Origin of the sequence: Nocardiopsis sp. L17-MgMaSL7 (assembly GCF_003182025.1) — a bacterium.
Classification (GTDB): Bacteria; Actinomycetota; Actinomycetes; order Streptosporangiales; family Streptosporangiaceae; genus Nocardiopsis; species Nocardiopsis prasina.
The window spans coordinates 57,672-145,980 of the sequence record NZ_QGTF01000011.1; the positions used below are offsets into that span (position 1 = coordinate 57,672).

Below are 88,309 nucleotides of genomic sequence, written 5' to 3' on the forward strand. Positions count from 1 at the left end.
ACGTCAAGCCTCAAGTCTTCACTGGGACCGGTCCGGCCTTCTCGCCGGTCGGTCCCTTTGTCGTGGGGCACGGAACCGGTAGCCGGGGGCCGTGCCGCACCCCTCTCCCGGAGGAACCCCGATGTTGTCGCCGGAGAACCGGATGCGCCACAGCGCCGAGTTCGGGACGGTCATGCGTTCCGGTCGGCGCTCCTCGCGTGACGCCCTGGGCGTCATCTACCTCGCCCCCCGGAAACCGCCCGGCGACCCCGACCAGACCGACGCAGCGGCACCGCCGCGCGTCGGTTTCGTCGTGAGCAAGGCCGTCGGGGGAGCCGTCGTCCGCAAGCGCGTACAGCGGCGTCTGCGCCACCTGATGCGCTCACGGTTGGCTGTTCTGCCAAACGGTAGCCTGCTGGTAGTGCGGGCCAAGCCCTCGGCCGCGACTCTGCGGCAAGAGGACCTGGCGGTACAACTCGACAGCGCGATCGCCGCGGCGCAGCGTCCCCGTGGGGCCGACAAGCGCCGACGCGGCCGCGGGGGTCCACGCCCCGAACCGGTCGGGTCGGCGAAGACTGAAGCAGACGGTGACCGTCGCCCTCAGGAGGGCGCAGAACGGTGGGCGAAGCAATGACCGAGCACAGACCGACGTCTTTCGCGCGGTTGTTGATCCTGCCCATCCGTGGCTACCAGCGCTTCATCAGCCCGCTCTTCCCCCCGGTCTGTCGTTTCTACCCCTCGTGCAGTGCGTACGGCGTCGAGGCGCTGCGCGTCCACGGGGGACTTCGCGGGTTGTGGCTGACGGTCAGGCGTATCGCCCGCTGCCACCCCTTCAACCCGGGGGGTCTTGATCCGGTTCCGCCGCCCAAGGGGCGCCGGAACGAGGAGTCCGAGGAGTCTACGGGCGGAACCGGGCACACCGGCACCGCTTCCGGGGACCAGTAGCTGAACCGAATCACCGAGGAGTTGGCCGGTGCTGGACTGGCTTTACAACATCATCGGCCACGTGTTGGTCTGGATCCACTCGGGTCTGACCATCGTTGGCCTGAACCCCGACAGCGGGTGGGCGTGGGGCCTGTCCATCGTGCTGCTGACCTGCCTGATGCGTCTGCTGATGGTGCCGCTGTTCGTCAAGCAGATGAACACGCAGCGCAAGATGCAGGAAGTGCAGCCGAAGATCATGAAGCTTCGGGAGCGCTACAAGCACGACAAGGAGCGGCTCCAGCGGGAGTCGATGAAGCTCTACCAGGAGAGCGGCACCAACCCGATCATGGGCTGCCTCCCGCTGCTTCTCCAGATGCCGGTCTTCTTCGCCCTGTTCAGCGTGCTGCGCAGCGTCGCGGAGGGCAAGGTGCAGTTCGGCTTCACCCAGGAGCTCGCCGACAGCGCCCGTGAGGCGCTGATCTTCCACGCCCCGATCGCCGCCCAGTTCAACACCCCGCCGGACGAGCTGCGGGCCCTGGGCGCGACCGACCCCATCATGGCCAAGGTCGTCATCGCCATCGCCTGTGTGGTCATGGGCGTCACGACCTTCCTCACCATGCGTCAGAGCATCAAGCGCAGCATCGCGCAGCAGCCTGACAACCCGATGATGCAGACCCAGAAGATCATGATGTACATGGCGCCCGCCTTCGGGCTCTTCGGCCTCATGATGCCGATCGGTGTGCTCGTCTACTGGGTCACCTCCAACGTGTGGACGATGGTGCAGCAGCACTTCCTGTACCGGAACCAGCCCGCGCCCGGCACGGAGGCCGAGTCCGCCAAGGGCTCCTCCGCCAAGGGTTCGGCCAAGGGCATGCTCGGTCGCAAGAAGGCTCCGGAAACCCCTCCGGAGCCTGAGGAACAGCCTAAGATCGAACGCAAACAGCCGAAGAAGCAGACGCGTTCCAAGCGCGGCGGCGGGTCCAAGTAGGGCCTCCCTGCTTCGTGTCGGCGTCCACGACTTTCGAGTGCGCAGGCGAGAATGCCCCTGAGGCGTACGGCGGCCAGGGACTGACGGATTGAGGAGACGGGATCGCTGTGGGAAGTAGCGAGGAAGAGAGCGGTGGCGTAGCGGTGGCTGACGCACCTGAGGGCGGAATCGACGTCGAGGCCCTGGAGAACGAGGGTGACATCGCCGCGGACTACATCGAGGGTCTGCTCGACATCGCCGACTTCGACGGCGACATCGACATGGACGTCGAGGGCGACCGCGCGATGGTCTCCGTCGTCGGGGCGACCCTGGACGAGCTGATCGGTCAGGAGGGCGAGGTCCTGGAGGCGCTCCAGGAGCTCACCCGCCTCGCGGTGCACCGGGCCACCGGTGAGCGCAGCCGCCTGATGCTGGACATCGGTGGTTACCGTGACGGTCGCCGCAAGGTGCTCTTCCAGATCGGCGCCGAGGCCGCCACGAAGGTCAAGGAGACCGGCGAGGTCCACCCGCTGGAGCCGATGACCCCGTTCGAGCGCAAGGTGGTGCACGACGCGGTCGCCGCGGCCGGGCTGCGCAGCGAGTCCGAGGGCGAGGAGCCCAACCGCTACGTGGTGGTCCACCCCGCCGACTAGTCGACAAACGGACAGACCGGGGGCGGTGTTTCACGTGAAACACCGCCCCTTCGTCATGCCCGCACGAGTGGGACGACCGCGGTGGTGGGTCCGGGGCGTCCCGGAGGTCCGGTGTGAGAGTCGGACGCAAGGGGTGTTTCACGTGAAACACGGGTGCGGCCCCCGCGTAGGATCGTCTCCGGGGACCTTCCCACCACGAGTCGTCCCACCTTCGGGATCTCCGGGGTGGCTCCGCGAGTGGAGTCGCGAACCGCACGATCCGTGTGGGGGAGGGGACCACCCCCGTGCGCGCGGTCGGCCGCGATCCGCCGCGCGCTTCCCGCGTCGTCAGGTCCCTGTCCCTTTGTGGACAGGTCGACATGACGACCCAACGGTTCATGGAAGTGACGATGGACGAGTTCCGACAGGTGGTGACCGATGACCTCGGGCACTGAGGAGCCCGGCGCTACGCTCCCCGCCCCGCCCCCGCAGGCCGTGACGGTCTTCGGCGACACCCTGCCCGTGGCGACCCGCTACGCCGAACTTCTCGCCGACGACGGGGTGCGTCGCGGGCTGATCGGCCCGCGCGAGGTGCCCCGCCTCTGGGAGCGGCACCTCATCAACTGCGCCGTCGTCGAGGAGCTGATCCCCGAGGGTGCCGAGGTGGTGGACATCGGTTCCGGTGCCGGGTTGCCTGGACTGGTGCTGGGTCTGCTGCGTCCGGACATCAGGATGATCCTCCTGGAGCCCCTGCTGCGGAGGACGGTCTTCCTCGATGAGGCGGTCAGCACCCTGGGGCTGACCAACGTGGAGGTGCGTCGAGGGCGAGCGGAGGAGGCGCACGGCGAGCTGTACACCGACTTCGTCACCGCTCGCGCGGTGGCCCCGCTGGCCCGGCTGGCCGGTTGGTCGCTGCCCCTGCTGCGCAAGGACGGAAGCCTGTTGGCCCTCAAGGGGGAGCAGGCGGAGGCCGAGCTGGCGGAAGCGAAGGAAGACGTTTCGAAACTGCGCCCTGGTGTGAGCGATGTGATCAGGGTGGGGCGGGGTAAAGTCGATCCCGCTACCACGGTCGTTCGCGTCACGGTGACATCCGACGGTGGTCCGCCCGCGTCGGGAGGCTCCCAGAAGAAGGCGCGGAACGGCAAGAAGAAGCGCGGACGGAAGAGGTGAACTCATTCGTGCCCCAGAACCCAGCCGACGACGCCGGTGTTTCACGTGAAACCCCGGCGGGCGCCTATGGAGACCTGCTCGATGTTTCACGTGAAACACCGATGGACTCCACGGTGGGCCAGCCCCCTGTTTCACGTGAAACATGGAGTGGCGAGGCTGCCCCCGACAGCGTCCCCGACACACCTCTCGCCCGAGCGGCCCGTGCCGCGATGACGGGCCGTGGACACGAGGACCCCTGGCCTCGACCCCGGTCCTGCCGGATCATCAGCGTCGCCAACCAGAAGGGCGGGGTCGGCAAGACCACCACGACGGTGAACATCGCCGCCGCCCTCGCCATGAACGGGCAGCGCGTCCTCGTGGTCGACCTCGACCCCCAGGGGAACGCGTCCACCGCTCTCGGCATGGAACGCGACAACCAGACCCGGTCCATCTACCACTGCCTCGTCGAGGACGAGGAGATCCGCAAGCTGGCCCAGCCGGTTCCGGACATCCCCAACCTGTGGTGCGCCCCGGCCACCATCGACCTCGCGGGCGCTGAGATCGAACTGGTCTCCCTCGTGGCGCGGGAGGCCCGGCTCAAGCGGGCCTTCGCGGCCTACGACACCTCGGACCTCGACTACATCCTCATCGACTGCCCGCCTTCGCTCGGCCTGCTGACGGTCAACGCGATGGTGGCGTGCGACGAGGTCATGATCCCGATCCAGTGCGAGTACTACGCACTGGAAGGGCTCGGGCAGCTGCTGCGCAACGTGGAGCTGGTCAAGTCGCACCTGAACACGGGACTGTCCGTCAGTACGATCCTGCTGACGATGTACGACGGGCGGACCAGGCTCGCCCAGCAGGTGGCCGACGAGGTGCGCTCGCACTTCGGAGAGCTCGTCCTGAAGTCGTTGGTGCCGAGGAGCGTCCGTGTCTCCGAGGCGCCCAGCTACGGGCAGTCCGTCATGACCTACGACCCCGGGTCGACCGGGGCCGTGGCCTACTTGGAGGCGGCCCGGGAGATCGCCTTCCGGGCCGAGGCGCTCAACCCCGGCTGACAGTGGCGGTTGTTTCACGTGAAACACCCCGTCCGGTCGGCGCGGTCGACCGGACGGGCGGAAACTCACAAGGAGTGTGGAGGGAGTTGCCGGTGAGCCAGCAGCGGCGCGGACTGGGCAAGGGGCTGGGGGCGCTCATCCCGCAGGGGCCGACGGCCCCCGCGCCGGTGGAGAGCGTCCGCGACACGATGGTGTCCGTCCCTGAACCCCCTGCGGTCCAGGGCCCGACAGAGATGCCGGACGGGACGTACATGGAGGAGGTCGAGCTCACCTCGATCACCCCCAACCCCCGACAGCCCAGGACCTACTTCGACGATGAGGCCCTGGACGAGCTGCGGGACTCGATCATCGAGGTCGGCCTGCTCCAGCCCGTCGTGGTTCGCAAGCTCGAAGGTGAGGGCGAGCCCCGCTACGAGCTGATCATGGGGGAGCGGCGGTTCCGGGCGAGCAAGCTCGCGGAGCTCGAACGCATCCCCGCGATCGTGCGCCGGACGGACGACGACGAACTGCTCCGGGAGGCGCTCCTGGAGAACCTGCACCGGCAGCAGCTCAACCCGTTGGAGGAGGCGGCCGCGTACCAGCAGATGCTGGACGACTTCGGCACCACCCAGGGGGAGCTGGCCCAGCAGGTCGGCAAGTCGCGTTCGCACATCGCCAACACGCTGCGTCTGCTCAACCTCCCGGGGAGGGTGCAGACACGGGTGGCGGCGGGGGTGCTGAGCGCCGGACACGCGCGGGCCCTGCTGTCGATCGACGACCCGGAGGCCCAGGAGCGCCTCGCCAAGCGGGTCAACGACGAAGGGCTGTCGGTGCGGTCCCTGGAGGAGATCGTCGCCCTCCGGGAGATTCCGGATGAGGACAAGCCCCGCAGGGCCTCCGCCGGGCGGATCGACAACCCCCCGCAGATCGAGGAGTGGGCCACCCGGATGGGCGACCGGCTCGACACCACCGTGAAGGTGGACATCGGCCGGAAGAAGGGCAAGATCGTCGTGGAGTTCGCGACGATGGAGGACCTGGAGCGGATCATCGGTCAGATGGACCGCGAGAACTGACCCTCCACCCTCGCGGGCGATGGCGGTGTTTCACGTGAAACACCGCCATCGCCGTGTCCGGCGCCAGGTGTCCCAGGGGCGGCGCGGCCCCGTGCGGCGAGCGTGCCCCGCTGCCCCTGCTGACGCCGTGATCGCCTTCGACGTACGGGAGGGCCGCCCGTGGGGCCGTGCTCACGGGCTCGGTACTCGCCTCGACCCTCCGAGGCCTGTGCTGAGGCGTGGTGCGCGTCGGCGCTTCCGGCGACAGTGCCCCCGCAACGGGCTGTTTCACGTGAAACAGCCGGTCAGAGACCCATGGAACCGATCGCGAGGCCCCACAGGGGTCGTGGGGCGCTCGTGAGGGCTCGACCCCGGGGTGAGTCCACAAGAATGCCGAGAGGCCCCCAGGGTCCACCTGGGGGCCTCTCGTGCGTGTGTGCGGCGCTGCGGGCTACAGGAACTCCGCGAGCTCCTTCTCCAGCAGACGCGTCGGCTTGGCGCCGATGATCTGCTTGACGACCTCGCCGCCCTTGTAGACGTTCATGGTCGGCAGCGACAGGACGTTGTACGCGCGCGGCGTCTCGGGGTTCTGGTCGGTGTTGATCTTCACGACGTCGATCTTGTCGCCGTGGTTGGCGGCCAGCTTGTCCAGGACCGGGGCCATCTGCTTGCAGGGGCCGCACCAGTCAGCCCAGAAGTCCACCAGGACGGGCTTGTCGTTATTGAGGACGACCTCCTCGAAGGAGGCGTCGGTGGCGTTCTTGACGGTGGACACTGCTTGGTTCTCCTTGGTTCGACGAAACCGGACGAGGGGGTCGGGGAAGCTAGTTGCCGATGGCGGCGAGGAAGCGCTCGGCGTCCAGGGCGGCGGAACAGCCGGTGCCCGCGGCGGTGATCGCCTGACGGTACTGGTGGTCGACCACGTCGCCCGCGGCGAAGACCCCTTCGAGGTTGGTCCGCGTGGACGGGGCGTCCACCTTCACGTACCCCTCCTCGTCGAGCTCGATCTGCTTCTGGAAGAGCTCCACGCGGGGGTCGTGGCCGATCGCGACGAACAGACCGGTGACGTCCAGAGTGCTGGTCTCGTTGGTCTTGTTGTTGATCAGCTTGAGGCCGCTGACGCGGTCCTCACCCAGGACCTCGGTGACCTCGGTGTCCCAGACGAAGGTGATCTTGTCGTTGGCGAGCGCGCGCTCGGCCATGATCCTGCTGGCGCGCAGCTCGTCACGGCGGTGGATGACCGTCACCGACTTGGCGAAGCGCGTGAGGAAGAGCGCCTCCTCCATGGCGGTGTCCCCACCGCCCGCCACGGCGATGTCCTGGTCGCGGAAGAAGAAGCCGTCGCAGGTGGCGCACCAGGAGGTACCCCGGCCGGACAGTTCCTTCTCACCGGGGACGCCGAGCTCGCGGTAGCCGGAGCCGGTGGCCAGGATGACGGTGTGCGCGAGGAAGGTCTCGCCGCCCGCGGTGACCTCCTTGACCGGCTTGGTCAGGTCCACGTCGGTGACGTCCTCGGGGACCAGCTCGGCGCCGAAGCGCTCGGCCTGCTTGCGCAGGTTGTCCATGAGGTCAGGGCCCATGATCCCGTCCGGGAAACCGGGGAAGTTCTCCACGTCGGTGGTGTTCATGAGCGCACCGCCGGCCGTGATGGACCCCTCGAACACCAGCGGGCGCAGCTCCGCGCGCGCGGCGTACACGGCAGCGGTGTAACCCGCCGGTCCGGAACCGATGATGATGACATTGCGGACGTCACTCACGCTCTAGGCCCTTCACACAGTCGCTGCCCGGCCACGGTGGTGTGACAGGGGAAAGATGGTTAGCACAACCGATGGTAGGCGCACGCCATTCCCGGTCCGACATCCGTGCAGCGTACGGGGGTGGGGTATGGGCCTTAGCCCCTCCCGGACACCCGCCCGGACCCGCGCCCCAGGCCCGCCGCGACGACGAGGGCCAGCCCCCCGGCGACCGCTCCCCACACGGCGTTCACGGCCAGGACCGAGACCACCGCGAAGGGGTTGGTGAGCGGCCCCTGGAGCCCCTCTCCGAGGAGGGGCGACAGCACCGCGCTGAGCAGGATCGCGAGGGCACCGTAGGCGACACCCGCGCAGACGAGGGTGAGGAAGGGGCGGGGCACGTGCGCCGCGACCACGGCCGCCACCCACGCCAGGGTCACCAGCAGCGTGGCGCCCAGCTGTGCCCAGGGTGAGCCGATCGCCTCGGTGACCCCGGTGACGTTCATCAGGGGGCGCACCAGGGCCAGGGCGCCCAGGCTCAGGACCAGGGGCCAGGGCACGCCGGGTGGAGCGCTGGCGGACGGGGACGGGCGGCGGTTCATGGTGTTCCCCTCGTGGGCTGCGGGCGGTCGCTCGACACCTCGGAAGCTACGGGCGACGACCGTGGCCGGGCGTCCGTCCCGGGTCTCCTCCCGGTACGTCGAAACACGTAGCCGGACGCGCACGTGAGCACGGGTACGGCCGGGGCCGGCTCCGTAGAATCGCCGCATGCGCGACCGCCCACGCCCGCCGGGCCAGCAGGACCAGTCCGACCCCACCGACCCCGCCGGCCGTCAGGCCGTCGTCGTCGACGCCCTCCTGGGGTTCACCGTCTTCGCGGTGGTGGCCATCGCGATCGGCGCCGGTATCGGCGGGGGAGACCTGCCCGCTGTCGTGGCCTACGGGTTCGCGAGCGTCCTCGGCCTGCTCATGCTGTTCCGGCGCCGCTGGCCCCTGGCGGTCCTCCTGCTCACCGCCGTCCTCCTCATCGCCTACTACGTCGTGGACCTCCCGGTGATCGGTCTGGCGGTGCCCGTGGCCGCCGCCCTGTACTCCGCGGCCGTCTTCGACCGCACCCGGTGGGCCGTGGGGACGGCGGCCGCGCTGGTCGTCGTCTCCACGGTGGCGAGGCTGGCGGAGGGGCAGGATCCGGCCTTCCTCCTCGGGTATGAACTGGTGTCGACCGTGGCCATCATGGGGGCGGCGATCGCCCTCGGAGACGGGGTCCGCCAGAGGGCCGAGGGCGCCCGTCAGCGCGAGCTGATCGCGGTCCTGGACGCCCAGGCGCGGGAGGCCGAGTCGGCCGAGCTCCTGGCCCGCGAACGCGCCCGGATCGCACGCGACCTGCACGACGCGGTGGGTCACCACTTGTCGGTGGTCTCCCTGCACACCTCGGTGGCGGCCGAAGCCCTGGAGGAGGGGTCCGTGGACGCGCCCGTGGCGCGTGCCGAGCTGCGCCACGTCGCCCAGGCTGCCCGGGAGGGGTTGCGCGACCTGCGCTCCACGGTGCGGGCGCTGCGCGAACCCCGGGGCGGCCAGGGGGCCGGGGACGGGATCGAGCGCGTCGCGGGGCTCGCGCACCTGGACGATCTGGTGGCCTCGGTGCGTGCGGCGGGGCTGGACGCGGAGGTGACCGGGGAGGGCGGTCCGGGGCTACCCGGTCTGGTCGACGCGACCGCCTACTGGGTGGTCCAGGAGGCGCTCACGAACACGCTCCGGCACGCGCGGGCCGAGGCCGCGGAAGTGGCGCTCGAACGCGCGGAGGGCACGCTCACGGTGACGGTCACCGACGACGGGACGGGGCCCCTGCCGGGCGAAGCGTTCGGGGAGCGCTGCGGATCGGGGCTGGCCGGGATGAGGGAGAGGGTCCGGATGGTGGAGGGAACCCTGGAGGCGGGGCCGGTACCCGGCAGAGGGTTCCGGGTGCGTGCGCGGCTGCTACTCGGGGGTGGGGCGTGAGCACGCCGACGAGGGTCCTGCTCGTGGACGACCAGGAGCTCGTACGCGCCGGGGTGCGTTCGCTGCTGGAGCGGGAGGGCGACATCGAGGTGGTGGCGGAGGCCGCCGACGGGCGCCGGGCGGTGGTCGAGATCGACCGGCACCGCCCTGACGTGGTGCTGCTGGACCTCCAGATGCCCGTCATGGACGGGCTCGGCGTTCTGCGGGAACTGGAACGTCGACGTGTCGACACGTCGGGGCGCCGACATGTCGACACCCGGGTGGTGGTCCTCACCACCTTCGGAGAGGACGACAACGTGTTCTCCGCGCTGCGTCTGGGCGCGGCCGGGTTCCTGCTCAAGGACGCCAAGCCGCGCGAGCTCAGGGACGCGGTCCGCACGGTGGCGGCGGGGGAGGGGCTGCTCTCGCCGGGCGTGACCCGCCGCGTGATCGAACGCCTCGCCGGTACCGAGCTGCCGCCCGGGGCCGCCGCTCGTCTGGACGGGCTCACCGTTCGTGAGCGCGAGGTGCTCGGCCTGGTCGGGCGGGGGATGTCCAACCAGGAGATCGGCGCGGAGCTCTACCTGAGCCCGGCCACCGCGCGCACGCACGTGGGCCGTCTGCTGGCCAAGCTCGGGGTGCGTGACCGCGTGGGGCTGGTGGTGCTGGCCTACGAGAGCGGGCTGGTGCGCGCCGGAGATGATCGCTGAGACCGCTGGCGCTGCGCCGGGTGCGGAGCCCGTCTACAGCGGTCGCTGGGCGAGTACGCCGGCGGCGGGGTCCCCGTCCGTGCAGGTGCCCGGGTCGAGGACGATCACCCCGGCGCCGTCGGTGTCCTGGGTGAACAGGACCCACACGGGTCCGGCGCCGTCACCGGCGTCGAAGAGGGCGTCGTCGACCAGGGTGACCCGGACGCCGCTGTCCTGCTCGAAGCGGGTGACGCACTCCTGCGCCTCGGTGGTCAGCTGCGTGAGTGCCTGGGTGCCCGCGTCCTCCTCGGTACCCGCCGGTTCGCGCTCGGTGGCCAGGACCTCGGCGGCCTGGGCGTCGAGCCCGTCCTCGGTGTAGACCGTGCCGCTCGCCACCGACTTCGCGGTGTAGGACTGGGCGGTGTCGGGGGCGGACTCGGACTCGCTCTCCTCCAGCAGGGGGGAGGCGGCGGTGTTCTCCTGCTCGCCCATCTTCCCGTTGAGGATCGCGGCTCCGCCGCCGACCACGAAGACGGTCACGGCCGCGATCGCCATCAGGTGCGGCAGGCCGAAGCCCCGCCGTCGGTTGAGCGGGACCACCGGTGCCAACGTGTCCGCCGCGGGCGCTTCGGTCGCCGCGGGCTCCTCGGCGTCGCGGGGAGGGCCGTCCCCGGCCGTGGAGGTCGCTGAGCGTTCGCTCGCGGCCTCGGCGATCCGGCTGTCGAGGAGGTCGGCGACGTCCTGCGGCAGCGCCGGCAGGGGTTCCTCGGCGAGGACGCGGGTGACCCCGGTGAGCTCGTCGAGGACCGTGGCGCAGGACGCGCAGGTCTCTATGTGTGTGGCAACGAAGCGTTCCTCGTCGGGGTCCAGGAGGTCCTCGGCGAAGAAGGCGAGTGCCTCCACGTCAGGATGGGACGTCACGATGGGTTGGCACCTCCTCTCCCAGATGTGACGTCTCGCGGTGGCTGAGGGTTCCTTAGATGGGAGAGCGACGGAAGAAGTTTGGCGCGACCTCGCGCACACCGGCTCTTGACCGTGCCCGAGGCGATGTCGAGGATCTCCGCGGCCTCGTCCACCCGGTAGCCGAGCATGTCCACGAGGGTCAGCGCCATCCTCTGGTCCAGGGGGAGGAGGTCCAGTGCGGCGTGCACGTCCAACCGGGCCTCGGTCTGGGAGGCGTGGTCGTGCCCGCCTCCAGAACGGCTCAGGCGGTCGTTGGAGATGACGTCGAGGGTCTCGTCCTCGGTCGGGGTCGCCGGGCGCACCTTGCGGCGTCTGAGGCGGTCGTGGCAGGCGTTCACCACGATGCGGTGCATCCAGGTGCTGACCTGCGACTCCCCTCGGAACCGGTCGGCGGCGCGGAACGCTGACATGAAGGCGTCCTGGAGGGCGTCCGAGGCCTCCTCGGGGTCGCCCATCATCCGGACGGCGACAGCCCACAGGCGCTCACGGTGACGGCGAACCAGTACCGCGAACGCCTGTTCGTCACCCTGAGCGTGCCTCGACAACAGCTCCGTGTCAGGAAGCTCCTGGGCCGCGTCCATCAGCGCTGATCACATACCCCACAAAGTAGAACTAGGTCCCGCGAACCTCGACCTCGTTAATGGTCCCACGGAAGCGTCCGTCGTCCGAGGGCAGGTCGGTGAACCAGATCAGGACGAACTGGCCGGTGGCGGCCTCGTCCAGGGTGATGGTCTGCTCACCGCTGACCTGGCCCTCCCAGGCGGCGGGAAGGTTGGCGTCCAGGCTGGCGTCGTCGGAGACGGAGTCGCTGTCGCCGACCCGAATCTGCACCCCGTAGTCCTGCTGCGGCAGGGTCAGGTCGACCTCGTGCACTTCCTGGCTCGCACCGAGGTCCAGGATCAGACCGACACCGGACTTCTCGGTGCCCATCGGGTCGTTGTAGCCCTCGGTGTTCCAGGCCGTGCCGGGGTCGCCGTCGTGGGCCAGGGGAGCGTTCTGCCCGTGCTCGGAGTGGTCGCCGAGCGGATCGAACCCGTCGGACCCGGTGATGTCGAGGACAGTGAGGTCCGTGTCGTCCGGGGTGTCCTCGGTCGCGCTGACGCTGGGGTCGGCCTCACCGTCCGTGCCGGAGTTCATCATCGACCCGAACGACCAGGCGCCGACGACGACCGCCACGAACAGCACCACCGCCATCGCGCCGATCAGGACGCGCTTGGTGGACAGACCCCCCTCACGGGAGGTCGCCGCCCTCTGGTCCATGCGGGAGGGCGCCGGACGGGCACTGCCGCGGGCCGGAGCGGAGGAGGTACGGCTGGTGCGGCGCTGGTTGTTGGTGGCGTCGAACTCGCCCGTGCGCCGGGAGGTCCCGGGCTCGGGGGGCGCGGACTCCGCCGGGGAGACCGGCAGCGGGATGAGGCGGGGGACCTCGGCCATGGCGGCGCAGAAGTCGGCCGGGCTGGTGATGGCCGGGCCGGGCACCATCTGTCCCACCAGCTGCGGCAGGGCCGCCCGGGTGGTGATGGAGGCCAGGGGTTCGCCCACGCCCTGTCTGAGCTGGCCGGGCGGGTAGGGGCCCATGGGGCCCTGGGGGGCGCCGGGCAGGCCGCTCTGCGGGCCGCCGGGCCAGTACCCGGTGAGGGCCGCGTAGAGCAGGTTGCCCAGTCCCTGGGCGTCGACGGCTGCGGGCTGGGGGACGTTGTTCCCCAGCAGCGCGGCGTCCACGCCGATACCGGTGACCTTGACCGCTCCACCGCTGCTCCACATGAGCTTGCCGGGTGTCAGGCACAGGTGGTGCAGTCCGCCGGCGTGCGCGGCGGCGATGGCCTCGGCGGCCTCGGCCACCAGGCCGGCGGCGCGCTCGGGTTCCATCGGACCCTGGGCGAGGAGCTCGGCGAGGGAGGAGCCGATGACCCACTCCTCGACGACGTAGGGGACGGGGGTGGTGTCGTCGGCGTCGAAGACCTGGGTGACGCGGGCGTCCGGGATACGGCTCGTGGCCCGGGCGGCGCGCACCACCTCGGACGTGCGGGGGAAACCCTCTGCGAAGGTCCAGACCGCGACGGGGCGCGCGAGCGTCTCGTCGGTGGCCTTCCAACGGGTCGCGCCACCGGTCTCGCTCACCACGGTGTCGAGTCGGTAGCGGTTGGCCAGCTTCGCCCCGGGTTCGATCAGGAAGGTGCTCATGATGGGAGTGACGGGTGACAGTGCCGTGGATCGCGTGGCGCCGTCACGGGCGCACGCGCGGGGGTCCGGCGCTGTCGGCTGTCCCCAGCCTCCCTTCGGGCAGCTCGGATAAACGATGCTCTGGCGGTAAAGCGGTGTCTGTCCATGCTAGGACGCGTGAACAGCCTCTTTGGAGGACACAGGATGGTCACGCATCTTCCGGGGCGTACCCGGGCGCGACCACCCAACGTCATCCATTCCAGGTGATCAGCGGCGTCGCAGCCGTGTTCTGACCAAATCAAGGAACGCTGTGACTTCAGTCACATTGAGGAACTTGGCGGCAACCACGAACAGTACGGCACCGACCAGTCCTCCGGCCACCATCGACGCGAGGGCGGGCCACACGTCGCCCGGCAGACCGTTGAGGGCGAAGATCATCAGGACGCCGAACGCGGCCGCCGGAACCGTGGCCACGTGCAGCTTGAACAGGGTCGCCGCGGCCCTGCGGCCGTCGAGCCCGTTCAGCCTCCTGTTGAGGAGGTACCACATGATGACCGAACCCACGACGTAGTAGAGACCGTAGGGCACGGGCAGCCACACGACGATGTGCTGCGGGCTGTCCGCCATGAAGTACAGCAGGCTGATCGCGGTGACGGCGTGGGCGGCCTCGGAGGGGATCGACACCAGGGCCGGGGTGCGCGTGTCACCCAGCGCGTAGAACACGCGCATCTGGAGCTGGAACAGCGTGAAGGGGATCAACATCACGCAGAAGACCATGAGGATGCGACCGATCGCGGCCGCGTCCTCGGCGCTGGTGCTGCCCTGCGCGTAGATCATCACGCAGAACGGCACGGCGAAGACGATCATCGCCACCGCGATGGGCACGATCAGCACCGACGAGAGCCGGAAGCCCCGGGAGAAGTCGCTGCGCACCTGGTCCTTGCGCCCGGCCGCGACGTGCTCGCTCATACGAGGCAGAAGGGCCGTGATCACCGAGACCGCGATGATCGCGTACGGGAGCTGGAACAGCATCGACGCGAACTTGTACGCCGCGATGCCCGAACCGGTCTCGTAGCCGAGGTCGGCCGCCATCGAACCGGCGCGCGTGGCGACGTTGGTCGAGACGAGCGCGCCCACCTGGGCGACGACGATGTAGAGCATCATCCACGACGCGGCACTGGCCGCCTCGCCGAGCCCGGAACCGCGCAGGTCCAGGCGGGGCCGCCAGCGGAAGCCCGCGGCGGCGAGCGCCCAGACCAGGACGGCGGCCTGGACGACCTGGCCGACGGCGGTGCCCAGGCCCAGCAGCGCGAGCTCGCTGGCGGTGATGGTGTCCGGCGTCCGGCCGGGACCGGCCAGGGACAGGAACCACAGGCAGATGCCGATGATGACCACGTTGTTCAGCACCGGGGCCCACATGGGGGCGCCGAACTTGTTCCGCGCGTTCAGCATCGCGCTGGCCAGGCCACTGGCGCCGATGAAGAAGATCTGGAGCACCAGGTAACGGGCGAGGACGACGGAGACCTCGTACTGCGCCCCGCTGAACCCGCCCGCGTAGATCCGGATGAACCACTCGGCGATCAGCACCGACACCAGGGTCAGCGCGAACAGCGCGAGCAGCATCAGGGTGACCAGACGCTGCTCTGTCCTGTCACCGCCGTCCTCGTCCAGCTTGCGCCGCTTGACCAGGAACGGCACGAACACGCTGGCCAGCAACCCGCCGATGAGCAGGTCGTAGATCATGTACGGCACCATGCCGGCGGTCTGGTAGGCGTCACCCAGCATCTGGGTGCCGATCGCCGCCGCGAGGACGATGGTGCGGACGAACCCCGTCACCCGGGAGGCGATGGTGCCGACCGCCATGATCGCCGTCGACTTGGCGATGTTGCCCGGACCGGTGTGCGTGGCACCACCGATCTCGTCGCCGTCCTCCAGACCCGCGCGGTCCGCGGTACCGACGTCACCGATCTCGCTCGGGTCCCGGAGCGTCCTCAGCCCGGTCTCCGGCTCGCTGTCGGGTTCGGCCCGCTCATAGGCGTCGAGCACGTCCTCGGGCATCACCATGTGATGGCGGGACGGGCCCTCGCGGATTTCCTCTGGACCGGGCTCCGGACCGTCGGCGTACTGACGGGGGTGATCGCTGGACACCGTGGGGTGGTCCTCTTCTTCTGACTCTTGTGGCTGGGGTCTCCGGCGGGGTCGGGGCCGGAAGGGGTCACGGCATCTAACGACGCAGGCGGCCGCGGATGAGTTCCACGGCGGCGCTCAGCTCGGGGACGCGCAGCACTCGGGCGGAGACCAGGAAGAGCAGGGCACCGACGACACAGCCCGCGAGGGGAGCGCCGATGTAGGTGGCCAGACCGGGGCCGATCCGCGTCTCGAAGAACCAGAGCACACCGAAGCCCGCCGCGATGCTGGGAACGACGGCCAGGTGCAGCCGCAACAATGTTCCAATCACGTGCTTTCCGTCAAGTCCCCCGATGCGGCGGCTGAGGATCTGGCCGGCGATGGTCAGGCCCGAGAGGAACGAGATCATGAAGCCCGCGGCGACGCCGACGACCACCAGGTTCGGCGGCAGCAGAAGGTAGGCGACCAGGGCCAGACCGCTGTGAACGGCGAGGTTGGCCAGACCGATCAGGGCCGGGGTGCGGGTGTCGCCCATGGCGAAGAACACGCGCAGCATGAGCTGGAACACCGTGAACGGGAGCAGACCGAGCGACATCACGGCGAGGATCTGGCCGATGGCGGACGCGTCGGCGACCGACACCGAGCCCCGGGCGAACGCCAGGATCGACAGCGGATCGGCGAACATCGCCACCGCGAAGGCGACGGGGACGAGCACGAACGCGGAGATCCGCAGCGTGCGGGAGAAGTCGGAGCGGACGGAGTCCCAGTCGTGGTCGTCGGCGTGCGCGCTCATGCGGGGCAGCAGGACGGTGATCAGCGAGACCGCGATGATCGCGTAGGGCAGCTGGAAGAGCTGGTACGCGAGGTTGTAGGCGCTGATACCGGCGCCGACGTCCAGGCCCTGCTCGATGCTGGCCACGTTGGCGGCGTTGGCGATGTTGGTGGTGATCCACAGGCCCGCCTGGGTCAGGAGGGTGTAGAGCATCATCCACCCGGCGGTACGCAGCGCCTCGCCGAGCCCGGAGCCGCGCAGGTCCAGGCGGGGCCGCCAGCGGTAGCCGGTCCGCGTCAGGGCGACGAAGAGCACCAGGGCCTGGAGCGCCATGCCCGCGGCGGTGCCCGCGCCCAGCAGGGTGAGCTCGCCGGTGGAGACGTTCTCCGGAGTGCGGCCCGGGCCCGCCACGACCAGGAACATCGCGGCGACGCCCATGATGACGAAGTTGTTGAGCACCGGCGCCCAGACCGCCGCGCCGAACTTGCCGCGCGTGTTGAGCATGGCGCTCAGCAGGCCGCTCAGGCCCACGAAGAAGATCTGGGAGAGCAGGAAGCGGGCCAGGTAGACCGACGCCTCGAACTGCAACGGGGTGAACCGGGAGCCGTACAGCCAGATGAGGGCCTCGGCGGCCAGGATCGCGACCGCGGTCACCAGCAGCAGCGCCAGCACCATGGACGTGAACAGGCGGTCCTCGGTTGCCTTGCCACCGTCGGCGTCGCGCTTGCGCCGCTTGACCAGGAACGGGATGACCACGGAGGCCATCAGGCCGCCGATGAGCAGGTCGTTCAGGATGAAGGGGATCGTGTGCGCCGTGTGGTAGGCGTCACCGAGCAGGTGGGTGCCGATGGCGGCGGCGAGCACGATGGTGCGGGCGAACCCGGTGATGCGGGAGGCCATGGTGCCCACGGCCATGATCATGCTGGAACGCATCATGCCGCCGGAGCCGGAGTCCTCCTGCTGCGCGGGCGCCTCGGCTTCGGGGAGCTCGCCCTCCTCGTAGGAGGGGGTGGGCCCACCAGTGGGGCGTACGGCGCTGTCACCGGGCATGGCGCCCTCGTGGGGGAGCTTGCTGTGTTTGGGCGTGTAACGGGGGGACTGTTCGTCGCCGTTCGGGGAGTCGGTGACCACCGTGGATCAGGGTTCCTTTCGTCTGGGGAGGGTTCGGGCCGCGGCGCCTGGGGACGGCGCCGCGGATCAGGGTGTGGCGGTCACTTTCCGGCGCCGCTGTCGTCCGGGTCGTCCTTGGCCGGGGGGGTGTCGTCCGTGGCGCCGTCGTCCGCCGGAACGCTGTCGTCCGGCTCCTCGTCGGCGGAGGCGTCCGGAACGGTGTCCCCGGCCTCCTTGGCGCCCTCGGACGAGCCGGCCCCGGTCTCACCGGTGGCGGCGGCTCCGCTGGCGTCCCGGGGCTCGCCAGCCTCGGACCCGGCGGATCCCCCGGTCTCGGCGGCGGGCCCCTCGCCGTCCTGCCGCCCGTCCCCGGCCGCAGCGGTCTCGGCGGCCCCGGCCCTGGCCGTCTGCTTGCGGGCCCACTTGCGCAGCGCACGGGGCGCCAGCGCCGCGATCAGGATCAGCAGGCCGATCCCGCTGATCAGCAGCGCCTGTGTGCCCAGGCCGGTGGCGTTCACCTGGATCAGCGTGTCCTGCGAACTGATCGGCTCGCCGTCGGCGTTCTGGAGGCTGACGTGCACGTTCGTGCTGCCGTTGATCCGGGCCGACAACGGGACGTAGACCGTGGTCTTGGCGCCGGGGTCGATCTCGAAGTGGTGTGTGTACTCGCCGACGCTCAGCCGCTCGGAGTTCTCCGAGTACAGGGACAGGTACACGTGGACGGTCTCGTCCTGGAGGTCGTTGGCGACGAGCACGCCGGTGGTCCCGGTGCTGCTGGCCAGGGTGACCGGCTCGCCCGGGATGACGCGCACGTCCTCCCTGCGGCTCTGGACCGACTTGACCACCAGGGTGCGGGTGGCTCCGGCCAGGGCCTCACGGTCCCGCCAGTGCACCGACTCCAGGCGTACCAGGGCGGGGCGGAAGGGGTCGCTGTCACCGACCAGGATGCTGTTGAACAGGCGCACGTCCCGGCTGACGTCCTCGACCTGGCCGAGGTAGGTGGAGCTGAGCCCGTCACCGTAGGCGTCGTCCGGGTAGTCCAGGTCCTGACGGGTCTCCTCCCGGTCCTTGGAGTCGGGGAGTTCGACCCGGTCCAGCCGTTCGGGGGAGAGCCAGGGCAGGTCGTCCGTGGCGCTCAGCACGCCCGAGGCGAACTCGGGGCTGGGGTCCCAGCCGGGTTCGGGGGCGGCGACGACCACGCGGTCGCCCTCCCCGCTCTCCCCGGCGATCATCGCGGTCTCCGCCGCGAAGCGCTGGAGGGCCAGGGCGGACTCCCCCCGCTCCCACGAGGGCATCGAGAGCACGTCGGTCAGGCCGGAGTCGCTGACCAGGGCGTAGGGCTCCTCACCCTCCGCCTCGTCGCCGCTGGCGGGCAGGGGGGCCTGAGCGCCAGGGGTCGTGGAGACCCAGGAGGCGGGCGGGAGCCCCTCCTCGGACAGCAGGAAGCGCTGGGCCCCGTGCTCGGTGTACAGATCTTGGACGCGCTCGTCCATGAGCCCCCCCGGAGGCACCGCGAACCGGTCGTCCGCCTCCAGTTCGAGCGCCCGGGCCACGGACTCCTGGCCGAGCCGCAGCGAGGCCTCGGCGTCCCCCTCCATGTCGTTGAGGAGGAGCGCGACCAGGTCGGCGCTGGCGTAGGGGGAGGCCACGACCGTGTCGGCGGCCAGGACCGAGCGGGCCTCACGCAGCCACACCTGGGCGGCCGGATCCGCGGGCTGGTCACGGCGGCCCGGCTCCTTGGCCGGGTCGTCCAACGCGCTCTCCAGGACCTCGTGGTCGGCCGAGGCCATGCGCAGGATGTCGTCGAGCGTGCCGGGGTCGACGGACCAGGTCACCGGGATGCCCTCGGTGCGCGACGGGGGCTCGTCGCCCTCGTCTCCCTCGTCGGGGGCGTCCGAGGGGGCCTCATCCCCGTCGGCTCCCTCCTCGGTGGCCTCGGGGGAGACCGAGTCGGCGCTCTCCTCGGCGGTGACCTCCTCGCCAGCGGTCGGGGAGCTCTCGTCCGGGTCCTCCTCGTCCTCCTCCAGCCCGAGCTCCTCGACGAGGTCCTCATCCCCGGCCTCGAAGGACAGGGGCACCTGCGCGCCGGACTCCAGGAGCCGTCCGAGACGCCCGTCGGCGCCGACCGAGCCGTGGAGTCCGTCGTCGAGGAAGGTGTCGTCGTCGGCGCGCTGGGGCGAGTCCATCAGCGGCCAGACCCAGGCCAGGTCCAGGGCGGGGACGTCGTCGTCACCGGTGTAGGGGAGGAAGGTGTACTGCGAACCGAGGGTGGCGCCGTCGCCGTCCACCGCCTCGATGACCATGGGGTACACCCCGTAGGAGGTCAGACCCAGGTCGTCGGCGGGGGTACTCAGCGAGTACTCCAGGGTGCCGTCCGGTTCCAGCTCCCCCTCGAACTCCTCGTCGGGCCCGGAGGCGCTGGGCTGCCAGTCCTCGCCGGTGGCGAAGTCGTCCAGCTCGTCGCGCGAGGTGAAGGGGTGCCGGGAGTAGCGCATGCGGACGGTGACGTCCTCGACGGTCTCCCCGGTGGTGTTGGTCACCTCGCCCGCCACACGCAGGGTGCTGTCCTCGTCCACGGAGTCCGGAGTGATCCGGTCCACGACGAGCGGGGCGGCCGAACCCTCCTCGTCGGGCTCGGCCGACGCGGGAGAGAGGGTGGCCGGTATCGGAAGCAGAGCGGCGGTCATGGCCATGACCGCGGCCGCGGAAGCAGTTCGACGCAACGCTTGGTTTCCTGATTCGGGTCCAGGTGTCCGTCCCGCCAGGGATACGGAAGGTGGGGCGGGGTCGGTCGGGGTGCCCGCGCGGCTCGCTCGGCCCAAGCGGGGCTGGTGGCCTCGGACTGACCGTGACGTGCCACCACTCCACCCGAAGATACCGCGTTCCCCGAACCCCGGTTCTGACGCGGACCGTTGTTCGGGGACGTGATCGGCCCACCCTTTCATCCACCGGGGCCCGACACCAGGGCCGCCACAGGCACTCGGGGGTACCAAACGGATTCGCGGACACCCCGTGCGGCCGCCTAACCTGCGTGGTGTGCCGAACACAGAGCCTTCGCGTGAGAACGACGCCGCCCAGAACCCGTCCGCAGAGGTGAGCCCGCCCGCGGGTGAATTCAGCGGTGCGCAGCGAGCGGCGGTCGCCGCGTTGGTCGACTCGATCCAACCCGTCGCAGACGAGCTCGGCGACCGTTTCGACGCCCAGGGCCAGCAGCTCGCCATCGTCGGTGGCCCGGTCCGCGACGCGCTCCTGGGACGCGACTCCAACGACGTGGACCTCACCACCGACGCGGTTCCCCAGCGCGTCCTCGAACTCATCGACGGCTGGGCCGACTCCGTGTGGACCGTCGGCATCGAGTTCGGCACCGTCGGCCTGCGCAAGCGCGGCCTCCAGCTGGAGATCACTACCTACCGCAGCGAGGCCTACTCGCCCAAGTCCCGCAAGCCCGAGGTGGCCTACGGGACGAACATCCACGACGACCTGCTGCGCCGTGACTTCACCGTCAACGCGATGGCGGTGCACCTGCCCAGCCGCGAGTTCGTGGACCCCTTCGGCGGGCTCGCCGACCTCAGGGCCAAGGTGCTGCGGACCCCGGGCCGCCCGGAGGACTCCTTCAGCGACGACCCGCTGCGCATCATGCGCGCGGTCCGCTTCGCCGCGCAGCTCGGGTTCTCTCTGGCGCCCGAGGTGGCCGAGGCCGCCCGGGGTATGGCGGACCGGCTGTCCATCGTCTCGGCCGAGCGCGTCCGGGACGAACTCACCAAGCTCATGCTCAGCCCGGACCCGCGCCGGGGGATCGAACTCATGGTGGACCTGGGCATCGCCGAGCACGTCATGCCCGAGATCCCCAAGATGCGGCTGGAGATCGACGAGCACCACCGGCACAAGGACGTCTACGAGCACTCGCTCACCGTCCTGGACCAGGCCATGGACCTGGAGCGCCGGCGCGGGCACGGACCCGACCTCGTACTGCGCCTGTCCGCCCTGCTGCACGACATCGGCAAGCCCCGGACCCGCGCCTTCGAGGGCGGCAACCGGGTGACCTTCCACCACCACGAGGTGGTGGGCGCCTCCATGACCCGCAAGCGGCTGTCCGCGCTGCGGTTCTCCAAGGACGTGGTCTCCCAGGTGAGCACGCTGGTCGCGCTGCACCTGCGGTTCCACGGCTACGGCCGGGGCGAGTGGACGGACTCGGCGGTGCGCCGGTACGCCCGGGACGCCGGCGACCAGCTGGAGCGCCTGCACATCCTGACCAGGGCCGACTGCACCACCCGCAACCGGCGCAAGGCCGTCGCGCTCGCGCGTTCCTATGACGACATCGAGCGTCGCATCTCCGAACTGGCCGAGCAGGAGGAGCTGGACCGGATCCGCCCGGACCTGGACGGCAACGAGATCCAGGAGATCCTGGGTGTGAAGCCCGGTCCGCTGGTGGGCAAGGCCTACCGGTACCTCCTGGAGCTGCGCCTGGAGAACGGCCCCATGGAGAAGGAGAAGGTCGTCGAGGAGCTGCGCTCCTGGGCGGCCGACCACCTGGAACAGGACGGCCGCCAGGACGGGTAGACCGCACGGGGCGTGGCACCGGAGGCGCCGCTCAGAGCCCGGGCTTGACCGCCGTGACCGCCATCCCCGCGCCGAACACCCGGAGCGGAGTGCCCTCCAGGGTGTCCGAGACACCGCGCGCGGCCGGGGGGCGGCGGTCGAGGGACGGCATGAGGTAGTCGATCGCGCGTACGCGGAGCCCGTGGCCGCGCAGCAGGCGTCCCAGTTCCTGGCTGCTGAAGGACCGCGTGTCGGACATCCGCACGTGCAGGGGCCGGACCCAGGGCAGGAACGGGGCGGTGAGGGCGGAGCGCCGTCGTTCGCCCCAGAGGACCCCGTGCGTCTCGAAGGGGAACCAGCGGTTGGACGTGGTCACGGACAGCGCGCCGCCGGGCCTGAGCACCCGGTGGATCTCGCTGAGGGCGTCGTCGAGGTCGTCGAGGTGCTCGAGCACGTCGAAAGCGGTGACCCGGTCGAAGGTGTTGGTGTCGAAGGCCAGGGAGTCGGGGGCCATCTTGTGCACCCCCACGCGGTCCTCCAGGCTCGTCCCCGCGATGCGTCCGGTGAGTTCGTCGAGCAGCGCGGGGTCGGTGTCGATGGCGTCCACCCGCACGTAGCCCGCGGCGAGTCCGACGGTGTGGGCGCCGTCGCCGCAGCCCACGTCGAGGAGCCGGTCGCCGCGGACGGGTAGTTGGCGGGTGACCGCCCCGATCCGTTTGGCGACCCCTCTGTTCCCGGACCCGTTGCCGAACCCGTTCGATGGACCGCCCGGTCCGAAGCCGCCGCTCATTGCCACCATCCCCTGCTCGTGCGCGAATGCCTGCGAAGGCACTACTTTAAGTGATGTTTTGACTACTCATGGAGATGGCGACTTGTCGACTCGTGGTCACGGGGCCTGACCTCCTCCTTTCCCGGAAGGACCCACGACACCGGGGCGGGGCCTCCGGTGCGAGGATGGCGCGATGACGATCACCACCTGGTACCTGGAGTCGACCGACCCCGCCGAGCTCAGGCCCGGCCGCGAACCGGAGGGCCTCGTGCGCTTCGTCCGCGCGGAGGTGCCCAGCCCCGAGTTCTCCCGGTTCCTCTACGCGACGGTCGGCGGCGAGTACCAGTGGATCGACCGCGCCCCCTGGAGCACGGGCGAGTGGAGCGACCGGGTGGCGGACCCGAACGTGGAGACCTGGGTCCTGTACGACCGGGGCACGCCAGCGGGCTACGCCGAACTGGAGGCCCAGCCCGAGGGAGCGGTGGAGGTCGTCTACTTCGGCCTCCTGCCCGGTTTCCTCGGTCGGGGACTGGGCGGGCACATGCTCACCGAGGCCCTGCGCCGTGCGTGGGACCTGGGCACCCGTCGACCGGACCGCGACGCCACCCGCAGGGTGTGGCTGCACACCTGTTCCCTGGACGGGGACCACGCCCTCGCCAACTACCGGGCGCGGGGTCTGCGCCTGTACCGGGAGACCACCGAGGAGCAGCCCGTGGTCCAGGGCGCGGGGGGATAGGTCGGGCCAGGGGGCGGGACCAGTCGACTCGTCGACTCATGGAGATGTCGACACGTCCACCCCGGCACCCGCCCCGGCCGGGCGGACTCCGGCCGCGAACCCTCAGGGTGCGCGGGACTCCGAGGGTGGGAGGACACCGGCCCGGACAGCGCGCGCGGGCAGTCCGGCCGTAAACGAGGAAGGACACGCCCACAGACTGGACGTGTCCCTGAGAACATGCCCGGGGCCGAGGGGCCCCGGGCGGGTCGCCGGCTACCTACTCGCCCGCGATGAAGTTCTCCACCTTGGTGTGCGCCTCGGCGTCGCTGTACTGCTCCGGGGGCGACTTCATGAAGTAGGAGGAGGGCTCCAGGATCGGGCCGCCGATACCGCGGTCCTTGGCGATCTTCGCGGCGCGTACCGCGTCGATGATGATCCCGGCGGAGTTGGGGGAGTCCCACACCTCCAGCTTGTACTCCAGGTTCAGCGGGACGTCACCGAAGGCGCGACCCTCGAGACGGATGTAGGCCCACTTGCGGTCGTCCAGCCACGGCACGTGGTCGGAGGGACCGATGTGCACCGCGCCGGCGTTCAGCTCGTGGGGGATCTGCGAGGTGACCGACTGGGTCTTGGAGATCTTCTTCGACTCCAGGCGCTCGCGCTCCAACATGTTCTTGAAGTCCATGTTGCCGCCGAAGTTCAGCTGGTAGGTGCGGTCGACGATCACACCCCGGTCCTCGAACAGCTTGGACAGCACCCGGTGGGTGATGGTGGCGCCGATCTGCGACTTGATGTCGTCGCCGATGATCGGCACACCCGCCTTGGTGAACTTCTCGGCCCACTCGGGGTCGGAGGCGATGAACACCGGGAGCGCGTTGACGAAGGCCACGCCCGCGTCGATGGCGCACTGCGCGTAGAACTTGTCGGCCTCGTCGGAGCCCACCGGGAGGTAGGAGACGAGGACGTCGGCCTTGCTGGCCTTGAGCGCGGCGACCACGTCCACGGCGTCCTCGGGGGACTCCTGGATGATCTCGCGGTAGTACTTGCCCAGACCGTCGTAGGTCGGGCCGCGCATGACGGTCACGCCGGTCAGCGGGACGTCACAGATCTTGACGGTGTTGTTCTCGCTCGCGGTGATCGCGTCGGCCAGGTCGTGTCCGACCTTCTTGGCGTCCACGTCGAAGGCGGCGACGAACTCGATGTCGCTCACGTGGTACGGGCCGAACTGGACATGCATCAGGCCGGGGACCCGTGACTCCGGATCGGCGTCCTTGTAGTAGTGCACACCCTGGACGAGCGACGCCGCACAGTTGCCGACACCCACGACGGCTACACGTACCGAACCCATTGGTCCTTGCTCCTTCTTCTCCGCGAACATGGATTCCACAGCGCACGGCGACGGGCCCGCGCCGACGGCGGTCCGGGGCTCGTCATCCTGCGTCGTATTCCGTATGTGATCAGCAGCGCGCACGGCGGTTCTGTTCCCCCTCACGGCCGTCGAATACGGGGAGAACTGTCCATGTCTGGCTGGTTTGTTCTGATCTGACTCTATCCACGCTTCATGGTGAGGATGTAGGCGGTCAACGGTCTGGGCGACAACAGAGTGACCGCCGGTGACCATGGTGCGGGGGAGACCTGCGTGATCCCGTGCGTGATCCCACACGAACCACACCCAACTCGGACGGCACCGACCCACTCCCGCTCCGGTGACCGCAGTCACACGCTGCGCCGAGTTCGGCCCCGAGCAGCCGAACTGCCAGGACCGGCGGTTCCCGGCGGAGGGTGACGAGGCCCTGCAAAGCGCGCGATACCCTCGCGCGTGGGTTGTGCTATATCGTTCGATCGCTCTAACGTGACCTTTGATTTGCGTGCGAAGCCGGTTCAAACCCCCGAGCGAAGCCAAGCCGCGGCGACGTTGACGTCGGCCCAGAGCACCGACGCGACGGGGGAAGCGCTCCCGCAGGCCAACGATCAGGAGGAAGTAGCGGCCAACGTCTTCGCGACCTGTTGAAAACCTTCACCCCCGGGTGGGCGTCTCTTTATCAAGCCTTGAATGAAGGCCAAAGCGGCGAACCGGGTCCAACCGCACCCAACCGCGCCGCTCCACATCACAGGTCGCGAATCACCGATCCCCCAGGGGGACCGACCCCCGTTTCCACCAAGGAATCGTCAGGCCGAGCGGCCGTGAGAGGCAATCGAGGACCACGTGAGTACCGAACGACGACGGAATGCCGACGGCGGCCGTCGCCGGGCCGACGGCCCGGACGACGGTCCGCGCGGCGACGGCGGAAGGCGCAGGGCCGGTGGCCCTCCCCGGGAAGAACGTGCGGGCGGACGGCGCCGACCTGACTCCGAGGACGGCTTCCAGGGAGACGACAGGTCCGCTCCGCGCTCCCGCAGAGCCCGACCCCCAGGGGACGAGGCACGCTCCGAGGGGCGCCCCCGCCCCGAGGGCGGACGCCGCCGCGCCGAGGGAGAGCGCCCCCGCCGCCCCGACGGCCCGCGACGCCGCCCCGAGGACGACGGAGAACGCCCCCGCCGTCGCCCCGACGGCCAGCGCCCCCGCCGACCCGAGGACGGTGACCGCCCCCGTCGCCGCCCGGACGACCCGCGAGCTGGCGGACGCCGCCGCTCCGAGGGCCCGCGCGACCCCCGCGACCGCGAACACGGAGCCCGCTCCGAGGGCCGACGCTCCGGCGGACGGGGTGCCCGTGCCGCCGCGGCCTCGGGCGGACGCGGCGGCAGGGGCGGTGGCGGAGGCCGCCGCCGCCCCCGTGAGGACGAACCCGACGACCGTCCCTGGTTCAAGCGCTTCCTGTCCAAGGCCTGGAAACCCGCGCTGGCCTTCTGCGGGCTCATGATCATCGGCGGTGTGGCCACCTTCGCGGTGCTGTACGCCATGGCCCCCGACGAGGGGGAGCTCAAGAGGAACGCGGAGAAGGAGGCCTCGGCCACCCAGATCCTGTGGGCCGTCCAGGGGGACGCCGAGAAGGGCGACGTCGCGCTCACCACCGGTGAGGTCCAGCGTGTCGCCGTGCAGCGCGAGGACATCCCGGAGGAGGTCATCGACGGTGTGCTCGCCGCCGAGCAGGCCACCTTCTACGAGGACCCGGGCATCAACATCAAGGGCATCGGCCGCGCCATCCTCTCCCGAGGCGAGGCGGGCGGCGGATCCACCATCACGCAGCAGATGGCCCGTAACTACTACAGCGAGCTCGACGGCGAGCCGCCGATGACCCGCAAGATCCGCGAGATCTTCATCTCGATCAAGCTGGGCCAGCAGCTCGAACCCGACGAGATCCTCACGACCTACCTCAACACGATCTACTTCGGCCGTGGCGCCTCGGGCATCGAGATGGCCGCCCAGGAGTACTTCGGCAAGAGCGTGAGTGAGCTGGACCGGGCCGAGGGCGCCTACCTCGGCATCATCATCCAGATGCCGAGCAACTTCGAGAACCCCGAGCCGGACTCCTGGACCGCCAACTACCTGGAGAAGGAGCGCTGGCCGTACGTCCAGCGGCAGCTGGCCGCGATGTACGACAACACCGGCGGCGAGCGCGGCCTGCCCGAGGCCGAGGCCCAGCAGCTCGAGATCCCGGACAGCATCATCGACTACGAGCCCGAGGCCGGCCTGGACGACCCTAAGCTGGGCTACGTCCGCCAAGCCGTGATCAACGAGGTCGAGCGGCGGTACGCGGGCTCGAACGTCACCGGCGCGGACATCGCCACCAAGGGCCTGGTCATCGAGACCTCCCTGAACCCCGACCTGATGACCGCGGCGGAGGAGGCCTTCGACGTCCTCCCCGAGGGCGCGGCCGACGACACCATGCACGGGTTGACGGCGGTCGACCCGAGCACGGGAGAGATCGTCGCCTTCAACGGCGGGCCGGACGTCTCCACGGTGATCAACAACTCCCTGGTGCACCAGACCCAGGCGGGATCGGCGTACAAGCCGTACGTGCTGGCCCGCGCCCTGTCGGACGGCATCGGTCTGCGCAGTCAGTTCGACGGCGACAGCGGCCTGGAGTTCCCCGGGCTGGCCAGCCCGGTGATCAACTCCGGCGAGGTGGACTACGGCGAGGTCGACCTGATCCAGTCCACCGCTGACTCGGTGAACACCAGCTACGTGGACCTGGCGATCACGGTCGACCCGAGCCGCGTGGACGACCTCGCGGTGGAGATGGGCGTGCACCCGGACCGGCAGGAGACCTCGCAGGTCGGTCCGCTGGTCGCCCTGGGCACCCACCAGGTGAACGCGCTCGACATGGCCAGCGGCTACGCGACCTTCGCCGCGCAGGGCCGCCACTTCCCGGCGCACATGGTCACCAAGGTGACGACGGCCGACGGCACCGAGGTCACCCCCGACGACCAGGCGGAGCTGGAGAGCGGCACGGAGGTCCTCTCCGAGGGGGTCGCCGCGGACGCCACCTACGCCATGCAGCAGGCCGTCCTGGAGGGTGGCGCGAAGAACGCCGCCCTCGACGACGGGCGTCCGGTGGCGGGCAAGACCGGTACCTCCTCCGACGCCGTCTCGGCCTGGTTCGTGGGGTACACACCGCAGCTGGCCACCTCGGTGGGGCTGAGCCGCGCGCAGAGCGATCCGCTGGACTTCGGTCCGGCGTTCGGTGACGTCTTCGGCGGTACCACCTCCGCGATGGTGTGGAAGGCCTTCATGGAGGTCGCCATGGAGGGGCAGGAGCACCAGCAGTTCCCGGCCCCGCAGTGGGTGGGCGAGGACCAGCGGTTCCTGCCGACCCCCTCCCCGAGCGAGACCCCGGAGGAGACCGACGAACCGAGCGACGAGCCCAGCGAGAGTCCGAGCGAGGAGGAGTGCGACCCCAACAGCCCGGAGTGCGACACGGAACCGTCGCCGGACGAGTGCGAATGGGGTTGGGAGCCGGGCTGTGACACCGACGAGAGCCCGGACCCGGACGAGTGCGACGGCATTCTCAACAGGCCGGACCACTGTGACGACGAGGAGGAGAACCTCCCCGGCGGTCCGCCCGGCAGTGACCAGAGCAACCAGGCCAACGCCAGCGGCAACAACAGCCTGATCAGGCCCAGGGACTGATCGGCTCGCAGTAGCAGGCACGGCCGGGGGCCGGTGCGCGGAGGGGAGACCCTTCGGCACCGGCCCCCAGTCGTTGCCCACGACGACCCAGCGGTCCCGCACGACTGGCAGCGCAACGCCGGTGGTGCTCCGCTGCTGGTAGCCTTGGCTCCCGTATGGCTCAGAGCCTGAGCGATGCCCCCGGTGGGACCGGGCGGCGGAACGCCGGGCTCCTGCCCTCCTGCCATGGAGATTCCATGGCCGCAACAGTCCAGAGGAGGAACGTACGCTTATGCGTCGTTACGAAATCATGGTCATCCTCGACCCCAACCTCGACGAGCGCACCGTCGCTCCGTCGCTGGAGAACTTCCTGGGCGTCGTCCGCAACGACGGCGGCTCGGTCGAGAAGACGGAGATCTGGGGCAAGCGTCGCCTCGCCTACGACATCAACAAGAACTCCGAGGGCATCTACGCGGTCATCGACCTGACCGCCAAGCCCGCGACGGTCAAGGAGCTCGACCGTCAGCTCGGCATCGCCGAGGCCGTGCTCCGCACCAAGGTTCTGCGTCCCGAGGTTCACTAGGCACTCCGGTGCCCTGACCCCCTGACCCCGCCCGTTCTTGTCCCCAGGACTGTTTTGTCTCTAGGGGCGCGGATGATGCGGGGAGCAGGCGAAACCGCCTGATCCCGAACTATCTCGAACCGGAGCCGATCCATGGCAGGCGAAACCCAGATCACGCTCGTCGGCAACCTCGTCGACGACCCTGAACTGCGCTTCACGCCCAGTGGAGCCGCGGTCGCCAACTTCCGTGTGGCCTCGACGCCTCGCACCTTCGACCGTCAGGCGGGGGAGTGGAAGGACGGAGAGTCCATGTTCCTCTCCTGCACCGTCTGGCGTCAGTACGCGGAGAACGTGGCCGAGAGCCTTCAGCGTGGCATGCGCGTCATCGTGCAGGGCCGCCTGAAGCAGCGGTCCTTCGAGACCCGCGAGGGTGAGAAGCGGACCGTCTTCGAGATCGACGTCGAAGAAGTCGGCCCGGCACTGCGCAGCGCCACCGCCAAGGTGACGAAGACGCAGCGTCAGGGTGGCGGCGGCTTCGGCGGCGGTCAGCAGGGCGGCGGTTTCGGCGGCGGCCAACCCCAGGGCGGACAGTCGTCCCAGGGCGGCGGCTACGGGAACCAGGGCGGCGGCTTCGGTGGCCAGCAGGGTGGTCGGGGCGGCGCCCCGGCCGACGACCCGTGGGCCACCAACGGCGGCGGCGGTTTCGGCGGCGGCAACAGCGGAGGATTCTCCGACGAGCCCCCGTTCTAAACAGCGGCTTCCCCACGTAACACCCGACCCGGCCCCTACGGGGACCGCGTCACCTTTCCATTGTCCCAGCCCATCCCCGGGAGGACCCCGGGGCTCTTGCGAAGGAGCACCACGATGGCTAAGCCGGCAGCGCGCAAGCCCAAGAAGAAGGTTTGCCTCTTCTGCCAGGAGAAGCAGTCCTACATCGACTACAAGGACACCACGCTTCTCCGTAAGTTCATCTCCGAGCGCGGCAAGATCCGTGCCCGTCGGGTGACCGGCAACTGCACGCAGCACCAGCGCGACGTCGCGACCGCGATCAAGAACGCGCGCGAGGTGGCCCTGCTGCCCTACACCAGCACCGCTCGCTAGCGGCGATATCCGAGGGAGGTCTTTGTCGTGAAGCTGATTTTGACCCACGAGGTCAACGGTCTCGGAGCCCCCGGCGACGTCGTCGAGGTGAAGAACGGTTACGGTCGCAACTACCTGCTGCCCCGAGGGTTCGCCATTCGGTGGACCCGCGGTGGTCAGAAGCAGATCGACCTGATCCAGCGCGCCCGCAAGGCGCGTGACATCCGCACCCTGGACGAGGCCCAGCAGGTCGCTGGCCGCGTGGGTGCGCTGAACGTGCGCCTCAAGCAGCGCGCCGGTCAGGGTGGTCGTCTGTTCGGTTCGGTCACGCCCGCGGACATCGTCGAGGCCGTCAAGGCCACCGGCGGTCCCGAGCTGGACAAGCGCCGGATCGAGATCAAGAACCCGATCAAGTCCGTCGGTGCCCACAAGGTCCAGGTCCGCCTGCACCCCGAGGTCGCCGCGACGATCAAGCTGGACATCGTCGGCGCCTAGTACGCGCCGACCGTTCCGGTCACGGACCCCGTCCCTCTTCGAGGGGCGGGGTTCTTCTGTTCCCCAGGAACACGCCGAGAGGCCGAAAAACACCCTTTAGTTACTCTTTGTAATCTAACGTGTCCTCTGTGTAGCGTTGCGTTCAGCAATGCTCCGCACGGAGAGGACAGCATACCGATGGCCGTTGAAAGACTGCCCGAGACAGACCACCCTCTCGCGGTGGATCGTAGGACGATGCTGCGAGGGGCCGCCCTGACCGCCGGAGGAGTACTGCTCGGCGGTGCCCTGGGGGTGTCGGTGACCGGCCAGGCCACCGCGGCGGCGACGCCCAAGGTGTACACCCGGTCCGACTGGGGGGCACGCGCGCCCAAGGGAACCATCGAGGTACTGGCGAAGGGGCCGACCCACATCGTCGTGCACCACACCGCGACCTCGAACGTGTCCGACACCTCCACCACCCACGCCGCCGCGCTCTCCCGATCCATCCAGCGCTACCACATGGACAACAACGGCTGGAGCGACACCGGTCAGCAGCTGACCATCAGCCGGGGCGGCCACATCATGGAGGGCAGGGACAAGTCCCTCCAGGCCATCCGCGACGGTAAGCACGTGCTGGGCGCGCACACGGCCAACCACAACTCGCACACGATCGGCATCGAGAACGAGGGGACCTACACCTCGTCCACGCCGCCCGGTGCCCTCATGTCCTCGCTGGTCGACACCTGCGCGTGGCTGTGCCTGGTCTACCGCCTGGACCCGCAGAAGGCGATCGTGGGCCACCGGGACTACAACGCCACCAACTGCCCGGGGGACAAGCTCTACGCGATGCTCCCCAAGCTCCGTGACGATGTGGGGAGCAGCCTGCGGAAGCAGCTGAGCCACATGAGCGAGCACGCCGGACGGGAACTCACGCTGGAGGAACTGCCGAGCTACCCGACCGTTCCGAGTTCGGAACGCGTCGCGACCTTCTACCACGGTCCTACGGTGGGAGACCTCGACTCTGGATTCTAGGAGGAGATCTCCGCCGCCAGCCGCCCCTGTCTCCCCCGCAGGGGCGGCTCTGTGTTTCCTGCCCGCCTCCGCTTCGGCGCGTGTTCGGCGCCTTCGCAGAGCGGTTCGGGTTGAGGCGGCACAGCATCCTCGTCCACGCCTGGCTCGTTCCTCGCTGGGCTGGACTCGTCTTCCAGAACCCTCTCCGGCGCTCGAACGGGGCGCCCCCTTGTGGCGAGCCTTACGGGCGGGACCCACGTCCGTGGGTGAGGTGAGCGATGAACCCGGCACCGCCCAGAGTCGACTTAAGGACTTGGTGACTTGGTGACCTGGCGACTTGCCGACCTGGGGATTCAGGGACGGTGGGCGCCGGTGACCAGCCAGGCCTCGCCCCGGGCGCGCAGGCCCAGAGTGACGGCACGGGCGAGGATCCACACCGCGAAGGCGATCCACAGACCCACAAGGCCACCGGTCTCCGAGGTGGCGAGACCGGGGATCACCAGGGCGAACGGCATGAAGGCGAGCATCGTCCACAGGGAGGCCCAGGCCAGGTAGCGCTGGTCCCCGGCGCCCATGAGGACGCCGTCCAGCACCATGGTGACGCCGCTGAGCGGTTGCATGAGGGCGACCACCACGAGGGAGGCCATGATGAGCGCGGCCACACTCGGGTCCGAGGTGAAGGGGACGTGGGCCCAGGGCAGCACGAGGAACACGACCACGGTGAACAGGAGCCCCGACATCACGCCCCACTCGACCATCCGCCGGGTGGCGTCCCGGGTTCCCCGCACGTCACCCGCGCCGAGGTAGCGGCCCACGATCGACTGCCCCGCGATGGCGATGGCGTCCATCGCGAACACCAGCAGGGCCCAGATGTTGTAGCTGACCTGGTGCGCGGCGATGGTCTCGTCACCGAGCCGGGCGGCGACGGCGGTGGTCACCAGAGCCACGACGCGCATGGACACGCTGCGCAGGAACAGGGCGAACCCGGCCGAGGCCGAGGAGCGCAGCCCGGACAGCGACGGCGTGAGGGAGACGCCCTCGCGCCGGGCCGACCGGGCGATGGTGGCCACGTACCAGAACGCCCCGCCGCCCTGGGCGATCACGGTCGACCAGGCGGACCCGGCGATGCCCCAGTCGAACACGAACACGAAGGTCGCGCACAGCACGGCGTTGCCGGCGTAGGACGCGACCGCGACCACCAGCGGGGTCCGGGCGTCCTGGAGCCCACGCAGCACGCCGGTCCCGGCCATGATGATCAGCAGGAACGGCGTGCTCAGCAGGCTGATCCGCAGGTAGGTGAGGGCGTAGGGGGCGACCTCGGGCGAGGCGCCCAGGAGGTCGATCATCCATGGGCCCAGCGGCCAGCCGATCCCGATCGCGGCGATCCCCAGCAGGATCGCGAGCCAGAGCCCGTCCACCCCGTCCCGGACACCGCCCGGGACGTCTCCGGCACCGAACTTGCGGGCCACCGCGGCGGTGGTCCCGTAGGCGAGGAAGATGCACACCGCCGCCAGGGTCAGCAGGACCTGACCCGCGACCCCGAGGCCGCCCAGCGCCTGAGTGCCCAGGCTGCCGACGATCGCGGCGTCGGTGAGCAGGAAGAGCGGTTCGGCGATCAGGGCGAAGAACGTGGGGATGGCGAGAGCGAAGATCTCGCCATCGTGGCGGTGCCGGAAGGGGGCCGCCGAGAGCAGATTGGCCATGACGGAGCCACAGTACCGGACAGGCGTTCGACAGCCGGTGTGGCGTCTGGCACGAACCACCGAAGCCTGTGGATAACCTGTGGAAAGCCGCCCTGTGAGACATCTTGCACCTCACGACAGCGAACCGCGTTTTCCCAGTTCAAGTGGGCTATGGGCGACTCGCGGCAAAGTTATCCACAGGTGATGTGCATAACCTCTGTGCGCAATGCCCCACGGGGCCTCGGTTGTGGTGGTAGAGGGTTGTCCACAGGCGAGCCGCGCGGCGTCTTCGACACCCCGGATGGGGCATGCTGGAAGAGTCGGTCCGATCCGGGCCGACGCACGCGGCCGGTGTGGGGAGAAGTTCGTGAGTGTCGCTGAGCAACCACCTGATGAGGGCGGATACGAGCGCACCCCACCCCACGACATCCAGGCCGAGCAGAGCGTCCTGGGCGGCATGCTGCTGTCCAAGGACGCCATCACCCAGGTCGTCGAGATCATCCGCTCCGCCGACTTCTACCGCCCCGCGCACCAGATCATCTACGACAGCGTCGTGGACCTCTTCTCCCGCGGCGAGCCGGTCGACGCCATCTCGGTCAACGCGGAGCTGACCAAGCGCGGAGAGGCGACCCGGGTCGGCGGGGCCCCCTACCTGCACACCCTCACCGAGGCGATCCCCACCGCGGCCAACGCGGGCTACTACGCCAAGATCGTCTCGGACCGCGCGGTCCTGCGGCGCCTGGTCGAGGTCGGCACCCGGATCGCGCAGATCGGCTACGCGGGCGACGGCGAGGTGGACGACCTCGTCGACCACGCCCAGGCGGAGATCTACAAGGTCGCCGAGAAGCGCACGGGCGAGGACTACGTGGTCCTCGGCGACATCATGCCCGGGGCCCTCGACGAGATCGAGGCGATCGGCGCCAACGACGGCAGCATGACCGGCGTGCCCACGGGCTTCGCGGACTTCGACGCCCTCACCAACGGCCTCCACCCGGGCCAGATGGTGATCATCGCCGCCCGCCCGGCCGTCGGCAAGGCCCTGGCCCTGGACACCCCCCTGCCCACACCGCACGGCTGGACCACCATGGGGGAGGTCCGTGTCGGTGACGAGCTCCTCGCCGCTGACGGCACTCCCACCAGGGTGGTGGCGGCCACGGACGTGATGCGGGACCGCCCCTGCTACGAGGTCACCTTCGACGACGGCACGGTGGTCGTGGCGGACGCCCAGCACCAGTGGCTGACCGACACGCGTGCCTCGCGCCGAGCCGCGCAGGAGGCCCGGTCCAGGGGCGGAGCCCCCAGGGTTCTACCGGGCGTGCGGACCACGGAGGAGATCGCTCGGACCGTGCGTCTGGAGACCGCGGACCGGAGACTGAACCACTCGGTGAACAACACCGAACCCTTGGACCTGCCGGAACGGCAGCTGCCACTGCCGCCCTACTTCCTGGGAATGTGGTTGGGCGACGGTGCCTCCCGGGCTGCGCGGATCACCACCGCCGATCCCGAGGTCATCACCAACATCGAGGCGGAAGGACTGGTGACCAAACCGGTCGGGGAGACCTCGTACACCTACGATGTCTTCCTCCCGGCGGAAGAGGTTGAGGTCGCGGAGAAGACCTGCGTGGTCTGTGGGGCTGGCTTCGTCCCGAAGCTGCCGCACGTGCGCACGTGCGGGCAGTCCTGCGGAGGCAGGGCCCGTTTCGTCTCGGAGCCGGTTCCGCACACCAGCTGCCCTGACTGCGGTCGCCTCTGCTTCTCCGGTGTCCGGTGCCGCGACTGCGTCGCCCACCACGGAAGCGTCCAGGCTCTGCTGCGGACGCTGGGGGTCCTGGGAAGCAAGCACGTCCCCACGGAGTACCTGCGCGCGTCGGTCGCCCAGAGGAGGGCTCTCCTGGCGGGACTCCTGGACAGCGACGGAACCGTCAACGCCAGTGGGTCGGTACAGTTCGCCGTCACCAACGAGCGCCTGGCAGCTGACTTCCGGGAACTGGCGCACAGCCTGGGGTACCGCACCGGTCTGTCGACCAAGCGGGTCAGGGGGCGGTCGGACGAGAGTTCGACCTGCTACACCATCACCTTCGGTTCCGAGCGGGAGGTCTTCGGAATCGAACGGAAGAGGGCCGCGCATCGGGAACGGTCCGCCGGTCGAGCCCATGTGCGCGTCGGATCGAGGTTCGTCACCGACGTTCGCGCGATCGACAGCGTTCCGGTGCGGTGCGTCCAGGTCGATCACCCGGACCACCTCTTCCTCGCCACCCGTTCCATGGTGCCCACACACAACTCCACCCTGGCCCTGGATTTCGCGCGGGCCGCGTCCATCAAGAACGAGATGGCGTCCGTCTTCTTCAGCCTGGAGATGGGGCGCAACGAGATCGTCATGCGTCTGCTCTCCGCCGAGGCGCGGGTGCCGCTGCACACCATGCGGTCCGGTCTGATGACCGACGATGACTGGGCCCGGCTCGCCAGACGGATGGGCGAGGTGGCCAGCGCGCCGCTGTTCATCGACGACTCCCCGAACATGTCGATGATGGAGATCCGGGCCAAGTGCCGCCGTCTCAAGCAGCAGCACGACCTCAAGCTCGTGATCGTCGACTACCTCCAGCTGATGAGCTCACCCGGCCGGGTGGAGAGCCGCCAGCAGGAGGTCTCCGAGATGTCGCGTTCGCTCAAGCTCCTGGCCAAGGAACTGGAGGTGCCCGTGGTCGCGCTGTCCCAGCTGAACCGTGGTCCCGAGCAGCGCACCGACAAGCGCCCCCAGGTCTCCGACCTGCGTGAGTCCGGGTCGATCGAGCAGGACGCGGACATGGTGATCCTGCTCTACCGCGAGGACGTGCACGACAAGGAGTCCCCGCGCGCGGGCGAGGCCGACATCATCGTGGCCAAGCACCGTAACGGTCCCACCGCCGACGTGACCGTGGCCTTCCAGGGCCACTACAGCCGATTCGTCGACATGGCGCCCGGTTAACTCGTCGACCTGTCGACACGGGGTGTGATCGCAGGCGGTCGGATTCACCGCTTCGGTCACACCCCGTTGTATCGGTCAATCCATTAGTCGACTTATGTGCTAGCCGAAAAGTCGACAAAGAGACACGTCGACATTACTCTGCGGAGTCGCTGGTCAGAGCCCCTTCGCGCAGCTCCAGACGGCGCCCCGTGAACCGCTGACGCGCCATGCGGTCGTGCGTCACGAGCACCAGGGCACCCGTGTAGCCCGACAGCGCCTGCTCCAGCTCCTCCACCAGACCGGGGGAGAGGTGGTTGGTGGGCTCGTCCAACAGCAGCAGGTCGTGGGCGCCCGAGGTCAGCCGGGCCACCTCGATCCTGCGGCGCTGCCCCACCGACAGCGAGACCACCGGTTGATCGAGGTCGGCGGGTCGGAACAGGCCGAGCGAGGCGAGTTCGTCCCGGTACTCCTCCGCGTGATCGGGGCGCCCGGCGGCGTAGGTCTCGAGCACGGTCCGCTCCCCGGGCACCGGGGCGTCCTCCTGACGCAGCAGACCGATGCGCGGGGGCAGCGCCACCCGGCCGGAATCCGGGACCAGATCCCCGGACAGCACCCGGACCAGGGTGGTCTTGCCCGCCCCGTTCGGACCGGTGACCAGGACCCGCTCTCCGGGGGCCAACGACAGCGCGCCGACCTGCAACCGGTGGTCCACCCGGATCCGCTCCAACCGCGCGACCGGACCCTCCTCTGGCGGCGGACCGGAGAACCCGGCGCTCATCCGGAGCGGGACCGGCGGCGGCGCGACCGGGTTCGCGGTCAGTCGGGCCATCCTCTCCTTGGCGTTGCGCACGCGCCCCATGGAACCGTGCGCCGCGCCGCGCATCCGGAAGGCTCCGTGCCCGAAGGCGGCCTTGGCCATCCTGCGCGGGATCGCCCGCAGGGCCGCGATGTTGTTGTCGGCCAGGCGTCGCTGCCGGGCCAGGTCCTGCTTCCAGTCCTCATGCTCCCGTGCCCAGCGCGCACGCGCCGCCGCCTTGGCTGCGAGGAACCCGTCGTAGCCGTCGCCGTATCGGCGGACCAGGCGGGTGTCGGCATCCACCTCCAGCACAGTGCCGGTCACCCCGGAGAGGAAGGCCCGGTCGTGGGTGACGGCGACGACGGTGCCGCGGTGGCTCCGGAGCCGCTCCTCGAGCCAGGCGACCGCGTGGTCGTCGAGGTCGTTGGTGGGCTCGTCCAAGAGAAGGAGTTCGGGAGAGGCGGAAAGGGTCGCCGCCAGCGCCAGCCTTGAACGCTCCCCGCCGGACAGCGTCCGCAGCGGCCGGTCGCGGTCCAGCCCGGGCAGGCCCAGGCCGTGCAGTCCCGCGTCGACGCGGGCGTCGGCGTCGTAGCCGCCGCGGGCCTCGAACTCCGCCAGGAGGTCGCCGTAGGCGTCCAGCTCCTGAGGGCCGGCGCCGCCCAGGGCCGCCTCGGCCCCGTGGACGCGCGCCTCCAGGTCCCTGAGATCCCGGAGGGCGTCGTCGATCGCGTCCGCGACGGTCCCGAGTGGGATCCCGCCGGACACCCGTTCCATGGTCTGGGGCAGGTAGCCGACGCCTCCCGGAGCGCGGACGGTGAGCTCCCCGTTGTCCGGGTCCTCCGCGCCCGCCAGGAGGCGGAGGAGGGTGCTCTTGCCGGAGCCGTTGTCGCCGACCACACCCACGTGTTCGCCGGGGCTGATCGTGAGGCTGACGCGGTCGAGGACCGTGTGGTCCCCGTAGTGCTTGCTGACTTCGTCCAGGGCGAGCTGGGATCGGTGTCGTGTTCCTGTTCCGAGCATGCGGCCCTCCTGTCCTGCGTGGTTCCGGTGTTTCTGGGTGCCACGGAGCGCAGGGAGAGCCGTTTCGGTCATGGGTGCACGGGTGTGCTGCGAGACCGGAACATGGAAGGAGGCTGCCCGTACGCGACCGCGGTGTGGTGACGTCGACGGAGCCGCCGGACCGCTGTGCGGTGGGGGCTCGGAACGAGGACGTCCGGCGCGTCTACAGGTGGATGTACAGCCTCATGGGCAAGACGATACGTCTCGTTGTGTGTGTCGTCAAGAGGATGGAGTGAGACCGGGATCACTCATGGGTGCCGCTCGGGGCGTCAAATAGAGACGTCCACATTTGGATTTATGGTCTTGCCGATTTGTCGACATAGCGACGAAGGGGTTCCGGAGCGTGAGGGCGGCGCCCGGACCTGGGCATGACGAAGGGCCGCCCGCACAACGCGGGCGGCCCTTCGGGGCGGCGGTCGGCTTCGCTGACTAGAGCCAGCGGGCCTCGGGTCGGGTGCGGCCACTGTCGTCAGTGACCAGGACCCAGTGCATGATCGGGTGCTCCGAAGTGATGGTGTCGGCGTCCTCGTGATCCGTGCGCGGCTGCGGGACCAGCGCGGGCTCGGGGGCCAGGCCGGAGAGTCGGCGGCTCGCAGCGGAGGTTCGGGTGCGCCGAGGGGTGGTCGCGGAGCGAGAGAGGTGCGGCCCGTGTTCGGTCCTGCGTGCCATGAAGCCCTCCTCGTTTCCTTATCAGATGACCCAAGTTAACCCTATGTTCACCTTCGAGTCAATTGGGTTCCTTCTCGGCGGGTCGGCTGTGCAGGGCTCGCGCTCCGCCTCGGGCTCGGGGTCCAAAGTGAACGGAAGGTGAACGGATCGGTAACCCAGTACTACCCCGCTCGGGTCCGGTTCACTCCGGTCCGACCCGGATGCGACGCCCTCCCGCCGGCGTCGAAGGCCCCGGACACGAAGAAGCACCCGCCGTGGGGCGGGTGCTCCGTGAACGTCCGTTGTCGGGTGTGTCCGGCTACTCCTTGAAGATCAGTCCCACGACCTCAAGGTAGAGCTGCTCCGGGTAGGGAATGAAGGCGATCCTGCTGAGCGCCTGGTCCTGACCGGCGGACTCCATCACGAAGGTCCCGTATCCGAGGAAGCGGCCGACCAGGGTTCGCTCGAACCGCATGTCGGTGACCTTGCCCAGCGGCATCATGTTCACCTGCCGGGTGATCAGCCCCGTGGTCAGCAGCAACCGCGCCGACGTGATCACGAAGTAGTCCACAGACCACTCGGCGACCCGCCACACGAACCACACCAGTACGAGCAGCCACAGCCACCACACGAGGGCCAGGGTCGCGGCGCTGTTGGCGCCGATCGTCCTGCTCAGGATCGCCGCGAACACCAGAGCCACCAGAACCGCACCCACCGGTCCGATGAGGACCGCGGGGTGCCGGCGGATGGTCACGACATCCTGCTCGTGAGGTAGGAGATAGCGGTTCACCGATGCCGGAGCCGCGTTGCTTGAGGCTACGAGCTTCATGAAACCCGACCCGTCCCCGCCTACGACAGCAGCGTGTTGACGAACCGGGACATCGACTCGGCGCCACCCACTAGGAGATCCAGTCCGCTCTGGATCACGCCGGCCGCGCTTTCAGGTTGCGTGAGCAGATAAAACGCCACGAAACCGATGAGCGCGTAACCGCCCCATTTCTTCAACTTCGCCACGACTGACTCCCCTTGGAATCCACCTGACCCACCAACCCAGCAGCGATTGTCGCATCGACCATCTTGCCCGTAAAGCCTGGAGCGCACTCTCGGCGTGGCGGTATGTCGGACGTTCACCCCTTGCGGGCTGTGTCCGGTTTCGGTGGTGTTGGTAACCGGGTGACCGGAGGCCCGGAAAGAGTTTCTGTTCTGGTGCAGGTCAGGGCGGTCGGATCGGGCGCGCTGGCGTGCGCTCGCGCCGGTGGAACAGTGCGGAGGGCGCGCTGTCGGGCTCGGGAAGAGGGTCGCCGATCCCTGGGGAGGGGCGACGGAGGGCCAGGTTCTTCGCCAGCCGAAGAGAGAGGTAGTGCAGGCCCGAAACCGTTACGGGAGCGCCGTGTGGTGTCTAGCGCTGTTCCGCGAAGGCCAGGGCGAGCACCTGGAGGTGCTGCCGAGCGATCCGCTCCACGAGGTCCGGCGTGGCCCGCCCGGTCACGTCCTGGGCGCCGTGTCTGGCCGCGTCCACGCACCGGGAGACGGTGGAGGTGTGGTGCACGTCGGAGAACTCCGACGACAGGCGGTTGACGACGGGGCTGAAACGCGGGTCGCGGGTGGCCTGGGCGGTCGAGGGGGAGGTGTTCTCGGGCATCTCACTCCTTGGGGGCTGCTGGGGCGGAACAGCACGGCGCGTGTGCGGTTCGGGGCTTTGGGTAGCCACTGGAGGGTTGCCGGAGTGCCGCGCCGGAAACGGGCGGCGACGTTCGGATATCAGTGGGCTGAGCCCCTTGTGGGGTGGTTTCGGTCTGGCATGTGCACCCGGTTACGGGTAGTCAGGAACCATCATCACTCTAATCTGTTACGTTCCAATCTCGAAATGAATTCGGCTAATGCAACACCGTGTCGGTCGCCCGCTGACCAAGCTGGCTCCACCTGGAGTGACGCCTCGGGGCAAGGGCGCGTGATGGGACCAATGCCCGATTTTCGGGCGTTCATTCACCCCGGCTCTAAAAGAGCCGAAAAAGCGCCCGATCGGTGATCCGATCGGGCGCTGACACCTCGCAGTGCGGGGTTCTGGTTCAGGAGCAGCCGTACAGACGGTCGCCCGCGTCACCCAGCCCCGGGAGGATGAAGCCGTTCTCGTTCAGGCGCTCGTCCACCGCCGCCGTCACCACGCGCAGGGTGGCGCCGTGGTCGTCGGGCAGGGTTTCGGTCAGCTTCTGCTCCACGGCGACCAGGCCCTCGGGCGCCACCAGCAGGCAGATCGCGGTGATGTGGTCGGCGCCGCGGTCCACGAGAAGCTTGAGCGCCGCCGCCAGGGTTCCGCCCGTGGCCAGCATCGGGTCCAGCACGTAGCACTGGCGCCCCGAGAGGTCCTGCGGGAGACGGTCGGCGTACGTGGCGGGCTGGAGGGTCTCCTCGTCGCGCGCCATGCCGAGGAACCCGACCTCCGCCGTGGGCAGAAGACGGGTCATGCCGTCGAGCATGCCGAGCCCGGCGCGCAGGATCGGAACGACCAGGGGCGTGGGACGCGTCAGCTGGGTGCCGGTGGCCTCCACGAGTGGCGTCTGGATGGTGACCTCTGTCACGCGGACGTCCCGCGTCGCTTCGTAGGCGAGCAGGGTGACCAGCTCGTCCGTCAGCCGCCGGAAGGTCGGTGAGTCGGTCCGCACGTCGCGCAGGGTGGTCAGCTTGTGCGCGACCAAGGGGTGGTCGACGACCAGGGTTTCCAAAGCGTTCTCCGGGTGAGCTGGGATAACGGGACGGTGGATGGGGAGAGGGGCCAGCCCGAGTCTAACCGCGCGTATCACCCGAACCAGGGCCCCCAGTGGCCCCCGACGCCCCCGCCGCGCTCCCTCGGTGGCGTCGGGTGGGAAACAGGAGCACACGGGTTCGGTCACGGGGGCGCGGGGGACCCGTCTCTCGTGAGAGCGTTAGGGCGTTCTACGGCGGACGTGGGGCCACGGCGCAGTGAGGGTGATCGTTACCATGGCACTCGCACGGGCGGGCCGGGCGCCACTCGTCCGCACCGAAACACCGTCCGGGTTGGGGTGACGATGACAGTGCTCGATCATGGTGACGACGACTCGGGTGACTTCGCGGCCGTCGCGTACAGGGAAGAGGAGTACTGGGATGTCGATCTCCTCCCCGTCGCGCTGACACACGATCTCAAGGGGCTCATCCACGCCCTGCGCCAACAACCGAGCATCAGCGGCTCCCTCGGGCTGGTGTCGGTGGGCGACGACTTCTTCATCATTGTCCGGGTGTACGGCGAGGAGGTCTCCCTCTTCCTGTCCGACGTGACCGCCTCGGTCGACTGGCAGGTCGCCCGGGACGCCCTGGACTACCTGGACATCGACCTCCCGGAGGACGACGACCTCGACCAGGTCCTGCCCGCGGGCGACCTCTCCGTGGTCGCGGACCTGGGCCTGGACGAGATGGAGCTGGGCGCCCTCGCGGGTGATCTGGACCTGTATCCGGACGAGGTGCTCGCGAGCGTGTCCGAACGGCTGGGATTCGCCCAGGCCTTCCAGCGTGTCCTGGACGGTATGGGGTAGGGCACGCCTGGAAGACCACCAGGGTAGAGATCAGGAGGGCACGCGGTGTCGACCTTCGCAGCTGTCTTCGCGCCGAACGGCAGGACATGGCGGGGTACTGAGGTCGATCTCGGTGACGTGGATGCCATCGACGACATCACCGACCTCATGCTGGACCTCGCCACGGACTGGGGCAGCGAGCTGACCCTTCTGTTCGTGGACGCGGACGACGAGTGGTTCGCCGTCGTTCGACTGGACGATTCGGATCCGGACCCGAGGGTCTACCTCTCGGACGGGCGGGTGGTGCACGACCACCCGCTGGCCGGAGTGCTCTCCGAGGCCGGGGGGCTCGGCTCCTCGCAGCCCGTCGAGAGCGCCGGAGCCCGTCCCGACCCCAGGCCGGACGGTGACGGGCAGCTCCTCACCGACCTCGGCGTCCCCGAGGACGAACTCGCCGACCTGTCCGTGGGCGGCGGCGTGCTGCCCGGTGACGTGATCGCGATCGTCGCGGAGCGCTCGGGGTTCACCGACGTCCTCGACTCGTTGAGGCCGTGACGGAATGACCGGCCTGCCCGAGCTCGACCGGGCCGCGGTCGACGAGGCGATGCTCGCCGCCCTGGCCGAGGCCGAGCGGGCCCTGGCCACCGACGACGTTCCGGTCGGTGCCGTGGTGCTCGGTCCGGACGGGGCCGTACTCGGCCGGGGACACAACGAGCGTGAGGCCACCGGGGACCCGACCGGGCACGCCGAGGTGCTGGCTCTGCGCGCCGCGGCCGAGGCGCACGGCGAGTGGCGCCTGTCCGGGTGCACCCTGGTGGTCACCCTGGAGCCCTGCGTGATGTGCGCCGGGGCCACGGTGCTCTCCCGGGTGGACCGGCTGGTCTACGGGGCGCGCGACACGAAGGCCGGAGCGGTGGGATCGATGTGGGACCTGGTCCGGGACCCGCGCCAGAACCACCGCCCGGAAGTCGTTCCACCCGACCTGATCAGCCGGGACGTCGCCGACCGCTGCTCGGATCTGCTGATTCGGTTTTTCGCACGGCGCCGAATCCGGTAGAGTACCTCTCGGTGGATTCGCCTAGTGGCCGATGGCGCCCGCCTCGAAAGCGGGTAAGGGGCAACCCTTCGAGGGTTCAAATCCCTCATCCACCGCCACCAGCCGCCCCCGGCACAGCCGGGGGCGGCTTTTCGTGCGCCCGGGGCCGCCGGACGAACTGCTCGATTCCGTCTGGTGACCGATCGGCCCCGCACATGAGCCCTTTGAGGAGTGGGAGGCAGGGGGCCGCGCCCCCGTGGCCGACAGGGCCGCTCCGCGCTCTGTTGGCGGCTTCCCACGTACCGGCGCGGGGGCCACACCCTCAGCGCGCGGCTCCGGTCCGCCGAAGCCACGGCGGTCCTGCCCGGCGGTCCGCACGACCCTCGTCAGGGTCCGGATGCCGGGTCGGCATCGGCCAGGTCGGCGATGGCCCCGTCCAGCCAGTTCACCCAGAAGAGTTCGAGGTCGACACCGCCCTGGAGCACCAGGCCCTGGACCCGGTCCCGCTCGGTCCCGTGCCCGCGCGCGGAGTCGCGCCGCTGGAACTCCCGGTACTCCGCCAGACGGGCGGCGTGCAGTTCACGGTGGCGGCGCAGCTCCTCGACCAGGGCGTCGCCCACCTCCACGACCCCCGCCGCGCGCAGGCGCAGCATCAGGGGGTCGCGCAGGGCGCGCGGCTCCTCCCGCTCACCGACCCAGCGCTCCAGCTCCTCCCGACCCGAGGCCAGCACCTCGTACTCCTTGCGCTGGCCCCGGGTGGGCGAGTCCGTCGGCAGCGCCCGGATGAACCCCGCCTTCTCCAGCTTGCCCAGCTCCCGGTAGATCTGCTGGTGGGTGGCGGACCAGAAGTACCCGATGGAGCGGTCGAACCGCCGGGTGAGTTCCAGTCCCGAGGAGGGCTTCTCCAGCAGGGCGGTCAGGATCGCGTGGGGGAGGGACATGAGCGCATTCTAGGTAGGGGCCCCTACAGGGCGGCGGCCAGTTCGGTGCCCTGCTTGATGGCTCGCTTGGCGTCCAACTCGGCGGCCACGTCGGCGCCGCCGATCAGGTGCACGGCGCGTCCGGCGGCGGCGAGTTCGTCGGCGAGGTCGCGGCGCGGGTCCTGCCCGGCGCACAGCACCACGGTGTCCACGGCGAGCAGGCGCTCCTCACCGTCGACGGTCAGGTGCAGGCCCTCGTCGTCGATCCGGCGGTAGTCGGCGCCCGCGACCATCTCCACGCCGCGGTGGCGCAGCTCCAGGCGGTGGATCCAGCCGGTGGTCTTGCCCAGGCCCTTGCCGACCTTGGAGGCCTTGCGCTGGAGCAGGTGGACGGTGCGGGGCGGCGCGGTCCGCTGGGGGGCGCCCAGGCCGCCGCGCTCCCGGTACTCGGTGTCCACGCCCCACTGGCGGAAGAACGTCTCGGGGTCCTGGCTGGCGTCGTCCCCGCCGTCGGTGAGGAACTCGGCCACGTCGAAGCCGATGCCGCCCGCGCCGATGATCGCGACCCTCGCTCCGACCTCGGCTCCGCCGCGCAGCACGTCCACGTAGCTCACCACGCTGGGGTGGTCCGCGCCCGGGATGGCGGGGGTGCGGGGGGTGACGCCGGTGGCGAGCACCACCTCGTCGTAGCCGTCGAGGTCGGCGGCGGTCACGGTGGTGTCCAGGCGCACGTCCACGCCGTGCTTGGCCAGCTGGACGCGGAAGTAGCGGAGGGTCTCGTCGAACTCCTCCTTGCCGGGCACGCGGCGGGCCATGTTGAGCTGGCCGCCGATCTCCGAGGCGGAGTCGAAGAGGGTGACGGTGTGGCCGACCTCGGCGGCGGAGACGGAGAAGGCGAGTCCGGCGGGCCCGGCGCCGACCACGGCCACGTTCCTGCGGGTCCTGGTGGGGGACAGGACCAGCTCGGTCTCGTGGCAGGCGCGCGGGTTGACCAGGCACGAGGTGATCTTGAGGCTGAAGGTGTGGTCCAGGCAGGCCTGGTTGCAGCCGATGCAGGTGTTGATCTCCTCCGCGCGGCCCGCTTCGGCCTTGGCGACGAAGGCGGCGTCGGCGAGCATCGGCCGGGCCAGGGAGACCATGTCGGCCTGTCCCTCCGCGATGATCCGTTCGGCGACCTCGGGGGTGTTGATGCGGTTGACCGCCACCACGGGGACGGTCAGCTCCTTCCTGAGGCGCTGCGTGATCCAGGTGTAGGCGCCGCGCGGCACGGAGGTGGCGATGGTGGGCACCCGGGCCTCGTGCCAGCCGATGCCGGTGTTGATGATGTCGGCGCCCGCGGTCTCGATCCGCCTGCCGAGCTCGACGACCTCGTCGTAGGTGGAGCCGTCGGGGACGAGGTCGAGCATGGACAGCCGGTAGACGAGGACGAACTCGTCGCCCACGCGCTCGCGGACGCGGCGGACGATCTCCAGGGGGAGGCGGACACGGTTGTCGAAGGAGCCGCCCCAGCGGTCCTCGCGCTTGTTGGTGGCGGGGGCGATGAACTGGTTGATGAGGTAGCCCTCGGAGCCCATGACCTCGACGCCGTCGTACCCGGCGCGTTGGGCGAGCTCGGCGCAGCGGGCGAAGTCCTCGATGGTGCGCTCGATCTCGTCCTCGGTGAGGGCGTGCGGCACGAAGGGGCTGATGGGGGCCTGGAGGGCGCTGGCGGAGACGGACTCCTCGCTGAAGGCGTAGCGGCCGGTGTGCAGGATCTGCATGGCGATCCGGCCGCCCTCGCGGTGCACGGCCTCGGTGATGAGGCGGTGCTGGGCGACCTCGTCGTCGTTGGTGAGCTTGGCGCTGCCGGTGAAGGTGGCGCCCTCGGGGTTGGGGGCGATGCCGCCGGTGACGATGAGGCCGACGCCGCCTCGGGCGCGTTCGGCGTAGAAGGCGGCCATCCTCTCGAATCCGTGGGGGGCCTCCTCCAGGCCGACGTGCATGGAGCCCATGATCACGCGGTTCCTGAGGGTGGTGAAGCCCAGGTCCAGGGGTTCCAGCAGGTGGGGGTACTCGCTCATGACCTCTCCTCGCGGGGTGCCTCCGGGCCGGTGTCCTGCCGACCCGACTTCATTATGCAACAAGTTGCACAATGAGTCGTGAGGCGCCCCGGGGGTCGTCCCGGAAAGGGGTCTCAGACCTCCACGGGCAGCGGTACCGGACGCTTGGCGGTGCGACCGTCCCCGGAGGAGCGGCCGCGCAGACGGCGCACCGCCCAGGGGCCGAGGAAGGCCCCCAGCCACCGCACCTCCGACGCGGCGGACCGGAACACGCCGGAGACGGGGCCCTCTGGCAGCGGGTCGGTCCAGGTCTGGTCACTCCCCGGGATGCCGAGCGCGTGCGCCACCGCACCGGCGATCCTCCGGTGCCCCTCGGGTGAGCAGTGCAGCCGGTCGACCCCCCACAGGCGGCGGTCCGCCGCCACCTCGTGGGCGGCGGTGTCGGCCACCGCGACCCCGTGCCGCTCCGCCGCCTCCCGGACCCGTTCGTTGAAGTCGAGCACGCGCGGCACCAGCGGCCGGGCCAGCGGGGCGATGCGCGCGATGTCGGGGAAGGTCAGCGTGGCCACCCGCGCGCCGACCCCGGTGAGCTCGGCGAACATCGTCTCCAGGTGGCCCACCACCTCGTCCGGGTCGTACCTCGGCCGGATGAGGTCGTTGACCCCGGCGAAGACCGTCGCCACGTCCGGGCGCAGCTCCAGGGCGTCCTTGAGCTGCTCCTCGTGGACCTGTCGGGCCAGGCGGCCGCGGACCGCCAGGTTGGCGTAGTCCACCCGCGCGCCGGTCGCCGCCAGGTGCTCCGCGAACCGGTCCGCCCACCCCCGGTACCCGGACTCCTCGTCGCCGTCCCCGATCCCCTCGGTCTGGCTGTCCCCGAGGGCGACGTACCGCAGATTCCCGTCCAACCTCATGTCCCGCACCTTTCCTGGGTGTCAGCGAACAATACTCAAGAAAACGACTATTCACCTTGTTCACCACCCAGGTTCGGATCAACCCCTCGAACCGGTCCTGATTCGGCATGGCCGCGACCACGAGCGTGGCGTTGCGGCACTTACGGCCGGGGCGCTCCTAGCGTGGTCCGGGGGCGACACGTCCGGCCCCTGGTCGCGCCGTCCCGGGAGGGTCCGTCTTGAGCAGGAACACCGTCGCCGAACAGCTCGTCCGAACATTGGTCTCGGTGGGGGTGACTCGCATCTACGGGGTCGTGGGCGACAGCCTCAACCCGGTGGTGGACGCGGTCCACACCACCGACGGCATCGAGTGGGTGCACGTCCGCAACGAGGAGGCCGCCGCCTTCGCGGCCGCGGCCCAGGCCCAGATCGACGGGAAGCTCGCCGTGTGCGCCGGGTCCTGCGGCCCCGGCAACACCCACCTCGTGCAGGGGCTCTACGACGCCCAGCGCAGCGGAGCTCCCGTACTCGCGCTGGCCTCCCACATCCCGTCGCACCAGATCGGCACCGGTTTCTTCCAGGAGACCCACCCCGAGCGGCTTTTCAGCGACGTCACCGAGTTCCGCGAACTGGTCTCCCACCCCGACCAGATGCCCCGCCTGGCGCGGATCGCCGTCCAGCACGCACTGGGCACCCCGGGCGTGGCCGTCCTCGTCCTTCCCGGCGACGTCGCCGGGCAGAGGGCCACCGGTCCCGCCGACACCAGCCCCGTCACCGCCGGTCGGGCCACCCCCTGGCCAAGCGAGGACGACGTGCGGGAGCTGGCCCGTCGGATCAACGAGGCGGACACCGTCGCCCTGTTCTGCGGCGCCGGGGTGCGCGACGCCCACGAGGAGGTCATGACCCTCGCCGGGCGGGTCAAGTCCCCGGTGGGCCACACCCTGCGCGGCAAGGAGTGGATCCAGTACGACAACCCGTACGACGTCGGCATGATCGGCCTCCTCGGCTACGGGGCCTGCTACGACGCCCTCCAGGAAGCCGACCTCACGGTGCTGCTCGGCTGCGACTTCCCCTACGACGACTTCCTGCCCAAGGACAACGTGGTCCAGGTGGACCACGACCCGCGCCGGCTCGGCCGCCGCGTCCCGCTCAGGCTCGGCGTGCAGGGGGACGTCGCCGCGACCCTGCGCGCCCTGCGCCCCTCGGTCCGGCCGAAGGAGGACGACACCTTCCTGCGCGACGTCCTGCGCCGTCACGAGCGCGCCCTGACCAAGGTCGTGGACGCCTACACGAAGAACATCGAGCGCCACACCCCGATCCACCCCGAGTACGTGGCGAGCGTCCTCGACGCCTTGGCGCCGGACGACACCGTCTTCACCGTCGACACCGGCATGAACAACGTGTGGGCGGCCCGCTACCTCACCCCGAACGGCCGCCGCCGGGTGATCGGCTCCTTCACCCACGGCACCATGGCCAACGCCCTGCCGCACGCCATCGGCGCCGCCTACGCCGCGCCGGACCGCAAGGTCGTCTCGCTGTCCGGGGACGGCGGCCTGAGCATGCTCCTCGGCGAGCTCATCACCGTGCAGCAGCACGACCTGCCGATCACGACGGTGGTGTTCAACAACTCCTCGCTCGGCATGGTGCGGCTGGAGATGATGGTCGACGGGATGCCCGCCTTCGAGACCGACCACGCTCCGGTCGACTACGCGAGGATCGCCGAGGCCATGGGCATGCGGGCGATCCGGGTGGAGGACCCCCGGGAGGTCCACGACGCCCTGCGCGACGCCCTGGCCGCCCACGCGCCCGTGCTGGTGGACGTGGTCACCGACCCCAACGCGCTGTCGATGCCCTCCCGGATCACCGCCGAGCAGGTCACCGGCTTCGCCCTGTCGGCGGGCCGCACGGTTTTGCGCGGCGGAGTGGGTTCGATGATCGACCTCGCCCGTTCCAACCTGCGCAACATCCCCCGGCCGTAGCCGGTCCGTCCACGGTCGGCTTGTCGACATGTCTCCGAGCTGGCCAGGCCGTGCCGTTCGACGGGTTCGACCCGATGGGCGCGATCGCACCGTTCGAGGTCCTGTACGTGAGCGGGGCCTCGAACGGTGGCGCACTCAGGGTGGAACGGGTCTGCCCCGCCTGCCAGTGCCGGACCGTTGCCCCGCGCGTGCACTGAGCTGGGCCCGGGAACGACGAAGGCCCCGACCGGTCTCCCGGTCGGGGCCTTCGCTCCTGTGGCGGAGGATAGGGGATTCGAACCCCTGAGAGGTTGCCCTCAACACGCTTTCCAAGCGTGCGCCCTAGGCCACTAGGCGAATCCTCCGTGGATAACTCTACAGGCTTCACGGCAGTGCTTCGAACGGGTTCCGAACCCTCCGGGGAGGGGGGCCGGCGCGGGTTGCGGGGGTCCCTGGTTCGGATACACTCGTGGGCAGACCCCTCGTGCGGCGTCACCCTATGAACCTCCCCAGGGCCGGAAGGCAGCAAGGATAAGTGGGCTCTGGCGGGTGCGCGGGGGGTCCTTTCTTGTTTCCGGGGGTACCTCGCCCCGGCGCCGCCCCCTTCCCGGTTTCCCCGACCAGGCGCGAGTTGTCACCGCCAACGGGTTGAATGGGACCGAGGCAGGGACACAGGGGAGTGATCACACCGTGAGCATCGCGCTGTACCGCAAGTACCGTCCAGCGACGTTCGGTGAGGTGCGCGGTCAGGAACACGTGACCGACCCGCTGCGCCAGGCGTTGCGCAGCGGACGCATCAACCACGCCTATCTGTTCAGCGGCCCGCGCGGCTGCGGCAAGACCACCAGCGCGCGCATCCTCGCCCGTTCCCTCAACTGCGAGCAGGGCCCCACCCCCGACCCGTGCGGCACCTGTGACTCCTGTGTGGCGCTCGCCCCCGACGGCGGCGGCAGCATCGACGTGATCGAGATCGACGCCGCCTCCCACGGTGGTGTCGACGACGCCCGTGACCTGCGCGAACGTGCGTTCTTCTCGCCGGTGAACTCGCGGTACAAGATCTACATCATCGACGAGGCGCACATGGTGACCCGCGAGGGTTTCAACGCGCTCCTCAAGCTGGTGGAGGAACCCCCGCCGCACCTGAAGTTCGTGTTCGCCACGACCGAACCCGAGAAGGTCATCGGCACGATCCGCTCGCGGACCCACCACTACCCCTTCCGGCTCATCCCGCCGAGCACCCTCAAGGAACTCATGGAGGACCTCCTCAAGCAGGAGGAGGTCTCCTACGACCCGTCCGCACTGCCCCTGGTCGTGCGCGCGGGCGCGGGTTCGGCCCGTGACACCCTCTCGGTCCTGGACCAGCTCATCGCCGGTTCGGACGAGGGCGGCATCACCCGTGAGGGCGCCGTCTCCCTGCTCGGCTACACCGACTCCAGCCTGCTCGGCGAGATGGTCGACTCCCTGGGCGCCCGCGACGGGGCCGCCGCGTTCGGCCTGGTGGACCGGGTCGTGGAGGGCGGGCATGATCCGCGCCGCTTCACCACGGACCTGCTGGAGCGCTTCCGCGACCTCGTGGTCCTGGCCGCCGTCCCGGACGCCCTGGACAAGGGCCTGGTGAACGTCTCCCCGGAGTCCGTGGAGCAGATGAAGGACCAGGCCGCCCGGCTGGGACCGGCCACGCTGTCCCGGGCCGCCGAGATCCTCAACCAGGGGCTGACCGAGATGCGCGGCGCGACCGCGCCCCGGTTGCTGCTGGAACTCATGTGCTCGCGCATCCTGCTGCCCGCCACCGACGGCGACCAGGGCACGGCGCTGCTGGCCCGGCTGGAGCAGATGGAGCGCCGGATGGCCTCCGGCGCGGTGGCCCCGGCCGCTCCCGCTCCGGTGGCGCCTGCCCCGGCTCCGACCCCGGCACCCGCGCCGCAGGCCGCGCCCGAGCCCGCCCCTCCGGCACCCGCGCGCCCCAGCGCCCCCGAACCCGCTCCGAGCCCCGCGCCCGAGCCCGCTCCGAGCCCGGCTCCGAAACCCGCGTCGGGTGAGCCCGCGGGCTGGGACGCCCCGCCGCGCAGCGCTCCCGAACCCCAGCGGCGGCAGGCCCCCGCCGCAGGTGGTGGCGGCGCGCTCGACCTGGGTCGGGTCCAGGGTGCCTGGCCCCAGATCCTGGAGGCGGTCAAGGGCCGCCGCCGGTTCACCTGGATGGTGCTGACCGGCGGCGACGTCCAACCGGTCGGGGTCGAGGGCAACAGCGTGCTGCTGCGCTTCAACAAGCCGAACGAGGCCAAGGGGTTCAGCAACAGCGGCAGCGACCAGGTGGTGGCCGGTGCCATCCAGCAGGTCCTCGGGATCGAGGTCCGGGTGGCCCCCGCCAGCGGCGGGGCGCAGGCCGCCCCCCAGCGTCGCCCCGAACCCGCCCCGGCGCCCGCACCGCAGGCCGCCGGTGAGCCCGGGGGCTGGGACGCGCCTGCCGCGCGGCCCGAACCGGCTCCAGCTCCGGCTCCGGCTCCCGCGCCGGAGTCACCGCGCCCCGAGGCGACGGCGAGCCCCGCGGGTCCGTCCCCGGACCGCATCGTCACCGGGCTCCAGGAGCCGCCGCCCGACCCCTACGAGGACGGCGCCTCCGCGCCGCCGCCCGACGATGGCGGGTTCGGTCGGCCCGCGCAGCGCGCTCCGGAGCCGAAGGCGCCCGAGCCGGGCCCCCCGGCGTCCGGTGGCTCCGGAGCCACCGCTCCGAGTCGGCCCCAAGGCGCCACCGCGGCCGGTCCGGGCACGGGTTCGGGCCCTGCGGCCGGTTCGGGATCGGCGGGTGGCGGCGCCGGGCTCATCGAGACCGAGCTCGGCGGCAAGCTGCTTGAGGAGATCGAGCACGGCGCTGCGGGATAACCGGCAGGTCAGGGGCGCAGGCCGCGCAGGACCGTGTCCACCAGCCGGTCCACGAACTCGTGGGTGAGGGGCGCGGTGCGCAGCAGCCACCGGTGGTTCACCGGGCCGTTGAGCATCTCCACGGCGAGGTCGAGGTCGGCGTTCGGGCCGAGCTGCCCCGCCGCCTGCCCGGAGCGCAGCCGGTCCTTGAGCGCCTCGCTGTTGGGCCGTACGAGCTGTTCGGTGACGGCCCGGGCGAACTCCTCGTCGTGCTGGACCTCGGCCGTGAAGGCTCGGGTGCTCCGGTCCATCGCGGGGTCGTTGAACTCGTCGGTGGTGGCGCGGAGTACGGTCTTGAGGTCGGCGGCCAGGTCGCCGGTGTCGGGCAGCGGTCGCCCGGCCTCGGCTCCGGTCAGCCGGGTGAAGACCTCGAAGACGACGGCGGCCTTGGACGGCCACCAGCGGTAGATGGTCTGCTTGCCCACCCGGGCGCGGGCGGCGATGGCCTCCATGGTGAGCCTGGAGTAACCGACCTCACCCAGCAGCTCCTCGGCGGCGTCGACGATGGCGTTCTGCGCGCGTTGGCTGCGGCGGCGGGGGTCCGGGGCCCGTCGGCTCTGTTCATCGGTGTTGTCGGCCATGTCTCCACGGTAACCGGTCCAAAATGACGAGACGTATCGTCTTGGCACGGGTAGCATCAGACGTGACAGCGAAGACGAGACGACTCGTCTCGCCTGTCGGTGACGAGAGGAGTCAACGGCATGGCCAAGAACAGTGACAACCTCCTCGGGATGGGTGGTCAGCGCACCACCGTCTCCCGTTCCACGCTCCGTGGCGGCAAGGGCGGAACCAAGGGCGGGCCCAGCGACGCCGCGCGCGAGCGCAAGCAGGAACTCCTGCGCAGACTCCGTGAGAAGCACACCGCTCCGGAGGCCGGGGACACCGAAGGTCAGGCGTGACCGCGGGGCTTCGGCCCCCCGCCGGGAACAGCGGGGGGCCGGCCCCGTCTCAGTCCGGTGACCCGACCGGCCAGGACCTTCCTGCCGGGTCGTCCAGCCACACCCGCTGCTCCCTGTCGGAGCCCACCACCAGGCCGAACCGGTCCGGGTCGGGTTCTCCCAGGTCGGACCACGCGGCCAGGGCCTCCTCCACCTCGTCCCAGATGCTCCTGGGGCCGCCCTGCTCGATCATCCACGCGGTGCCGTAGGGGTAGACCCGCACCCACGAGTCACCTCGGGAGTCGCACAGCCACATGCCCGAACCCGTACCGATCCACCGCCGCCGCATCCGCCAGTCGGGGACCATCACCGAGAGGGCGAAGGCCGAGGCGAAGTCCAGCATCGGGACGACGGGGTCGGTCTGGGTCAGCCGGTACTCGTCCGGCTGCTGACCGGCGTCCCGCACGGGGAAGGACGCCGAGCCCGGGGTGCGCAGGGGCACGAACCCCACGCCGCCGTGGAACCGGCCCACCGCGCCCGACCCGCCCGCCTCCGTCCGTTCGAGGCGCATGAGCACCCCGGCGCTCTCCAGCCGCCCCCACGGGCACACGATCAGACCGTCGTCGGTGAGCTGGTCGAGCCAGGCGTCCGGCACGCGTCGCACCCCGCACGCACTGACGATCCGGTCGAAGGGCGCCGCCTCCGCGAACCCGTCGTACCCGTCGGCCAGGCGCGTGTCCGGGGCCAGGCTCGCGTCGTGGAGCGCCGACCGCGCGGCGCCCAGCAGCCGATCGTCGATCTCCACCGAGGTGACCGCGCCATCGCCGAGCCGGTGCGCGAGCAGCGCCGTGTTCCACCCCGTCCCCGTGCCGACCTCCAGGACCCGCTGCCCGTTCGCGAGCCGGGCCAGCTCCAGCATGCGGGCCAGCACCGTGGGCGCGGAGCTGTACGAGGTGGCGGGGTCACGCTCGCCCCCGCGCCGCCTCGTCACCTCCGGGCCCTCGATCCTGGTGACGATGGCGTCGTCCGCGTAGACGGCGGCCAGCCAGCGGTCCGGGTTGCCCGCGGCGTTCAGGGCACCGCCGCTCGCGGTGAGCGCGCCGTGCTCGGGGATGAACAGGTGGCGGGGCACGGAACGGAAGGCGTCGACGAGTGCGGCGTCGGCCAGCGTGCCGTCCGCGATTATCGCCTCGATCAGAGCCGAGTTGCGCTCTCTGGCGGTCAACACGTCCTCAGTCCCCTGGTGGTCCGGCTGTTCTCAGTCGGGGTGCGGCTGTCGGAGCGACCGAACCCCCGTCGAACATCCTTTCAACCCAGGGTGACACTTGCGCTACTCTTCGCTCTTCTGCCTGGTGAAATCAGGTCAACGGTGCGACCAAGTGCGCGTTGTCCCGGTCGTGCCGGGGGTAGTCCACGTAGCCCCGGGGTCCGGACGCGTAGTGGAAGTCCTTCTCCCTGATCACGGACCACGGGACCCCGGCCGCGAGCCGTTCCACCACGTCCGGGTTGGAGATGTAGGGGCGGCCCACCGACACGAGGTCGGCGTGTCCTCCGGCGATCAGCGCCGCGGCGCCCTCCTGGGTGGTCGCTCGGTGCTCCCCGGTGTTGCCCACCAGCGTGCCGTGCCAGTCCCGCCGCGCCTCGGCCAGCGCGGGGTGGGCGGGGTCGTCCGTGACGTGCAGGTAGGCGAGGCCGAGCGGAGCCACCTGGCGCAGCAGTTCCCGGTAGACCGGGGCCGGGTCCCGCTCCACCATCTCGAACTGCCGGTTGCCGGGGGAGAGCCGCAGCCCCACCCGGTCCGCGCCGACGGCGTCCGCCACCGCCTCGGTGACCTCCACGGGGAACCGGATCCGTCCCGAGGTCCCGCCGCCGTAGGCGTCCGTGCGCCGGTTGGTGTTGTCGGCGAGGAACTGGTGCGGCAGGTACCCGTTGGCCCCGTGGATCTCGACTCCGTCGAACCCGGATCGCACGGCCGCGCGCGCGGCGTCCGCGTACGAGGCCACGGTCCCGGCGATCTCCCGGAGGGTCAGCTCGCGCGGCGCGACCGGGGCCGCCTTGCCGTCCAGCGTGTGGACCGGGTCGGTTCGCGGAACGACCGAGGGGGCCACGGGGGTCCCGCCGTCGGGTCGGTTGGCGGGGTGGCCGCCCCGGCCCGCGTGCATGATCTGGGCGAAGATCCGTCCGCCCTCGGCGTGCACGGCGTCGGTGACCCGCCGCCACCCCTCGACCTGCGCCTCCGAGTACAGGCCGGGCTCGGTGAGGTACTGCTGCCCCTCGACGCTGGGCGCGGCCCCCTCGGAGATGATCAGGCCCGCGCTGGCGCGCTGCGCGTAGTAGGTGGCCATGAGCGCGCCGGGTACCCCGTCCCGGTCGGCGCGCAGGCGGGTCATCGGGGCCATGACCACCCGGTTGGGCAGGCGCAGCCGCCCGAGTTCGTAGGTGTCCAGCAGGGGCTGACGGTGGTTCTTCGTCGTGTCCATGGCAGGAGCGTAGAATCTGACACCCATGTGAGGTTCAAGGGTTCATGGCCAGGGTCACAGGCCGAGGACAGGAGGCGCTCGTGCGCATCGGAGAACTGTCCGCGCGGAGCGGGGTGAGTCCCCGATCGCTGCGCTACTACGAGGAACGGGGGCTGCTCGCCTCGGAGCGCACCGCCGGCGGCCACCGTGAGTACGGCGAGGACGCCGTGGAACGGGTGGACCGCGTCCAGTGCCTGCTCGGGGCCGGGCTCACCACCGACACCATCCGCGAACTCCTGCCCTGCGTGTACGCGCGGGAGCGCGGCGAACCGGCACCGGACCTCCTTGACTGGCTCACGGCCGAACGCGACCGGGTGACCGGGGTGATCCGAGGCCTGGAACGCACCCGCGAGGCCCTGGACCAGGTCATCGAGAACGCCCGCGTCTCCTTGCCCGCAGGCCGCGCGGACGGATCCGTGGCGCCCGGAGCCCGCGGTGGGGGACCGGTGCGGTGGGCCGGGCGTCCGACGGGAGTGGCCGGGGCGCCTCGGCCGGACCGGTTACCCTCACAGGCAAGTGACACGAAGCTATGAACAGCACCATGTGTGTGGCGAGGAGACGGCCGTGAACCCTGGCGGAATGGACATGCAGGCCCTGCTCCAGCAGGCCCAGCAGATGCAGCAGCAGCTGGCGCAGGCCCAGCAGGCCCTGGAGGAGGCCGAGGTCGTGGGCACCTCGGGCGGCGGCCTGGTCAAGGTCAAGCTGAGCGGGCGGGGGCAGGTCGAGGACATCACCGTCGACCCCAAGGCGGTGGACCCCACCGACGCGGACGAGACCGCGCAGACCGTGGCGGACCTGGTCCTGGCGGCCATCCGTGACGCCGAGGCCCAGGTGGAGCGCCTCCAGCAGGAGAAGATGGGCCCGCTGGCCGAGGGCCTGGGCGGCGGCGGGATGCCCGGCGGCATGCCCGGCATCCCCGGCTTCTAGGGACCCCGCGCCTGACGGGTGCCCGCCGGGTACCCGTCAGCGCGCCTTCCGGGAACCCCGGGGTTCCCGGAGAACCCTCGCGGCCACCGCGTCGCCGCCCCGGAGCCCTCGTCGGGTGCCGGGGCGGCGACGGCCGCACCGTCCTTTTCCGGGACGCGTTCCAACGCGACGGGGAGACGGGCGCGAGAGGTCACCACCCCCCGATACGGTGGGGGAGGGGCAGGAGTGGCCCCACCGGGCCCCTGCCCGGTTCCGACCGAGTGGGTAGGCATGTACGAGGGCGCGGTACAGAATCTGATCGACGAGCTGGGGCGACTGCCCGGCGTCGGTCCGAAGAGCGCGCAACGCATCGCCTTCCACCTGCTGTCCGCCGAACACGCGGACGTAAAACGCCTGGTCAACGCACTCGTCGAGGTCAAGGAGCGGGTTCGCTTCTGCTCGATCTGCGGCAACGTCGCCGAAGAGACCGAGTGCCGTATCTGCCGTGACGCCCGCCGCGATCTCGCAGTCATCTGCGTCGTCGAGGAGTCCAAGGACGTCGTCGCCATCGAACGCACCCGTGAGTTCCGTGGGCGCTACCACGTGCTCGGCGGCGCCATCAGCCCCATCGAGGGCGTGGGCCCCGACGACCTCCGGGTCAAGGAGCTCATGACCCGCCTGGCCGACGGTCAGGTCACCGAGCTGATCCTGGCGACCGACCCGAACCTGGAAGGGGAGGCCACCGCGACCTACCTGGCGCGGCTGGTCAAACCCATGGGCCTGAAAGTCACCCGACTGGCCAGCGGGCTCCCCGTCGGCGGCGACCTCGAGTACGCCGACGAGGTCACCCTCGGGCGCGCCTTCGAGGGCCGCCGCAGCCTGGAGTTCTAGCTCACACTTCGCCGTAATCGGGCTGAAATATGAGTAACCTCCGCTCTGGCGGGTAACCCGATCGCCGGTGTGTCAAGACGCCACGCCCTCCCCACCGCAGGTCGGACGGGGTGCCATGGTCGTCGCTAGCTACACTCCATTGTTAATTGTCTTGATCCCAACTCCTCAGGAGCATCGATCGTGGCCCTAATCGTGCAGAAGTACGGTGGGTCTTCCGTGGCTGACGCGGAAGCCATCAAGCGAGTAGCCCAAAGGATCGTGGCTCAGAAAAAGGCGGGACATGACGTCGTGGTCGTGGTCTCGGCCATGGGCGACACGACCGACGAACTGCTGGACCTGGCCGAACAGGTCTCCCCGATGCCCCCCGCGCGCGAGCTCGACATGCTCGTCACCGCGGGTGAGCGCATGTCGATGGCCCTCGTGGCGATGGCCATCGAGAACCTGGGCTACGAGGCCCGTTCCTTCACCGGCTCCCAGGCCGGGGTCATCACGACGTCGTTGCACGGCAACGCCAAGATCATCGACGTGACCCCCGGCCGTATCCAGGAGGCCATCGGCGAGGGCGCGATCTGTATCGTGGCCGGGTTCCAGGGCGTCTCCCAGGACACCAAGGACATCACCTCCCTGGGCCGCGGCGGTTCCGACACCACCGCCGTCGCTCTCGCTGGCGCGCTCAACGCCGACGCCTGCGAGATCTACAGCGACGTGGACGGCGTGTTCACCGCCGACCCGCGCGTCGTTCCCTCCGCGCAGCGCATCCCGCAGATCTCCTACGAGGAGATGCTGGAGATGGCCGCCAGCGGCACGAAGATCCTGCACCTGCGCTGCGTCGAGTACGCGCGCCAGTACAACATTCCCCTGCACGTCCGTTCGTCGTTCAGCCAGAAGCCCGGGACGTGGATCGTCTCGGAAGTCGAGGAAAGCGAAGGCATGGAACAGCCGATCATCTCCGGGGTCTCCCACGACCGGAGCGAAGCCAAGATCACCGTCGTCGGCGTCCCCGACAAGGTCGGTGAGGCCGCGACGATCTTCAAGTCGCTCGCGGACGCCGAGATCAACATCGACATGATCGTGCAGAACGTGTCGGCGGTCTCGACCTCCCGCACGGACATCTCGTTCACCGTCCCCAAGGACTTCGGCAAGGAGGCGGTCGGCGCTCTGAAGAAGGTCCAGGAGCAGGTCGGCTACGACTCCCTTCGCTACGACGACAAGATCGGCAAGGTGTCGCTGATCGGTGCGGGCATGCGCTCGTACCCGGGCGTCACCGCGCGCTTCTTCGACGCGATCGCCTCCTCCGGCACCAACGTCGAGATGATCTCCACCTCGGAGATCCGCATCTCGGTCATCGTCGAGGAGGACCAGGTCGACGCGGCGGTCCAGGCCGCGCACAGTGAGTTCCAGCTCGACGCCGACCAGGTCGAGGCTGTCGTCTACGGAGGTACCGGCCGATGAGCAACCGTCTTCCCACCCTGGCCATCGTCGGCGCGACCGGCGCCGTCGGCACCGTCATGCTCGACATCCTCACCCAGCGCGAGAACGTGTGGGGCGAGATCCGTCTGGTCGCCTCGGCGCGCAGCGCGGGCAAGGTCCTGAGCGTGCGCGGCGAGGACGTCGTCGTGCAGGCACTGGCCCCCGAGGTCTTCGACGGCGTGGACGTCGCCATGTTCGACGTGCCGGACGAGGTGTCCAAGGAGTGGGCGCCGATCGCCGCAGCCCGTGGCGCGGTGGCCGTCGACAACTCCGGCGCCTTCCGTCTGGACCCCGACGTCCCGCTGGTGGTTCCCGAGGTCAACGCGGACCAGGTGCGCAACCGTCCGCGCGGCGTCATCTCGAACCCGAACTGCACCACCCTCTCGATGATCGTGGCGATCGGTGCCCTGCACCGGACCTACGGCGTCAAGGAGCTGGTGGTCTCCTCCTACCAGGCCGCCTCCGGCGCGGGCCAGGAGGGCATCGACGTCCTGCGCGACCAGATGGCCAAGGCGGGCGGGGACCGCACCCTCGGTGACAGCGCCGGCGACATGCGCTCGGCCGTCGACGAGCTCGGCCCCTTCCCGGCGCCGCTGGCCTACAACGTCGTGCCGTGGGCGGGTTCGCTCAAGGACGACGGCTGGTCCTCGGAGGAGCTGAAGGTCCGCAACGAGTCCCGCAAGATCCTGGGGCTGCCGGACCTGAAGGTCTCCGCGACCTGCGTGCGCGTGCCGGTCATCACCACGCACTCGCTGGTGGTGCACGCGACCTTCGACAGCGAGGTCGCCGCCGACGACGCCCGCAAGCTGCTGGCCGGCGCCGAGGGCGTCCAGGTCCTGGACGACCCCGCCAAGGGCGAGTTCCCGACCCCGAACGACGTCGTGGGCACCGACCCGACCTGGGTGGGCCGCATCCGGCAGTCGATCGACGACCCGAAGTCGCTCGACCTCTTCCTGTGCGGGGACAACCTGCGCAAGGGCGCCGCGCTGAACACCGCGCAGATCGCTGAGGTCGTCGCCAAGGAGTTCACCCAGGCCTAGAGCCCGGGCACCGAGGGCGGTGGTCCGCTCCCTTCCACGGAAGGGGCGGGCCACCGCCCTCGGTCGTGTCCGGCTACCGGCGCCGGGGGCGGGCCAGTGACAACTTGTAGAGGAGTCGGCACTGCTCGACCGAGCCGATGAGGTCGGAGGTCTCGACAGGACGTTCGCCGCAGTAGTGGGTGCGTTCGACGACCAGGACCGCGACCCCGGGGGCGGAGTCCAGGAGGGCCGCCTCGGAGTCGCGCAGGGCACGGACCCCGACCTCCTCCACGACCCGGTCCACGGGGAACCCGGCGGCGCCCAGCCGCTCCAGCGTGTTGACCTCCGTGGCGTCGAAGGGGGTGCGCAGGGTTCCGGCGGTGAGGATCGCCGGTTCCCAGGAGCGGTGCAGGGTGACCGGACGCTCGGAGGAGAGCCCCCGCGAGGTGGTCCGGTACACGGGGTCGCCGTCGCGGAGCCGGAGTCTGGTGCTCAGCGGGGCGGTGCACCGCTCCTGTTCGGTGCTGACGCGTTCCCGGTTGAGCTGGCCCAGGCCGGAGCCGGAGGTGGCGTCCGTCCGGGAGAGCCGGAAGGTCTCCGGGACGGTCCGGACGAAGTACCCGGAGCCGGGTCGGGCCTCGACCAGGCCCTCGGTGACCAGGAGGCGCAACGCGGTGCGGGAGATCTGTTCGCTGACCCGGTAGGAGCGGGCCAGGCGGGTGCGGGAGGGAAGGCGGCTGCCCGGGGAGATCTCGCCGTTGAGGATCGGTTCACGGAGTTGGTCGGCCAGCCAGAGGTAGCGAGGTTGCCTGGACACCGCTCACCCGACCTCTGTCGCGCCCCTGGTCGGAGGGATGGCTCTGGCCAGAAGCGCGGGTCGGTGGTCTCGGGTGGCCGTGTGGTCACCGTCGCCGGTGCCGGCCCCGGGCCGGAGGGAGGGAGTGGACCTGCCAGTTCGCCGTAGCTCGCCCATGGTTCCAGTAAAGCAGCGGGGAAGCCTGGTGGGGGGCGCTACCCGAAAGTAGTCGGCCACGGGACTGCCGGGACGACGGTATCGGAGGTGCGTTGGCTGATGTGAGGAAACGCCGGAAAACGTCGGAATGTACGTGACGGACCCCCGCAGAATACTACGCTATGTGACCAGACAGTCACTTCTTGCTTGGGGGAGTCATGATCACGAACCTGTCGGAGCTCGCCGATCGAGTGAGCCTGTCGTCGATGGACAGCGGCGAGCGCACCTTCGCCTGGATGAGCGGCATCACCGGTGTCCTCTTCCTTCTCGTCTTCCTCGCGATCGCCGTGCTGGTGATCGCCGCGATCATCTCGGCGCTGGCCAACGGCGACACCACCGGCGGGGGGAAGCTCCTCTGGGTCATCTTCATCCTGTGGTTCCCGCTGTTCGGAGCGGTCGCCTGGTTCGTGGTCGGCAAGAAGGGGCACCTCAACCGCTTCCTCGGCATCGACAAGGGCAAGGCCCGGCACACCGTCGCGGGGAGCGTCGGGCAGCACAGCGACGTCCCGCCCGACCAGACCGGCCTCGGCCACGCCTGAGTACGACCGAAGGGGCCCCGGGATGTGGAGAACCTCCACCCCGGGGCCCCTTCACGTTGTCCACAGGCTGTGGACAAGTTCCCATGTCGACACGTCGACGTGGGATCAGCCCTGGAAGCAGGGGCCGGGCTCCATCACCGTCTCCAGCGCCGTGTACCGGCCCTCCGGGTTCCGAACCAGGCGGCGCAGCCCGGTCACCGCCGGACGGGGGATCGGCCCGTACACGTGAGGGAAGAGCACGTCCGGTCTGACTCCGGGCGGCGGGACGGGCGCGGCGGCCTCCCACCGCACCTCGGCGTCGGCCTTCTCGGTGTTCACCACCAGCACGACCAGCGCCTCCTCCGGTGCGGAGTAGAAGGCGTTGGCCACCGCCAGCATGGTGGCCTCGTCCGGTGAGGCGTGCAGGAACCCCTCGGTGCCAAGGGAGTCGGCCTCGACGTCCCCGCCGGCGCGCCAGCGTGAGAGTTCGGTCAGGTGCAGTACATGAGCCATGCAGCGGACGCTACCGCGTTACCCCCGGCGAATCATGGACCAGGGGTTCCCGGTCACGCCGGGTTCCGTGGTCCGGGCCCCGGAAACGACGGACGCCCCGGCCGGGGTTCCGGGCCGGGGCGTCGCGTACGGGGTGTTACAGGATGATCCGCATGGGCTCTTCCAGGATCTCGGCGAGCTCCTTGAGGTAGGCGGCGCCCACGGCACCGTCCACCGCGCGGTGGTCGACGGAGAGCTCCAGGGCGATGCGGTTGCGCACGGCCACCTCACCGTCCACGACCACGGCCTCCGGACGCATCGCGCCGACCGCGAGGATGGCGGCCTCCGGCGGGTTGATCACGGCGGAGAAGCTGTCGATACCGAACATGCCCAGGTTGGACACGCTGAACGTACCGCCGCTCATCTCCTGCGGCTTCAGCTTGTTGTCCCGGGCCTTGCCCGCGAGCTCACGCGTACGCGTGGAGATCTCGGACAGGGTGGCCTTGTCGGTGTCGTGCAGCACCGGCACGACCAGCCCGGCGTCCACGGCGACGGCCACGCCGACGTTGACCCGGTGGTGCTGGACCAGGGTGTCGTTGATCCAGGAGGTGTTGACCTCCGGGTGCAGCTTGAGCGCGGTGGCGCAGGCCTTCACGATCAGGTCGTTGAAGCTGACCTTCACGCCCGTGCTGGACAGCTGCTGGTTGATCTGGCCGCGGAAGGCCTTGAGGGCCTCGGCGTCGATCGTACGGCGCAGGTAGAAGTGCGGGACCGTCTGCTTGCTCTCGGTCAGACGGCGCGCGATCACCTTGCGCACGTTGCTCGTCTTGACCTCCTCGGAACCCCGGACGTCGTCCTGGGCCGGGGCGGCCTGGGCGGCGGGCGCGGGGGTGCTCGCGGCGGGGGCCTGGGAGTCCTGGGCGGCGGAGCCGTCCTTGGCGGCGGCCTCGATGTCGGCGCGCACGATCCGTCCCTTGGGGCCCGAACCCTGGATCTTGGTGATGTCCAGGCCGTACTCCTTGGCCAGCCTGCGGGCCAGCGGGGAGGTCCGGGGGCGCTCACCGGTGGACTCGGCGGCGGGGGCGGGCTCGGCGGCCTGCTCCGGCTTCGCCTCCTCCTTGGCCTCCTCCTTCGGCTCCTCGGCTGCCTCGGAGGCCGGGGCGGCGGGCGCGGCCGTCTCCTCGGGCACCGCGTCCGGCGAGTCGGCGATGAGACCGATGACCTCACCGATCGGCACGGTGTCGCCCTCGGAGACGTTCTGCTTGACGAGGAAACCGTCCTCGTAGGCCTCGAACTCCATGACGGCCTTGTCGGTCTCGATCTCGACCAGCACGTCACCGGAGGCGACCTTGTCCCCCACCTTCTTGACCCAGGTGGAGATGACGCCCTCCTCCATGGTGTCGGAGAGGCGCGGCATGTGGATCTCGCTCATTGACTACTCCCTCTACCCGACCCGTTTGCCGACGGCGCTCAGGGTTTCCTTGATCGCGGTGCTGATCGACTCGACCGACGGCAGGGCGGCGGTCTCCAGCGGCTTGGCGTACGGCATCGGAACCTCGGCCATGGCCACCCGGCGCACCGGGGCGTCCAGGTAGTCGAAGGCCCCCTCCTGGATCGACGCGGCGATCTCCGCGCCGATGCCGTAGGTGAGCCAGTCGTCCTCACAGATCACCGCGGCGCCGGTCTTCTTGACCGAGTCCACGAAGGTCTGCCGGTCGAGGGGGCGCAGGCTGCGCAGGTCCACGACCTCGACGCTGATGTCCTCCTCGGCCAGCTTCTCGGCGACCTGGGTGGCGACGGTGGCCATCCGGGAGTAGCCGATCAGCGTGATGTCGCTGCCCTCGCGGGTCACGGCGGCACGGCCGATGGTCGCGATGTTGTCGTTCTTCGGCTCCGCGTAGTCCTCGGGCACCTCACCCTTGGAGTTGTACAGGCCCAGGTTCTCCAGGAAAAGGACCGGGTCGTCGTCGCGGATCGCGGCGCGCAGCATCGAGGAGGCCTCGGCCGGGGTGCTGGGAGCCATCACCTTGAGGCCGGGGATGAAGGAGTAGAACAGCTCGATGTTCTGCGAGTGCGTCGCGCCGAGCTGCTGGCCGCCGCCACCGGGGGTACGGATGACCAGGGGGACGCTGGTCTGACCGCCGAACATCCCGTAGATCTTGGCGGCGTGGTTGATGATCTGGTCGATGGCGATCAGCGAGAAGTTGATCGTCATGAGCTCCACGACCGGGCGCAGGCCCAGCATGGCGGCGCCGACGGCCGCGCCGACGAAGCCCTCCTCGGCGATCGGGGTGTCCTTGACCCGGCGGGGTCCGAACTCCTTGAGGAGCCCCTCGGTGATCTTGTAGGAGCCCTCGAAGACGCCGATCTCCTCGCCGATCACGAGGACGTTCTCGTCACGCACCATCTCGGCGCGAAGGGTGTCGCGCAGAGCCTGGCGGTAGGTGATCACGGACATGTGAGTGGTTCCTTCCTATTCCGCGAACACCGGGTCGGCGGGCATACGCCGCGACTCGTTCGGCACCGGGGTGGCGTAGGTGTAGTCGAAGAGCGTGGACACGTCCGGCTTCGGGCTGTTCTCCGCGAAGTCGGCGGCCTCGGCGACCTCGGCCTTGACCGATGCGGCGATCTCGTCGCGCAGGTCGTCGGTGAGGACACCGGCCTTGGTCAGCTGGGCGTCGAAGATCGCGATGGGGTCGTTCTCATCGGCGCGGGCCAGCTCACGCTGCTCGTCCGTGCGGTACTTGGCCGGGTCCACGACGGAGTGGCCCTTCTGCCGGTAGCTCCAGGCCTCCAGCAGGAACGGGGTCTGCTCCTCGCGGGCGCGCTCGACCAGGCGGGATGCGGTGTCGCGGACGGCCAGGACGTCACGGCCGTCGACGCGCTCGCCCTCGATGCGGAAGGCGGCGCCGCGCTTGTACAGCTCGGGCTCGGCGGAGGACATCTCCACGGTCGTGCCCATGCCGGTGAAGTTGTTGATCACCACGAAGACGACCGGCAGGTTCCACAGCTTGGCGATGTTGAGGGACTCGTGCCAGGCGCCGATGTTGGTGGTGCCGTCGCCCATCTGGCACATGACGACCTCGTCGCCGCCGCGGTAGGTGACGGCGAGCGCCGCACCGGTGGCCAGGGGGAGCTGACCGCCGACGATGCCGTAGCCGCCGAGCATGCGGGTCTCGGTGTCGTACATGTGCATGGAGCCGCCCCAGCCCTTGGACACGCCGTCGACGCGTCCGTAGAGCTCGGCCATGACCCGCTTGGGGTCCATGCCCTTGCCGATCGCGTACCCGTGGTCACGGTAGTTCGTGAACAGGTAGTCGCGCTCCTGGAGGGCGGTCATCAGACCGACGACGGTGGCTTCCTCACCGAGGTTGAGGTGGCAGTAACCGCCGATGCGGGCCTGGGTGTAGGCCTGTCCGGTGCGCTCCTCGAAGCGTCGGATGAAGAGCATCTGCCGGTAGTAGTCGAGGAGGGTGTCCGGCTTCTCGTTGCCGATGCCGGTGTCCTTCCGGTTCCGGCGTCGGGACGCGGAGGCCCGGGCGGTGCCGCCCTTCGGCTTGGCCGTGTCAGCCATGGTGTGCCTTTCTACGTGCGCGGAGGCCGCGCGGCTACCGTCCTGTGGGTCGGATGACGCGGCCAGCCCGGACCCCGCTGTCAGGCGTGGTCCCGGCGCGTGCCGCCGCCGGGCTCATCGGCGGCGACACTGTGGCTGTTGCGGGGCGCGTCCGGTCGGGCCTGGCGGGGCCCGGGTGACGGACGCGAAGCGAATCGGGTCGCGTGTGCAGTTGTCGCGCCGCGACCCTTGACGGCATTGCTTCCCGGTCTGGGGTGCGGTAAGCATCCGCCGGGAGGTCGGCCGAGTTCGTTCACCGGCCGGATGAACAACCCCGTGCCACCAGGGGGCACGCGCGTGTGTGGTGTGACGTGCGTCGCGCACACTCTACGGTCTGATCGATGATCGATCAATACAACTTTAGGACAGAAACGCGAAGTTCGGTGCAAACCGCCAGGTGGCGACAGGAGTCGCCCAGGTGGGAGGGGCCGAGCGCGGTGGGGGAACCCCCGGCCCGGGGCCCGGAAAGTGCCTAGCGGCTGCCCTCGTGGGTCCGCAGCGCCGCCTCCACGTAGTTCATGACATGGTCGCTGAGCATCTGCCCCACGGCGGGGTCGCCCTCGCGGAAGGCCCGTGTGATCTGCGCGTGGTCGGCGGCCTTGGCGTGCAGCTCCATGTTGAGCCAGCGCACCGACAGCGCCGTCCACACCTCGACTCCCAGGGACTCCCAGGTGTGCAGCAGCACACTGTTGTCCGCGGCCCGCACGACCTCGCGGTGGAACTCCACGCTGTGCCGGATCTGCTCAGTGACGTTGCCCTCGGCGGTGGCCCGCTGGAGAGCCTCCACCTCGCGTTCCAGCACGGAGGGGTCGTCGGCCAGACGAGGCGCGGCCAACTGTGCGGCGACCAGCTCTAGACCGGCGCGGACGGGGTAGATCTCCGCCATGTCCTGGACCCCGAAGGCCCTGACCCTGGCCCCCTTGTTCGGCACGGTCTCGATGAGCCGCAGTGTCTCCAGCTCGCGGAGCGCCTCACGTACCGGTGCCTGGCTGACCTTCAGCTCCGTGGCGATCCTGCGTTCCACGATGCGCTCGCCGGGCTGCCACCGCCCGGACAGCAGACCCTCGACCAGTACCTGCCGGATCTGCTCCCTCAGTGGTTCGCGGGCCAGTTTCGAGGGATCGTCCGGCAACTGTGGGAGGTCGACCATCCAGGGCCCTTCCGTCTTCCGACCCGTGCGCGACCAGCACACGTGCCGACACACTCCAGCGTCTGACAAGCTCCTTGAAGGGTGCCACACGCGCACGTGTCCGCCGGACGCTCGGCCTCGAAGCGCTAACGGAACCCTCACGAACCGGTCGCGTGCTGGTGAAGCGCACCGGTCGCCGACGTGGGATTCCGGCAAAGTCCGAGGTGGAAGGGTCACACTTGGCCCGGGAAACCACCAACGAGGGCAACGGTCCGGGTAGGCTCGCATGTTGGCAATAACCACCCAAAGCCGTACGGAGAGTTACCCACGTCACGGTGATGGCCCGACGAGAGCGCCCTGACCTGCGCTGACCGAAGCAACTGCGGTAACGAGCGCCCACACAGACGCCACTGTCGACCAGTTCCGTTCCCTGGACGTCGAGCCTGTCCGGCGGCCGGTCACGACCACTGTTGTGAACCAGTCCGAAGGTTCGACCGTCGAACGGGGTGTAAGGGGTGAACCCCCGGTACGTCACCAACACTCCGTGTCGGCCCCCGGGGACGTCAGGATCAGTCCCAACAACCGCGGCTAGCCCGTCCCCCACGCCTCAAGCAGTGCCACAGGCAGCCCACGACGTGTGAGACAGCACTGAGCACATGACGCAACCTTCGCGGACCCGGCACGTGGGGTCCAGACAGTCGACAACGCCGCACGAACCGGAGCGGCGCAAGCCGGATCCCGGACCCTACAGCGGCCCGATCCCCGTGGTGCCGAGCAAGGAGCTCGCGCCGGGGCCGCCCGTCGTGCGCGCGGTCAGGTGGCCGAGTGTGAGCGAGATCGCGTGGGGGCTGGCCTCCGACCGCATCGCGATCATGCTCTTCGTGGCGCTCATCGTCATGACGATGCTGGCCGCGGGGCCGCTGCATCCGGTCGACAACCTCCTCAACGAACTGCCGCGCCCCTACTGGGAGACACTGCGTGAGCCGCTGATCTTCTGGCCGGACAACGTGGCCTCCCGTTACGTGGCCCTGCCGGTCCTGGGCGTCACCACGCTCCAGCTGGCCTACTGGCACCGCAGCTGGCGGCCGATCATCCTCGGGGCGGGTGGCGTCTTCGGGATGATGTCCCTGGTCTCCGTGATGAAGCTGATGTTCAACCGGGGCCACGCCAAGTACTACGACCCCGACTTCTTCGCCGGTGCGGGCAACGTCGCCTTCCCCTCCGGGCACGGCGCCAACGCGATCCTCATCTACGGCCTGGTGCTCTTCCTCATCATCAGGTTCGGTGCGGCCCGGCCCCACATCATCCGGCGGTTGGCCTACTGCATCGTGGGCATCGCGCTCCTCCAGTCGACCGTCTCGATCTACCTGCACTTCCACTGGTTCACGGACCTGGTGGCCGGGATGATCGCGGGCGGGTTCGCGCTGAGGCTCACGATCCGCCTGGACCGGATGATCCCGCACGGCCACACCGTGCAGTGGTGGCCCTGGTACGGCAGGGAGACCGAGACCGCCTCCTAGGACCCCACCGCTCCCGAGAGGCCCCCGCAGAGAACACCCGTCGAGACGTTCGGCGGGTGTTCTTCGTGTTCCGGCCCGGTTCGGTATACCCCTTAGGGGTATATTCGTCGGAGAGAGACGCGCGAACGGGGCGCGCTTGCGTGGTTCGGCGGCGCCGGGCGTGCAGGGTCGGAACCGGAGAGGGGTCGACATGACGATGGGTCAACATGGTGACGAGGAAGGTCACGCGCAGGAGGGACACACGGGCCTCGGAGGCAACAGTGGCCACGAGGGTCACAGCGGAAACGGTGGTCACGGTGGTCACGGCGGACACGGGGACCACGCCGCGATGTTCCGTACCCGGTTCTGGTGGAGCCTGCTCCTGAGTGTGCCTGTGGTCCTCACCAGCCACATGATCTCCGGGTGGCTCGGGTACCAGGTCCCCGACGCCCTCACCTGGGTGCCTCCGCTCCTGGGCACCGCCGTGTTCCTCTACGGCGGCTGGCCGTTCCTCGCCGGGGTCCCCGGGGAGCTGCGCGACCGCAGGCCGGGGATGATGACGCTGGTCGCGATGGCGATCACCGTGGCCTTCGGAGCCAGCCTGCTGGCCACCTTCGGGGTGGTCGGCATGGAGCTCGACTTCTGGTGGGAGCTGGTCCTGCTGGTCGTGGTGATGCTCCTCGGCCACTGGCTGGAGATGCGCGCCCTCGGGCAGGCCTCCGGCGCGCTGGAGGCCCTGGCCGCCCTGCTGCCCGACCGCGCCGAACGGGTCGGTCCCGACGGCGGTGTCGAGGAGGTCCCCGCCGCCGAACTCCGCGCCGGTGACACCGTCCTGGTCCGCTCCGGCGGACGGGTCCCCGCCGACGGCACCGTCGTCCGGGGCTCCGCGGCCGTGGACGAGTCCATGATCACCGGTGAGTCCCGCACCGTCACCCGCGCCGAGGACGACAGGGTGGTCGCCGGGACGGTCGCCACCGACTCCTCCCTGCGGGTCCGGGTGGACGCTGTCGGCGACGACACCACCCTCGCGGGTATCCAGCGCCTGGTCAGCGAGGCCCAGGACTCCAGGTCGCGGTCCCAGGCGCTGGCCGACCGCGCGGCCGCGCTGCTGTTCTGGTTCGCCCTCGCGGCCGCCGTGGTCACCGCGGTCGTGTGGGGGCTGGTCCTCGGTGAGGGCAGCCAGGCGGTCGAACGCACCGTCACGGTGCTGGTCATCGCCTGCCCCCACGCGCTGGGGCTGGCCATCCCGCTGGTCATCGCGATCTCCACGACCCTGTCGGCGCGCAACGGCATCCTGGTCAAGGACCGGCTGGCCCTGGAGCACACGCGGCTCGTGGACACCGTGCTCTTCGACAAGACCGGGACCCTGACCAAGGGCGCCCCGGCGGTCGGTGACGCCGACGCCGTCGACGGGTGGACCGCCGAACGGGTCCTGGCGCTGGCCGGGGCGGTCGAGGCCGACTCCGAGCACCCGCTGGCCAGGGCGATCGTCCGGGCGGCCGAGGAGGCGGGGCCGGTGCCCGAGGCCACGGACTTCCGTTCCCTCACCGGACACGGGGTGCGGGCCGTCGTGGACGGGATCGAGGCCCACGTGGGCGGGCCCGCGCTCCTGGACTCCCTGGGCGTCACGGAACCCGCTGACCTCGCCGAACGCACCGGGTTCTGGCGCGACCGCGGCGCCACCGTCCTGCACCTCGTGGTGGACGGGTCCGTGGTCGGGGCGCTGTCCCTGGCCGACGAGGTCCGGCCCGAGTCCGCGTCGGCCGTCCGACGGCTCCAGGAGCAAGGGGTGCGCGTGGCCATGGTGACCGGTGACGCCCGCAACGTCGCCGACGCCGTCGCCACCGAGCTCGGCCTGGACGAGGTGTTCGCCCAGGTGCTGCCGGACCAGAAGGACGCCGTGGTCCGCGACCTCCAGGACAGGGGCCACCGGGTCGCCATGGTCGGTGACGGGGTGAACGACGCCCCGGCCCTGGCCCGCGCGGACGTGGGCATCGCCATCGGCGCCGGGACCGACGTGGCCATCGAGTCCGCCGGTGTGGTGCTGGCCTCCGACGACCCGCGAGGCGTGCTGTCCGTCCGGAGGCTGTCGCGGGCGGGCTACCGGAAGATGGTCCAGAACCTGGTCTGGGCCGCCGGGTACAACGTCGCGGCGGTCCCGTTGGCCGCCGGCGTGCTGGCGCCGGTCGGCATCGTGCTCGCACCCGCGGTGGGCGCGGTGCTGATGAGCCTGTCCACGATCATCGTGGCGCTCAACGCCCAGCTGCTCCGGGGGCTGGACCTGCGCCCCGCAGACTGATCCGGGGCAGGAGCGCCAAGTGTGGCAAGAGGGGCAAGTGTGGCAAGAGAGGAACGTTCGCCGGTCTGGACCTGCGGGGGACCGGGTGTCACCATTGTGAGTGCCGTGGACTCCCTCTTGTAGCGGGAGAGGGCCCACGGAGCCAGGCCGCCGCCCCGACCGGTTACGGGGCGGCGGCCGCCTCCTTCTCCCGCCGGGGCGGTTCCCGAAGCGGGCTCCGGTTGTTTCACGTGAAACAACCGGAGCCGGTCAGTCGCCCGCCAGGGCGTCCTCGCGGCGCCGTACGGGAGCCGGGTAGTCCATGCAGTGGCCCATCGCCCGGTGCCAGCGGTTGCCCCTCAGGGCCGGTTCGAGGGCGGCCAGCGCGGCCGCGTACTTGCTGAACCGGGCCTCACGGATTCCGAGCGCGTGCAGCCTCCGCTCCGTCGCGGTCAGTCCGCCCCGGGTCTTCACCTCCAACAGCACCAGGTCCGGCCGCATGCGCACCTCCCAGTCGCCCCGGTAGCCGACCAGGTCGCGGTCCACCGTCACCCGCTCCTCACCGGACAGGGCCACGACGGTGGTCCGCCGGTAGTCCGTCACCGCGGAGGGCACCAGGACGTCGGGCGGCGCGAGACGGCAGCGGCTCAGGGACCGGTCGAGGAAGTCGCGGGTTCGCCAGGTCAGACGGTCGACGGGAGAACCCGGGGGCAGTTCGACGCGGACCTTGTCGGTGACCCCGCGCGCCCCCTTCAGCTTCACCTCGAACATCGTCGTTCCGGTGTCCACATAGGAACGGGTGCGCACCTTGTAGCGCAGCCGCCGCCCCTGCCGGTGGTCGTGGAAGGTCCGCAGATCCGGGGTGTCCAGGTAGGTGGACGAGTACAGGAAGGACGTCCGGCCGTCGATCTCCAGCACCCCGAACCCCCGCTCCGCCCCGTCGAACAGGGCGGGCACCAGATCGGCGGGGAGCAGATACTTGCGGCAGGTGCGGGTGACCAGGGCGGCGCGTTCGTTGATCTCGGCCAGGGACACCGGGCGCAGACTCAGCGGCGCGGCTGCGGCTGCGGTTCCGATTGCGGGGGAGAGTGCGGGGGTGGGGGAGGGGAGAGGTCTCAACGCCCACCCCACGGGCCGGTCGCGGCCTGGCGGCGCCCGGTGGGCCGTCCCGGGACCTCGGTCGGCCTCGGCTCCTGGAAGCGCACGTCCACCACCATGAGGTCGCGCACGTAGTCCACCTCCGTGACGTCCACGTGCCGCACACGCCCGCGCAGCCGCCGCTCCAGGTCCTGCCGGAGTGCCGTCGGGTCCTCGTGCACCACGTCCAGGGTCATGATCCGCCGCTGGGTGCGGGCCAGCAGCTTCGGGTGACCGGCGGCGTACAGGGAACCCAGCAGCAGGGCGTTCAGACCCAGCATCAGCCACGGCGCCGGGGCGGCCACCGCGTTCACCAGACCGAGGGCGATCGCCACGAAGTAGTAGCCGATCTCCCCCTGGCTGATCAGGTCGGAGCGCAGCCGCAGGATCGACAGCACACCGAACAGCCCGAAGCCGACCGCCAGGCCCACCTCCTGCTGGGTCAGCATCGACACGACCGCGAAGATGCCGACGTTGAGCGCCACGTAGGCGAGCACCAGGTCCCGCCGACCGTGCCTGCGGAAGTAGAGGACGTAGGACAACACCGTGATCGCGGTCAGGTCGACCGCCAGAGCGAACCAGAACATGTCGACCATGGTGGGCAGCGCCGGTGAGGCGTTCATGAGACCCGCATGAGGGAACCCTCATGTTCGCCGAAGTTCGTCACCCGGGTACCCGGTGGCATGCGCGTCACCCGGGTCCCCTGGTCACCCGGTGGCACGCGGGGGCGGCCAGGTGGGCCGCCCCCGCCGAACGGATCAGCCGGTCAGCCGGTACCCCATGCCCCGCACCGTGAGGATGCGCTCCGCGCCCACCTTGCGGCGCAGCGCCCTCACGAACACGTCCACCACGTTGGACCCGGGGTCGTAGTCGTAGCCCCACACGTGCGACAGCATCTGCTGGCGGGTCATCACCTGCCCCTGGTGCCGCATGAGCAGCTCCAGCAGCGCGAACTCCCGGGCGGTGAGGTCCACCGATTCCTCACCCACCTCGACCCGGCGGGTCCGCAGGTCCAGCCGGAGCCCACCCGCGTGCAGCACCGTCAGGTCCGGGGCGCGCTCCGTGCGCATCCGCAGCCGGACCCGCGCCAGTAGTTCCTCGAACCGGAACGGCTTGGTCACGTAGTCGTCCGCGCCGATCTCCAGACCCGTCACGGTGTCCCGCACCCCGTCCCGGGCGGTCAGGATCACCACGGGGACGTCCACCCCCAGGGCGCGCACCCGGCGGAGCACGTCGAACCCGTCGGTGTCCGGCAGACCGAGGTCCAGCAGCATGAGGTCGAACCCGCCGGTGACGGCGTAGTCCACCGCCTCGGCCCCGGTGCCCACCACCGTGGTGGTGAACCCGCTGGCGGTCAGTCCCTTCTGGACGAAGGAGGCGATCCGCTCCTCGTCCTCGACGATGAGTACACGGCTCACAGGTGTTCCCTTCCAACGCGGCCGTCAACGGGGGTCAGGGGGATGACGAGGGTGAACGTGGAGCCCGCACCGGGTGCCGAGACCAGGTCCACCCGGCCGTGGTGCGCCTCGGCGATGGCGCGGACGATGGCCAGGCCCAGCCCGGCGCCCCGGTCGCCGCGCGCGGTGCGGCCGCCCCGGGAGAAGCGCTCGAAGATCCGGCCGTGCTCCTCGGCGGGGATACCGGGGCCGTGGTCGGCCACCCACAGGCGCACCTCGGAACCGCTGACCCGCGAACCGGTGCGCAGGGTGGAGCCGGGGGCGGTGTGCCGTACGGCGTTGGCCGCCAGCTGCACCATCGCCTGGGTGACGCGCTGGGGGTCCAGGTGCGCGGTCTCCTCCGCCAGCGACTCCAGCCGCCAGTCGCGGTCGCCGAGCTGACGCACCTTCGCGTCGATGTCGCTGGTGAGCTCGGCCAGGGAGACGGGTTCGGGGTGGACGAAGTCGGGCTGTTGGGCCTTGGCGAGCAGCAGCAGGTCCTCCACGATGCGGCCCATCCGGTCGAGCTCGTCGGTGACCAGCCGGACCACCTCGCGGCGCTCCTCGGGGTCGTCTCCCATGAGCTCCAGGTGGCCGCGCACGATCGTGATGGGGGTGCGCAGTTCGTGCCCGGCGTCGTCGACGAACCGGCGCTGTTCGGTGAAGGCGCCCTCCAGCCGGTCCAGCATGCTGTTGAACTGCTCGGCCAGCGCCGCGATGTCGTCCCGCCCGGACACCTCGATGCGCTGGGTGAGGTCCTCCTCGGAGATCTCCGCGGCGGTCTGCCGGACCAGCCGGACGGGGGCGAGGATGCGGCCCGCCACCCACCATGCGGCGGTGGCGGCCGCGAGCAGCCCGCCCAGACTGACCAGGGCCAGGGTGCCCATGGTCCCGGCCGAGGTGTCGTCGTCCTGGGCGGTGAAGTAGCCGATCACGAACCATCCCGCCGGTCCGCCGTCGCCCTGCGGCGGCAGCGCGCGGATCTTCTCCCACTCGACCGGCCCGGCGGGGGTGTCCAGGACGCCCCGGGCGTCGGGGGTGTCCAGGATCGCCTCGACCTTCGCGGGGTCGGCGGACAGGTCGTACGGGGGCTCCTGCCCCTGCCGGATGCGGCCGGTGACGGGCTCGGCGGAGCCCCGGCTCCCGCGCGACGCCGACCTCTCGCCGTCCGCGGCGCCCTCCTCGGGTTCGTCGACCCAGCCGAAGAGGATCTCGGAGTCCTCGGGGAACTGGCGTTCCAGGTGGACCCGGATGAGGGAGGAGACGTCGCTGAAGGCGGAGCCGGTGCCGGGGTCGACGCCCACCGCCGCGAACTCCTGGAACTCGGCGATCTCCTGGTCCAGGGCGCGGTCGACCCGCTCGTCGGTCCGGGCGGTCAGCGCGCTCCAGGTGACCACGTTGACCAGTACGAGGACGGCGGCCATGAGCAGGACCACCCACGCGGTGATGAGCAGCCGGGCGGGCACCCGGCGGCGTTGGGGCAGTTCGGGCTGGGGGCCGCGCAGGACGAGGGTCGGGAACACCGAGGTGCCGCCCGAGGACGGTGTCGGTGCGGCGTTCCCCGACCCCCTGGGTCTGGACCGGCCGGGCGGGACGTTGACGGTGGTGGCGTCGGGATCGGCGTGGCGGTCCGACCCGTCCCCGTCCGTCCCCCGCTGACGGTCAGTCGTCATCGTCGTCCCCGTTCTCGTACCGCGTGTCCAGGCAGGCCTCCCACCAGCTCTCCCACTGCTCCTCGCCCCAGGCCTCGTGGCCGGTGCCCCCGTCGAGGCAGTCGAAGGGGAACCCGGTCGGCGGCTCGGGTGAAGGGCTGGCGGAGGGTTCGGGTGAGGGGCCCCCGGAGGTCTCCCCGCCGTCCCCCTCATGGTCGGTGACCGGTGGGGGAGGGCTGACCACGTCGTCGTCGGGATCGGTGGAGGCGGTGGCCTCGGGCGACTCGCCGAGCACCACCTCGGAGGCGCGCCCGGGGTCCGGGTCGCGCAGGAACAGCGCCCACAGCAGGGCGGCGACCGAGACGGCGACGACTGTCAGCGCCCCGACCGCCAGCGGCACCAGAGGTGATCTCATGAAGCAGAGCCTCCCCGACGAAGGCGGCGTCCGCATGAAGCGGACATGAGGAAGTCTTCATGATCCCAGGTCGGGGCGTGCCACGAGGGGTGGGACCCGGCATGCTGGGAACGGCGGCCGCGCTCCGGGAGTCAGCGGGTCCGCCGCTTCCCCCGGGCGAACGGGGCGACGTCGACCGCGTCACCGCCGGGGTCCGTCCGGCACTGGGGGAGCCGGGTTCGCCGCGGTCCCGCAGCCGGACGGGAGGGCCGGGTCAGTAGCGGCGGCCGCGCAGCTCGGCGACGAGCACCGCCGCCTGGGTACGGCGCTTGAGGTCCAGCTTGGCCAGCAGCGCCGAGACGTAGTTCTTCACGGTCTTCTCGGCCAGGTACAGCCGTTCGCCGATCTGCCGGTTGGTCATGCCCTCGCCGATGAGGTCGAGGATCTGGCGCTCCTGCGGGGTCAGCTCCGCCAACGGGTCCGGCTCGGCCTGGGCGCCGCGCAGCCGCTCCAGCATGGCGCCGGTGCTGCCCGAGTCCAGCAGGGAGCCGCCCGCCGCGACCGTGCGCACCGCGCCGACCAGGTCCGCGCCGTGGATCTGCTTGAGCACGTATCCGGCGGCCCCGGCCATGACGGCGTCGTACAGCGCGTCCTCGTCCGCGAAGGACGTGAGCATCAGGCAGGCGATCCCGGGGTGGTCGGACCGGATCTCGCGGCACACCTGCACGCCGGAGCCGCCGGGCAGGCGCACGTCCAGCACGGCGACGTCGGGCAGGACCACGGGGATGCGTGACAGCGCCTGCTCGGCGGTCCCGGCCTCACCGACGACGGTCATGTCGTCCTCGGTCTCCAACAGCGCGGCCACACCGCGCCGGACGACCTCGTGGTCGTCGACGAGGAAGACCCTGATCGGCTTTCGGGCACCCTCGGCTCCACCGTCGGTCATCGCGGACCTCCCTCGTCTCGTGTCCGTACGCACATGACACCACTCCGAGGAAGACGTTAACGCCTACGGGGGGCACGGAGGGAGCCTTAAGGCACCGAACTCCCCGGGCGAAGGTCCCGTAAACGGACAAAGGGCGGGATCGGGGAGCAAAGCGCCTGGTGACGGCTGGTGCGGGTGTGACTACCGTCGCCGCATCGTCACCATCTCGTCACCCGGAGCCCGGAGCCCGGAGCCCGGAGCCCGGAGCCGGGAACCCGTGACCGAGCCGGGCACCGGACCCCGGAGCCGGGGCCCGGTGCCCGCGCGTCACGGCCGACGCCCCACCCAGGGGCTGGCGAGCTCGAAGGCGCGGCAGGCCCGGAGCACGCGCTCGTCGGAGTGCCGGGGGCCCACCACCTGGAGGCCGATCGGCAGACCCGACTCGCTGAACCCGCACGGCACGCTGGCGGCGGGCTGCTGGGTCATGTTGAACGGGTAGCTGAACCCGGCCCAGGAGGTCCACCGCTTCCCGGACAGCTCCGGCGGCGACTCCAGCCCGGCCTCGAAGGCCACGATCGGCATGGTGGGGGTGAGCAGCAGGTCGTAGGACTCGTGGAACCGCCCCATCCGCGCGCCCATCGCCATCCGCAGCGCCATCGCCGTCAGGTAGTCCTGCGCCGAGTAGGTGACGCCCTCCTCGATGATCTCCCGCAGGCCGGGGTCCTGGAGGTCCCGGTCCCGGTCGGTGAGATGCTCGGTGGCCTTGGCCGCGCCCGAGTACCAGAGCACGTGGAACTCCTCCAGGGAGCCCGGCAGGCCGGGGTCGGCCTCCTCCACCTCGGCGCCCAGCGAGGCGAACACGCCCACAGCGTCGGCGACCGCACGGGCCACCTCGGGGTCCACGTCCAACCCGCCCAGGGTGGGGCTGTAGGCGATCCGCAGCCCGCGGACCAGTTCCTCCGGTTCGGTGCCGCGTCCCGCCTCGGCCAGGCCGGGGCCCGGGGTCGGCATCGCCATCCAGTCCCGGGCGTCGAACCCGGAGACGACGTCCAGCATCAGCGCCAGGTCACCCACGGTCCGCGCCATCGGGCCGGTGTGCGCGAGCGACCCGAACGGGCTCGCCGGGAAGTGCGGCACCAGGCCCCAGGTGGGCTTGATCCCGCAGATCCCGGTGAAGCTGGCCGGGATGCGGATGGAACCGCCCCCGTCCGTCCCGGTGGACAGCGGGCCCATCCCGGCCGCCACCGCCGCCGCCGAACCCCCGCTGGAGCCGCCCGGCGTGGTGGACAGGTCCCACGGGTTACGCGTGATCCCGGTGAGCGGGTTGTCGGTGACGCCCTTCCAGGCCAGCTCGGGGGTGGTGGTCTTGCCGACGAACACCGCCCCCTGCTCGCGCATCCGCGCCACCACCGGGGAGTCCTCCTCCCACGGCCCCTCCTGCGACGAGGTCACCGACCCCTTGAGGGTGGGCCACCCCTTCGTCAGGTGGATGTCCTTGACCGAGGCGGGCACCCCGTCCAACCGTCCCTCGGGCTCGCCGCGCCGCCACCGCTCGGCGGAGGCGCGGGCCGCCTCGCGCGCCTCCTCGGGGCGGACCAGGCAGAACGCGTTCAGGGCCGGGTTGTCCTGCTCGATGCGTTCGAGTACCGCGTCCACCGCCTCCACGGGGGAGAGCTCCCCGGTGGAGTAGGCGTGGAGCAGTTGTTCGGCGGACAGGTCGGCCGGTGTCACGGGTTGCCCCGCGCGCGCCGCGGGGACGCCGCGCGGGGCTCCCGTGTCAGCACCGGCGGAGCCTTCGGCCGTACCGGCCGCACCAGCGTCATCGGTCCCGGCCCGGTCGGAACGGATCGTCACTTCAGCCTCCCAAGTCACGCGAGGGGTCAGCCGGGTACGTAGCCCCGGCTCTTGTCCACGACGTTGCGCGGTCCCCGCCCGTCCAGGTAACGGGCGAGGTTGTCCAGGAACAGCTCCAGCAGGTCCTCCCGCCAGCCGACGACGTCACCGGACATGTGCGGCGACACGACGGAGCCGGGCAGCCCCCAGAGCGGGTTGATGGCCTTGAGCGGTTCCCGTTCGAAGACGTCCAGTGCCGCACCGGCGATCGCGCCCCTGTCCAGGGCGGCGACCAGGTCGGACTGGACGACGATGGGGCCGCGCGCGATGTTGACCAGCCGCGCGGTGGGTTTCATCAGGTCGAGGAACTCCCGGTCGACCAGGCCCCGGGTGGACTCGGTGAGCGGGGCGGCGACGACCACGTAGTCGGCCTCGGGGAGCTCGTCGAGCAGGGTGCGCCCGCCGTCGGCGCCGGGTCCGGCGAGGCTGGACTCCGCGACGGAGCCGAAGTCGGGGTCGCCGTCGCGGGCGTGGCTGCCGGAACCGCGCACGTCCATGCCCACCGCGGTGAGCTTGCGGGCGATCGCGCGGCCGATGGGGCCGGTGCCGACCACGAGGACGCGCCGACCGGCCACCCGCTCGGTCTCGCGGTGCCTCCACTGGCGTTCTCGCTGGAGGTCCCAGGTGCCCGGGAAGTCCTTGGCGAAGGAGATGACCAGACCGAGGACGTACTCGGCGATGTGCTCGTCGAACACCCCGCGCGAGTTGGTGACGAGGACGTCGCTCTCCACCAGCCCGGGGAACATCAGGTTGTCCACACCGGTCGTGGCCGCGTGCACCCACTTCAGGGAGTCGGCCTTGGACCAGGAGTCGGCCAGCGCCTCGGTGAACAGGTCCCACACGAGCAGGACGTCCGCACCGGGAAGGGTGGCGGACAGTTCGTCGGCGGTGGCGTAGACGACCTCGCCGAGCCCCGGGTGGTCGTCTATGCGCTCGTGGCCCGGCGGGAGGTCCTCGCCTCGGAGGACGACGAGACGCGGTCGTTGGGGCACGGACGGGCTGGTGGTGGAACTGTTCACGGGCGCGCTTTCCGGTTGCGACGGTGTTCTGACGTGCTGATCCTGTCGTCGGATGGGTGGTTCCGCCCTGCACGGGAAACGCTAGGGAGCCGACATAGGATTGTCAACAATCCACAAAACGCCCGTTTCGGGCCTATGCGGCGTGTTTCGCGGAGGCGTCCAACGTCTTCCCGGGGTGTCAACGACCCGCACCGACGCTGCCGACATACCCGCACGTCCCGGTGTCTATTGCCGTACTCGGCAGGTAGATCGTAAGATTGTCGACAATCAACACTTCGACAAGACACAGAGGGATCCGGAAGAAGAAGCGTCGTCGAAGGGACACCACTTGCCCAGGTACATGACCGTCACCCTCGCCAAGCGCGGGGTCTCCTGTGTGGCGGAACTGCTCGAGAAGGACGCGCCCCGTACCTGCGAGGCGGTGTGGAACGCCCTCCCGCAGGGTGACGCCGTCCAGCACGCCAAGTACGCGCGCAACGAGGTCTACACGATGGTCCCGAGGTTCGCCGACCCCGAACCGGGCCAGGAGAACCCCACCGTCACACCGATCCCCGGCGACATCGTCTATTTCTCCTTCGACGAGGGCATGCTCGACCGCACCTTCAAGGAGGACAAGGGGATCGAGGGCCTGGCCGGCGTCATCGACCTCGCCCTGTTCTACGGGCGCAACAACCTGCTGCTCAACGGCGACGTGGGCTGGGTCCCCGGGAACGTGTTCGCGACCGTCGTGGAGAACCTGCCCGCCATGGCCGAGGCCTGCAACGACGTCTGGCGCTCCGGCAGTGTCGGCGAGCGCCTCCTGTACGAGCGGCTCGAACGCTGACGGGCCCGCGCGGAGGACCCCGCCCCGAGGAGAAGGCCCCGGGGCCGCGCAGGCCCCACGAACCGACCGAGCCGACCGAACCGACAACAGTACTGGGAGGTGAGTGACCGATGCGGACCGAAGAAGACCGACCGGACCACGAGGACGGTGCCGTACCCGTGGCCCACACCGCGACCCCGTTCACGGGAGGTCCCACCCCGCCCCCACCGCCCGCGCCGCACGAGGTCGTCGAACTGTCGGCGGACACACTGACCCCCTGGCAGTCGGCGGTCGGCGTCGTGGCGCCCTACGACTTCGCGCTCGACCGCGAACTGTGGCGCTGGGCTCCGGACGACGTCTCCCTGCTCATCACCCGCCTGCCGTTCGTGCGCATCCCCGTGACGGTCGACCAGGCCGCGGCCCTCAGCAAGGGCAAGGGCGTGACCAAGGCGGTCCGCGCCCTCATGGCCCCCGAACCCCTCGCGATCGGCTACGCCTGCGCCTCGGGCAGCTTCGTCCACGGCGCCGAGGGAGAGAGTGAGCTGCGAAGAACCATGCGGGCCGCGGGCGCCCCGGCCGCCGTCACCACTTCGGGCGCGCTGATCGACGCCCTGCGCGCCCTAGAGGCGGACCGGATCGCCGTGGTCACGCCGTACGTGGACAGCGTCACCGACCGCCTGCTCGACTACCTCGCCGAACACGACGTGGGGGTCACCTCCAGCGTCGGACTCGGCCTGCTCAGCCACATCTGGAGGGTCACCTACGCCGAGGTCGCCAGGGCGGTGCACGAGGTGGACCGCCCCGACGCCCAGGCCGTGTTCATCAGCTGCACCAACGTCCTCACCTACGACATCATCGCGCCCCTGGAACAGGAACTGGGCAAGCCGGTGATCGCGGCCAATCAGGTCACCATGTGGGACCTGCTGCGGGCCGCCGACCGCCGGGCCGTCGCCCACGGACAGCGGCTGATCGACGCGACGGCCCCCAGTGCCGTCTGAACGACCGCCCGGGAGGGCGCCCGCGAGCCAAGGAGAATCATGACCCGAGTAGGAATCCTCTATCCCGGTCACAGCGCCGAGGACGACTACAGGACCTTCGCCGGCACGCTCGGCGGGGACGTCGAGCTTCCCGTCGTGCACACGCTCATGCGCGAGGACGCCCACCGGGTGGACGCCCTGCTCGACGTGGGTAGTGAGGGAGTCCTCGCCAAGGGCGCGCAGGAGCTCGGCGGCCTCAAGGTCGACTCCGCAGTCTGGGCCTGCACGAGCGGCAGTTTCGTGTTCGGCTGGGAGGGTGCCCGGCGCCAGGTCCAGGGCGTGCAGGAGGTGACGGGCGTCCCGAGTTCGAGCACGTCGTTCGCGTTCGTGCACGCCCTCAGCCAGTTGCGCGCGTCCCGGGTCGCCATCGCCGCCACCTACCCCGACGACGTCGCCCAGCGCTTCGTGGAGTTCCTCACCGACGCGGGGGTGGAGGTGATGTCCCTGGCCAGCCACGGGATCGCCACGGCCGCCGAGGTCGGCTACCTCGACCCCGACGACGCACTCGACTTCGTCATCTCCAACGACCACCCCAGGGCCGAGGCAGTCCTGGTCCCGGACACCGCCCTGCACAGCGCCGACCTCATCGAACCGATGGAGGCGCTGCTGGGCAAGACGGTGCTCACCGCCAACCAGGTCAGCGTCTGGGAGGGCCTCCGGCTCGCCGGCCGGTGCGAGGCCCGGTCCGGCCCCGGGACGCTCTTCCGCTCCGGAGCCTCCGTGGTCAGGAGTGCCTTCGGGGCCGGTTAGCCTCAGGGCCAGCCCACGCCCGGTTCGTCACCTTTGTACCGTCGTTCAGAAGGGAACACCATGTCAGCCCCCGGCCAGCTCAGACCCGTCCCCAGGCGTTCCACCGCCGAGCTGATCGCCGACCAGCTGAGGTCGGCGATCATGTACGGCTCCCTCGCACCCGGGGACCAGCTCGGCGAGGCCGAACTGGCGGGGAGACTGGGCGTGAGCCGGGGGCCGCTCCGCGAAGCCATGCAGCGCCTGGTCCAGGAGGGGCTGCTCCGCAGTGAACGGCACAGGGGCCTGTTCGTGCGCGAGCTGACCCCCGACGACGTCCGCGACGTCTACGTGGCCCGGCTCGCGGTGGAGCGGACCGCCTGCGAGCTGATCATGCGGGGCAACCGGGGGGAGGCCCTGGCCCGCCTCACTCCCGCCGTGGACCGGCTGGCGGAGGCCGCCGCCAGCGCCGACCGGACCGCCATGAGCGACGCAGACCAGGAGTTCCACCGGACCCTGGTCAGCTGCTCGGGTAACTCGCGCCTGGAACGCATGGCCCAGACGCTCCTCGTGGAGACCCGGATGTGCCTGACCGTGATGCAGGCCGTCTACCCCGAACCCCAGGAGCTCCTCGACGAGCACCGCCGCATCCTGGACGCGATCGTGGACGGTGAGGAGGAGCGGCTGCTCACGCTGATCGAGTCCCACATGGTCGACACCGTCGCCCGGATCAACGCGGAGACCGGCGCCGGGTCCTGACGGCCGGCACCGGAGCTCGGAGGCGGACGCCCGCGTCGCGTCCGCCGGTTCCTCGCGGCACCGAGGCCGAGGGCCGCCCCGCGCCCTCACAGGAACCCCCGGCGCCGGGAAACGGCACCGGGGGCTGACACCGCGTGGGCCCACCCCACCGGTCGGACCCACACGCGGATCAGACGAGCCCGCCGATCCCCACGTACTTGGTGTCCAGGAACTCGTCGATGCCCACGCGGCCGCCCTCGCGGCCCAGACCCGAGTGCTTGACCCCGCCGAACGGCGCCGCCGGGTTGGACACCACACCCTGGTTGAGGCCGACCATGCCGGTCTCCAAGGCCTCGCTGACCCGCATGGCCCGGTTCAGGTCCCGGGTGTACAGGTAGCTGACCAGGCCGAACTCGGTGTCGTTGGCGGCTCGGACCGCCTCCTCCTCCGTCTCGAACGTCAGCACCGGGGCCACCGGACCGAAGATCTCGGTGGTGGACAGCTCCGCCGCGAACGGGACGTCGGCCAGCACGGTCGGCTGGTAGAAGTGCCCCGGGCCGTCGCCGGGGCCGCCGCCGACGAGCACGCGCGCGCCCCGCCGCACCGCGTCGTCCACCAGCCCCTGGACCTTGTCCCGGGCCTTGTCGTCGATCAGCGGGCCCACGTCCGTTCCGTCGTCCAGCCCCCGACCCAGCCGGAGCGCGCCCATGCGCTCGCTGAGCCGCCGGGAGAACTCCTCCGCGATCCCGGACTGCGCGTAGATGCGGTTGGCGGCCGTGCAGGCCTCACCGATGTTGCGCATCTTGGCGAGCATCGCCCCGTCGACCGCCGCGTCCATGTCGGCGTCGTCGAACACCAGGAACGGCGCGTTCCCGCCCAGCTCCATGGAGGTGCGCAGGACCTGGGGCGCGCTCTGCTCCAGGAGCTTGCGGCCGACCGCGGTGGAACCGGTGAAGGACAGCTTGCGGATGCGGCCGTCCGCCAACAGGGGCTCGGTGATCGCGCCGGGGTCGGAGGTGGGCAGGACGCTGAGCACGCCCTCCGGCAGCCCCGCCTCCCTGAGGATCCCGGCCAGCGCCAGAGCCGAGAGCGGCGTCTGTTGGGCGGGCTTGAGGATCATCGTGCACCCGGACGCGATGGCCGGGCCGATCTTGCGGGTGCCCATCGCCATGGGGAAGTTCCAGGGGGTGATGAGCATGCAGGGGCCCACCGGCTGGCGCATGATCAGGAAACGCGACTTGCCGTCCGGCGAGGTGGCGAACCCGCCCTCGATCCGCACGGCCTCCTCGGAGAACCAGCGGAAGAACTCGGCGGCGTAAGCGATCTCCCCCCGCGCCTCGGCCAGCGGCTTGCCCATCTCCAGCGTCATGAGGACGGCGAGCTCCTCCTGCCGCTCCATGAGCAGCTCGAAGCTCCTGTGGAGGATCTCACCGCGCTCGCGGGGCGCGACCCTGGCCCACCCCGGCTGGGCCCGCGCCGCGGCGTCCAGGGCCTCCATGGCGTCCTCCCGGCCCGCGTCCGCGACGTCGCACAGCACCTTGCGGGTGGACGGGTCCTCGACCTCGAAGGTCGCGCCGGAGGAGGCGTCCCGCCACTTCCCGCCGAGGAATAGTTTCTTGTCCACCTGTGCGACGACCCGTGCTTCGCGATCCGACATGTTCTCTCCTCCGTCGACGGGCCGCCCCGGGCATGGGACGGCCTGTGGTCAGAACTGCCCGACGTGCGTCCGCTGGACACCGCCGCGCCCCGGATGTTTCCATAGCAGCGTCGATTGTCAACAATCCTACGGAACTCGACACAAGGAATTGAGGCCACCGCATGGCGGAGCTCTCCCCGGTTCTCAAGCAGGCGACACCGGTCGTCGCGGCGCGAGGCGAGGGTGTCTACATCTACGACGAGGACGACCGTCGTTTCCTCGACTTCACCGCCGGGATCGGCGTGACCAGCACCGGGCACTGCCACCCCAGGGTGGTGGCCGCCGCACAGGAGCAGGTCGCGACGCTGATCCACGGCCAGTACACCACCGTGATGCACCGGCCCCTGCTGCGACTCACCGAACGTCTCGGAGAGGTGCTGCCCGAGGGGATCGACCGCCTGTTCTACGTGAACTCGGGCAGTGAGGCCGTGGAGGCGGCGCTGCGCCTGGCCCGCCAGGCCACCGGCCGTCAGAACGCCGTGGTCTTCCAGGGTTCCTTCCACGGGCGCACGATGGGCGCCGCCTCCCTCACCACGTCCGGGGTGAAGATCCGCGCGGGGATCGGCCCGCTCGTCCCCGGTGTGGTGGTCGCCCCCTTCCCGTACGCCTACCGGCTCGGGATGTCCGAGGAAGAAGCGGTGGCGTACGCGCTGCGCGAGCTCGACTACCAGTTCGCGACGGTGACCTCCCCGCAGGACACCGCCGCCGTGTTCATCGAGCCCGTCCTCGGTGAGGGCGGCTACGTGCCCGTCCCGGACGCCTTCCTCCAGGGGCTGCGGGAGCGCGCCGACAGGCACGGGTTCCTGCTGGTCATGGACGAGGTCCAGACCGGCTTCGGTCGCACGGGCACGTTCTGGGGGCACGAGCCCTCCGGTGTGCGCCCGGACATCGTCATCACCGCGAAGGGCCTGGCCAGCGGCTTCCCGCTGTCCGCGATCGCCGCCCCGGCCGCGATCATGGACAAGGCCTGGCCGGGTTCCCAGGGCGGCACCTACGGCGGCAACGCGGTCTCCTGCGCGGCTGCCCTCGCCACCCTGGACGTCATCCAGGAGGAGAACCTGGTGGAGAACGCGGCCCGCCAGGGCGAGCGGCTCCAGCAGGGCCTGGCCAAGATCGCCGAGTCCCATGCGGGCATCGGCGACGTCCGAGGCCGCGGCCTGATGCGGGCCAACGAGTTCGTCAGGGCCGACGGGACACCCGACGGCGACGCGGCCCAGCGCGCCCAGCAGGCCGCCGCCAAGAACGGGCTGCTGCTGCTCACCTGCGGCCCGGCGGGCAACGTGGTCCGCTTCATCCCGGCCCTCGTGGTCAACGGCGAGCAGATCGACACGGCCCTCGAGCTGTGGGCGGCCTCCGTGGAGGAGAGCCAGTAGGCACCTGTGGGGCGCCGACCGCGCGTCGGCGCCCCATGGCCCGGGTCACACCGGAAAACGGCGCAAAGGCACTCCAGCACCGTGATAGAGTCGGAGACGTCGCAAGGGAGAGCCCAGCTCAACCGGGCGACACACAACTGAAGACCTGCACTCGTAGCTCAATGGATAGAGCATCTGACTACGGATCAGAAGGTTGGGGGTTCGAGTCCTCCCGAGTGCACCACCTTGAGACAGTGGAGAAGCCGCCCGAACTGCGCAAGCAGCTCGGGCGGCTTCTTTTGTGGCAGGAACAGGGCATCCGGTTGGCGGCGGTCGGATCCGGTCGCTTGCGGACGGCTGTGGAACATAGGATCAGGGGCCGAGATCGCAGGCGGTCGGCAGTCTCAATACCGGCTACGCAGGAGCTCACGAGCTCGACAAGCTGTGCCAGCAGTTCGCCGAACGTAAATAGCCGCAGCCATGGTTCGAGGGTAGGGAGGTCTGCGAGGGCCTCGGTCGTTAACTGTGCGCCTGCGGAGAACTGACACCAGCGAACGATACATTGCGGACATGCCCACAACGCTTGTACACGGTGACCTGCCAGTTGAGATCGCTGAAGCGATCCGTCGGGAAGGCAGGGTGGCTGTCGACACTGAGACCAGTGGTCTGTCGTGGGAAACAGAGTCACTCGATCTGTGTCAGTTTTTCACCCCGGCTACCGGCCCGGTTGTTGTGAGCCGACTATCGGAGCGCCCCGGTGAGATTCTGCTGCTCCTACAGGATCCGAATCTGCTGAAGATCATGCATTTTGCGCCCTTTGACCTGCGTTTTCTTGAGGCGACTTGGGGAGTGGTGAGTCGATCGGTGGCCTGCACCAAGGTGGCTTCACGCATCCTCGACCCGGACTTGCCAACCAGAGACCACAGCCTTCAGTCTCTGCTGTTCAGACGCTTGGGTGTAAGTATCACGAAGGGTCCTGTGCGAACCAGCGACTGGTCTGTGGCAACTCTCTCAGCAGGGCAATTGGAGTATGCCGCTTCTGATGTGGAGCACCTCATCGGCCTGTACGAGACGTTGGTTCAAGAGCTCCGGGAAAGAAGTCTCGAAGAGCTCTACAGTGAGGTATGCCACTATCTTCCTATCGACGCACACCTTGCCGTGTCCAGGATCCCCGACCCGCTTCGCTACTGAGCAGGAGAGAGGGGCTCCCACCGGCCTGCACGGTCGAACTTGAAACCGAGAGGTGCTGGTACGTCCAGGTCCAAGACCAGCCTTACGTGTGTTGATGCCCACGGGGGAGCCACTCGTGCCACAATCAGACGGAGCTGCCCCGATACGGACAGTTCCCGCACGCTCTCTGACAGGCACCAGGGCACGTAGCCCAACGGCACCCCAGCGGAGGTGATGAGGCTAGCGTTGGGATCCTTGCTGTTATCGTCCTCGGGCTCAACTTCGACTGGCATGCCCTGACGTAGGTGGCAGAGAGCCTCTTCGTGTTGCGTCGGAGTGACCCGCACCATCCGGCCGCCCAAGAGTCGCTCCTGCGATGGGATGTGCCTAACACCATTCGCGAAGAATCGGGCTCGGGCACGACCTTGCTGGACCTCAGGGGTCTGCATGAACTGCAAGGTGTCCCCTGCTCGGAACCCCCGAGAGTGAACGATCTGCTCCCAAGGTGTCGCTTGGGACGGCTCAAGACCAATGCTCTCCAGGTAGTCGGGGTAGTCCGGCCGGTCAGGGTGCATCACACGCTGCTCGAACACTGGAGGAAGCCGCGTGCCCTCATATACAGTGTGCAAGTCACGCAAACCAGGAAGCGGCCTGAACCCCTCGATGCCCTCGGCTGCGCGTGTGTAGGAGAAGGCATAGGTGCCAGCAGTATGAGTCAGTCGCCCGATGGGAACGATTGAACGGTCCAGAGGGTGCTGCCAGAGCACCAGAAGATCCCTGACGCCAGGGCCACTTGCGGCTGAACCCTGGTCAGCCATGGTCGCGGATCGCATCCTGGAGCCTCCTCAGGTTGAGCTTGAGCAACGCAGTTGCAAACTTAACGGACGCTGCTGACATTTCAGGGATGCACCCTCGTTCAAGGGGTTCAAGGATCTCGCTTAGGTCCAAACTCATGACCTGCTCAACCCACCACTTCGCAGTGTCAGGTGAGCCCATATGCAAGGCCTCGACGGCGTGGCCCACTAGTGTCTTGGGCGGTGGCACGTGTTCGTAGCGGTGCGCGGTCCCTTTGGTGGCCCATCTTTCGAGCGCGACCACGTCTGACAGACAACGATCCCGGGTGGTCCCCGGCAAGTTGTAGCCCAGGCTGCTTCCATGATCGTAAGTGGGCGCGAGTACCTGGGGCAAGGAGCCCAGTTGAGGCTCCAGAACAGCCCAGTTCTCATCATGGCGATCGCGGTTGGCGATCAAGGCATCCAGCAGCGTGTAGCCGACGAAGACATCGAATGCTCGCCCCTCTCTGGGGCCCCCTTTGAACTCGGCGGGGGCATCTACTACCTGCAGCGCCGTACGGATGTTCGTGAGGCTGTGGCCCGGACGACGGATGTGAGGCCTATTGAGATCTCGGACGTCTTGCCCCGGAGCGAACGGAAAGTAGCCGGGTGCTCGTGCTTCCTCGAGCACGACCTGCCCGCCCCAGAGGTGATGATCGGCTGGTTTGATGGAGAGAGACAGCGATCCGCGGCGTCCCTCATGCGTACACAAGGCAGTGCTCGCGCAAGGAACCCCTAGGGCCTGCGCGACCCGAGTGGCGACTATCTCCGCCCAGTCTTCACCTTGCTCGCACCCATTAGCTGGAATGTGTGTGTTCTTATGAAGCCACCTTCGCTCCGTCCCTGGTTCTTCCAGCCACCTGCCGCCGTTTGACCCGGATGGCTCGACGCCGCAGTCCTGCCATTCAGAAACGTCGATCCGCTTCCACCACACGCCCATCACACGTTTACGATCTCACACCGGCATCCATCTCAGGGCACGGCTTGAGCGATCGGTACACCCCGATTCACCGAAGCTAGAGCGGATTGTGTTGCTGACGTTTTGTGGCCAATGGAGCGTAGTGGTGGATGGCGGTCCGGTGCGGCGCTGCTGGGGGTCTCCCTAGCTCCGCCACGGAACCGCCAGGAAACGTGAGCGCTAAGAGGGGAGGACGCTTCTGCCGCGATGCAGATTCAGTGCAGATGACTCCGAGGAGCCGCCGGAAGCTGTGAGAGGCCGGGGCTCACATCCAGGTCACAAGCGGATCTGTCGGCTTGTCGACAGGTCGACGCTTGCCCCCGGAAGATCAGAAGGTTGGGGGTTCGAGTCCTCCCGAGTGCACCACCTTGAGACAGTGGAGAAGCCGCCCGAACTGCGCAAGCAGCTCGGGCGGCTTCTTTTGG

78 protein-coding genes, 3 tRNA genes and 1 other RNA gene are annotated in these 88,309 nt (G+C 70.0%); 41 read left to right on the forward strand and 41 right to left on the reverse strand.

The window, feature by feature from the left end:
- The first annotated feature begins 121 nt into the window (after positions 1–121).
- From rnpA to BDW27_RS19455, 7 genes are all read left to right on the forward strand, one after another.
- Positions 122–613, forward strand: a complete 492-nt coding sequence (gene rnpA / locus BDW27_RS19425; RefSeq protein WP_110050852.1) for a ribonuclease P protein component — start codon at positions 122–124, stop codon at positions 611–613.
- On the forward strand, positions 610–924 hold the full coding sequence (yidD, locus tag BDW27_RS19430) for a membrane protein insertion efficiency factor YidD (protein WP_017545702.1): 315 nt from the start codon (positions 610–612) through the stop codon (positions 922–924). The genes rnpA and yidD overlap by 4 nt, the downstream gene beginning before the upstream one ends.
- A 28-nt stretch (positions 925–952) precedes the next feature.
- Entirely contained in the window at positions 953–1,891 is a 939-nt protein-coding gene (yidC, locus tag BDW27_RS19435) for a membrane protein insertase YidC (protein ID WP_017545703.1), read from the forward strand.
- A 143-nt stretch (positions 1,892–2,034) separates the two neighbouring features.
- The gene (locus BDW27_RS19440) at positions 2,035–2,523 is read left to right on the forward strand and encodes a R3H domain-containing nucleic acid-binding protein (RefSeq protein ID WP_017545704.1); all 489 of its coding nucleotides are present in this window, start codon (positions 2,035–2,037) and stop codon (positions 2,521–2,523) included.
- A 417-nt stretch (positions 2,524–2,940) separates the two neighbouring features.
- The gene (rsmG, locus tag BDW27_RS19445; protein ID WP_017545706.1) at positions 2,941–3,672 is read left to right on the forward strand and encodes a 16S rRNA (guanine(527)-N(7))-methyltransferase RsmG; all 732 of its coding nucleotides are present in this window, start codon (positions 2,941–2,943) and stop codon (positions 3,670–3,672) included.
- A 209-nt stretch (positions 3,673–3,881) separates the two neighbouring features.
- Positions 3,882–4,709, forward strand: coding sequence for a ParA family protein (locus tag BDW27_RS19450; RefSeq protein WP_017545707.1), 828 nt, complete (start codon positions 3,882–3,884; stop codon positions 4,707–4,709).
- A gap of 92 nt (positions 4,710–4,801) precedes the next feature.
- Positions 4,802–5,761: a ParB/RepB/Spo0J family partition protein gene (locus BDW27_RS19455; protein ID WP_026129463.1), complete on the forward strand. Its 960-nt coding sequence runs from the start codon at positions 4,802–4,804 to the stop codon at positions 5,759–5,761.
- A 430-nt stretch (positions 5,762–6,191) separates the two neighbouring features.
- Here the strand turns inward: BDW27_RS19455 and trxA are convergent, their stop codons facing one another.
- The 3 genes from trxA to BDW27_RS19470 all read right to left on the reverse strand — a co-directional run bounded on the left by trxA (position 6,192) and on the right by BDW27_RS19470 (position 8,075).
- Positions 6,192–6,515: a thioredoxin gene (gene trxA / locus BDW27_RS19460; RefSeq protein WP_017545709.1), complete on the reverse strand. Its 324-nt coding sequence runs from the start codon at positions 6,513–6,515 to the stop codon at positions 6,192–6,194.
- A 49-nt stretch (positions 6,516–6,564) separates the two neighbouring features.
- Complete coding sequence (gene trxB / locus BDW27_RS19465) at positions 6,565–7,497, reverse strand: thioredoxin-disulfide reductase (protein ID WP_017545710.1); 933 nt, start codon at positions 7,495–7,497, stop codon at positions 6,565–6,567.
- 134 nt (positions 7,498–7,631) lie between these two features.
- Positions 7,632–8,075 (reverse strand): hypothetical protein, encoded by a 444-nt coding sequence (locus BDW27_RS19470; RefSeq protein WP_110050854.1) that lies wholly within the window; start codon positions 8,073–8,075, stop codon positions 7,632–7,634.
- A 166-nt stretch (positions 8,076–8,241) separates the two neighbouring features.
- Here BDW27_RS19470 and BDW27_RS19475 point away from each other — a divergent pair, with 166 nt between their 5' ends.
- Complete coding sequence (locus tag BDW27_RS19475) at positions 8,242–9,471, forward strand: sensor histidine kinase (RefSeq protein ID WP_110050856.1); 1,230 nt, start codon at positions 8,242–8,244, stop codon at positions 9,469–9,471.
- Positions 9,468–10,160, forward strand: a complete 693-nt coding sequence (locus BDW27_RS19480) for a response regulator transcription factor (protein WP_110050858.1) — start codon at positions 9,468–9,470, stop codon at positions 10,158–10,160. The genes BDW27_RS19475 and BDW27_RS19480 overlap by 4 nt, the downstream gene beginning before the upstream one ends.
- A 33-nt stretch (positions 10,161–10,193) precedes the next feature.
- Here BDW27_RS19480 and BDW27_RS19485 read toward each other — a convergent pair whose 3' ends face one another.
- The 6 genes from BDW27_RS19485 to BDW27_RS19510 form a co-directional block, all read right to left on the reverse strand.
- On the reverse strand, positions 10,194–11,060 hold the full coding sequence (locus BDW27_RS19485) for an anti-sigma factor (RefSeq protein WP_233515832.1): 867 nt from the start codon (positions 11,058–11,060) through the stop codon (positions 10,194–10,196).
- Complete coding sequence (gene sigM / locus BDW27_RS19490) at positions 11,057–11,683, reverse strand: RNA polymerase sigma factor SigM (RefSeq protein ID WP_017545715.1); 627 nt, start codon at positions 11,681–11,683, stop codon at positions 11,057–11,059. The genes BDW27_RS19485 and sigM overlap by 4 nt, the downstream gene beginning before the upstream one ends.
- A gap of 31 nt (positions 11,684–11,714) precedes the next feature.
- The gene (locus BDW27_RS19495) at positions 11,715–13,286 is read right to left on the reverse strand and encodes a protein kinase family protein (RefSeq protein WP_017545716.1); all 1,572 of its coding nucleotides are present in this window, start codon (positions 13,284–13,286) and stop codon (positions 11,715–11,717) included.
- A 246-nt stretch (positions 13,287–13,532) separates the two neighbouring features.
- On the reverse strand, positions 13,533–15,329 hold the full coding sequence (murJ, locus tag BDW27_RS19500; RefSeq protein ID WP_110050861.1) for a murein biosynthesis integral membrane protein MurJ: 1,797 nt from the start codon (positions 15,327–15,329) through the stop codon (positions 13,533–13,535).
- Positions 15,330–15,489: 160 nt separating this feature from the next.
- Complete coding sequence (gene murJ, locus BDW27_RS19505) at positions 15,490–17,295, reverse strand: murein biosynthesis integral membrane protein MurJ (protein ID WP_017545719.1); 1,806 nt, start codon at positions 17,293–17,295, stop codon at positions 15,490–15,492.
- 80 nt (positions 17,296–17,375) lie between these two features.
- On the reverse strand, positions 17,376–19,967 hold the full coding sequence (locus tag BDW27_RS19510) for a DUF6049 family protein (protein ID WP_110050862.1): 2,592 nt from the start codon (positions 19,965–19,967) through the stop codon (positions 17,376–17,378).
- Between the two features lie 343 nt (positions 19,968–20,310).
- Here BDW27_RS19510 and BDW27_RS19515 point away from each other — a divergent pair, with 343 nt between their 5' ends.
- The gene (locus tag BDW27_RS19515) at positions 20,311–21,834 is read left to right on the forward strand and encodes a CCA tRNA nucleotidyltransferase (RefSeq protein WP_110050863.1); all 1,524 of its coding nucleotides are present in this window, start codon (positions 20,311–20,313) and stop codon (positions 21,832–21,834) included.
- A gap of 31 nt (positions 21,835–21,865) precedes the next feature.
- Here BDW27_RS19515 and BDW27_RS19520 read toward each other — a convergent pair whose 3' ends face one another.
- Entirely contained in the window at positions 21,866–22,603 is a 738-nt protein-coding gene (locus tag BDW27_RS19520) for a bifunctional 2-polyprenyl-6-hydroxyphenol methylase/3-demethylubiquinol 3-O-methyltransferase UbiG (protein ID WP_017545722.1), read from the reverse strand.
- Between the two features lie 172 nt (positions 22,604–22,775).
- Here BDW27_RS19520 and BDW27_RS19525 point away from each other — a divergent pair, with 172 nt between their 5' ends.
- On the forward strand, positions 22,776–23,318 hold the full coding sequence (locus tag BDW27_RS19525; RefSeq protein ID WP_017545723.1) for a GNAT family N-acetyltransferase: 543 nt from the start codon (positions 22,776–22,778) through the stop codon (positions 23,316–23,318).
- 256 nt (positions 23,319–23,574) lie between these two features.
- On the opposite strand, the gene BDW27_RS19530 is transcribed toward BDW27_RS19525, so the two are convergent.
- Entirely contained in the window at positions 23,575–24,645 is a 1,071-nt protein-coding gene (locus BDW27_RS19530) for an inositol-3-phosphate synthase (RefSeq protein WP_017545724.1), read from the reverse strand.
- 1,509 nt (positions 24,646–26,154) lie between these two features.
- Between BDW27_RS19530 and BDW27_RS19540 the strand changes: the two genes are divergently transcribed.
- From BDW27_RS19540 to BDW27_RS19565, 6 genes are all read left to right on the forward strand, one after another.
- Positions 26,155–28,368, forward strand: a complete 2,214-nt coding sequence (locus tag BDW27_RS19540; protein ID WP_110050865.1) for a transglycosylase domain-containing protein — start codon at positions 26,155–26,157, stop codon at positions 28,366–28,368.
- A gap of 271 nt (positions 28,369–28,639) precedes the next feature.
- Positions 28,640–28,930, forward strand: coding sequence for a 30S ribosomal protein S6 (gene rpsF, locus BDW27_RS19545; RefSeq protein ID WP_017545727.1), 291 nt, complete (start codon positions 28,640–28,642; stop codon positions 28,928–28,930).
- A 132-nt stretch (positions 28,931–29,062) separates the two neighbouring features.
- Complete coding sequence (locus BDW27_RS19550) at positions 29,063–29,659, forward strand: single-stranded DNA-binding protein (RefSeq protein ID WP_017545728.1); 597 nt, start codon at positions 29,063–29,065, stop codon at positions 29,657–29,659.
- A gap of 114 nt (positions 29,660–29,773) precedes the next feature.
- Positions 29,774–30,010, forward strand: coding sequence for a 30S ribosomal protein S18 (gene rpsR, locus BDW27_RS19555; protein ID WP_013155832.1), 237 nt, complete (start codon positions 29,774–29,776; stop codon positions 30,008–30,010).
- A 27-nt stretch (positions 30,011–30,037) separates the two neighbouring features.
- A complete protein-coding gene (gene rplI, locus BDW27_RS19560; protein WP_017545729.1) occupies positions 30,038–30,484 on the forward strand; it encodes a 50S ribosomal protein L9 in 447 nt (148 codons plus the stop codon).
- Positions 30,485–30,661: 177 nt separating this feature from the next.
- Positions 30,662–31,495, forward strand: a complete 834-nt coding sequence (locus tag BDW27_RS19565) for a peptidoglycan recognition family protein (protein ID WP_110050866.1) — start codon at positions 30,662–30,664, stop codon at positions 31,493–31,495.
- 332 nt (positions 31,496–31,827) lie between these two features.
- On the opposite strand, the gene BDW27_RS19570 is transcribed toward BDW27_RS19565, so the two are convergent.
- Positions 31,828–33,177, reverse strand: coding sequence for an MATE family efflux transporter (locus tag BDW27_RS19570; RefSeq protein WP_110050867.1), 1,350 nt, complete (start codon positions 33,175–33,177; stop codon positions 31,828–31,830).
- Between the two features lie 346 nt (positions 33,178–33,523).
- On the opposite strand from BDW27_RS19570, the gene dnaB reads away from it, so the two are divergent.
- Positions 33,524–36,121 (forward strand): replicative DNA helicase, encoded by a 2,598-nt coding sequence (gene dnaB, locus BDW27_RS19575; RefSeq protein WP_110050868.1) that lies wholly within the window; start codon positions 33,524–33,526, stop codon positions 36,119–36,121.
- Positions 36,122–36,254: 133 nt separating this feature from the next.
- On the opposite strand, the gene abc-f is transcribed toward dnaB, so the two are convergent.
- From abc-f to upp, 6 genes are all read right to left on the reverse strand, one after another.
- Positions 36,255–37,916, reverse strand: coding sequence for a ribosomal protection-like ABC-F family protein (abc-f, locus tag BDW27_RS19580; protein WP_110050870.1), 1,662 nt, complete (start codon positions 37,914–37,916; stop codon positions 36,255–36,257).
- Positions 37,917–38,384: 468 nt separating this feature from the next.
- The gene (locus tag BDW27_RS19585; protein WP_017545735.1) at positions 38,385–38,624 is read right to left on the reverse strand and encodes a hypothetical protein; all 240 of its coding nucleotides are present in this window, start codon (positions 38,622–38,624) and stop codon (positions 38,385–38,387) included.
- A 298-nt stretch (positions 38,625–38,922) separates the two neighbouring features.
- Positions 38,923–39,432 (reverse strand): PH domain-containing protein, encoded by a 510-nt coding sequence (locus tag BDW27_RS19590; protein ID WP_026129468.1) that lies wholly within the window; start codon positions 39,430–39,432, stop codon positions 38,923–38,925.
- Between the two features lie 20 nt (positions 39,433–39,452).
- Complete coding sequence (locus tag BDW27_RS27555; RefSeq protein WP_017545737.1) at positions 39,453–39,617, reverse strand: hypothetical protein; 165 nt, start codon at positions 39,615–39,617, stop codon at positions 39,453–39,455.
- Positions 39,618–40,002: 385 nt separating this feature from the next.
- Positions 40,003–40,245: a hypothetical protein gene (locus BDW27_RS19595; RefSeq protein ID WP_017545738.1), complete on the reverse strand. Its 243-nt coding sequence runs from the start codon at positions 40,243–40,245 to the stop codon at positions 40,003–40,005.
- A 427-nt stretch (positions 40,246–40,672) separates the two neighbouring features.
- Entirely contained in the window at positions 40,673–41,326 is a 654-nt protein-coding gene (upp, locus tag BDW27_RS19600) for a uracil phosphoribosyltransferase (RefSeq protein ID WP_017545739.1), read from the reverse strand.
- A 324-nt stretch (positions 41,327–41,650) separates the two neighbouring features.
- On the opposite strand from upp, the gene BDW27_RS19605 reads away from it, so the two are divergent.
- The 4 genes from BDW27_RS19605 to BDW27_RS19620 all read left to right on the forward strand — a co-directional run bounded on the left by BDW27_RS19605 (position 41,651) and on the right by BDW27_RS19620 (position 43,285).
- Positions 41,651–42,151, forward strand: coding sequence for a tRNA adenosine deaminase-associated protein (locus BDW27_RS19605; RefSeq protein ID WP_040694274.1), 501 nt, complete (start codon positions 41,651–41,653; stop codon positions 42,149–42,151).
- A 45-nt stretch (positions 42,152–42,196) separates the two neighbouring features.
- Complete coding sequence (locus tag BDW27_RS19610; RefSeq protein WP_017545741.1) at positions 42,197–42,685, forward strand: tRNA adenosine deaminase-associated protein; 489 nt, start codon at positions 42,197–42,199, stop codon at positions 42,683–42,685.
- Between the two features lie 4 nt (positions 42,686–42,689).
- Positions 42,690–43,187 carry a nucleoside deaminase gene (locus tag BDW27_RS19615; RefSeq protein WP_110050872.1) on the forward strand — a complete coding sequence of 166 codons (498 nt, stop codon included), beginning with the start codon at positions 42,690–42,692 and terminating at the stop codon, positions 43,185–43,187.
- 10 nt (positions 43,188–43,197) lie between these two features.
- A tRNA-Ser gene (locus BDW27_RS19620) sits at positions 43,198–43,285 on the forward strand.
- A gap of 267 nt (positions 43,286–43,552) precedes the next feature.
- On the opposite strand, the gene BDW27_RS19625 is transcribed toward BDW27_RS19620, so the two are convergent.
- From BDW27_RS19625 to BDW27_RS19635, 3 genes are all read right to left on the reverse strand, one after another.
- Positions 43,553–44,107: a PadR family transcriptional regulator gene (locus BDW27_RS19625; protein WP_110050874.1), complete on the reverse strand. Its 555-nt coding sequence runs from the start codon at positions 44,105–44,107 to the stop codon at positions 43,553–43,555.
- A gap of 23 nt (positions 44,108–44,130) precedes the next feature.
- The gene (locus BDW27_RS19630; RefSeq protein WP_110050876.1) at positions 44,131–46,146 is read right to left on the reverse strand and encodes an FAD-dependent oxidoreductase; all 2,016 of its coding nucleotides are present in this window, start codon (positions 46,144–46,146) and stop codon (positions 44,131–44,133) included.
- A gap of 113 nt (positions 46,147–46,259) precedes the next feature.
- A complete protein-coding gene (locus tag BDW27_RS19635) occupies positions 46,260–47,036 on the reverse strand; it encodes an SGNH/GDSL hydrolase family protein (protein WP_110050878.1) in 777 nt (258 codons plus the stop codon).
- A gap of 218 nt (positions 47,037–47,254) precedes the next feature.
- On the opposite strand from BDW27_RS19635, the gene BDW27_RS19640 reads away from it, so the two are divergent.
- On the forward strand, positions 47,255–48,994 hold the full coding sequence (locus tag BDW27_RS19640; protein WP_110050880.1) for a pyruvate dehydrogenase: 1,740 nt from the start codon (positions 47,255–47,257) through the stop codon (positions 48,992–48,994).
- A gap of 256 nt (positions 48,995–49,250) precedes the next feature.
- Here the strand turns inward: BDW27_RS19640 and BDW27_RS19645 are convergent.
- A tRNA-Ser gene (locus tag BDW27_RS19645) sits at positions 49,251–49,338 on the reverse strand.
- Positions 49,339–49,446: 108 nt separating this feature from the next.
- Between BDW27_RS19645 and ffs the strand changes: the two genes are divergently transcribed.
- An RNA gene (gene ffs, locus BDW27_RS19650) (signal recognition particle sRNA small type) lies at positions 49,447–49,542 on the forward strand.
- A gap of 121 nt (positions 49,543–49,663) precedes the next feature.
- Positions 49,664–51,853 (forward strand): DNA polymerase III subunit gamma and tau, encoded by a 2,190-nt coding sequence (locus BDW27_RS19655; RefSeq protein WP_110050882.1) that lies wholly within the window; start codon positions 49,664–49,666, stop codon positions 51,851–51,853.
- 8 nt (positions 51,854–51,861) lie between these two features.
- On the opposite strand, the gene BDW27_RS19660 is transcribed toward BDW27_RS19655, so the two are convergent.
- On the reverse strand, positions 51,862–52,473 hold the full coding sequence (locus BDW27_RS19660; protein ID WP_110050884.1) for a TetR/AcrR family transcriptional regulator: 612 nt from the start codon (positions 52,471–52,473) through the stop codon (positions 51,862–51,864).
- Between the two features lie 120 nt (positions 52,474–52,593).
- On the opposite strand from BDW27_RS19660, the gene BDW27_RS19665 reads away from it, so the two are divergent.
- Positions 52,594–52,791 (forward strand): DUF6243 family protein, encoded by a 198-nt coding sequence (locus BDW27_RS19665; protein WP_017545750.1) that lies wholly within the window; start codon positions 52,594–52,596, stop codon positions 52,789–52,791.
- Positions 52,792–52,840: 49 nt separating this feature from the next.
- Here BDW27_RS19665 and BDW27_RS19670 read toward each other — a convergent pair whose 3' ends face one another.
- The gene (locus tag BDW27_RS19670; protein ID WP_110050886.1) at positions 52,841–53,995 is read right to left on the reverse strand and encodes a methyltransferase domain-containing protein; all 1,155 of its coding nucleotides are present in this window, start codon (positions 53,993–53,995) and stop codon (positions 52,841–52,843) included.
- Positions 53,996–54,128: 133 nt separating this feature from the next.
- Positions 54,129–55,250: an alkene reductase gene (locus BDW27_RS19675; protein ID WP_110050888.1), complete on the reverse strand. Its 1,122-nt coding sequence runs from the start codon at positions 55,248–55,250 to the stop codon at positions 54,129–54,131.
- Positions 55,251–55,294: 44 nt separating this feature from the next.
- Between BDW27_RS19675 and BDW27_RS19680 the strand changes: the two genes are divergently transcribed.
- The 5 genes from BDW27_RS19680 (at position 55,295) to BDW27_RS19700 (ending at position 59,596) form a co-directional block, all read left to right on the forward strand.
- Entirely contained in the window at positions 55,295–55,822 is a 528-nt protein-coding gene (locus tag BDW27_RS19680) for a MerR family transcriptional regulator (RefSeq protein WP_233515834.1), read from the forward strand.
- Positions 55,823–55,868: 46 nt separating this feature from the next.
- Positions 55,869–56,216, forward strand: coding sequence for a YbaB/EbfC family nucleoid-associated protein (locus BDW27_RS19685; protein WP_017545754.1), 348 nt, complete (start codon positions 55,869–55,871; stop codon positions 56,214–56,216).
- A gap of 270 nt (positions 56,217–56,486) precedes the next feature.
- Positions 56,487–57,086, forward strand: a complete 600-nt coding sequence (recR, locus tag BDW27_RS19690; RefSeq protein ID WP_017545755.1) for a recombination mediator RecR — start codon at positions 56,487–56,489, stop codon at positions 57,084–57,086.
- Positions 57,087–57,266: 180 nt separating this feature from the next.
- A complete protein-coding gene (locus BDW27_RS19695) occupies positions 57,267–58,538 on the forward strand; it encodes an aspartate kinase (protein WP_083927561.1) in 1,272 nt (423 codons plus the stop codon).
- Positions 58,535–59,596, forward strand: a complete 1,062-nt coding sequence (locus BDW27_RS19700) for an aspartate-semialdehyde dehydrogenase (RefSeq protein ID WP_017545757.1) — start codon at positions 58,535–58,537, stop codon at positions 59,594–59,596. The genes BDW27_RS19695 and BDW27_RS19700 overlap by 4 nt, the downstream gene beginning before the upstream one ends.
- Before the next feature lie 73 nt (positions 59,597–59,669).
- Here the strand turns inward: BDW27_RS19700 and BDW27_RS19705 are convergent, their stop codons facing one another.
- Complete coding sequence (locus BDW27_RS19705) at positions 59,670–60,392, reverse strand: GntR family transcriptional regulator (RefSeq protein WP_017545758.1); 723 nt, start codon at positions 60,390–60,392, stop codon at positions 59,670–59,672.
- A gap of 353 nt (positions 60,393–60,745) precedes the next feature.
- Here BDW27_RS19705 and BDW27_RS19710 point away from each other — a divergent pair, with 353 nt between their 5' ends.
- On the forward strand, positions 60,746–61,126 hold the full coding sequence (locus tag BDW27_RS19710) for a PLD nuclease N-terminal domain-containing protein (RefSeq protein WP_026129469.1): 381 nt from the start codon (positions 60,746–60,748) through the stop codon (positions 61,124–61,126).
- 105 nt (positions 61,127–61,231) lie between these two features.
- Here the strand turns inward: BDW27_RS19710 and BDW27_RS19715 are convergent, their stop codons facing one another.
- The 5 genes from BDW27_RS19715 to BDW27_RS19735 form a co-directional block, all read right to left on the reverse strand.
- Positions 61,232–61,618, reverse strand: a complete 387-nt coding sequence (locus tag BDW27_RS19715; protein ID WP_017545759.1) for a DUF952 domain-containing protein — start codon at positions 61,616–61,618, stop codon at positions 61,232–61,234.
- A 136-nt stretch (positions 61,619–61,754) separates the two neighbouring features.
- Positions 61,755–63,029: a dihydrolipoamide acetyltransferase family protein gene (locus tag BDW27_RS19720; protein ID WP_110050892.1), complete on the reverse strand. Its 1,275-nt coding sequence runs from the start codon at positions 63,027–63,029 to the stop codon at positions 61,755–61,757.
- A gap of 12 nt (positions 63,030–63,041) precedes the next feature.
- Entirely contained in the window at positions 63,042–64,055 is a 1,014-nt protein-coding gene (locus BDW27_RS19725) for an alpha-ketoacid dehydrogenase subunit beta (protein ID WP_017545761.1), read from the reverse strand.
- A gap of 15 nt (positions 64,056–64,070) precedes the next feature.
- Positions 64,071–65,171: a pyruvate dehydrogenase (acetyl-transferring) E1 component subunit alpha gene (gene pdhA, locus BDW27_RS19730; protein WP_110050894.1), complete on the reverse strand. Its 1,101-nt coding sequence runs from the start codon at positions 65,169–65,171 to the stop codon at positions 64,071–64,073.
- 511 nt (positions 65,172–65,682) lie between these two features.
- A complete protein-coding gene (locus BDW27_RS19735; protein ID WP_017545763.1) occupies positions 65,683–66,360 on the reverse strand; it encodes a GntR family transcriptional regulator in 678 nt (225 codons plus the stop codon).
- Positions 66,361–67,142: 782 nt separating this feature from the next.
- Between BDW27_RS19735 and BDW27_RS19740 the strand changes: the two genes are divergently transcribed.
- Together BDW27_RS19740 and BDW27_RS19745 are read left to right on the forward strand one after the other, a co-directional pair.
- Positions 67,143–67,859, forward strand: coding sequence for a phosphatase PAP2 family protein (locus tag BDW27_RS19740; protein WP_017545764.1), 717 nt, complete (start codon positions 67,143–67,145; stop codon positions 67,857–67,859).
- Positions 67,860–68,187: 328 nt separating this feature from the next.
- Positions 68,188–70,137, forward strand: a complete 1,950-nt coding sequence (locus BDW27_RS19745; protein ID WP_110051008.1) for a heavy metal translocating P-type ATPase — start codon at positions 68,188–68,190, stop codon at positions 70,135–70,137.
- Between the two features lie 249 nt (positions 70,138–70,386).
- On the opposite strand, the gene BDW27_RS19750 is transcribed toward BDW27_RS19745, so the two are convergent.
- The 8 genes from BDW27_RS19750 to BDW27_RS19785 all read right to left on the reverse strand — a co-directional run bounded on the left by BDW27_RS19750 (position 70,387) and on the right by BDW27_RS19785 (position 78,572).
- Positions 70,387–71,247, reverse strand: a complete 861-nt coding sequence (locus tag BDW27_RS19750; protein WP_370446535.1) for a polyphosphate polymerase domain-containing protein — start codon at positions 71,245–71,247, stop codon at positions 70,387–70,389.
- The gene (locus BDW27_RS19755; protein WP_040694300.1) at positions 71,232–71,840 is read right to left on the reverse strand and encodes a DUF4956 domain-containing protein; all 609 of its coding nucleotides are present in this window, start codon (positions 71,838–71,840) and stop codon (positions 71,232–71,234) included. The genes BDW27_RS19750 and BDW27_RS19755 overlap by 16 nt, the downstream gene beginning before the upstream one ends.
- 171 nt (positions 71,841–72,011) lie before the next feature.
- A complete protein-coding gene (locus tag BDW27_RS19760; RefSeq protein ID WP_110050898.1) occupies positions 72,012–72,671 on the reverse strand; it encodes a response regulator transcription factor in 660 nt (219 codons plus the stop codon).
- Entirely contained in the window at positions 72,668–74,362 is a 1,695-nt protein-coding gene (locus BDW27_RS19765) for a cell wall metabolism sensor histidine kinase WalK (RefSeq protein ID WP_110050900.1), read from the reverse strand. Before BDW27_RS19765 ends, BDW27_RS19760 begins: the two co-directional genes overlap by 4 nt.
- Positions 74,352–74,756: a hypothetical protein gene (locus BDW27_RS19770; RefSeq protein ID WP_233515836.1), complete on the reverse strand. Its 405-nt coding sequence runs from the start codon at positions 74,754–74,756 to the stop codon at positions 74,352–74,354. The genes BDW27_RS19765 and BDW27_RS19770 overlap by 11 nt, the downstream gene beginning before the upstream one ends.
- Before the next feature lie 253 nt (positions 74,757–75,009).
- Positions 75,010–75,681 carry a response regulator transcription factor gene (locus BDW27_RS19775; protein ID WP_017545771.1) on the reverse strand — a complete coding sequence of 224 codons (672 nt, stop codon included), beginning with the start codon at positions 75,679–75,681 and terminating at the stop codon, positions 75,010–75,012.
- A gap of 306 nt (positions 75,682–75,987) precedes the next feature.
- Positions 75,988–77,514 carry an amidase gene (locus tag BDW27_RS19780; RefSeq protein ID WP_017545772.1) on the reverse strand — a complete coding sequence of 509 codons (1,527 nt, stop codon included), beginning with the start codon at positions 77,512–77,514 and terminating at the stop codon, positions 75,988–75,990.
- Between the two features lie 26 nt (positions 77,515–77,540).
- Positions 77,541–78,572 carry a D-2-hydroxyacid dehydrogenase gene (locus BDW27_RS19785; protein WP_110050904.1) on the reverse strand — a complete coding sequence of 344 codons (1,032 nt, stop codon included), beginning with the start codon at positions 78,570–78,572 and terminating at the stop codon, positions 77,541–77,543.
- Positions 78,573–78,912: 340 nt separating this feature from the next.
- Between BDW27_RS19785 and BDW27_RS19790 the strand changes: the two genes are divergently transcribed.
- The 4 genes from BDW27_RS19790 (at position 78,913) to BDW27_RS19805 (ending at position 81,896) form a co-directional block, all read left to right on the forward strand.
- On the forward strand, positions 78,913–79,395 hold the full coding sequence (locus BDW27_RS19790; protein WP_017545774.1) for a DUF3830 family protein: 483 nt from the start codon (positions 78,913–78,915) through the stop codon (positions 79,393–79,395).
- A gap of 110 nt (positions 79,396–79,505) precedes the next feature.
- Positions 79,506–80,372: an Asp/Glu racemase gene (locus BDW27_RS19795; RefSeq protein ID WP_233515837.1), complete on the forward strand. Its 867-nt coding sequence runs from the start codon at positions 79,506–79,508 to the stop codon at positions 80,370–80,372.
- 39 nt (positions 80,373–80,411) lie between these two features.
- On the forward strand, positions 80,412–81,161 hold the full coding sequence (locus BDW27_RS19800; RefSeq protein WP_110050906.1) for a maleate cis-trans isomerase: 750 nt from the start codon (positions 80,412–80,414) through the stop codon (positions 81,159–81,161).
- Positions 81,162–81,221: 60 nt separating this feature from the next.
- Entirely contained in the window at positions 81,222–81,896 is a 675-nt protein-coding gene (locus BDW27_RS19805) for a GntR family transcriptional regulator (protein ID WP_110050908.1), read from the forward strand.
- Between the two features lie 169 nt (positions 81,897–82,065).
- On the opposite strand, the gene BDW27_RS19810 is transcribed toward BDW27_RS19805, so the two are convergent.
- Positions 82,066–83,532, reverse strand: a complete 1,467-nt coding sequence (locus BDW27_RS19810; protein ID WP_017545778.1) for an NAD-dependent succinate-semialdehyde dehydrogenase — start codon at positions 83,530–83,532, stop codon at positions 82,066–82,068.
- Positions 83,533–83,693: 161 nt separating this feature from the next.
- Between BDW27_RS19810 and BDW27_RS19815 the strand changes: the two genes are divergently transcribed.
- The 3 genes from BDW27_RS19815 to BDW27_RS19825 all read left to right on the forward strand — a co-directional run bounded on the left by BDW27_RS19815 (position 83,694) and on the right by BDW27_RS19825 (position 86,114).
- Positions 83,694–84,944, forward strand: coding sequence for an aspartate aminotransferase family protein (locus BDW27_RS19815; RefSeq protein WP_017545779.1), 1,251 nt, complete (start codon positions 83,694–83,696; stop codon positions 84,942–84,944).
- Positions 84,945–85,091: 147 nt separating this feature from the next.
- A tRNA-Arg gene (locus BDW27_RS19820) sits at positions 85,092–85,167 on the forward strand.
- Between the two features lie 326 nt (positions 85,168–85,493).
- Positions 85,494–86,114: a hypothetical protein gene (locus BDW27_RS19825; protein ID WP_110050910.1), complete on the forward strand. Its 621-nt coding sequence runs from the start codon at positions 85,494–85,496 to the stop codon at positions 86,112–86,114.
- A gap of 789 nt (positions 86,115–86,903) precedes the next feature.
- On the opposite strand, the gene BDW27_RS27145 is transcribed toward BDW27_RS19825, so the two are convergent.
- A complete protein-coding gene (locus BDW27_RS27145; RefSeq protein WP_146223282.1) occupies positions 86,904–87,557 on the reverse strand; it encodes a hypothetical protein in 654 nt (217 codons plus the stop codon).
- Between the last annotated feature and the right edge of the window lie 752 nt (positions 87,558–88,309).

Coding starts and splice junctions, on each gene's coding strand:
- rnpA (WP_110050852.1), top strand. CDS start 122: ATGTTGTCGCCGGAGAACCGGATGCGCCACAGCGCCGAGTTCGGGACG.
- yidD (WP_017545702.1), top strand. CDS start 610: ATGACCGAGCACAGACCGACGTCTTTCGCGCGGTTGTTGATCCTGCCC.
- rsmG (WP_017545706.1), top strand. CDS start 2,941: ATGACCTCGGGCACTGAGGAGCCCGGCGCTACGCTCCCCGCCCCGCCC.
- BDW27_RS19450 (WP_017545707.1), top strand. CDS start 3,882: ATGACGGGCCGTGGACACGAGGACCCCTGGCCTCGACCCCGGTCCTGC.
- BDW27_RS19470 (WP_110050854.1), bottom strand. CDS start 8,075: ATGAACCGCCGCCCGTCCCCGTCCGCCAGCGCTCCACCCGGCGTGCCC.
- BDW27_RS19475 (WP_110050856.1), top strand. CDS start 8,242: ATGCGCGACCGCCCACGCCCGCCGGGCCAGCAGGACCAGTCCGACCCC.
- sigM (WP_017545715.1), bottom strand. CDS start 11,683: ATGGACGCGGCCCAGGAGCTTCCTGACACGGAGCTGTTGTCGAGGCAC.
- BDW27_RS19495 (WP_017545716.1), bottom strand. CDS start 13,286: ATGAGCACCTTCCTGATCGAACCCGGGGCGAAGCTGGCCAACCGCTAC.
- murJ (WP_110050861.1), bottom strand. CDS start 15,329: ATGGTGATGCCCGAGGACGTGCTCGACGCCTATGAGCGGGCCGAACCC.
- BDW27_RS19510 (WP_110050862.1), bottom strand. CDS start 19,967: ATGGCCATGACCGCCGCTCTGCTTCCGATACCGGCCACCCTCTCTCCC.
- BDW27_RS19520 (WP_017545722.1), bottom strand. CDS start 22,603: ATGAGCGGCGGCTTCGGACCGGGCGGTCCATCGAACGGGTTCGGCAAC.
- BDW27_RS19525 (WP_017545723.1), top strand. CDS start 22,776: ATGACGATCACCACCTGGTACCTGGAGTCGACCGACCCCGCCGAGCTC.
- BDW27_RS19530 (WP_017545724.1), bottom strand. CDS start 24,645: ATGGGTTCGGTACGTGTAGCCGTCGTGGGTGTCGGCAACTGTGCGGCG.
- BDW27_RS19540 (WP_110050865.1), top strand. CDS start 26,155: ATGATCATCGGCGGTGTGGCCACCTTCGCGGTGCTGTACGCCATGGCC.
- rpsF (WP_017545727.1), top strand. CDS start 28,640: ATGCGTCGTTACGAAATCATGGTCATCCTCGACCCCAACCTCGACGAG.
- BDW27_RS19550 (WP_017545728.1), top strand. CDS start 29,063: ATGGCAGGCGAAACCCAGATCACGCTCGTCGGCAACCTCGTCGACGAC.
- rpsR (WP_013155832.1), top strand. CDS start 29,774: ATGGCTAAGCCGGCAGCGCGCAAGCCCAAGAAGAAGGTTTGCCTCTTC.
- BDW27_RS19565 (WP_110050866.1), top strand. CDS start 30,662: ATGGCCGTTGAAAGACTGCCCGAGACAGACCACCCTCTCGCGGTGGAT.
- BDW27_RS19570 (WP_110050867.1), bottom strand. CDS start 33,177: ATGGCCAATCTGCTCTCGGCGGCCCCCTTCCGGCACCGCCACGATGGC.
- abc-f (WP_110050870.1), bottom strand. CDS start 37,916: ATGCTCGGAACAGGAACACGACACCGATCCCAGCTCGCCCTGGACGAA.
- BDW27_RS19585 (WP_017545735.1), bottom strand. CDS start 38,624: ATGGCACGCAGGACCGAACACGGGCCGCACCTCTCTCGCTCCGCGACC.
- BDW27_RS19590 (WP_026129468.1), bottom strand. CDS start 39,432: ATGAAGCTCGTAGCCTCAAGCAACGCGGCTCCGGCATCGGTGAACCGC.
- BDW27_RS19595 (WP_017545738.1), bottom strand. CDS start 40,245: ATGCCCGAGAACACCTCCCCCTCGACCGCCCAGGCCACCCGCGACCCG.
- BDW27_RS19605 (WP_040694274.1), top strand. CDS start 41,651: ATGACAGTGCTCGATCATGGTGACGACGACTCGGGTGACTTCGCGGCC.
- BDW27_RS19615 (WP_110050872.1), top strand. CDS start 42,690: ATGACCGGCCTGCCCGAGCTCGACCGGGCCGCGGTCGACGAGGCGATG.
- BDW27_RS19625 (WP_110050874.1), bottom strand. CDS start 44,107: ATGTCCCTCCCCCACGCGATCCTGACCGCCCTGCTGGAGAAGCCCTCC.
- BDW27_RS19630 (WP_110050876.1), bottom strand. CDS start 46,146: ATGAGCGAGTACCCCCACCTGCTGGAACCCCTGGACCTGGGCTTCACC.
- BDW27_RS19635 (WP_110050878.1), bottom strand. CDS start 47,036: ATGAGGTTGGACGGGAATCTGCGGTACGTCGCCCTCGGGGACAGCCAG.
- BDW27_RS19660 (WP_110050884.1), bottom strand. CDS start 52,473: ATGGCCGACAACACCGATGAACAGAGCCGACGGGCCCCGGACCCCCGC.
- BDW27_RS19665 (WP_017545750.1), top strand. CDS start 52,594: ATGGCCAAGAACAGTGACAACCTCCTCGGGATGGGTGGTCAGCGCACC.
- BDW27_RS19675 (WP_110050888.1), bottom strand. CDS start 55,250: ATGGACACGACGAAGAACCACCGTCAGCCCCTGCTGGACACCTACGAA.
- BDW27_RS19680 (WP_233515834.1), top strand. CDS start 55,295: ATGGCCAGGGTCACAGGCCGAGGACAGGAGGCGCTCGTGCGCATCGGA.
- BDW27_RS19685 (WP_017545754.1), top strand. CDS start 55,869: ATGGACATGCAGGCCCTGCTCCAGCAGGCCCAGCAGATGCAGCAGCAG.
- recR (WP_017545755.1), top strand. CDS start 56,487: ATGTACGAGGGCGCGGTACAGAATCTGATCGACGAGCTGGGGCGACTG.
- BDW27_RS19700 (WP_017545757.1), top strand. CDS start 58,535: ATGAGCAACCGTCTTCCCACCCTGGCCATCGTCGGCGCGACCGGCGCC.
- BDW27_RS19710 (WP_026129469.1), top strand. CDS start 60,746: ATGATCACGAACCTGTCGGAGCTCGCCGATCGAGTGAGCCTGTCGTCG.
- BDW27_RS19715 (WP_017545759.1), bottom strand. CDS start 61,618: ATGGCTCATGTACTGCACCTGACCGAACTCTCACGCTGGCGCGCCGGC.
- BDW27_RS19720 (WP_110050892.1), bottom strand. CDS start 63,029: ATGAGCGAGATCCACATGCCGCGCCTCTCCGACACCATGGAGGAGGGC.
- BDW27_RS19725 (WP_017545761.1), bottom strand. CDS start 64,055: ATGTCCGTGATCACCTACCGCCAGGCTCTGCGCGACACCCTTCGCGCC.
- pdhA (WP_110050894.1), bottom strand. CDS start 65,171: ATGGCTGACACGGCCAAGCCGAAGGGCGGCACCGCCCGGGCCTCCGCG.
- BDW27_RS19735 (WP_017545763.1), bottom strand. CDS start 66,360: ATGGTCGACCTCCCACAGTTGCCGGACGATCCCTCGAAACTGGCCCGC.
- BDW27_RS19745 (WP_110051008.1), top strand. CDS start 68,188: ATGTTCCGTACCCGGTTCTGGTGGAGCCTGCTCCTGAGTGTGCCTGTG.
- BDW27_RS19755 (WP_040694300.1), bottom strand. CDS start 71,840: ATGTTCTGGTTCGCTCTGGCGGTCGACCTGACCGCGATCACGGTGTTG.
- BDW27_RS19765 (WP_110050900.1), bottom strand. CDS start 74,362: ATGACGACTGACCGTCAGCGGGGGACGGACGGGGACGGGTCGGACCGC.
- BDW27_RS19770 (WP_233515836.1), bottom strand. CDS start 74,756: ATGAGATCACCTCTGGTGCCGCTGGCGGTCGGGGCGCTGACAGTCGTC.
- BDW27_RS19775 (WP_017545771.1), bottom strand. CDS start 75,681: ATGACCGACGGTGGAGCCGAGGGTGCCCGAAAGCCGATCAGGGTCTTC.
- BDW27_RS19790 (WP_017545774.1), top strand. CDS start 78,913: ATGACCGTCACCCTCGCCAAGCGCGGGGTCTCCTGTGTGGCGGAACTG.
- BDW27_RS19795 (WP_233515837.1), top strand. CDS start 79,506: ATGCGGACCGAAGAAGACCGACCGGACCACGAGGACGGTGCCGTACCC.
- BDW27_RS19800 (WP_110050906.1), top strand. CDS start 80,412: ATGACCCGAGTAGGAATCCTCTATCCCGGTCACAGCGCCGAGGACGAC.
- BDW27_RS19805 (WP_110050908.1), top strand. CDS start 81,222: ATGTCAGCCCCCGGCCAGCTCAGACCCGTCCCCAGGCGTTCCACCGCC.
- BDW27_RS19810 (WP_017545778.1), bottom strand. CDS start 83,532: ATGTCGGATCGCGAAGCACGGGTCGTCGCACAGGTGGACAAGAAACTA.
- BDW27_RS19815 (WP_017545779.1), top strand. CDS start 83,694: ATGGCGGAGCTCTCCCCGGTTCTCAAGCAGGCGACACCGGTCGTCGCG.
- BDW27_RS19825 (WP_110050910.1), top strand. CDS start 85,494: ATGCCCACAACGCTTGTACACGGTGACCTGCCAGTTGAGATCGCTGAA.